The organism is Phyllobacterium ifriqiyense (genome assembly GCF_030817885.1).
Classification (GTDB): domain Bacteria; phylum Pseudomonadota; class Alphaproteobacteria; order Rhizobiales; family Rhizobiaceae; genus Phyllobacterium; species Phyllobacterium ifriqiyense.
The window spans coordinates 620,892-734,744 of the sequence record NZ_JAUSZT010000003.1 but is presented as its reverse complement, the minus strand read 5'-3'; the positions used below and the strand labels follow the sequence as shown (position 1 = coordinate 734,744).

General features: G+C 53.1%; 115 protein-coding genes, 1 tRNA gene, 1 other RNA gene, 2 pseudogenes and 1 riboswitch (1 of these 120 cut by a window edge). Of the genes and pseudogenes, 67 read left to right on the top strand and 52 right to left on the bottom strand.

Translation table 11 applies throughout. The features are described from left to right. The 3 genes in view from QFZ34_RS11130 to QFZ34_RS11120 are tightly spaced (at most 57 nt apart) and all read left to right on the top strand, a layout consistent with a single transcriptional unit that may run on beyond the window. Positions 1–20: the end of an ABC transporter substrate-binding protein gene (locus QFZ34_RS11130; RefSeq protein ID WP_115054163.1), read on the top strand. It extends 928 nt beyond the left edge of the window; only the last 20 of its 948 coding nucleotides appear in the window; the start codon falls outside the window, past its left edge; it ends in the stop codon at positions 18–20. Positions 21–77: 57 nt separating this feature from the next. After that, entirely contained in the window at positions 78–854 is a 777-nt protein-coding gene (locus tag QFZ34_RS11125; protein WP_307280797.1) for an ABC transporter permease, read from the top strand. Further along, the gene (locus QFZ34_RS11120; RefSeq protein ID WP_307280793.1) at positions 851–1,636 is read left to right on the top strand and encodes an ABC transporter ATP-binding protein; all 786 of its coding nucleotides are present in this window, start codon (positions 851–853) and stop codon (positions 1,634–1,636) included. The genes QFZ34_RS11125 and QFZ34_RS11120 overlap by 4 nt, the downstream gene beginning before the upstream one ends. Before the next feature lie 5 nt (positions 1,637–1,641). Here QFZ34_RS11120 and QFZ34_RS11115 read toward each other — a convergent pair whose 3' ends face one another. Beyond that, on the bottom strand, positions 1,642–1,899 hold the full coding sequence (locus QFZ34_RS11115; protein ID WP_115054166.1) for a GlsB/YeaQ/YmgE family stress response membrane protein: 258 nt from the start codon (positions 1,897–1,899) through the stop codon (positions 1,642–1,644). A gap of 348 nt (positions 1,900–2,247) precedes the next feature. Between QFZ34_RS11115 and QFZ34_RS11110 the strand changes: the two genes are divergently transcribed. The 6 genes from QFZ34_RS11110 to QFZ34_RS11085 all read left to right on the top strand — a co-directional run bounded on the left by QFZ34_RS11110 (position 2,248) and on the right by QFZ34_RS11085 (position 8,040). Next, the gene (locus QFZ34_RS11110) at positions 2,248–3,288 is read left to right on the top strand and encodes a glutamine synthetase beta-grasp domain-containing protein (protein WP_115054167.1); all 1,041 of its coding nucleotides are present in this window, start codon (positions 2,248–2,250) and stop codon (positions 3,286–3,288) included. Between the two features lie 136 nt (positions 3,289–3,424). After that, positions 3,425–3,647, top strand: a riboswitch (cobalamin riboswitch). A gap of 102 nt (positions 3,648–3,749) precedes the next feature. After that, positions 3,750–4,013, top strand: coding sequence for a hypothetical protein (locus QFZ34_RS11105; RefSeq protein ID WP_307280787.1), 264 nt, complete (start codon positions 3,750–3,752; stop codon positions 4,011–4,013). Next, positions 4,010–4,783, top strand: coding sequence for a precorrin-6A synthase (deacetylating) (gene cobF / locus QFZ34_RS11100; RefSeq protein ID WP_307280784.1), 774 nt, complete (start codon positions 4,010–4,012; stop codon positions 4,781–4,783). The genes QFZ34_RS11105 and cobF overlap by 4 nt, the downstream gene beginning before the upstream one ends. A gap of 139 nt (positions 4,784–4,922) precedes the next feature. Continuing rightward, positions 4,923–5,894: a GAF domain-containing protein gene (locus QFZ34_RS11095; protein ID WP_307280781.1), complete on the top strand. Its 972-nt coding sequence runs from the start codon at positions 4,923–4,925 to the stop codon at positions 5,892–5,894. A 170-nt stretch (positions 5,895–6,064) separates the two neighbouring features. After that, entirely contained in the window at positions 6,065–7,582 is a 1,518-nt protein-coding gene (gene adh / locus QFZ34_RS11090; protein ID WP_307280778.1) for an aldehyde dehydrogenase, read from the top strand. Between the two features lie 107 nt (positions 7,583–7,689). Beyond that, entirely contained in the window at positions 7,690–8,040 is a 351-nt protein-coding gene (locus QFZ34_RS11085; RefSeq protein ID WP_115054172.1) for a DUF779 domain-containing protein, read from the top strand. Here QFZ34_RS11085 and QFZ34_RS11080 read toward each other — a convergent pair. Next, positions 8,033–8,443: a DoxX family protein gene (locus QFZ34_RS11080; protein WP_307280773.1), complete on the bottom strand. Its 411-nt coding sequence runs from the start codon at positions 8,441–8,443 to the stop codon at positions 8,033–8,035. The genes QFZ34_RS11085 and QFZ34_RS11080 overlap by 8 nt on opposite strands. A 133-nt stretch (positions 8,444–8,576) precedes the next feature. Between QFZ34_RS11080 and QFZ34_RS11075 the strand changes: the two genes are divergently transcribed. Beyond that, positions 8,577–9,131 carry a DNA-3-methyladenine glycosylase gene (locus QFZ34_RS11075; protein ID WP_307280770.1) on the top strand — a complete coding sequence of 185 codons (555 nt, stop codon included), beginning with the start codon at positions 8,577–8,579 and terminating at the stop codon, positions 9,129–9,131. 35 nt (positions 9,132–9,166) lie between these two features. Here the strand turns inward: QFZ34_RS11075 and QFZ34_RS11070 are convergent, their stop codons facing one another. From QFZ34_RS11070 to QFZ34_RS11045, 6 genes are all read right to left on the bottom strand, one after another. Then, a complete protein-coding gene (locus tag QFZ34_RS11070; RefSeq protein WP_115054175.1) occupies positions 9,167–10,609 on the bottom strand; it encodes a TRAP transporter large permease in 1,443 nt (480 codons plus the stop codon). Then, positions 10,606–11,214 carry a TRAP transporter small permease subunit gene (locus QFZ34_RS11065; protein ID WP_115054176.1) on the bottom strand — a complete coding sequence of 203 codons (609 nt, stop codon included), beginning with the start codon at positions 11,212–11,214 and terminating at the stop codon, positions 10,606–10,608. Before QFZ34_RS11065 ends, QFZ34_RS11070 begins: the two co-directional genes overlap by 4 nt. 150 nt (positions 11,215–11,364) lie before the next feature. Further along, positions 11,365–12,417 carry a response regulator gene (locus QFZ34_RS11060; RefSeq protein ID WP_307280762.1) on the bottom strand — a complete coding sequence of 351 codons (1,053 nt, stop codon included), beginning with the start codon at positions 12,415–12,417 and terminating at the stop codon, positions 11,365–11,367. Further along, the gene (locus tag QFZ34_RS11055; protein ID WP_115054177.1) at positions 12,414–12,851 is read right to left on the bottom strand and encodes a response regulator; all 438 of its coding nucleotides are present in this window, start codon (positions 12,849–12,851) and stop codon (positions 12,414–12,416) included. The genes QFZ34_RS11060 and QFZ34_RS11055 overlap by 4 nt, the downstream gene beginning before the upstream one ends. A gap of 4 nt (positions 12,852–12,855) precedes the next feature. Further along, positions 12,856–14,343, bottom strand: a complete 1,488-nt coding sequence (locus QFZ34_RS11050) for a sensor histidine kinase (RefSeq protein ID WP_307280759.1) — start codon at positions 14,341–14,343, stop codon at positions 12,856–12,858. Between the two features lie 102 nt (positions 14,344–14,445). Beyond that, positions 14,446–15,318, bottom strand: coding sequence for a DMT family transporter (locus tag QFZ34_RS11045; RefSeq protein ID WP_307280757.1), 873 nt, complete (start codon positions 15,316–15,318; stop codon positions 14,446–14,448). Between the two features lie 229 nt (positions 15,319–15,547). On the opposite strand from QFZ34_RS11045, the gene QFZ34_RS11040 reads away from it, so the two are divergent. Beyond that, a complete protein-coding gene (locus QFZ34_RS11040; protein WP_307280754.1) occupies positions 15,548–16,702 on the top strand; it encodes a fumarylacetoacetate hydrolase family protein in 1,155 nt (384 codons plus the stop codon). Between the two features lie 8 nt (positions 16,703–16,710). Here the strand turns inward: QFZ34_RS11040 and QFZ34_RS11035 are convergent, their stop codons facing one another. The 8 genes and pseudogenes from QFZ34_RS11035 to QFZ34_RS11000 all read right to left on the bottom strand — a co-directional run bounded on the left by QFZ34_RS11035 (position 16,711) and on the right by QFZ34_RS11000 (position 24,233). Further along, the gene (locus QFZ34_RS11035) at positions 16,711–17,652 is read right to left on the bottom strand and encodes a phosphatidate cytidylyltransferase (RefSeq protein ID WP_307280750.1); all 942 of its coding nucleotides are present in this window, start codon (positions 17,650–17,652) and stop codon (positions 16,711–16,713) included. Further along, entirely contained in the window at positions 17,645–18,301 is a 657-nt protein-coding gene (locus QFZ34_RS11030) for a lysophospholipid acyltransferase family protein (protein WP_307280747.1), read from the bottom strand. Before QFZ34_RS11030 ends, QFZ34_RS11035 begins: the two co-directional genes overlap by 8 nt. After that, positions 18,298–18,708 carry a hypothetical protein gene (locus tag QFZ34_RS11025; protein WP_307280743.1) on the bottom strand — a complete coding sequence of 137 codons (411 nt, stop codon included), beginning with the start codon at positions 18,706–18,708 and terminating at the stop codon, positions 18,298–18,300. Before QFZ34_RS11025 ends, QFZ34_RS11030 begins: the two co-directional genes overlap by 4 nt. Then, positions 18,701–20,037, bottom strand: a pseudogene (locus QFZ34_RS11020) (phosphatase PAP2/dual specificity phosphatase family protein). Before QFZ34_RS11020 ends, QFZ34_RS11025 begins: the two are co-directional and overlap by 8 nt. After that, a complete protein-coding gene (locus QFZ34_RS11015; RefSeq protein ID WP_307280740.1) occupies positions 20,034–21,809 on the bottom strand; it encodes a bifunctional alpha/beta hydrolase/class I SAM-dependent methyltransferase in 1,776 nt (591 codons plus the stop codon). Before QFZ34_RS11015 ends, QFZ34_RS11020 begins: the two are co-directional and overlap by 4 nt. A gap of 24 nt (positions 21,810–21,833) precedes the next feature. Then, positions 21,834–22,442, bottom strand: coding sequence for a CDP-alcohol phosphatidyltransferase family protein (locus QFZ34_RS11010; RefSeq protein ID WP_115054186.1), 609 nt, complete (start codon positions 22,440–22,442; stop codon positions 21,834–21,836). Between the two features lie 294 nt (positions 22,443–22,736). Continuing rightward, positions 22,737–23,027, bottom strand: a complete 291-nt coding sequence (locus QFZ34_RS11005) for a hypothetical protein (RefSeq protein WP_162802579.1) — start codon at positions 23,025–23,027, stop codon at positions 22,737–22,739. A 195-nt stretch (positions 23,028–23,222) separates the two neighbouring features. Continuing rightward, complete coding sequence (locus QFZ34_RS11000; RefSeq protein WP_307280735.1) at positions 23,223–24,233, bottom strand: DNA topoisomerase IB; 1,011 nt, start codon at positions 24,231–24,233, stop codon at positions 23,223–23,225. A 130-nt stretch (positions 24,234–24,363) separates the two neighbouring features. Here QFZ34_RS11000 and ku (QFZ34_RS10995) point away from each other — a divergent pair, with 130 nt between their 5' ends. Then, positions 24,364–25,164: a non-homologous end joining protein Ku gene (ku, locus tag QFZ34_RS10995; protein WP_307280732.1), complete on the top strand. Its 801-nt coding sequence runs from the start codon at positions 24,364–24,366 to the stop codon at positions 25,162–25,164. Here the strand turns inward: ku (QFZ34_RS10995) and ligD are convergent. From ligD to QFZ34_RS10965, 6 genes are all read right to left on the bottom strand, one after another. Beyond that, the gene (gene ligD / locus QFZ34_RS10990; protein ID WP_307280729.1) at positions 25,161–27,722 is read right to left on the bottom strand and encodes a DNA ligase D; all 2,562 of its coding nucleotides are present in this window, start codon (positions 27,720–27,722) and stop codon (positions 25,161–25,163) included. The two genes, ku (QFZ34_RS10995) and ligD, sit on opposite strands and share 4 nt — an antisense overlap. Positions 27,723–27,725: 3 nt before the next feature. Continuing rightward, a complete protein-coding gene (gene ku / locus QFZ34_RS10985) occupies positions 27,726–28,577 on the bottom strand; it encodes a non-homologous end joining protein Ku (RefSeq protein ID WP_307280726.1) in 852 nt (283 codons plus the stop codon). 60 nt (positions 28,578–28,637) lie between these two features. Further along, entirely contained in the window at positions 28,638–29,942 is a 1,305-nt protein-coding gene (locus tag QFZ34_RS10980) for a CynX/NimT family MFS transporter (protein WP_307280723.1), read from the bottom strand. Then, positions 29,939–30,616, bottom strand: a complete 678-nt coding sequence (locus tag QFZ34_RS10975; RefSeq protein WP_307280719.1) for a FadR/GntR family transcriptional regulator — start codon at positions 30,614–30,616, stop codon at positions 29,939–29,941. Before QFZ34_RS10975 ends, QFZ34_RS10980 begins: the two co-directional genes overlap by 4 nt. Positions 30,617–30,721: 105 nt before the next feature. Next, positions 30,722–31,168, bottom strand: a complete 447-nt coding sequence (locus QFZ34_RS10970) for a GNAT family N-acetyltransferase (protein WP_370878739.1) — start codon at positions 31,166–31,168, stop codon at positions 30,722–30,724. 12 nt (positions 31,169–31,180) lie between these two features. Then, positions 31,181–31,780, bottom strand: coding sequence for a DUF1993 domain-containing protein (locus QFZ34_RS10965; protein ID WP_115054194.1), 600 nt, complete (start codon positions 31,778–31,780; stop codon positions 31,181–31,183). A 142-nt stretch (positions 31,781–31,922) separates the two neighbouring features. Here QFZ34_RS10965 and ssrS point away from each other — a divergent pair. The 7 genes from ssrS (at position 31,923) to QFZ34_RS10930 (ending at position 36,267) form a co-directional block, all read left to right on the top strand. Further along, positions 31,923–32,079, top strand: a non-coding RNA gene (ssrS, locus tag QFZ34_RS10960) — 6S RNA. Between the two features lie 46 nt (positions 32,080–32,125). After that, a complete protein-coding gene (locus QFZ34_RS10955) occupies positions 32,126–32,731 on the top strand; it encodes a 5-formyltetrahydrofolate cyclo-ligase (RefSeq protein ID WP_307280711.1) in 606 nt (201 codons plus the stop codon). A gap of 19 nt (positions 32,732–32,750) precedes the next feature. Continuing rightward, positions 32,751–33,575 (top strand): TIGR00282 family metallophosphoesterase, encoded by an 825-nt coding sequence (locus tag QFZ34_RS10950; protein ID WP_115054195.1) that lies wholly within the window; start codon positions 32,751–32,753, stop codon positions 33,573–33,575. An 85-nt stretch (positions 33,576–33,660) separates the two neighbouring features. Then, positions 33,661–34,401, top strand: coding sequence for a TerC family protein (locus QFZ34_RS10945; RefSeq protein WP_115054196.1), 741 nt, complete (start codon positions 33,661–33,663; stop codon positions 34,399–34,401). 32 nt (positions 34,402–34,433) lie between these two features. Continuing rightward, complete coding sequence (locus QFZ34_RS10940) at positions 34,434–35,009, top strand: biotin transporter BioY (protein WP_115054197.1); 576 nt, start codon at positions 34,434–34,436, stop codon at positions 35,007–35,009. Further along, on the top strand, positions 35,006–35,434 hold the full coding sequence (locus QFZ34_RS10935; RefSeq protein WP_307280705.1) for a DUF1284 domain-containing protein: 429 nt from the start codon (positions 35,006–35,008) through the stop codon (positions 35,432–35,434). The genes QFZ34_RS10940 and QFZ34_RS10935 overlap by 4 nt, the downstream gene beginning before the upstream one ends. Before the next feature lie 83 nt (positions 35,435–35,517). Further along, positions 35,518–36,267: a YebC/PmpR family DNA-binding transcriptional regulator gene (locus QFZ34_RS10930; protein ID WP_115054198.1), complete on the top strand. Its 750-nt coding sequence runs from the start codon at positions 35,518–35,520 to the stop codon at positions 36,265–36,267. Between the two features lie 66 nt (positions 36,268–36,333). Here the strand turns inward: QFZ34_RS10930 and QFZ34_RS10925 are convergent, their stop codons facing one another. The 3 genes from QFZ34_RS10925 to rpmE form a co-directional block, all read right to left on the bottom strand. Then, complete coding sequence (locus QFZ34_RS10925) at positions 36,334–37,755, bottom strand: APC family permease (RefSeq protein ID WP_115054199.1); 1,422 nt, start codon at positions 37,753–37,755, stop codon at positions 36,334–36,336. A 40-nt stretch (positions 37,756–37,795) separates the two neighbouring features. Next, the gene (locus QFZ34_RS10920) at positions 37,796–38,464 is read right to left on the bottom strand and encodes a hypothetical protein (protein ID WP_307280699.1); all 669 of its coding nucleotides are present in this window, start codon (positions 38,462–38,464) and stop codon (positions 37,796–37,798) included. Positions 38,465–38,548: 84 nt separating this feature from the next. Beyond that, positions 38,549–38,770 carry a 50S ribosomal protein L31 gene (rpmE, locus tag QFZ34_RS10915; protein WP_115054201.1) on the bottom strand — a complete coding sequence of 74 codons (222 nt, stop codon included), beginning with the start codon at positions 38,768–38,770 and terminating at the stop codon, positions 38,549–38,551. 214 nt (positions 38,771–38,984) lie between these two features. Between rpmE and QFZ34_RS10910 the strand changes: the two genes are divergently transcribed. Together QFZ34_RS10910 and QFZ34_RS10905 are read left to right on the top strand one after the other, a co-directional pair. Beyond that, positions 38,985–40,799: an ABC transporter transmembrane domain-containing protein gene (locus QFZ34_RS10910; RefSeq protein WP_307280694.1), complete on the top strand. Its 1,815-nt coding sequence runs from the start codon at positions 38,985–38,987 to the stop codon at positions 40,797–40,799. Positions 40,800–40,813: 14 nt separating this feature from the next. After that, positions 40,814–41,167 carry a DUF1304 domain-containing protein gene (locus tag QFZ34_RS10905; protein WP_307280691.1) on the top strand — a complete coding sequence of 118 codons (354 nt, stop codon included), beginning with the start codon at positions 40,814–40,816 and terminating at the stop codon, positions 41,165–41,167. Here QFZ34_RS10905 and QFZ34_RS10900 read toward each other — a convergent pair. From QFZ34_RS10900 to QFZ34_RS10875, 6 genes and pseudogenes are all read right to left on the bottom strand, one after another. Next, positions 41,164–42,195 (bottom strand): peptidoglycan -binding protein, encoded by a 1,032-nt coding sequence (locus QFZ34_RS10900; RefSeq protein WP_115054204.1) that lies wholly within the window; start codon positions 42,193–42,195, stop codon positions 41,164–41,166. The genes QFZ34_RS10905 and QFZ34_RS10900 overlap by 4 nt on opposite strands. Before the next feature lie 55 nt (positions 42,196–42,250). Then, positions 42,251–43,225: pseudogene (locus QFZ34_RS10895) on the bottom strand (MotA/TolQ/ExbB proton channel family protein); the annotation flags it as partial. A 152-nt stretch (positions 43,226–43,377) separates the two neighbouring features. Then, on the bottom strand, positions 43,378–44,169 hold the full coding sequence (locus tag QFZ34_RS10890; protein ID WP_115054205.1) for an inositol monophosphatase family protein: 792 nt from the start codon (positions 44,167–44,169) through the stop codon (positions 43,378–43,380). A 72-nt stretch (positions 44,170–44,241) separates the two neighbouring features. Further along, positions 44,242–44,805: an elongation factor P gene (gene efp / locus QFZ34_RS10885; protein ID WP_115054206.1), complete on the bottom strand. Its 564-nt coding sequence runs from the start codon at positions 44,803–44,805 to the stop codon at positions 44,242–44,244. Between the two features lie 115 nt (positions 44,806–44,920). After that, positions 44,921–45,991 (bottom strand): tetratricopeptide repeat protein, encoded by a 1,071-nt coding sequence (locus QFZ34_RS10880; protein WP_115054274.1) that lies wholly within the window; start codon positions 45,989–45,991, stop codon positions 44,921–44,923. Between the two features lie 19 nt (positions 45,992–46,010). Next, a complete protein-coding gene (locus QFZ34_RS10875; RefSeq protein ID WP_115054207.1) occupies positions 46,011–46,673 on the bottom strand; it encodes a thiamine phosphate synthase in 663 nt (220 codons plus the stop codon). Positions 46,674–46,874: 201 nt separating this feature from the next. On the opposite strand from QFZ34_RS10875, the gene QFZ34_RS10870 reads away from it, so the two are divergent. The 21 genes from QFZ34_RS10870 to QFZ34_RS10770 all read left to right on the top strand — a co-directional run bounded on the left by QFZ34_RS10870 (position 46,875) and on the right by QFZ34_RS10770 (position 69,683). Beyond that, positions 46,875–47,648 carry a sulfite exporter TauE/SafE family protein gene (locus tag QFZ34_RS10870; RefSeq protein ID WP_307280684.1) on the top strand — a complete coding sequence of 258 codons (774 nt, stop codon included), beginning with the start codon at positions 46,875–46,877 and terminating at the stop codon, positions 47,646–47,648. 134 nt (positions 47,649–47,782) lie between these two features. Beyond that, positions 47,783–48,964 carry an OpgC family protein gene (locus QFZ34_RS10865; protein ID WP_307280682.1) on the top strand — a complete coding sequence of 394 codons (1,182 nt, stop codon included), beginning with the start codon at positions 47,783–47,785 and terminating at the stop codon, positions 48,962–48,964. Between the two features lie 168 nt (positions 48,965–49,132). Beyond that, positions 49,133–50,782, top strand: coding sequence for an acyl-CoA synthetase (locus QFZ34_RS10860; RefSeq protein ID WP_307280678.1), 1,650 nt, complete (start codon positions 49,133–49,135; stop codon positions 50,780–50,782). A gap of 394 nt (positions 50,783–51,176) precedes the next feature. Beyond that, on the top strand, positions 51,177–51,710 hold the full coding sequence (rcdA, locus tag QFZ34_RS10855; protein ID WP_370878838.1) for a protease adaptor protein RcdA: 534 nt from the start codon (positions 51,177–51,179) through the stop codon (positions 51,708–51,710). Between the two features lie 74 nt (positions 51,711–51,784). Next, positions 51,785–52,312, top strand: a complete 528-nt coding sequence (gene ruvC / locus QFZ34_RS10850; RefSeq protein ID WP_115054211.1) for a crossover junction endodeoxyribonuclease RuvC — start codon at positions 51,785–51,787, stop codon at positions 52,310–52,312. Further along, positions 52,309–52,926, top strand: coding sequence for a Holliday junction branch migration protein RuvA (gene ruvA / locus QFZ34_RS10845; RefSeq protein WP_115054212.1), 618 nt, complete (start codon positions 52,309–52,311; stop codon positions 52,924–52,926). The genes ruvC and ruvA overlap by 4 nt, the downstream gene beginning before the upstream one ends. Before the next feature lie 39 nt (positions 52,927–52,965). Next, complete coding sequence (ruvB, locus tag QFZ34_RS10840; RefSeq protein ID WP_115054213.1) at positions 52,966–54,006, top strand: Holliday junction branch migration DNA helicase RuvB; 1,041 nt, start codon at positions 52,966–52,968, stop codon at positions 54,004–54,006. After that, positions 54,006–54,443 carry a tol-pal system-associated acyl-CoA thioesterase gene (gene ybgC, locus QFZ34_RS10835; RefSeq protein ID WP_115054214.1) on the top strand — a complete coding sequence of 146 codons (438 nt, stop codon included), beginning with the start codon at positions 54,006–54,008 and terminating at the stop codon, positions 54,441–54,443. Before ruvB ends, ybgC begins: the two co-directional genes overlap by 1 nt. Before the next feature lie 238 nt (positions 54,444–54,681). Further along, a complete protein-coding gene (gene tolQ, locus QFZ34_RS10830; RefSeq protein ID WP_008128090.1) occupies positions 54,682–55,389 on the top strand; it encodes a protein TolQ in 708 nt (235 codons plus the stop codon). Between the two features lie 39 nt (positions 55,390–55,428). After that, complete coding sequence (tolR, locus tag QFZ34_RS10825) at positions 55,429–55,878, top strand: protein TolR (RefSeq protein WP_115054215.1); 450 nt, start codon at positions 55,429–55,431, stop codon at positions 55,876–55,878. A 6-nt stretch (positions 55,879–55,884) separates the two neighbouring features. Beyond that, positions 55,885–56,991, top strand: a complete 1,107-nt coding sequence (tolA, locus tag QFZ34_RS10820) for a cell envelope integrity protein TolA (protein WP_115054216.1) — start codon at positions 55,885–55,887, stop codon at positions 56,989–56,991. Positions 56,992–57,029: 38 nt separating this feature from the next. Next, complete coding sequence (gene tolB, locus QFZ34_RS10815) at positions 57,030–58,346, top strand: Tol-Pal system beta propeller repeat protein TolB (RefSeq protein WP_115054217.1); 1,317 nt, start codon at positions 57,030–57,032, stop codon at positions 58,344–58,346. A gap of 231 nt (positions 58,347–58,577) precedes the next feature. Continuing rightward, entirely contained in the window at positions 58,578–59,078 is a 501-nt protein-coding gene (gene pal, locus QFZ34_RS10810) for a peptidoglycan-associated lipoprotein Pal (protein WP_115054218.1), read from the top strand. 158 nt (positions 59,079–59,236) lie between these two features. Beyond that, positions 59,237–60,196, top strand: coding sequence for a tol-pal system protein YbgF (gene ybgF / locus QFZ34_RS10805; protein WP_307280659.1), 960 nt, complete (start codon positions 59,237–59,239; stop codon positions 60,194–60,196). Next, a complete protein-coding gene (gene tilS / locus QFZ34_RS10800) occupies positions 60,171–61,544 on the top strand; it encodes a tRNA lysidine(34) synthetase TilS (protein WP_307280655.1) in 1,374 nt (457 codons plus the stop codon). Before ybgF ends, tilS begins: the two co-directional genes overlap by 26 nt. 93 nt (positions 61,545–61,637) lie before the next feature. Then, positions 61,638–63,569 (top strand): ATP-dependent zinc metalloprotease FtsH, encoded by a 1,932-nt coding sequence (ftsH, locus tag QFZ34_RS10795; RefSeq protein ID WP_115054277.1) that lies wholly within the window; start codon positions 61,638–61,640, stop codon positions 63,567–63,569. 256 nt (positions 63,570–63,825) lie between these two features. Next, positions 63,826–65,169, top strand: coding sequence for a phosphoglucosamine mutase (gene glmM, locus QFZ34_RS10790; RefSeq protein WP_115054220.1), 1,344 nt, complete (start codon positions 63,826–63,828; stop codon positions 65,167–65,169). 198 nt (positions 65,170–65,367) lie between these two features. Further along, positions 65,368–66,141, top strand: coding sequence for an outer membrane protein (locus tag QFZ34_RS10785; RefSeq protein ID WP_115054221.1), 774 nt, complete (start codon positions 65,368–65,370; stop codon positions 66,139–66,141). Positions 66,142–66,309: 168 nt separating this feature from the next. Beyond that, positions 66,310–67,485 (top strand): phosphoserine transaminase, encoded by a 1,176-nt coding sequence (locus QFZ34_RS10780; protein ID WP_115054222.1) that lies wholly within the window; start codon positions 66,310–66,312, stop codon positions 67,483–67,485. Positions 67,486–67,556: 71 nt separating this feature from the next. After that, positions 67,557–69,152: a phosphoglycerate dehydrogenase gene (serA, locus tag QFZ34_RS10775; protein WP_115054223.1), complete on the top strand. Its 1,596-nt coding sequence runs from the start codon at positions 67,557–67,559 to the stop codon at positions 69,150–69,152. A gap of 15 nt (positions 69,153–69,167) precedes the next feature. Continuing rightward, entirely contained in the window at positions 69,168–69,683 is a 516-nt protein-coding gene (locus tag QFZ34_RS10770) for a GNAT family N-acetyltransferase (protein WP_115054224.1), read from the top strand. Here the strand turns inward: QFZ34_RS10770 and QFZ34_RS10765 are convergent. Then, positions 69,661–70,572 carry a DMT family transporter gene (locus QFZ34_RS10765; RefSeq protein ID WP_307280645.1) on the bottom strand — a complete coding sequence of 304 codons (912 nt, stop codon included), beginning with the start codon at positions 70,570–70,572 and terminating at the stop codon, positions 69,661–69,663. The genes QFZ34_RS10770 and QFZ34_RS10765 overlap by 23 nt on opposite strands. Positions 70,573–70,758: 186 nt before the next feature. On the opposite strand from QFZ34_RS10765, the gene QFZ34_RS10760 reads away from it, so the two are divergent. Both QFZ34_RS10760 and QFZ34_RS10755 read left to right on the top strand, forming a co-directional pair. Further along, on the top strand, positions 70,759–72,051 hold the full coding sequence (locus tag QFZ34_RS10760) for an adenylosuccinate synthase (protein ID WP_115054226.1): 1,293 nt from the start codon (positions 70,759–70,761) through the stop codon (positions 72,049–72,051). Positions 72,052–72,105: 54 nt separating this feature from the next. Then, positions 72,106–73,689 (top strand): transcriptional regulator, encoded by a 1,584-nt coding sequence (locus tag QFZ34_RS10755; RefSeq protein WP_307280637.1) that lies wholly within the window; start codon positions 72,106–72,108, stop codon positions 73,687–73,689. Positions 73,690–73,743: 54 nt separating this feature from the next. On the opposite strand, the gene rpoH is transcribed toward QFZ34_RS10755, so the two are convergent. Both rpoH and QFZ34_RS10745 read right to left on the bottom strand, forming a co-directional pair. Further along, positions 73,744–74,655 (bottom strand): RNA polymerase sigma factor RpoH, encoded by a 912-nt coding sequence (rpoH, locus tag QFZ34_RS10750; protein WP_115054228.1) that lies wholly within the window; start codon positions 74,653–74,655, stop codon positions 73,744–73,746. Between the two features lie 226 nt (positions 74,656–74,881). Then, positions 74,882–75,883: an RluA family pseudouridine synthase gene (locus QFZ34_RS10745; RefSeq protein WP_307280632.1), complete on the bottom strand. Its 1,002-nt coding sequence runs from the start codon at positions 75,881–75,883 to the stop codon at positions 74,882–74,884. Positions 75,884–75,975: 92 nt separating this feature from the next. On the opposite strand from QFZ34_RS10745, the gene QFZ34_RS10740 reads away from it, so the two are divergent. Both QFZ34_RS10740 and QFZ34_RS10735 read left to right on the top strand, forming a co-directional pair. After that, positions 75,976–76,374, top strand: a complete 399-nt coding sequence (locus QFZ34_RS10740) for a fimbrial protein (RefSeq protein WP_115054230.1) — start codon at positions 75,976–75,978, stop codon at positions 76,372–76,374. Positions 76,375–76,450: 76 nt separating this feature from the next. Next, positions 76,451–76,525 (top strand) — tRNA-Glu (locus QFZ34_RS10735). A 22-nt stretch (positions 76,526–76,547) separates the two neighbouring features. Here QFZ34_RS10735 and QFZ34_RS10730 read toward each other — a convergent pair. Beyond that, on the bottom strand, positions 76,548–77,183 hold the full coding sequence (locus QFZ34_RS10730; RefSeq protein WP_307280629.1) for a glycosyltransferase family 29 protein: 636 nt from the start codon (positions 77,181–77,183) through the stop codon (positions 76,548–76,550). A gap of 4 nt (positions 77,184–77,187) precedes the next feature. Beyond that, positions 77,188–78,378 (bottom strand): alpha-hydroxy acid oxidase, encoded by a 1,191-nt coding sequence (locus tag QFZ34_RS10725; protein WP_307280626.1) that lies wholly within the window; start codon positions 78,376–78,378, stop codon positions 77,188–77,190. Between the two features lie 173 nt (positions 78,379–78,551). Between QFZ34_RS10725 and QFZ34_RS10720 the strand changes: the two genes are divergently transcribed. After that, positions 78,552–79,475, top strand: coding sequence for a 2-hydroxyacid dehydrogenase (locus QFZ34_RS10720; protein WP_115054233.1), 924 nt, complete (start codon positions 78,552–78,554; stop codon positions 79,473–79,475). Between the two features lie 33 nt (positions 79,476–79,508). Here QFZ34_RS10720 and purU read toward each other — a convergent pair whose 3' ends face one another. The 5 genes from purU to cobG form a co-directional block, all read right to left on the bottom strand. Then, positions 79,509–80,363 carry a formyltetrahydrofolate deformylase gene (gene purU, locus QFZ34_RS10715; protein ID WP_115054234.1) on the bottom strand — a complete coding sequence of 285 codons (855 nt, stop codon included), beginning with the start codon at positions 80,361–80,363 and terminating at the stop codon, positions 79,509–79,511. 157 nt (positions 80,364–80,520) lie between these two features. Beyond that, the gene (cobJ, locus tag QFZ34_RS10710) at positions 80,521–81,936 is read right to left on the bottom strand and encodes a precorrin-3B C(17)-methyltransferase (protein ID WP_307280621.1); all 1,416 of its coding nucleotides are present in this window, start codon (positions 81,934–81,936) and stop codon (positions 80,521–80,523) included. Next, positions 81,933–82,673, bottom strand: a complete 741-nt coding sequence (locus QFZ34_RS10705) for a precorrin-2 C(20)-methyltransferase (protein ID WP_307280619.1) — start codon at positions 82,671–82,673, stop codon at positions 81,933–81,935. The genes cobJ and QFZ34_RS10705 overlap by 4 nt, the downstream gene beginning before the upstream one ends. Then, entirely contained in the window at positions 82,673–83,299 is a 627-nt protein-coding gene (locus tag QFZ34_RS10700) for a precorrin-8X methylmutase (RefSeq protein ID WP_307280616.1), read from the bottom strand. The genes QFZ34_RS10705 and QFZ34_RS10700 overlap by 1 nt, the downstream gene beginning before the upstream one ends. After that, entirely contained in the window at positions 83,292–84,662 is a 1,371-nt protein-coding gene (gene cobG, locus QFZ34_RS10695; protein ID WP_307280609.1) for a precorrin-3B synthase, read from the bottom strand. The genes QFZ34_RS10700 and cobG overlap by 8 nt, the downstream gene beginning before the upstream one ends. A 132-nt stretch (positions 84,663–84,794) precedes the next feature. On the opposite strand from cobG, the gene cbiE reads away from it, so the two are divergent. The 10 genes from cbiE (at position 84,795) to surE (ending at position 96,121) form a co-directional block, all read left to right on the top strand. Beyond that, entirely contained in the window at positions 84,795–86,009 is a 1,215-nt protein-coding gene (gene cbiE / locus QFZ34_RS10690) for a precorrin-6y C5,15-methyltransferase (decarboxylating) subunit CbiE (protein WP_115054239.1), read from the top strand. Positions 86,010–86,156: 147 nt separating this feature from the next. Then, positions 86,157–87,203 (top strand): DUF475 domain-containing protein, encoded by a 1,047-nt coding sequence (locus QFZ34_RS10685; protein ID WP_307280605.1) that lies wholly within the window; start codon positions 86,157–86,159, stop codon positions 87,201–87,203. A gap of 65 nt (positions 87,204–87,268) precedes the next feature. Beyond that, complete coding sequence (locus tag QFZ34_RS10680; RefSeq protein WP_307280603.1) at positions 87,269–88,066, top strand: mechanosensitive ion channel family protein; 798 nt, start codon at positions 87,269–87,271, stop codon at positions 88,064–88,066. 185 nt (positions 88,067–88,251) lie between these two features. Further along, the gene (locus QFZ34_RS10675) at positions 88,252–89,259 is read left to right on the top strand and encodes an AI-2E family transporter (protein WP_307280600.1); all 1,008 of its coding nucleotides are present in this window, start codon (positions 88,252–88,254) and stop codon (positions 89,257–89,259) included. Between the two features lie 271 nt (positions 89,260–89,530). Next, positions 89,531–89,896, top strand: coding sequence for a hypothetical protein (locus QFZ34_RS10670; RefSeq protein WP_115054242.1), 366 nt, complete (start codon positions 89,531–89,533; stop codon positions 89,894–89,896). Between the two features lie 349 nt (positions 89,897–90,245). Further along, on the top strand, positions 90,246–91,232 hold the full coding sequence (locus QFZ34_RS10665) for an ABC transporter substrate-binding protein (protein WP_115054243.1): 987 nt from the start codon (positions 90,246–90,248) through the stop codon (positions 91,230–91,232). A gap of 228 nt (positions 91,233–91,460) precedes the next feature. Beyond that, a complete protein-coding gene (locus tag QFZ34_RS10660; protein ID WP_307280592.1) occupies positions 91,461–93,164 on the top strand; it encodes an ABC transporter permease in 1,704 nt (567 codons plus the stop codon). After that, complete coding sequence (locus QFZ34_RS10655) at positions 93,152–94,219, top strand: ABC transporter ATP-binding protein (protein ID WP_307280589.1); 1,068 nt, start codon at positions 93,152–93,154, stop codon at positions 94,217–94,219. The genes QFZ34_RS10660 and QFZ34_RS10655 overlap by 13 nt, the downstream gene beginning before the upstream one ends. A 15-nt stretch (positions 94,220–94,234) precedes the next feature. Then, positions 94,235–95,371 (top strand): MBL fold metallo-hydrolase, encoded by a 1,137-nt coding sequence (locus QFZ34_RS10650; protein ID WP_307280586.1) that lies wholly within the window; start codon positions 94,235–94,237, stop codon positions 95,369–95,371. A gap of 12 nt (positions 95,372–95,383) precedes the next feature. Continuing rightward, positions 95,384–96,121, top strand: coding sequence for a 5'/3'-nucleotidase SurE (gene surE / locus QFZ34_RS10645; RefSeq protein ID WP_307280583.1), 738 nt, complete (start codon positions 95,384–95,386; stop codon positions 96,119–96,121). Here the strand turns inward: surE and QFZ34_RS10640 are convergent, their stop codons facing one another. Beyond that, entirely contained in the window at positions 96,122–97,012 is an 891-nt protein-coding gene (locus tag QFZ34_RS10640) for a DMT family transporter (protein WP_307280581.1), read from the bottom strand. It lies immediately after the preceding gene. Between the two features lie 133 nt (positions 97,013–97,145). Between QFZ34_RS10640 and QFZ34_RS10635 the strand changes: the two genes are divergently transcribed. Beyond that, complete coding sequence (locus QFZ34_RS10635; protein WP_115054249.1) at positions 97,146–98,411, top strand: cation:proton antiporter; 1,266 nt, start codon at positions 97,146–97,148, stop codon at positions 98,409–98,411. On the opposite strand, the gene QFZ34_RS10630 is transcribed toward QFZ34_RS10635, so the two are convergent. Further along, the gene (locus QFZ34_RS10630; RefSeq protein ID WP_307280578.1) at positions 98,408–98,674 is read right to left on the bottom strand and encodes a hypothetical protein; all 267 of its coding nucleotides are present in this window, start codon (positions 98,672–98,674) and stop codon (positions 98,408–98,410) included. The genes QFZ34_RS10635 and QFZ34_RS10630 overlap by 4 nt on opposite strands. 24 nt (positions 98,675–98,698) lie before the next feature. On the opposite strand from QFZ34_RS10630, the gene QFZ34_RS10625 reads away from it, so the two are divergent. Continuing rightward, positions 98,699–99,148, top strand: a complete 450-nt coding sequence (locus QFZ34_RS10625; RefSeq protein ID WP_307280573.1) for a DUF3592 domain-containing protein — start codon at positions 98,699–98,701, stop codon at positions 99,146–99,148. On the opposite strand, the gene QFZ34_RS10620 is transcribed toward QFZ34_RS10625, so the two are convergent. Further along, positions 99,145–99,507: a winged helix-turn-helix domain-containing protein gene (locus QFZ34_RS10620; RefSeq protein WP_307280570.1), complete on the bottom strand. Its 363-nt coding sequence runs from the start codon at positions 99,505–99,507 to the stop codon at positions 99,145–99,147. The two genes, QFZ34_RS10625 and QFZ34_RS10620, sit on opposite strands and share 4 nt — an antisense overlap. Before the next feature lie 147 nt (positions 99,508–99,654). On the opposite strand from QFZ34_RS10620, the gene msrC reads away from it, so the two are divergent. Next, positions 99,655–100,161: a free L-methionine (R)-S-oxide reductase MsrC gene (gene msrC, locus QFZ34_RS10615; RefSeq protein ID WP_115054253.1), complete on the top strand. Its 507-nt coding sequence runs from the start codon at positions 99,655–99,657 to the stop codon at positions 100,159–100,161. Positions 100,162–100,166: 5 nt separating this feature from the next. Beyond that, positions 100,167–100,595 carry a DUF6314 family protein gene (locus QFZ34_RS10610; protein ID WP_307280565.1) on the top strand — a complete coding sequence of 143 codons (429 nt, stop codon included), beginning with the start codon at positions 100,167–100,169 and terminating at the stop codon, positions 100,593–100,595. 58 nt (positions 100,596–100,653) lie between these two features. Here QFZ34_RS10610 and QFZ34_RS10605 read toward each other — a convergent pair whose 3' ends face one another. Continuing rightward, a complete protein-coding gene (locus QFZ34_RS10605; protein WP_307280562.1) occupies positions 100,654–101,532 on the bottom strand; it encodes a LysR family transcriptional regulator in 879 nt (292 codons plus the stop codon). Positions 101,533–101,643: 111 nt separating this feature from the next. Between QFZ34_RS10605 and QFZ34_RS10600 the strand changes: the two genes are divergently transcribed. Next, positions 101,644–102,708 (top strand): YeiH family protein, encoded by a 1,065-nt coding sequence (locus QFZ34_RS10600; RefSeq protein WP_307280558.1) that lies wholly within the window; start codon positions 101,644–101,646, stop codon positions 102,706–102,708. 448 nt (positions 102,709–103,156) lie between these two features. Then, on the top strand, positions 103,157–104,824 hold the full coding sequence (locus tag QFZ34_RS10595) for a GGDEF domain-containing protein (RefSeq protein ID WP_307280555.1): 1,668 nt from the start codon (positions 103,157–103,159) through the stop codon (positions 104,822–104,824). 1,180 nt (positions 104,825–106,004) lie between these two features. On the opposite strand, the gene QFZ34_RS10585 is transcribed toward QFZ34_RS10595, so the two are convergent. Further along, on the bottom strand, positions 106,005–107,090 hold the full coding sequence (locus QFZ34_RS10585; RefSeq protein WP_307280547.1) for an extracellular catalytic domain type 1 short-chain-length polyhydroxyalkanoate depolymerase: 1,086 nt from the start codon (positions 107,088–107,090) through the stop codon (positions 106,005–106,007). Positions 107,091–107,105: 15 nt separating this feature from the next. Between QFZ34_RS10585 and QFZ34_RS10580 the strand changes: the two genes are divergently transcribed. Beyond that, positions 107,106–107,429, top strand: coding sequence for a hypothetical protein (locus tag QFZ34_RS10580; protein WP_307280544.1), 324 nt, complete (start codon positions 107,106–107,108; stop codon positions 107,427–107,429). A 46-nt stretch (positions 107,430–107,475) separates the two neighbouring features. Continuing rightward, positions 107,476–107,658, top strand: a complete 183-nt coding sequence (locus QFZ34_RS10575; RefSeq protein WP_115054259.1) for a hypothetical protein — start codon at positions 107,476–107,478, stop codon at positions 107,656–107,658. A 132-nt stretch (positions 107,659–107,790) separates the two neighbouring features. On the opposite strand, the gene tolA (QFZ34_RS10570) is transcribed toward QFZ34_RS10575, so the two are convergent. Together tolA (QFZ34_RS10570) and QFZ34_RS10565 are read right to left on the bottom strand one after the other, a co-directional pair. Continuing rightward, positions 107,791–108,159: a cell envelope integrity protein TolA gene (gene tolA, locus QFZ34_RS10570; RefSeq protein ID WP_307280537.1), complete on the bottom strand. Its 369-nt coding sequence runs from the start codon at positions 108,157–108,159 to the stop codon at positions 107,791–107,793. Beyond that, the gene (locus QFZ34_RS10565) at positions 108,159–109,970 is read right to left on the bottom strand and encodes a Hint domain-containing protein (protein WP_307277999.1); all 1,812 of its coding nucleotides are present in this window, start codon (positions 109,968–109,970) and stop codon (positions 108,159–108,161) included. Before QFZ34_RS10565 ends, tolA (QFZ34_RS10570) begins: the two co-directional genes overlap by 1 nt. A 253-nt stretch (positions 109,971–110,223) precedes the next feature. Between QFZ34_RS10565 and QFZ34_RS10560 the strand changes: the two genes are divergently transcribed. Beyond that, complete coding sequence (locus tag QFZ34_RS10560; RefSeq protein ID WP_307280534.1) at positions 110,224–110,652, top strand: GNAT family N-acetyltransferase; 429 nt, start codon at positions 110,224–110,226, stop codon at positions 110,650–110,652. Here the strand turns inward: QFZ34_RS10560 and QFZ34_RS10555 are convergent. Next, complete coding sequence (locus QFZ34_RS10555) at positions 110,633–110,926, bottom strand: DUF982 domain-containing protein (protein ID WP_307280533.1); 294 nt, start codon at positions 110,924–110,926, stop codon at positions 110,633–110,635. The two genes, QFZ34_RS10560 and QFZ34_RS10555, sit on opposite strands and share 20 nt — an antisense overlap. A gap of 255 nt (positions 110,927–111,181) precedes the next feature. Further along, the gene (locus tag QFZ34_RS10550; RefSeq protein WP_307280530.1) at positions 111,182–111,511 is read right to left on the bottom strand and encodes a hypothetical protein; all 330 of its coding nucleotides are present in this window, start codon (positions 111,509–111,511) and stop codon (positions 111,182–111,184) included. A gap of 186 nt (positions 111,512–111,697) precedes the next feature. Here QFZ34_RS10550 and QFZ34_RS10545 point away from each other — a divergent pair, with 186 nt between their 5' ends. Then, positions 111,698–111,886 (top strand): hypothetical protein, encoded by a 189-nt coding sequence (locus QFZ34_RS10545; protein ID WP_307280527.1) that lies wholly within the window; start codon positions 111,698–111,700, stop codon positions 111,884–111,886. A 2-nt stretch (positions 111,887–111,888) separates the two neighbouring features. Here the strand turns inward: QFZ34_RS10545 and QFZ34_RS10540 are convergent, their stop codons facing one another. Both QFZ34_RS10540 and QFZ34_RS10535 read right to left on the bottom strand, forming a co-directional pair. Beyond that, on the bottom strand, positions 111,889–112,290 hold the full coding sequence (locus QFZ34_RS10540) for a hypothetical protein (RefSeq protein ID WP_307280524.1): 402 nt from the start codon (positions 112,288–112,290) through the stop codon (positions 111,889–111,891). Between the two features lie 207 nt (positions 112,291–112,497). After that, a complete protein-coding gene (locus QFZ34_RS10535) occupies positions 112,498–113,784 on the bottom strand; it encodes a lipoprotein-releasing ABC transporter permease subunit (RefSeq protein ID WP_307280522.1) in 1,287 nt (428 codons plus the stop codon). Positions 113,785–113,853 lie beyond the last annotated feature (69 nt).

Below are 113,853 nucleotides of genomic sequence, written 5' to 3'. Positions count from 1 at the left end.
ATACCAGCTTCATACAATAATGAGGCTTGCGCGAAGAGCGGGCATTGTCCGCTCTTCGTTTTTGCCAAGGGGACTTTATGTTCAGACCTTTACAGCCCATCGGGGCGCAAGCGCGGATACTTCTGGGTATTCTGTTTTTCATTCTCTTTGTCGGTGGCTGGTCTTTTGCGACTTTCGGCGGCTTTGTATCCAGCACCTTTCTTGCAGACCCTCTGACCATGGTGAATGATGGCTGGATTTTGCTGTCGGAGCAGAACTTTCTCTATGATATCGGAATGACGATCTGGCGTGTTGTTGGCGGCTTCATCATCGCTGCCATTATCGCCGTGCCGCTTGGCATTGCGATGGGAGCTTACAAACCGATCGAAGCCCTCCTTGAGCCATTTGTATCCTTCGCGCGTTATCTTCCTGCATCGGCATTTATTCCACTTCTCATTTTGTGGGCGGGTATCGGCGAATTGCAAAAGCTGCTGGTGATTTTCATCGGTGCCGTTTTTCAAATCATTCTCATGGTTGCCGTTGCCGTTGCCAATACAAGGCGAGACCTGGTGGAAGCGGCCTATACACTCGGCGCCAATGACCGGGGTGTGGTCAAGCGCGTGCTTATTCCTGCCAATGCCCCGGACGTGGCTGAGACATTGCGGCTGGTTCTGGGCTGGGCGTGGACCTATGTCATCGTGGCTGAAATGATCGGCGCATCCTCCGGTATCGGGTATATGATCATCAACAGTCAGGCGCTGCTCGCTACTGGTCAGATTATTTTCGGCATTATTGTCATCGGCATTATCGGTTTGATTTCAGATTTCCTGTTCAAGTCGGTCAATCGCCGCCTTTTTGCATGGAGGCTCGCATGAGCACGCTCATCATTAAAGGCGTGAGCCGTGTCTTTCCGGGTGTTCGCGGCGGGCAGCCTGTGCAGGCGCTGCAACCGACGGATTTGACTGTTCCGCACAATGATTTCGTGTCCATCCTCGGACCATCCGGCTGCGGAAAATCCACGCTGTTACGTATTGTTGCGGGGCTTGACCGGCCGACCACGGGCACGGTCACGCTTGATGGCAAAGAGGTGAAAGGTCCAGGCGCAGATCGCGGTGTCGTGTTCCAGTCCTATACGCTGTTTCCATGGCTGACGATCGAACAGAATATCGGTTTCGGCCTGACAGAACGCGGCGTCGGCGCAAAGGAAAAAGCTGAAATTGTCGCCTCTTACATCGACAAGGTGGGACTTAAAGGATTTGAAAACCATTGGCCAAAGCAATTGTCCGGTGGCATGCAGCAGCGCACGGCAATTGCCCGCGCCTTGGCGAATGATCCGAAAATACTACTTCTGGATGAGCCTTTCGGAGCGCTGGATAACCAGACGCGAGGCTTGATGCAGGAACTGCTGCTCAGTATTTGGGAGCGGGAACAAAAGACAGTTATCTTTGTCACGCACGATATTGAAGAAGCGATTTTTCTGGCGTCACGCGTGGTTACGATGTCAGCACGGCCGGGCCGTATCAAGTCGATCACGCCGGTACCGCTGGGACATCCGCGCCATTACACGGTTAAAGCCGCACCCGAGTTTGCCCGGATACGGCTTCAATTGACCGAGGAAATTCGCAGCGAGGCTATACTCGCTGCCGTTTCTCATTAATCAAATCAGGCTGTTCGTTTGAACATGCGGGCAACAGCGATAAGAATACAGGCGCCGATAAAGCCTGCAATCAAATAGCCCAGCCAGCCTGTAAGGACGACGCCGACCATGGAAAGGATCGCGTTGGCGATTATCGCGCCCACGATCCCGAGTATGATGTTCATGATGACGCCCATGTTGCTCTTCATGAACATCTCTGCAAGCCAGCCCGCAACGCCACCAATGATGATTGCTGCGATCCACCCGATTCCGGCACTTTCCATAATACTCTCCATTTCGTTCATTCCAGATCGTTAATCCGGAAGTGAGTTATTGGTTCCAAGCTCGCGACAGAATTTGCGCCTTATCATGCCTAGAAATTCCGCACCTGCCTAAAAATGCATCAACGTGGCGATTGGTAAAAGCGGTTTTTCTGAGCCGTCAGCATAGCAATGGCAGCTTCAAACTGCAAAAAGCACCGCTAAAAATATCCGGCTAATATGTTTTTCAAATTTTTGCGATCCGGCTGAGCGAATTGGCACGCTGTTTGCATTGTCAATTCTATCTGCGAACTGCGCTCCACGATGCAGGCCTCGCAACCGGTCTGCACAATAAAATATGAGAGAAACGGAATGGCAAAATATAAACTCGAATATATCTGGCTCGACGGTTATGTCCCTTCGCCAAATCTTCGCGGTAAGACGCTGATCAAGGAATTCGACGTATTTCCGACGCTGGAACAATTGCCGCTTTGGGGCTTCGATGGAAGCTCGACAATGCAGGCAGAGGGCAAAAGCTCGGATTGCGTATTGAAGCCTGTTTCTCTTTATCCGGACAGTGAACGCAAGAATGGCGTTCTCGTCATGTGCGAAGTCATGATGCCCGATGGCAAGACACCGCATCCTTCCAACACCCGCGCAACTGTTCTTGATGATGACGGCGCATGGTTCGGCTTCGAACAGGAATATTTCTTCTACAAGAACGGCCGCCCGCTCGGCTTCCCTGAGACAGGTTTTCCTGCGCCGCAGGGCCCATATTATACAGGCGTTGGCTACAGCAATGTTGGCGATATCGCCCGCAAGATCGTCGAAGAGCATCTCGATATCTGCCTGAATGCCGGCATCAACCATGAAGGCATCAATGCTGAAGTGGCAAAAGGCCAGTGGGAATTCCAGATTTTCGGAAAAGGTTCCAAGAAGGCTGCCGATGAGGTCTGGATTGCACGCTATCTCCTGCAGCGCCTGACTGAAAAATACGGCATCGATATCGAATATCATTGCAAGCCGCTCGGCGATACTGATTGGAATGGTTCGGGCATGCATGCCAACTTCTCCACCACCTATATGCGTGAAGTCGGCGGCAAGGATTACTTCGAAAAGGTCATGGCGGCATTTGAGCAGAATTGCGCTGCCCATATCGCCGTATATGGACCGGACAATCATATGCGCCTTACCGGCAAGCATGAAACCCAGTCGATCCACCAGTTCAGCTACGGCATTGCTGATCGCGGTGCATCAATCCGCGTTCCGCACAGCTTTGTAAACAATGGCTATCGCGGTTATCTTGAAGATCGCCGTCCGAATTCGCAGGGCGACCCCTACCAGATCGCGTCGCAAATCCTGCGGACAATTTCTGAAGTGCCGGAAGATGCGGAAGAAGTTCTCGCCGCTTGATCTTGTTTGAATAGTTTGGAATGGCGCGGGCACCAGCCTGCGCCATTTTCTATTGGTGATGCGCCGCATTCAGCCGTTTACCGGTTTCCCCCCGATAAATTTACGCCTGCCTGTTGACCTCAATAGGTGGGCTGGGTTCTTATAAGAGTGTTCCGGTTCTCCCGTGCTGCAAAGCCGGGAGCTAAGAGGGAAGCCGGTGAAGTGATATTCACCAATGCCGGCGCTGCCCCCGCAACTGTAAACAGCGAGTTGCTGTCGCTTGAATTCGTTCAGGCAAAAGGTCACTGGGATTTCCCGGGAAGGCCAGACAGTAATACTGACCTGTGAGCCAGGAGACCTGCCGAAACATGATGAACGTCCACGGGCGGGGTGTCCCGGTGTGTCGCTTGTAATGGTTTGCCGCAGGCTGACTATCTGCAATCTTCGCGCTTGACCCTTGTCCCCAACAATCGGGGTTAAGCATGATACTCGGCGCCAATACAAATCAATATAACAACCCACAATCGGTCAACGCGGCAACTGTGCCGGAAGACGTGTTTTTTGCCTGGCTGCTTTCCCGGCCTCGCGGCACCAATATCGTTGCAGCTGCAAGTCAGGAGATTATAAAGCTTGAGGCCTATGCCGGAAAACATGCGGGGGCAAAACGCCTCCACGAACTGTTCTGTGCTTTGATCGAAGGGAGTCAAAGGCTGGAACTATCGTCGGCCTCGCGTGTGCCCCAGTGAAACGCAAAGTGCTCATCATCGGAATTGGCGCGGGCAACCCAGACTACGTGACCATACAGGCAGTCAATGCGCTCAATCAGGTCGATGTGTTTTTCATTCCCGATAAGGGAGCTGAGAAAGAGCAGCTATCCCGCATCCGTCGGGAAATTTGCGAGCGGTTCATCACCGCCCCCCACTACCGCATGGTGGATTTTGAAACGCCGCTGCGCGAGAAACCGTCCTCTACCTATCGAACAAGTGTCACGGACTGGCACGACAAAATGGAAGCGACCTATGCGCACCTGCTGATGGAGGAGCTTGGCGATGATGAGTGTGGTGCTTTCCTCGTATGGGGTGATCCATCGCTTTATGACAGCACGATCCGCATTCTCGACAGACTTAACGCAAAGGGCAATTTCGAACTGGACTATGATGTCATTCCCGGCATTAGCAGCATTCAGGCGCTCACGGCAAAGCATAAGGTTGTGCTCAATCGAATCGGCGAGTCCATTACGATAACCACAGGGCGCAAGCTTGCCGAAGGTTTTCCGAACAATTCGGAAAGCGTGATTGTGATGCTCGATGGCGAGGGCGCGTTCAAGGCAATTGATGAAGATGTCGATATTTATTGGGGTGCTTACATAGGAACGGAAGACGAGATTCTCATGTCCGGCAAGCTGCGCGATGTCGTTGACGATATTGAGCGGTTGCGAAATGTTGCGCGCGCGCAAAAGGGCTGGATCATGGATACATATTTGCTGAAAAGGTCATATGACGAGATTGGAGAATAGCTGCGATTATAACCGGGGGCGTTTTGGACCTACGCCCTTAAATCGCGGCGGTAGAGCAGCCCCGGTTGCCGCCATCAATAGGTGACTTGACGTAGGCGAGAACAGGCGTCACCCTGTACATGGACTTCGGAGGAGGACCATGGGAACGCAGGATGACGGCTTACATGCCGAGCATATCCAATCTGCCGTGACAGGTGACGCTGCTGCGCAGTCAGCGGTTGTTGCATCGTGGGGGCGTTCAATGCGTCTCTACGGCTTGAAGCCTGATGAGGGCACGCCGCCAAACATGCTGACCGATCAGGAATTGCGTGAAGCGCGTGAAGAGCTGGGATCTCTCATAGAAACCGCAGAAATCGCACTCGACCGGCTTTATTCGGCGGTGGGTGGTGCGGGATGTTGTGTCCTTTTAGCGGACAAGAATGGTGTTCCAGTCGATCGCCGGGGCTATGAGGGCGATGATGCCACCTTTTGCAAGGCGGGACTTTGGACGGGAGCAGTCTGGAGCGAAGAGTGCGAGGGCACCAATGGCATTGGCACAGCGCTGGCTGAACAACGTGCCCTGACGATCCACCGCGACCAGCATTTCCGCAGTCGCAACACAGCGCTTTCTTGTACTGTGGCACCGATTTTCGATCATCGCGGGCGGCTGATGGCAGCGATTGACGTATCGTCGGCACGTTCCGATCTGACCGAGGGCTTTGTCAAACTCATTGCCATGGCTGTGGTGGATGCCGCCCGGCGGGTGGAAGCGGAAAATTTCCGATTGGCCTTTCCCAAAGCGCGCATCGTCATGGCACAGGGTAGCGAACGCGGCCATGACCGGGCTTTGAACGCATTAATTGCAGTGGACGAAGACGATCTTGTGGTTGGCGCATCGCGTTCGGCGCGTGCACTTCTCGGGCTGACTGACGAAAGCCTGAACAGTCCGTTGCCGGCGGCGAATCTGCTCGGGCAGGATACCGATGCGGAACGAGGATTTGCAGCCGCCGAACGCAGCGTGATCCAGCGAGTTCTGCGAAAAGCAGATGGCAATGTTTCCATTGCCGCGAACATGATGGGCATGAGCAGAGCTACCCTGCATCGCAAGCTTAAACGGCTTGGCTTGAACTGAGACTTTCATGTGTCTCAATATTGCGACAAATCCTGCATTCGCTTTGCCTGCCAGGGATGACACTCAAGCTGTAAAGCGCGATCCTCTGAATATGCCGCGAGGAGGCGGTATGGAAATCGTGCAATGCGTCCGGTCCTTACCCTGACGCGTTGCTTCAGGGAGGAAGTTCAATGAACAAGGTAGAATTCAACCGAACCGTCAAACCCAACTTCAAGAAACGCTACGGCAACTTCATTGGCGGGAAATTCGTCGAGCCGAAGGCAGGCCGTTACTTCGAGAATACATCGCCGGTCAACGGGCAGGTGCTGTGCGAAATTGCCCGATCTGATGCCAGCGATGTGGAGGCCGCGTTGGACGCCGCTCATGCTGCAAAGGATGCCTGGGGCCGGACAAGTGCCGCTGAGCGCAGCGTCATGCTCAACAAGATTGCACAGGTAATGGAAGATAATCTTGCTATGTTGGCGCAGGCTGAAACCTGGGACAATGGCAAACCAATCCGCGAAACGACGGCAGCCGACATGCCGCTTGCAATCGATCACTTCCGCTATTTTGCCGGTGCCATCCGTGCGCAGGAAGGCGGAATTTCAGAGATTGACCACGATACTGTGGCCTATCACTTCCACGAACCGCTGGGTGTTGTCGGACAGATCATTCCGTGGAATTTCCCAATATTGATGGCTGTGTGGAAACTCGCCCCGGCATTGGCGGCGGGCAATTGCGTGGTGCTTAAACCTGCCGAGCAGACCCCGGCATCCATTCTGGTACTTGCGGAACTGATTGCCGATATCCTGCCGCCGGGTGTTCTCAACGTCGTCAATGGTTTTGGTCTGGAAGCAGGAAAACCGCTCGCGTCGAGCCCGCGCATTGCCAAGATCGCGTTTACCGGCGAGACCACGACGGGTCGTCTGATCATGCAATATGCCAGCCAGAACCTTATTCCCGTTACGCTGGAGCTGGGCGGCAAGTCACCAAATATATTCTTCAAGGATGTGGTGGCTGAGGATGATGACTTCTTTGACAAGGCCATCGAGGGTTTTGTCATGTTTGCGCTTAACCAGGGCGAGGTCTGTACCTGCCCGAGCCGCGCGCTCATTCACGAGTCAATCTATGATCGTTTCATGGAGCGTGCCCTTAAGCGCGTGGAAGCCATCGTACAGGGCGATCCGCTTGATCCAGCGACCATGATTGGTGCGCAGGCATCCAGTGAACAGCTGGAAAAAATCCTGTCATATATGGACATTGGCAAACAGGAAGGCGCTGAGGTTCTTATCGGCGGCGAACGCAATGTTCTGTCCGGCGATCTTGCCGGGGGTTATTACGTGCATCCGACCGTGTTCAAGGGTCATAACCGGATGCGGATTTTCCAGGAAGAAATCTTTGGCCCTGTCGTTTCAGTGACGACGTTCAAAGATGATGACGAAGCCCTGTCTATCGCCAATGATACGCTTTACGGCCTCGGCGCAGGCATTTGGAGCCGTGATGCTAACAGGTGCTACCGATTTGGCCGCGCCATTCAGGCCGGTCGCGTCTGGACCAATTGTTATCACGCCTATCCGGCTCATGCCGCGTTTGGCGGATATAAGCAATCGGGCATCGGCCGTGAAAACCACCTGAAGATGCTTGATCACTATCAGCAAACCAAGAATATGCTGGTAAGCTATAGTCCAAAGAAACTCGGCTTCTTCTAAAAAACCGATGTGAATACAGCCTGACGGGCGTACCATGCCTTGTCAGGCTGAATTCTCAAATGGTTTTACTACCGGATTGGTAAGCCGAGGAGAGGTTGGAGGTGTGCATGGACCATATGGTTGAAAACAAGGTGAGCGCGACACCAGCGGCGCTTGAGTTGATCGCAACTTTGCAATCCGAATATGGCCCAATCCTGTTTCACCAGTCTGGGGGCTGTTGCGATGGCTCGTCTCCCATGTGCTATGCGCAGGGTGACTTTATCATCGGCGATAATGATGTGAAGCTTGGTGAGATTGGCGGTGCGCCGGTTTATATCAGCGCGTCGCAATATGATGTCTGGAAGCATACCGAGCTTATTATCGATGTGGTTCCCGGCCGCGGCGGAATGTTCTCGCTGGATAATGGCCGGGAAGTCCGATTTCTGACGCGATCGAAAGTTTGCGCCACTCCTAATTGAATGGGATAAGAGCCCGAAGGCGACGGTCACGCAGATAAAGACCTCCCCACATGATCAGGCCAAGATAAACGCCGAAGAACAGATGCGTAAACAGCGGATTGCCAATGCGCAATTGTGTGAGGATTGCGCCGCCGAGATAGCCTGTGAGCAGGATCGCACCCAGTATGGAAGTGCGCGGCCAGGCATAGAGAGCGGTACAGACCAAGCCCAAGATACCAAGGCCGCGCGCGAATGCCACCGTGGTTGGAAGCCCGATTTCAGCGCTTGTCTGGATAACAATATCCAGTGGCACGAGCTTGATGCCGCCATCAAAGATCATGAACAGTATAAAAATGCCGCTGAGGATACGGCCAACCCACAGGCTCTTGCCGGAAATGTTGCCGGCATATGCGATATTTTCCATCTTCGTTCGTCCTTTTGAGTGTGATGTAGTGCCTCAAGGACGAACCATGGGTAATATCTCCTACAAGTGCTCTTAAATTTTTTTCAAAGCGTTGAAGGATGAAAACTGTGGCGGCTAATTTAAAGGAGGTGCGATGATTACGCCGGAGTTCTTTCAACGTGACGCGGTTACAGTTTCAAGAGATCTTATTGGCGCGAAGCTCTTTCTTCATGGTGTCGGCGGACGGATTGTCGAGACTGAAGCCTATACGCAAGACGACCCGGCATCGCATAGTTTCAGAGGCCCTGGCCCTTCCAACAAGGCAATGTTCGGGCCAGCGGGAAACGCCTATGTCTACCGATCATACGGCATTCATTGGTGCCTGAATATTGTCTGCCTGCCCGGCTCCGCAGTTTTGATCAGAGCATTGGAGCCTTTGCTGGGTATGGAGACGATGAGTGAGAGACGGTCAACCGACAATCCACGACTATTGTGCTCGGGGCCGGGCAGGGTTGCGCAGGCTCTCGGTGTTACCAAGTCCCACGATGGTTTGCCTATTCTGGAAGCGCCCTTTTCTCTCGAACAGCGCGCGGATCCGATTGAACTAAGCATCGGACCGCGTATCGGCATCACAAAGGGCGCGGAAACGCCTTGGCGGTTTGGCGCGAAGAGCTCCCGCTTCCTCAGCAGAAAATTTGCGGAAGGTTAAATCGGCGAAATTTATACTTCGCCGGTTTATAGCAATCATTTGAACGAGGGTGGCTGGCCGAGGTCAAATGATGGTGCGTTGCCAAGATCATTCGCTGGCGCATTGGGCAGCTCGATCTTGAAGTTCTCCATATCCACGGCCACAGCAGGATCAAGGAAATAGGTCACCATGCCGGGGAAGGCAATGAGGAGGCCAACCAGAATCAATTGCAGCACCAGCCATGGGATTGCGCCCATATAAATATCGCTGGTCTTGATTGATTTGGGTGCAATACCTCGCAGGTAGAACAGTGCAAAGCCGAATGGCGGGTGCATGAAGCTGGTCTGCATGTTGGCGCAGATCATGACGCCGAACCAGATCAGATCGATGCCCAATGCGCTGGCGGCGGGGGCCAAAAGCGGAATAATGATGAAGGCGATTTCAAAGAAATCCAGGAAAAACGCGATGACGAAGATAAAGATATTGACGAAGATGAGGAAGCCGACAACACCGCCAGGCAAGGATGTCAGCATACCTTCGATCCAGTGACTGCCGCCCACACCCTGGAAAACCAGGCTGAAAACGCGCGCGCCGAGAAGGATGAAGACAACCATGGCGGTTAGCCGCATGGTCATGGTCATTGCTTCATAGACGAGTTTCCATGTGAGGCGGCTGTTCAGCCAAGCCATGAGCATGGCGCCAACAACGCCCATCGCGCCAGCTTCTGTCGGTGTAGCAAGGCCCATGAAAATGGTGCCGAGAACGATGAAGATAAGGGCGAGCGAGGGGATCATGCCGCGTGCACAACGAACAAATAGCGGCCAGCCGCGCAGGGTGCGAGCTTCCGGAGGAAGTGCGGGAACGTAATGTGGCTTGATAATGCTGAGGATGAATACCCAACCGGCAAACAACAGAACTTGAACGATGCTGGCCCCAGTGGCGCCGATATACATGTCACCCGGCGACTTGCCGAGCTGGTCAGCAAGAACGATCAGGACGAGCGACGGTGGAATGAGCTGTGTTATTGTTCCGGATGCCGCGATGACACCCGTGGCATGCCGGATATTATAGCCATATTTAGCCATGACAGGCAGCGATATGAGGCCCATGGCGATGACAGAGGCAGCCACCGTGCCGGTGATTGCGCCAAGGATGGCGCCGACAAGGATGACTGCATAGGAAAGGCCGCCGCGTACGCCGCCGAATAATTGTCCGAAACCATCGAGCAAATCTTCGGCAAGGCCGCATCGTTCGAGAATCACGCCCATGAAGGTAAAGAACGGGATAGCGAGGAGCAATTCGTTGGAGAGCACCGAAAACATCTGATAGGTCAGGTTTCCAAGGAAGTCCGGACCGATAGCCCCCATCTCGATGGCGATGAACCCGAAAAACAGGCCAACAGCTGCAAGAGAGAAGGCGGCAGGATAGCCGATCACCATAAAGATGATCAGCCCGAAGAACATCAACGGGGCAAGATTATCAGCAAAAAATGTTATCATTGAACAGGCTTCTCGTAGGCGAATTCACGCACGTAATCGGATGTTAGGGCGAGATAGCATTTGATTATTTCCGAGATGCCCTGAAGGCCCACGAGCGCAAATCCTACGGGCAGGCTGAGCTTGACCGGCCAAAGTGGCAGGCCGCCAGAATTTGACGATGCTTCATTGGTGACCCATGAAAGAACAAACCACGGCCAGGTGAAGTAGATCATCAAGGCGCAGATCGGCAGCAAAAAGAAGATCCCACCGAGAAGATCGATCCATGTTCTGGTTCTTTCGCTGACCGAACCATAAACGAGGTCGACGCGGACATGTTCATTCAGCTTGAAGGTCCAAGCGCCGCCTAACATGACCATTCCGGCAAAAAGGTACCATTGCGCCTCGGAAAGCGAATTGGAATTGCGTCCATAAACGCCCAGAATTCCGCGGAAAAGCCCGGCACCGCCCACATTCTGTTCCAGCCAGATCAGGCCTCCGATGCTGTAGCGCAAGAAGGCATTAAACGCACAAACCAATGAGGCAAAGAGAACGAAATAAATCGCAACAATACCTATCCGACGACTGAGTTCGTCGATCCAACCGGTGACAGTCAGCAACGGTGACATTCAGGCCCCTCCCATATCAGTTACGCAGATCCTCGAATTTGCTGGCTATTGCCGCCCACAGTTCCTTTGCGGATATCAGTGGGGCTTTTGCGGAGTACAGAGTTAACCCATGGATTTGCACGATGCAATGACGGAATCCGAGCGTTTCGATCAGCCAGCAGCGTTGACGGCCATTTCGGCCCGCGTTCCCTTATCGCGTGCAGTGTAATCTATTTTAGTACCGAGACTGGCAGCCATGGCCTTGACGATGCGGGTGCCAAGTCCAGTGCCCTTTGGCTGGTCGCCTTGTTTCAAGCCAACGCCATCATCTTCGACAGCTAGCACTGCCTTGTCGTCTCCGGAGCGAAGAAACGATATTCTGATCTCACCGTCATTGGTTCCGGGATACGCGTATTTATAGGCATTTGTGACCAGTTCCGTTACCACCATGCCGACAGATACAGCCTGATCCGACGAAAGCCGGATGTCTTGCACATCGAGCGAAATCACAAGTTTACGATCAGCGTGTTCCAACGAACTGCGAAGTTCCGAGGTGAGGCTGGCGAGGTATTTGTCCATCTCGACCTGACGCACGTCATCGGAACTGTAGAGACTGCGATGCATCCCGCCAATGGCCGTGATGCGTGCTTGCGCCTCGGTCAGCGCGTGCTTGACTTCCTCATTGTCGATGCTTGAAATTTGCAATCGTATCAGGGCCGCAACGAGAGCAAGACTGTTGCCAACACGGTGATTGACTTCGGCAAGCAGTACCTCGGCACGTTCCTTGCCGCGTAGAATTTCCATATCGGCCCGCTCACGGTCACGGCGTAATTCCGCAGTTGCAATAGCCTGCGCTACGGCGCTTTCAAGCAAGGGCATAAACTCTTCGCCGACTGTCTTTATGACATAATCGGCAGCACCCGCCTTCAGGGCATCAACGGCGATCTTCGCTTCACTCGACCCTGTCACGTAAACAACAGGAACAGTTATCCCGTTCTCGCGCAGTATTTTCAGAAATTCGGTGCCAGTCGTGGTTTGCAAATAATGATCAAGGACAATGACGTCGATGTCGCCCTGGCCGAGTATTTCCAGCCCGGTAGCAACATTATCGGCATGAACGATCTCGAAACCCGAACGACCCAGCGCTTTTTGCACCAGACGAACGAGCGCTGGATCATCATCAACATAGAGAATTTTGCCCGGCATGATTTTCGGATCGATCAAGGAATTTGCATGACGGAGAAGAATAGACCCAACTGCCGGATTGCATTGGCAAAACTGTCATATTCAACTGGTTTGGTTATATAGACATTCGCCCCGAGGTCGTAACAGCGTTGGATCTCGCCTTCATCATCGGTTGTCGTCAAAATAACCACGGGCAACCGCTTGGTATGCGGATTGCTCTTTATTTTCTCCAGAATATCAATGCCAGACATATCGGGCAGGTTGAGATCCAGCAGGATAAGAAGATAATTATTCTTGTTTCCTTCGCCGGTACGCTCCTTGCCCAAAATGAAATCGAGCGCGGAATTGCCGTCGGAAAAGGGAACAATCGGATTGTTGACGCCAGCACGCCGAACATTCTTTTCGATGAGGCGTGCGTGACCTTCATCATCTTCGATCATAACGATAGTGACTTCTTTGCCAGTACCTTGCACGCCGCTAAACTCCTACTACTTTAGTCAAATCCGAGGGAAGCCGTAGCACAAAGGTGCTGCCTTTTCCAAATGTTGATTTTACGAAGATATCGCCGCCAAGCTTTCGGATAAGAGAGCGTACATGGGCAAGTCCGATACCTTCTCCTGGCTTGTCTTGCTGGCCCGAACGCCGGAACAGTTCGAAGACACGTTCAAGGTCGTCTTCGGAAATGCCGCGTCCATTATCGGAAACGTCTACGCGTATGAATTTGTATCCGTCATTATAGGCGCGGACTGATAATTCCAGTGGTCGGTCCGGGCTGGCATATTTAACGGCATTGTCGAACAGGTTTCCAAAAATCTGCTCAAGAGACAGCCTGTCAGTTGTGATCTTTGGCATTTTACCAGAGATATCCACCTTGCCGTCCAGTTCAGCGATCTGGTGGTTTATGCTGGCTGCGCTCACTTCCAGCAGGGCCTTGAGATCGATTGGCTCCGGCTTCAATTCACGGCGGCCATCGCGGGAGATTTTAAGGATCGCGTTGATCAACCCATCCATTTTCTTCGTTGATGACCTGATAAAGGAAATGGCTTCCGGCAAATCTTCGCTGGCTGCGATCCGTGCAAGTTTTGCGTCTTCTTCAGTCAATGGCTCGCCGTCGTTCAGAATATAGCCCTGGATCGCCTTGAGAGAGGTTTCAAGTTCGCTGGTGAAGCCCATGATATTGACGAGCGGCGCGCGCAGGTCATGGGTAACAATATAGGCAAATCGCTGGATTTCCTGATTGGCCCGAATGAGGTCTTCGGTGCGCTCATTGACGCGTTCCTCAAGGCTGGTATTGAGAAGTTCAACCTCGCGGCGTGCCGTCGACAGGTCGCGGACATGCTGGAAAATAATAAAGATCGCGCCGCCAAGTACAGCCACAATGGCTACTGCGCCCACTATTGTCGCCCGTTGCAATGCCGCGATCGCACTGGACTGCTCGTCCATTCCGCGCTGGAGGTCAAGCTCAGACTCGACCATGAGCGCACTTAACAATTCCCGGATGCCGTCCATTGACCTCTGCCCGGAGCCCGCACGAACGATGCCAATGGCTTCGGCTGTCTTGCCGCTACCGGCAAGCTCCAATGTCCGGTTCATTTCTTCTGTCTTCAGCGTGATGAGCCTGTTCAACTCCGGCAGGCGGGCGGCAAATTTCGGGCTGTTTTTAACGCTTCGCCCCAGTGCCTCCTGCCGTGCGGTAAGGGTTGCCAATGCGGTTTTATAGGGGTTTAGAAAACTGTCCTCTTGAGAGAGAAGATAGCCCCGCTGACCTGTTTCGGCATCCTGCATGGTTGAGAGAAGATCGGCTGAGTTGCTGCGAATGCTGCGCGCAGCGACAACATTATCGAAGCGCTGGCGGCTTTCGGTAACCAGCCAGATGGTCGAGGCAACGATACCGAGCAGGATAAGAACCCCCACGGTGAGCATGATCAAGGTAGAGCGGGCGAAGGAAATGTTGGTCGCGGCCATTATTGTCTGCCAGTACGCTGAGGCGCCGGTTGGCACCAAGTAGGATGTGCTTCAGGAATGACCGGAGAGCGGCCAATCGTCAACCACTGAGAGCAGGGATGTTCAACTTAGAATGGGTGCTGGCTTGCTTTTCGACGCGCTGAAAATGATGTGAAGCATGACAGCGCCAAAGACAATGCTGCCGCCAATCAAGGTGCTGCTGCCCGGTATTTCTCCGAATGCGATCCATATCCAGAGCGGAGCGAGTGGCGCGTCCAGCGACCCGATAAGGGCTGTTTCAATGGGTGGAAGATGCTTGGCGCCGAGCGCGAAGAGAGCAACGCCAACCGCGGACACCATCAGTCCAAAGAGGGCGATCAGCAGCAGATTCTGATTGGATACTGCAAGAGCATCGCCAAACGGCCAGCATATGACCGAACTGAACAGGGCAGATAGACAAGTTGCAGGCATGACGGCGATATCTGGATGACGGCGGACAATAATCATGAGGACTGCCATTCCCAACGTCATGCCAAAAGCAAGAAGATCGCCGAAGAGTGTACCTTCAGTGCCCAACCCGACCATGATGACCACACCAGCGAGCGCGGCCAAGCTGGCCACTATCGCGCGGATTTCCGGCTGCTCGCCCATAACGAGCCAAGCTAGCGTCGCCGCACAGAAAGGAATTGTCGCGTAGATTACCGCCACATGGGCAACGGTGGTTTCCTTGAGTGCATTTATAAAGAAGACCATGCAGATGCCCGACACAATTACAAAGAGCCAGCCCGGCTTGCCGATACGGAAGATTTCTTTCCAATGCTTGCCGCGCTCGGTGATCAAGATCACCACGGCAAGGCCGATAGCACCAAATATGCCTCGCCACGACAGGATGGTCCAACTGTCCAGGGGTATGATTTGGGTGAACAATCCGGCAAGGCTCCAGGCGATTGCGGAAGCCGTTACAAATATCAGCCCCAGCCGGTATGGAGATATCATTCTGGTTGTTCCATCTGTCGTATATCCAAAACAATTAGAGCCGGGTTCGACTGGACATGCAATGAAGCAGCAGCAGCAAACTCACGCCTGCTGACATATCGGTGTCAGCAGATCTGCGTCTGGCAAAGTTTACGCTGCGGCCTTGATTGGCGCAGTCTTGTGCCGCATAAATGATACCAGCCTATCCCCGCCCATGAACTCTTATTGCAAGTCTGAAGGAAGTCGAGCCATGTCCAGTGCAACTGTTCCTGACAAGGGTATTCTACTCGGTAGAGCCAAATTGCCGGGTTGCAACTATCCGCGTGTCATCACTGTGCGTGGGGGGACAGTCTTCGATATAACGAGTAAATCAGCGCCAACGGTTCGCGATATAGCTGAACTGGAAAACCCCGCAGCTTATGTGGCGCAGGCTGAAGGCGTGGAAATCGGCGATATCAACACGATTGCCGAAAACAGCTGGTCGGAAACCGGCAATTCCAGCGCACCGTCTCTGGTATCGCCCATCGATTTGCAGGCCGTGAAGGCTTCAGGTGTTACCTTTGTGGCATCAATGCTTGAACGTGTCATTGAAGAGCAAGCCAAAGGCGACAAGGCAAAGGCGGATTCGCTGCGTTCCGATGTTCTCAATCTGATTGGTGCGGATCTATCACAGATCGTGCCAGGTTCCCCGGCAGCCATGAAGGTCAAGGAAGCCTTGATTGCCCGAGGCGCGTGGAGCCAATATCTCGAAGTGGGAATTGGACCCGATGCGGAAATCTTTACCAAGGGCCAGCCGATGTCGACAGTCGGCTACGGTTCTGATGTGGGTCTCCATCCAATTTCAAGCTGGAACAATCCGGAACCGGAAATTGTGCTGGTGGTTTCGAGTGCCGGGAGGATTGTTGGTGCGACGCTTGGCAATGATGTGAATTTGCGCGACGTTGAAGGTCGTTCGGCACTGCTTCTCGGCAAGGCCAAGGATAATAATGCATCAGGGGCAGTCGGGCCGCTCATTCGTCTTTTCGATGGAGATTTTACAATCGAAACGGTGAAGAACGCCGAGCTCAGCATGCGTGTCGAGGGCACGGATGGCTTTGTTCTGGATGGTGCGTCGAACATGGCCAAGATTTCGCGCACGCCGGAATCGCTGGTGGAAGCGACTATTGGCAGACACCATCAATATCCTGACGGTCTGGTGCTCTATCTCGGTACCATGTTCGCACCGGTCAAAGACCGCGATGGTCCGGGCAAGGGCTTCACCCATAAGATGAATGACGTGGTTTCAATTTCCACGCCGACGCTGGGTACATTGTCGAACCGTGTCAGGCTTTCGACTGAGTGTGCAGCCTGGACTTACGGAACAAGCCATTTGCTGCGTGATCTCGCCAAGGCGGATTTGCTCTAGGGTCTGACCTAGGGAACCCAGAAATAGCGAACGATGTGAAAAAAGACCGGGGCGGCGAAAATCAGGCTGTCCGCCCGGTCGAGCATACCGCCATGGCCTTCAATCATATGGCCCCAATCCTTGACGCCGCGATCCCGCTTGATAGCTGAAGCAACGAGGCCGCCGAAGAATCCCATGATACAGGCAAGACCGGCCATCAGACCGGCCTGAATCACGGTGAATGGTGTCAGCCACGCCAATGACGCTCCCAGCAACGAAGCGCTGATAATGCCGCCGATCAGACCTTCCCAAGTCTTGGAAGGGGAGATTTTGGGCGCAACCTTGTGCTTTCCAAACAGCTTGCCAAATACATATTGCAGCACGTCACTGCCTTGGACGGTGGCGATCAGGAAGGCGATGAGAAGCAGGCCTTTGCCTTCAAAGCCGGGGATCGGCAATGTCAGCAGAGCTGGTACATGACTGATGCAATAGACTGACAGCATGATGCCCCATTGCTGCTCGCTGACACGTTCAAGAAAGCGCTCCGTATCACCGGAAATCGCAGTCAGGGCTGGCATGGCGAGGAAGCAATAAACCGGCACGAAGATTGAGTAGAGGCCGTACCATTCAATCCACAGCAGGTAATATTGGATGGGAATGATGACCAGAAACATGCCGATGAGGATATGATGATCGCCGCGGCGCGTATGGGTAAGGGTCACATATTCGCGTAAAGCCGCGAATGAGACGAAAGCGAACAGGAGGATAACGCCCTGTTTGCCAAACAGGAAGGCGACGGAAATGCCGCCAATCATGATCCACCACGCCTTGATGCGCGAGTTGAGGTTGATCAGCGTGGAGGGCAGAACATCCGCTGTGCGCCGACTTTTCCAAGTCAGCATGGTCGCAATGGCGCTGGCAAGTGTGAGCACGCCGAGCAAGCCGATAAAGAGCCAGACCGTTTCAGCCATGATTAAGCACCTTCTGCCGTTCCGGCGAAAGATCGAGCAGGGATTGGCGTGCTCTCGCGAGGAAATCCTTGCGGTCCTCATTCGGCTCAAGCACCACTGGCGTGCCAAAGACCACGCGGCACAGTAGCGGGACTGGCAAAAATGCGCCTTTCGGCAAGACGCGTGACATGTTTTCGATCCAGCAGGGCACGAGTTCAACATCGGGGCGCGCTAGGGCAAGATTGTAAAGCCCCGAGCGAAAGCGCAGCAGCGGTTCCTCCGTCATGTTGCGCGTGCCTTCGGGAAAGACAATCAGCGAGCTGCCTTGCGTAAGTGCATCGAGCATGATGACCATCGGATCATCCGCACGCTCGACCCAATTGCGATCAACCAGCACCGTATTCAGCAAGTCCTTTGCCAGAATGTGCCGCAATTTATTGCGCTTCCAGTAGTCGGCCCCGGCAACAGCACGTGTGCGCTCGCGTTCACGTGGCGGTAGACTGGAAGAAAGCAGGATAAAGTCGCCGTGACTGCAATGGTTGGCGAAATAGATGCGCTGGCGATCTGATGGTGAGCATCCTTGCCAGATTGGACGAACACCCGTGATACCGCGTGCCAGCCCGGCCAGCAGCATTGCGCAGCTTCGTCTCATCATTGCTTTTAAATTCATATGTGCCCCCACAACCCATAGGTTGTAATGCCAGCGAATAGAACAAGAAAAACAACAAATGCAAGATGCAGCTTTAACAAGAGGCGGTTTGTGCCCGCCATTCGCGCATCCAGCATGCGTATCGCCTGCGGAAATCTTCGCAAATGCAGCTTTGCCAGCAATTTATCCACGGCACGGCAGCCTTCTTCTTCGCTTGGCTTTGAAGCTATGAGCCTGAAAAGAGCGGCTTCAAAAAGCATATAGGCGGTGAGAAACAAGACGATGAAGCCGCTGGCGGCAGTCGCGATATGACCCCATCGCCGGGCTTCGCCAAAAAGAAGGATCAGCATCAGGCAAATAGTGACGATGCCAAAACCCATGCCTTGGCGCTGGAGGCGAGAAGCAAAGGCTCCGGCTCGCTCATTCATGCGGATTTGGCGCTGAAAAAAGCATGTCTTCTGTTAGATGAATGCGCCTGCCTTTGGATGCGACTATCTGGATAGCATCGGCAGCAGTTTTGGCGCTGTCATACTGCATGAGCCACATGGCAATTGCGGCAGCGCTGCGCTGGAAGCCGAGAGCGCAGCAAACAAGAACGGGACCCTTGTTTCGGGCGAGCTCTATAGCGTCAGCTGCTCGCTGCAGTTCAGCGGATGGCGGTGAACGAGATCCAGAAGTGGGACTGATTGCCAGTCAACATTTATACCGGAAGGCTTTGCCAGCTCAGCAGTGAGATCAATGATTGTTGCAAATCGCGACTGCTCGTCTCTTCGCGGCAGCCGGCCCAGATGAATGTTCTTGCGAATGGCAACAGAGGCCGTAAGATTGCGTGTCCAGATGCGACTATTGATGATCGCGCCGAAGCGGTAGGGCGCCAGCAGCCATTTGCTGGCAAAAGAAAACGTGCCCTGAAAATTCTTTTGAAAGACAGCGGGCCCTGCACCCAAATAGCCAAGAGACACTATTGCGAGTGCAAGAGCTGGCCACAGGCAAAACAGAAATGCGGGCGATGATGCCGTTCCAAAAATGGCAGCTAGCAGAAACAACAGGCTTCCTGCCGCATAATAGGTGCCAATGCGTCGCGCTTTGGTATCATTGGTCAGGCGGAACGCCGCGAGAGGTGAAGGAGCCCGCGCCGGAAAGAGCCATAGCGCAAACAGGCCTAGAAGCAGTCCTGTCGGGATGTCGATGAAATGGTGCTGGTAGGTGGTGAGAACCGAAAGTCCAATCAATGCACACCAGATATGCCACATCCAGCGGGTGATGCCTGACAGTCGAATGCGCCAATGCGACCAGATAATTGTCAAAAGGGCGATGTGCAGCGATGGCGCTTGATTGAATGGTTTGTCGAAGCCTCCGAGCATATCGAAAAGAAACCCGGCAGCGCCGCTGGTGGCGGGCTTCTGGAAGATTGCGGTCAGTGGGAATGCGATGAAGCAGGCAACGGCGATGAGTTGCACTGTTAAATAGCGTTTTGCCAAACGATCAACTTCAAGTGGGGTGTCGTTGAAAAACAGCGAAAGACCATAAAACAGATTGATCGACCAATAGGGAAAGATCGTCCATGCAATAAAGGGAATGGCATGTTCCCAGGCAAAGGTGATGTTGGGAACATCTGCACGCTGCGATGCCAGCCAATTGGCAGTTCCGTAACTTGCGTAAAACAAGGGCGCAAGACAAACAAGCCAGATCAGTGCCCGTTTGGCGACAGTCTGGTCGAAGCGCCATGCTCCGATGGGTGTGGTTTGTTCCGTCATATGCGTTCGGCGACGCAAACAGTGAAGATGCCCCACTCATCGATGCGCTGGTCAATCTTCCTGAAACCAGCCGCCGCGACCAGTTGATCCATTTCCGCTTGAGTGCGGCGACGCATGACCCAGGCCTCGCCGCCACGATGCGAAGTGAGCGCTCGTGCAATCATTTCAAGTTGAGGATGCCATGGCTGGTTGGTGTAGATCAGAAGACTGCCAGCCTGCATGGATTTGGCAAGACCACCAAGCGAGCGTTCGATGAGGGCATTATCCGGAAAAAGCTCGTAGAGACCGGAGACAATCGCCAGATCCGGCGCGGGCTGGATCGCGGCAAGTTTTTCGCCATCAAAAGCGTCAGCCTGATGGAAACTTGCGATCTCTTCCAGCTTACGCTCTGCGATGGATTTCCGCCCGGCCTCCACATTAATCGGCGAATAATCCTGCAGCCGGACGCTTGTCGGTTTCAGCGTGGATTTAGCAATCGCATCAAGCACGTAGCGGCCATGACCAGCAGCAATATCGAGAATATTGGTGCTTCGGCCTGCTTGCTGCAACTTTGACAGAGCAGTGTCGATAAGCTCTTCCAGATGCACTTTGCGCTGGCGGATACCTCGCCAGCCGATGGCTTGCAGAAATTGCTTGTCGATTAATTTGCCGCCGGGACCCATGCCACGCGGTTCATTTTCGTAGACATAATCAAGTGTGGAACCGGAATCGAAACCGGTATCAACGCCTGTTTTCAAGCCCTTTGAAAAAAGTGCACTAAAGCGAATGGAGGCGCGATAGAGCGCCCAGTAAAGGCCTTTCAAGGAAAGCAGGTCATGCGGCGATGACAATCTGTCCTGTTCATCGCGGGTAAAACCTGTCTGATGGGCTTTTGTGACATCAAGCGCCTCTGGCTTTACATCAAAACATTCAAGTATGAACCGCCTTGCATGGGCAACGGCGATTGCGCGGTCTTTCTCGCCAAGAGTATCGTGGTAAAAGCCCTTAAGCACATGCCGTTCTTTTAAAGGATGGGCCAGATTCTCGTAGAACCGATGCTGGGGAGAATGTCTGACCACCCAGTCGCTGCCGGAAATAAGCATTTGCGTTGGCACAATGATGGCGCGCGCATCGTTCACAACGCGTTCGGCAGTTGTGTATAGGTCAAGCAATATATTGGAGGCAATAGCGCGAGTGATGAGCGGGTCATTGTCAAATGAGGCAATACGCGCTGGATCGTGGGTGAGAAATTTGGCTTTAACGTAAGAGTTTACGAAGAACTGCCCCTTTAGTTTCTGCCAGAGCCAGATGCCTTCACGCGCAAATGGCACATAGAGTTTCACGCTGAAAGCCGGGGATGCGAGCACCAGCGCGCGGATCGGCGGCGCATAGTCATGGACCCATGTTGCCGCCAGAACGGCACCCACTGATTGCGCAATGACCGCGATATCTTTGACTGCAAAGCCACCCGTTTCGCATATATGTTTTACAAAGCTGTCGAGATCGCGGACAGAGGCCGCAAAGGATGGAGAATAACCACGTTCGCCAGGTGAACGGCCATGACCACGGGCATCCCAGGCATAGAATGCGAAGTCACTCAGACCAAGCTCCTCAACCAGGTGGGAAACACGGCCACCATGTTCATGCCCCCTGTGCAGAAGGACAATCGCACCCTTCGGCTTTTTGGATTTCGCTGGCCACTTGCGATAGAAGAGCTCGGTTCCGTCGTGGGTGCGAAAGGTAGTTTCCTCGACGCCATCTGTTGCGGGATCAAGAGTTGAGTCAACGGACATGGGTTTGCTCCGGCAGAGGTGATTTCAGGAATTGGCGCGGCGAAGACCGGCGCGGATACGATTTATCATGGTAAAGACGGATAGAAGCGCCATAGCCGGGAATACCCAGCCAAACCACGAAGGTAGATCAAGACCGCTGCCGATCAAGGCGGCGATAATGCCCAGCGCCAGAGCGCGGTCGCTTTTTCCGAATGGGCCGTCATAGGCGCGGCCACCGCCTGTCATCACCCCCAGCACACCTGCATATTCTGCTATGATTGCGGTAATGGCGAACGCCACAACCTCGACAGGTTCGAAGGGCCATACCAACGTAAACGGCAGTATAAGAGCTACATCCGAAACAATGTCGCCGATCTCATTCAGATAGGCACCAAGCTTGGATGCCTGACCAAACTCCCGCGCCATCATTCCATCAATCGCATTAAGGGCCATGCGAACGAAAAGTACCAAGGGCAACAGCCAGAACAACAATGTGTTATCGGGGAAAAGCGCGATCACAACACCTGTGGCCACGGAGATGAGCGTAGCGGCGACAGTGACCTGATTTGCAGTGGCGCCGATTGCCACAAGACGTCCAACCAAGGGGCGGAGCAAATTCTGAAAAGCCGGTTTTATCGAGTAAAGTGTCGGCATGTAATCACCCCCAATGATTGTATTGAATTTAGCCGTTCAATTGCATGTAGCAGAGAATTTGTTCCAAACCAGTTTTCCGGCTGAAGATATTGGGGGAAGACGGACTAATCTTTGGCGAAAAGGCACTTGAGGCGGTGAAAATGCGAGGGAGAGAGTGAAATAGCCGACCGAGGGCCTCAACGGATGTCGGGGTCCGGGTGAATTGTCTGATATGGTCGTTTCAACGTCAGGCAAATATGATTGAATCTTGCTGGCAAGATTCAATCATCGCATGTTCCGCCTGCAGCAGTCTTTTTAATGACGATTCTCGCTTATCACCGATGATGATTTGAAGGCGAAGGGCTTTTGAAAATAGCCCGTTACGGCCAGATGACCGAGTTCACGATTGGCGGCCATTGCCGCCAATTCGTCGACATCTCGAACACCACTGTCAAAGAGCGCCATAACGGTTCTCGCCAATTCGTTGCAGCGGGAATGGGTTTTCGGGCAGCGGTCCAACATTTGCGAAGCCTTGTCGTGTGCTCGCTGCATGACCTCCCAGTCACTGGTTGCAAATATGCGCCTGTCTCTATCTAATAGTGCCATCATACGCCTCCATTGTTGGGCGCGAGCACATATCAAGCGTACGTGGGACACGTCCCTGATGCTCGGCAATCCTGCCAAGCTAAGCGTATTTTCTCACGTCCCGCAAACTGCATTTAATTTGCTTTATCTGTGCGCTACTTACCGCAATGCAAAATTTCCGGCCGAACAGAAAATTTAGCATGGCCTGTTTTTTGGTTAAGTGCCAGCTTTCTCAAGGAGACGCATAAGGCCGGTTTCGGGTCCTGTCAGGCCCTTGCGATGGGGCGCGCGCAGCAAGGAACGATCCAGTTCGCCGGCAAAGAAACTCTCCGTGACCAGGGGATGGACGTAGCTTGAGCGGGTAACCGCCGGGGTATTGCGCAAGAAGTTGCTTACATCGCGCATGGCTGCCGCGACCGCACGTTTTTTCTGCGTATCGGTTTCAGCTTCCACTTCCGCAAGAAATGCCAGTGCGCGTGCCGATCCGTGGAATGTCCGAAAATCCTTGGTGCTAACTTTTGAGCCGGAAACTTCGCGTAAATAATCGTTGAGCTCTTGAGCATGAAGGCTGCGCCATCGTTTATTGTCCTTGTATTGAAACAATCGCCCACGTCGTTTCAGCGCCTTCAAGCGCTTGACGGCAGAGCGATCCGCGATGGAAATCTTGTTCGTTTTCTTTGATTTGCCGGCGAAAATAAAGTTGGCGATATTGCCGTTGATCTTCAAGTCACTGCTTTTGAGCGTGGCAATGCCGCGTCCCCCATCCTTGGCATATTTTTCATGCCCGGCCCGAAAAGCCTTCTTGTCGATGAGCTTTACGGCCAGGGCTGCAAGAGATTTACCTGATGTGGGGGCACGCTGGATGTCACGCGCAATCCGTTTGCGGATTCGCGGCAGTGCTTTGCCGAATGCCAGCAGGCGATGGGTCTTCGTGCTATTGCGGACAGCTTCCCAATTTGGATGATAGATGTATTGACGCCGCCCAAGAACATCGTAGCCGATGGCCTGAATATGTCCGCAATCGTCGTCGCAGCATAAAACGTTGGTCCAGGCCGGTGGGATAGCAAGGGCGAGAATACGTTCAATATGCTTCTTTGCGGCAGGGCGGCCATCCACGCGAATGTAGCGGGCGCCGTTTTTTGTGGTTTCGCGTTTGAGTGTAAAAGTTTCCGGGTCGACCAGCTTCAATCCCAATTTTTTCGCGTAGTAAGCGTGGTCGAACTGCATATTATCTCCCCTTGTCGCCGGAGTGTAACGCTGATCCGGTCCTGCTGTTCCGCCAGCTGGAAAAAACCATTGCCGGAACAAAATGCAGGATGAATCCGTTGCGTGAAACGTATGGGAAAGGTTTGCGCTCATGGCACCGCGTTCATTCTGGAAAGGTTACCTGAAGCTCTCGCTGGTGACATGTCCCGTCGCCATGGCTCCGGCTACGACCGACAATGAAAAGGTCAAGTTTCGTACTTTGAACCGCAAGACGGGCAACCGCGTCGTCAGCCAATATGTGGATGGCGTTACCGGCAAGGCCGTCGACGAGGATGACGAGGTCAAGGGGTATGAGCGCGGCGAAGATGAATATGTCATGCTCGAAGAGGACGAAATTGACGCCGTTGGTCTGGAGAGCACCCGAACCATTGATATTGAAATGTTTGTCCCGCGCGATAGCATCGATTGGATATGGTATGACAAGCCTCATTATCTGACGCCGGATGATCCCGTCGGCGAGGAGGCTTTTTCAGTGATCCGGGATGCCATGGAAGCAACGGGGCGCGTTGGCATTTCAAGGCTTGTCATGTATCGGCGCGAGCGGGCAGTCATGCTGGAACCACGCGGCAAAGGCATCATTTTATGGACGTTGCGATATGGCGACGAGGTTCGCAGTCGCGATGAATATTTTGGCGATACCAAGAATGGCAAGTCCGAGAGCAAGATGATGGCGCTGGTCAAAACCCTCATCGATGAGCGTACCAAGCCTTGGGACCCAAAAATGGTCGATGATCCGGTTCAAGATCGATTGCTTGAGGTCATCGCAGCCAAGAAAAAGGGTAAGAAGCGTCCGCCAAAACCCAAGGTCGAGGCCGAGAAGCCGAGCAATGTCATCAATATTATGGATGCGCTGCGCAAGAGCATTGCCAGCGAGGGCAAGAAAAAGAGCTAAGCCTGCTTCTTGCCTCGCGGGGTCTTGGTCTTCTCGATTGGTGTTGCGGCGGCGCGAAAGTCAGCCCAAGGATCGCGTTTGATCGATGCCATTCGGGTCGGCGCGTTCAACACTGTGAAATAGGCAGGGCCGATCCCGGGGGTAAGCTCATCCCATGCGAGCGGCATGGACACGGCCGCGCCGGGCCTTGCGCGTGTGGAATACGGTGCTACCGCAGTCATGCCTCGTTGGTTGCGCAGATAATCAATGAGTATTTTGCCTTTACGCTTCGACTTGGTGATGGTCGAAACATATTTATCAGGACTGTCGGCTGCCATACTGTCTGCAATAGCTTTGGTGAAAGCCTTTACATCGGGCCAATTTGCTTTGGGCTTGATTGGCGAGACGACATGCAAGCCCTTTCCGCCAGATGTCTTGACGAAGGCGGCCAGTCCAGCCTGCTGTAACCGGTCGCGGGTTTCATAAGCTCCGGCAATGACTGTTTCCCAATCCACACCTTCGCCCGGATCAAGATCCATAATGATCATATCCGGGTGCTCCCAATCCGCCACGGTCGAGCCCCACGGGTGGATTTCAAGAACTGCGGATTGGACCAGACCGATCAAACCATCGAGATCATTAATGCTGATCAGGGGCTCGTCATCCTTGTCCTTTGGATCCTTGACCAGCGTGATATTGGGGTTCAGCCCTTTCCACGCATGTTTCTGGAAGAAAGCCTGTCCATTTATACCCTCAGGACTGCGCAGCAATGCCAAGGGCCTTTTGGTGATGAATGGCTCGATATATTTCCATATATCGGTGTAATAATCGGCGAGACCTTCCTTGGTCACGCCTTCCTCTGGCCAGTAAATGCGATCCGGATGGGTGAGTCTCACGGTGCGCCTCTTAGGTTGAGATTGTGAAGTAACTGCGGATTTCGGTATTTCCCGCACCACATCGGTTGGCACTTTATCTTCCCGCAAACCGCGAAAAGCAGCATGACGCAGGTTACCGTCGCCGGTCCAGGCACGGAACTCCACCTCGGCAACAAGCTGTGGTTTGGTGTATCGGACCTTTCTTGACGCATCAGCACTCAAGCGCTCGGCAAAGGGACTTTCCGGGGAGCGAATGCGCTCAAGCCGTTTGAACAGGTCTTCTGCCACGGCGGCGCTATAGCCTGTGCCAACGCGGCCCACATGCTCGAGCTTCTTGCCATTATAGACGCCCATGACCAATGAACCGATGGCTCTGCGGGAAGTTGTTGAAGGGACGTAACCAGCAATGACAAACTCCTGCCGCGACGAACATTTTGCCTTCATCCAGCTTTTGCCGCGCCCGGAACGATAAGGGCCGTCTCGCAATTTTGAGACAATGCCTTCGAGGCTAAGACGGCAAGCATGACTGAGAACGGTAGCGCCATTTTCATTGAAGTGGCCGCTGTAGCGAATGGGGTCCGTTGAATTGGCTGCGAGCTGTTCCAGCATTGCCTTGCGCTCAATGAGCGGAAGTGCGCGCAGATCATAACCATCGAGATAGAGCAGATCGAACACGTAGAATATAAAACGGTCGGTGCGACCTTCGCTCAAATCGTTTTGCAATGAGGAAAAGTCTGATGCGCCAGCAGCGGTTTCGACCACCAGTTCGCCGTCAATCATCGCTGTACCTATCGGCAAATCCTGAAATGCGCCGACAACCTCTTTGCCAAACTTCTTTGTCCAATCGAGGCCGGTGCGCGTGAGCAGTTTAACGCGTCCGGCTTCAATGCGCGCTTGGAGGCGATAGCCGTCATATTTTATCTCATGAATCCAGCGGTCTCCCTCCGGCGGTTTTGCGGTTAGCGTTGCAAGAGTGGGTTCGACGAATTCGGGAAGCGGAGCCTTTTTGGCACCTTTAACATCTGAAGGGTCTGGCACATCGGGTTGGACAAGCTCTGTTTTTGCGGGTTTTGCAGTTTTGGATTTTGTTGGTTTCTTCTTTTCAATTTTGCCCGTCTTGGATGACCAGCCGGGTTCTTCCCCCGCCACAGCGGCAAGGTCACGACCGGTCTTCACAGAATTGGGCTGTTCTTTCAAAATATCGGGGTCTTTGGAAGTACGGGCCACATCGTCGTCACCCTTGATCAGCAGCCAGTTTTCCCGTTTTTCGCGCGGCCTTCCATGCATACGTACAAGATGCCAGCGCCCACCCAGCTTTTCGCCATGCAACTCGAATTCCAAATGGCCTTTGGCATAACCGCGTTCGGGATCATGGATGGGCTCCCATGTGCCGCGATCCCACACGATGACAGTACCGCCCCCATATTCGCCTTTTGGGATTGTGCCTTCGAAATCGCCATATTCGAGCGGATGGTCCTCGACATGAACCGCCAGCCGCTTTTCCGTTGGTACAAGGCTTGGGCCCCGTGTCACTGCCCAACTTTTCAAAACGCCATCCATTTCCAGACGTAAGTCATAATGCAGCCGCGTGGCGTCATGTTTCTGTATGACAAAGCTGTTTCCGGCTTTGCGAGCTTTGCGTCCTTTAGGCTCCGATGTTGTGTTGAAGTCGCGTTTCTTGCGGTATGTTTCAAGCGCAACCATGGATCAGCTTGCCTTCCGTCGTGCCGGTTCTGCTTTGGTTTTGGCTTTGGTTTTGCTGGCAGTGGCTTGCTTTTTGCCGCCCAGCGCTTTGGCGCTCTCGCGCAGCGCTTCCATGAGGTCCACCACCTTGTCGGACTTGACCGGTTTTCTGGCTTCGATCTTCTTGCCCTCAAGTTTTGCCTTCACCAGTTCGGCCAAGGCTGCCTCGTAGCGGTCTTCATATTTTGACGGGTCGAATGAGCCTTTTTTGGTCTCGATAATATGCTTTGCGAGATCGAGCATCTCGCCCTTGATCTTCATTTCCGGAATATCGCTGAAAGCATCCTTGGCGGAACGGACTTCGTAGTCAAAATTCAAGGTTGTTGCGATCAGGCCCTGATCTTCAGCCCGAATGAGGAGTGTTCGAGCGCGTCGGAAAATCACTGTCTGGGCAAGAGCGACAACTTTCTTGGCTTTCATTCCTTCCCGGATCAAAGCGAAAGCCTCTTCCCCGTTTTTATCGCTTGGCGCGAGATAGTATGGTTTGTCAAAATAGACGTCGTCGAGATCGTCAACTCCGACAAATGCCTCAATCGAAAGGGTCTTGTCGCTTTCCGGTACGGCGTCCGCTACTTCTTCGGGTTCAAGCACAATATAATCATTGTCGCCAACCTCGTAGCCTTTTACCTGATCTTCCCGTTCAACAGGCTTACCGCTGTCACTATCAACGAATTGGCGATGGACGCGATTGCCGGTCGTGCGGTTAAGGGTATGAAAGGCGATGCGGTCAGATGTCGAAGCCGCGGTATAGAGCGCGACAGGGCAAGTCAGTTCGCCAACTTTCAAATAGCCCTTCCAATTTGCTCTCGGTGCCAAAGCTCAACTCCTTACACGCCATTTGGAAGAATGCGGGTAAGGAGTTTTTGTTCCAAGCGCCTACTTATTGGATGGCTTGCCAGAAAGCTCGACAGTGCGCGCGCCGACAAGGAGTGCACGACCGGCACCCCAACCGAAAAAGGCAGCACCCAGAGCCAGCAAAACAAATAGTACCGATGTGGCGCTATAACTGTCTGTCAATTTGTGGATGAGGCCAACAAGCAATGGTCCTATCGCAGCAAGTGTATAGCCAACACATTGCGCCATGCCTGACAAATGAGAAGCAATGTGAGAATCCGGAGAGCGCAGAACGATGATCGTCATAGCCAGTGCGATCAAACCACCTTGGCCTATGCCTTGGATGACTGCCCAGAGCCATACGCCTGACAATGGTGCAAACAGCATTCCCAGTAGCCCAATCAGAGCAAATGCGACGAGAGTGACGCTGACAAGCCGTTGATCCTTGCACCGGACGGCGACGGAGGGAACGCCAAGGCACGTGACCACTTGGGCCATGATTGAAACTGAAACCACCACACCTGCCGTAACGCCGTCCATTCCCCGATCACGCAGGATCGGCGACAGCCAGCCAAAGATGCAATAGGCAAGAGATGATTGCAGGCCCATGAAGAGGGTAACCTGCCAGGCGAGGCGGTCGCGCCAAAGACCTTCAACGCGAAATCCCGCATGCTTGGTTCGAACTTTACGGAAAAATGCATGCGGGAACCAGATGAGCGCAACCACCAAAGCCGGTACCGCCCAAGCACCCAGTGCTAAAGACCAGGACCCGCTAAATACATGCTGCAATGGTGCTGTGACGCCTGCGGCACTTGCCGCGCCTGCACAAAGTGCCATTGTGTAGAGGCCGGTCATCATGCCGGTGCGGCTGGCAAAGTCACGCTTCACCAATCCCGGAAGCAGGACATTGCCGACGGCTATGCATGCACCGGCGAGCGCAGTTCCAATGAAAAGCAAGGGCAGGGAGGAGAAGCCACGCAAGGCCGTGCCCAAGGCCAGCAAAAGGAGAACGCCAAGCAATGTGCGCTCCGCGCCAATCCGTTGTGCCAATCTCGGCGCTATGGGTGCAAACGCACCAAGGCAAACAACGGGAAGCGTTGTCAGAACGCCAGCGCCGAATGACGATAATCCGGTTTGCGCAATGATTTCCGGCAGGAGTGCGGAGGCGCTGGAAAATAGAGGTCGCAGGTTGAATGCGATCAGGACGAGACTCATGCCGGTTATGATCTCAATCGTCCTGCTTGCAAAAACCGGTGCGCGCGGTGTTGGCGTGGAATCGATTTCGGCGTCGATCAATTGCTCGATCGTTGCGGGCTGAGCGTCATTGGAAGGCATATGTTGGTTCATGATGTGAGAAGCCGATCAAGTTCAGCAAGGATAGGTGCCATGAAGGCGCGTGTGGTGGCTTCGGCCTTTTCGGGATTTCCCGATTCAATGGCGTCGATGATCGCGGCATGAGCCGCCATATCAGGTTCGGGCAACTCGCCCGTGACGGTTGCCTTGATGATTTCCCCTATGGACAGCGAAAAGAAATCATAGACTTCCATCAAAGCCCGGTTGCCCGATGCGTCCACCACTGCCTTGTGGAACTTCAGATCACGCTCGATGTAACGATCATGAGTAGCAGGATTATACTCGCCTCGATCTGCAAGTATGTCGCGTAGCTTGATGATTGTTTCCGGCGTGAAGCGCGTGGCAGCCAGCCGGGCCGCTTCAACCTCCAAAGCACAGCGGGTTTCGACCTGATCACGCAGGCCCGTGCGGCGGATACGCAAAAGACGGTCTTCCGATCCGGTAATAGACTGGACATAGGTGCCAGAGCCCTGCCGCGTATCGAGGAAGCCCTGCGCAACGAGAACGCGGACAGCTTCACGTACGGTTCCGCGGCTGACGCCCAGCATGTCCGCCAGCGTCGTTTCATTGGGGATGCGCTCGCCCACCTGCCACCGTTTGGCGGTAATTTCAGCCCGTATATTACTGACCGCATTGTCGGCAAGATTTGTTCGCGCGGCAGGCTGCATTCCAAAGTCCTCAAGTCATCTGATGACTTGATTAATATGCTTGGGTATCGCCCGCGTCAAGGTGGGCGATTACTACCGCTAGGAATTCTTAGCTGAGGAGTTCAGTCAGATTGATTTAACGTATTTGATAAAGGGCGTTACTTTCGCGATCCGATCATAAAGCTGGCGAGCGGTGTCGTTGTTCTGATTGGTCAGCCAATAAACCGAATGGGCACCGGCCTTTTTTGCTTCAGCGTGAACGGCTTCGATCAATGCCCGGCCGACGCCTTTGCCGCGTATTTCAGGGTCAGCATAGAGATCCTGCAAATAGCAGACATTTTCAATGCTCCAATTATGCCGGTGAAACAGATAATGAGTAAGGCCGACCGGCTTGCCATAAACCTCAGCGATCAGGCCGCTATATTCATGATCATCACCGGAGTTCAGACGGGCGAAGGTGGTTTGGTAAACGTCCTCCGATACTTTCGTTTCGTAGAAATCGAGATAACCGGTCCATAGACGGCGCCATTCTGCTTCGTCCGATTTTTGCAACGGGCGTATTTGAACGCTCATGATCATGCATCCTTAATGCTGCCAAGTCTGGTGTGGGCCTGCTGGCCCGGTGGAATAGACGGGGGTGCCTTCGAAATCCTGTTTCCCCAGAGGAACTCCGGCAATACGCAAGATCGCGTAGCTGATTGTCAAATGAAAATAAAAGTTCGGCAGCGCGTAATCGCGGAGAAATGGCAGCCCGTGAAAATAGCGGGTATTGCCGCGCCATGTAACCTCAACGGGTGTGGTTTCGCTGCCTTCCAGCTTAGCCGGCGGAATGGCATCCAGATAATCAATTGCGTCGTGAAGATAGGCAATCAGTGATGTAAAGGTCTGATGGGACTCGACGAAATCCTGATGATACCCGCGGTTGAACACCGCAAACTGCCCGGCATCCGGTGAAGGCAAAGCCTGCTCTGCAAGTCGCGCCACGCAACCGCGTGCGCCGTCGGCCAAGATTTGTATTTGAACTTTCAACGGAAACATATCGGAGGCCAGCTTCGCCTCGATCATTTGCCGTGTGTCACCGCCGCTTGAAATGGCGTGAGCCTCGGCCTTCTTGAGAATCGCTATGCAATTATCCAGCAATCGCTGAAAAACCGGAACGGATGCCTGGTACATTGTGATCGTCATATATCGAGTCTCCCCCTCAACGCGCACAAACTATCGCGACAGGCGGCTATCAACAACATGGTTACAGACAATGTTGTGTCAGGAACAGAAAATCGTGTTCGATCTACTGGCGCTATTGCTACAGGCGTCCTATATTCGGATCGGCGCTCTGCGCCTCACGACAGGAGAGACATATTCCCCGGGGCCTTAATGATCCCTTAGGGAGCTGTCCCTGGAGAGGCCCGTGGGCTTCTTCACACGGCACCCACCTACTTTGTAGGTTCCCGGGATCGACTTCTCCATCGGTTGTGTGGACGCCACTGTTTCATCCCGAGCCGGTTTCCGGCGCCTCATGAAATTATCGCTTTGCAAACCCAATCCCCGATCAAAGAACTGAAGAAAGCGCTGCGTCTCGAAGCTTTGGCGCGCCGCGATGCCTTGTCCGCAGATTATAGGAGCAACGCATCATTACAGCTTGCCACCCACGGCCTGTCGGGCATCTCGCTGCAACCGGGCGAAATTGTATCGGGTTTCTGGCCGATACGTTCGGAAGTTGATCTGCGTCCGCTGTTGTTTGCTTTGCGCGATAAGGGTGCCCGGCTTTGCCTTCCAGTCATTATCGACAAGCAGACGATCATATTTCGGGAGCTGACCCAAGACGCGCCGATGATTGAAACAGGATTTGGAACGTCGGGACCGCCGGACGATGCACCTGTCGTCGACCCTTCCTTTATGCTGGTGCCTTTGGCTGCTTTTGACGAGCGCGGGCATCGTATCGGCTATGGTGCGGGCTATTATGACAGGGCAATAGCAAGATTACTGGCACTCGGCGCCAATCCCACCTTGCTTGGAGTCGCATTTGACTGCCAGAAAGTCGAAATTGTGCCTGACGAGCCGCATGATGTGCCGCTCGAAGCAATCTTGACGGAAAGCGGGTTGCGCAGCTTTGGCAGTATCGATAAAGCCAATTAACGAAATTCAGGATGTATGCGTGAGATTACTTTTTCTTGGTGACATGGTGGGCCGGTCCGGGCGGACAGCAGTTTACGAACAACTGCCCGGTTTGATTTCCGATCTGAAACTCGACTTTACCATCGTCAATGGTGAGAACGCCGCGGGCGGCTTCGGTATCACCGAAGAAATATTCCACGATACGATCAATGCCGGCGCAGATGTCGTCACCACCGGAAATCATGTGTGGGATCAACGCGAAGCCCTGATATTCGCCGATAGGGAGCAACGCTTTCTGCGCCCCGCCAATTTTCCGCTTGGCACAGCAGGCAAGGGCTCGGGTGTATTCTTAGCCAAGAATGGCGCGCGTGTTCTTGTCTCCAACATTATGGGTCGCGTTTTCATGCATCCCGATCTGCATGACCCGTTTACGATAGCCGAGGAAATTCTCAAAGCCTGCCCTCTGGGTGAACAGGCCGATGCCGTGATCTTCGACTTTCATGCGGAAGCCACCAGCGAGAAGCAATGTTTCGGCCATTTCGTTGATGGTCGCGCCAGCTTTGTTGTGGGTACGCATACTCATGTGCCGACTGCTGATGCACAGATATTGAATGGCGGCACGGCCTATATGTCTGATGCGGGCATGTGCGGCGACTACGACTCGTCACTGGGCATGGACAAGGAAGAGCCGCTGAACCGGTTTCTTTCCAAGGTGCCAAAGGGGCGATTTGAAGCGGCGAGCGGCAAGGCTACAATATGTGGTGTCGGTGTTGAAATTTCTGATAGGACGGGACTTGCCGAAAAGATCGCTCCATTGCGTATCGGTCCGCGACTTGAAGAAACAATTCCCGCATTCTGGAAATAAGTTGACGTTTGGTTCCGTACACTCCCAGTGGAGTGAATTGATATTTGCATCCCATCCGGTCATTTAACAAGGGACATACGACCCCATGGAAACCTTCCTTTCTTATTTCGATTTCATTTATCAACCAGCAGGCCTTATCGCGCTTGTAACGCTGGTCGTCATGGAGATCGTGCTCGGGATCGATAATCTGATCTTTATCTCGATCCTCACCAACAAATTGCCGAAAGAACAGCAGGCCCGCGCCCGCCGTCTTGGTATTGGCGCCGCGCTGGTTCTGCGCATTGCGCTGCTGTTTACCATATCGATTATCGTACAGTTGACAGAACCGGTCTTCGAAGCTTTCGGCCATGGGTTCTCGTGGCGAGATCTCATCCTGATCGCCGGTGGTCTCTTCCTTGTGTGGAAAGCTACGAAGGAAATCCATCATACGGTCGATCATGAAGACGCCAAGGATGACATTATCGGTAGAAAAGTCACCTTGACCATGGGCGCCGCCATTGGTCAGATTCTTTTGCTCGATCTGGTTTTCTCTGTCGACTCAATCATCACGGCTGTGGGTATGACCGACGAGATCGTGATTATGGTTATCGCGGTTCTTGCTGCTGTTACTGTCATGCTTTTTGCAGCAGAGCCCTTGTCGAAGTTTATCGCCAATAATCCAACCATTGTCATGCTGGCCTTGGGCTTCCTGCTCATGATCGGTATGACACTGATTGCGGATGGTTTCGGCTTCCATGTACCGAAGGGCTATATCTATGCCGCGATGGGCTTCTCTGCTCTTGTCGAGGCGCTCAATATGTTTGCGCGCCGCCGCAAGAAGCATTGAACTGTATTCAACCTCACTGGGGAAAAGTGAAAATGACACAGACTAATCCTGCTCAAGCCTTCGTGCCTTTGAAGCTTGCCAATCGTTCGCTCGGCTTTCAAGCTTTGGCGGTTGTTATAGGTACGATGTTTCTGGCCGTAAGTTCATGGATATCCGTACCCATGATTCCCGTGCCGATAACGATGCAAACCTTTGCGGTCACCATGGTTGGCGCACTGTATGGTTGGCGTTTGGGCGGAATTACCGTGGTCGCATGGCTTCTGCAATCCTTCATCGGACTGCCGGTTCTCGCCGAAGGGATGCCCGGCCAACTGGCCTTCGCCGGGCCCACGGCAGGTTACTTGTTTGCATTCCCAGTTGTTGCCGCGATGGTTGGTTATCTGGCTGAACGCGGGTTTACACGCAACCCGTTCAGTTCGGCAGTGGTCATGCTTATGGGCAATGCGCTCTGCCTTGCTGTCGGCGGATTGTGGCTGGCAGGTCTTTTTGGATTTGATGTCGCCTGGGCTTCGGGCGTTGCGCCATTCATTCTTGGCGGTGTTCTCAAATCTGCATTGGCTGCTGCAATGCTTGAAGCTGTGCGTCGTTCGGGTATCCGCTTGTCTTGACGGTAAAGCTTCGTCCGCACCATCTGCTTTGCATGCTGACCTATGTCGGCAAAGGCTATAGTCAGGCCTTTACCGACAATTACGACAGGGTCATCGAAAGGCTGGCTGGGGGCGAAGAAATAATTATCGGGGAGGGGCCGGACGAGATTTGTCAGCCCCTTCTCGAAACTACTGAGCCACACTGCCACAATGTGAGTGTAACAGAGCGCGATACGCAAGCGCTGCTCGACGTTGGCAAGCTGCTGGGGCGGACATTGCAGGTCGGTGACCGGCTCGAGATAAATCTTTCGACGCTTGAAGGATTGCGCCAAAGCTTTGCTGGCGGAACGACGCGCACGGCCTGTGTAGGCTGCGAATGGTTCGAACTTTGTACGACCGTATCCGCAGACGGCTATGACAGTGTAAAACTGCACATTGTTGAATGAATTTTGGCGGTGCTGGACGGCGCGGCTGTTTTTACTTATAAGGGCCCCCATTCCAAAACCGCAGACAAGCATGCAGGGGTGCCATGGCAGGCCATTCACAATTCAAGAACATCATGCACCGCAAAGGGCGTCAGGACGCCGTGCGGTCGAAAATCTTTTCCAAGCTGGGGCGCGAAATCACTGTCGCTGCCAAGCAGGGTCTGCCTGACCCGCTGATGAACCCACGCCTGCGTCTGGCTGTACAAAACGCCCGCGCGCAATCAATGCCAAAAGATAATATCGAGCGGGCCATCAAGAAGGCATCCGGTGGCGACGCCGAGAATTATGATGAAGTGCGCTATGAGGGTTACGGCCCGGGTGGCGTTGCTGTCATCGTCGAAGCGCTGACAGATAACCGGAATCGCACAGCGTCCAATGTGCGTGCAGCCTTTACGAAGGCGGGCGGTGCGTTGGGTGAAACCGGATCGGTTGGCTTCATGTTCAACCGAGTTGGGGAAATCACCTACAAGGTTGATGTTGGCGACGCCGACAAGGTTATGGAAGCAGCGATCGAAGCTGGCGCTGAAGACGTTACAAGCGATGAAGAAGGCCATGTCATTATCTGCGCCTTTGAAGACATTGGCGACGTATCGAAGGCTCTGGAAGCGGCACTAGGCGAAGCTGAATCCGTCAAGGCCATCTGGAAGCCTGCAACAACGGCTCCGGTCGATGAAGAGAAGGCACAGTCTGTGCTGCGTCTGCTTGCGACTTTGGACGATGATGATGACGTGCAGAATGTTTATGCGAATTTCGAGGTTAGTGACGAGGTTCTCGCCAAGTTAAGCGCCGCCTGATTTGAGGTTCCGTACAAGCTAAAAACCCTGCCGGATGAAAATCCGGCAGGGTTTTTTGCATTTAACTTAGTTCACTGGTCCGTCGCCGCCCAAAGCACTGAGGTCGGACTTTTCCGTAACGCCGGTAGCGCGATTGACGAGTACCGTGACGATCCACAGCACAACCCCAACAGCTATCAAAACTCCGGCGATCTTGTATTGAACCGGATCGCGGCCAGTCCATGGACCTGCGAAGAAAGCGCAGGAGATGGCACCTATAACAGGAAGGAAGGTCGGTGTGCGGAAATGCTCATGCTCGACTTTCTCCCGGCGCAAGATCAGAACGGCTATATTGACGATTGTAAATACGAACAGCAGCAGTAGCGCGGTTGTCCCGCCCAGTGCAGGGACCTCGCCGACAAACAGGATGAGCCCAAAGGCCAGAAGGGTCGTGAAGCCGATGGCAAGATAGGGCGTCCGACGCGTTGGATGCACCTTACCGAATATGGGCGGCAGGACATGTTCGCGGCTCATACCGTAAACCAATCGGCTTGCCATGAGCATATTGATCAAGGCGCTATTGGCTACTGCGAACATTGTTATGAAACCAAAAATCCAAAGCGGGAAATTGGGAGCTCCAGCCTGTACCACTTTGAGCAAAGGTGTTTCGCCTTCGCCAAGATCGGCAGGCGAAACGAGTGTGATGGCTGAAATCGAAACCAACACATAGATGGCGCCGGTAATGAAGAGCCCGGTGAGGAGTACTTTCGGGAAAATCCCGGAAGGGTTTTTGCATTCCTCAGCCATATTGACGGAATCCTCGAAGCCGACCATTGCAAAAAATGCCAGGGTGGTCGCTGCCATGACTGACCAGAAGATGCTGGAATCTGGGGTGCTGGCAAATTGGGTGATGCGGGAAACGTCGCCTTGACCGGCGCTGATGGCCCATAAGCCTATGAAAATAATGATCAGAAGGCCGGTAAGCTCAACTATTGTGAGAACCACATTGGCTTTCACGCTTTCTCCGACACCGCGAAAATTGACGATTGCAACCAGCGCCATGAAACCAAGGCCAACGAGCGAGATACCTATCCCGGACTCAAGATTGAGTTGGAATGCACCGGAGAGATTGGCGGCAAATGCGCGCGAGGCTGTCGACGCCGAGGTGATGCCGGAACACATGACCGTAAAGGCAACGAGGAATGTCACGAAGTGAATTCCGAAGGCTTTATGCGTGTAGAGAGCTGCCCCCGCAGCCCGCGGATATTTTGTTACCAGTTCCAGATAGCTGAATGCCGTGACAACGGCCACAACGAAAGCGATCAAAAATGGAAGCCAGACTACGCCGCCGACCTGTTTTGCGACTTGTCCGGTCAATGCATAAATGCCTGTGCCGAGAATATCGCCAACAATGAAAAGCAGGAGAAGCCAAGGTCCCATCACCCTATGCAAGCTTGGCTCAATCTTCGCGCCAGGCACTGTGCTGGCTCCGGAAGTCACGTCAGTCATTGCATGGTCCCTCCCTATGCACGCAGATGTATGAGAAAAGCTATTGGCGAAACAGCAGCTTGTCAAACGCTGGGGCGACAAGCGGCAATCGCTGCCGCCAACCCTGAACTTGGCGAATCGAAAGGTCTTGGACCTTTGGTAACATTGCCGGCTGCGCCCGCCATTGATGCTTGAGCCAAGGCCACAATATCGGCTCCCGCTTCATATGCAGCATCCGCTGCCTTGGCGATTGCCGCGCAATAGGCGATGTGATCACCGGCCAGAAGAAGGTCCCAGATTTCCGGATCAAGCGCACATCAATCGTTGCATCAGTACTCTCCGCAGCTTGTGTAAAAAGCCGCGTCGTTGGCTCGATCGTTGTATCGAGAGCGCAAAGCGCAACCACCAAGCCGCCATTGCGGACAGAGCGTTTTGCCAGTTCCGCATCGACGCGCAGGACAGGGACGCCGGTTGATCCAAGCTGTTCAACTGAAGGGCCGAGTGTGGAGCAAGTCAGCATAACCACGTCGGCATCCCCGGTCAGGGCTTGCAATGCCGCTGCCGTCTCCTGTGCGATAGATGGCGTCAGCTTGCCTGCCTCACGCGCGGCCTGCAAAAGATCGGCCCGCACTTTGTGCATAAGTGTCCCGGCAGAAAGCCCGATTTTCATGCCAGCCTCTTCGAAGCCCGCAATATTGCTTTCGGCGGTATGCAGCAGAGCAATTTTCACGAATGGTGTCCCCCGAAAAAATCCGCAAACAAAAACGGCCCCGCAGAGCAGGGCCGTTTAAAGATGCCATAAAGGCAAAAAGAATTATATGCCGAGATTGCCGAAGCGTGTCTTGAACTTGGAAACACGGCCGCCGCGATCGGAAAGCTGCGCATTGCCGCCAGTCCATGCTGGATGTGTGGATGGATCGATATCGAGGTTCATCGTATCGCCTTCCTTGCCCCATGTGGAGCGGGTCATGTATTCTGTACCATCGGTCATGACGACTTTGATGTTGTGGTAGTCAGGATGAATGTTGGCTTTCATCGGTAGTGTCCTAAACTGGAGGGCGCAAAACCGGCACCACTTTGATTGTGGCAGTGCTGGTCAGGAGCCGATTGTTAAAGATGAAGCCAAACGCCACAGAAACTGCAGACGGTTGGGGCTTCCAAAACTGTTGGCGAGCCTATACATCAGCCTTCAAGCAATAACAAGGCCATCTGGCTGCAAAGTCGCCAAAGCGATGTGAGGATATTGATTAATGGCAGATTTGGCTCAATCTCGCCTTGATGAGACAGAGAGAAAGCGCCGCTCGCTAAAGCCGCTGAGCCGGATCTTCCCCTATATGTCCCGTTATAAAGGCATGCTGGCAGGAGCTTTGGCTTCCCTGATACTCGCCGCCGTGACGACATTGACGTTGCCGCTTGCAGTCCGGCGCATGATTGATCACGGCTTCACCGGCGCCAATGGTGCATTCATTGACAATTACTTTGGAATGCTGGTGCTCCTCGCCGCTTTGCTGGCGGTCGCTTCGGCCGGGCGCTATTATTTCGTTATCACATTAGGCGAGAGGATTATTTCCGACCTTCGCCGTGATGTATTCGCGCATTTGACCAGGCTTTCTCCAGCGTTCTTCGACGGCACGCAATCGGGCGAGATCGTTTCCCGTCTGACTGCCGATACAACGCAGATCAAGTCAGCGGTAGGTGCAACAGCATCCATAGCCTTGCGCAATCTGATACTCGCCCTTGGCGCTATTTTCATGATGGTGATCACGAGCCCAAAACTTTCCAGTCTGGTCATCGCGGCGATTCCCGTGATCATTATTCCGCTGATAGCCTTTGGCCGTTCCGTGCGCAGGCGCTCGCGCCGGGCACAGGACACACTTGCCGATGCCACAGCCTATGCCAGCGAATCCATTGTATCCGTGCGAACATTGCAGGCTTTCACCAATGAAAAACTGGCGATATCGCGTTTTGGCGCATCGGTGGAGGATGCGTTTCTGGCGGCCCGGGCGTCGGTGAAGGCACGCGCAGTGCTGACGGCATTTGCAATTTTCATGATTTTCTCCAGCGTTGTCGCGGTGCTCTGGTTTGGCTCACGCGATGTGCTGTCCGGTGTCATAACACCCGGTACATTGGGGCAGTTTCTGCTCTATTCCGTTTTTGCCGCAGGTGCGTTGGGCGCACTTTCCGAGGTCTGGGGAGAATTATCGCAGGCAGCCGGTGCCGCGGAACGCTTGACCGAGATTCTCAACGAACAGCCTGCTATTGCAGCGCCAGTCAATCCAGTTGCCTTGCCGCAACCGCCTGTGGGTTCGGTGACTTTTGGTGATGTCCAATTCAACTATCCGGCCCGCCCTGATGCTCCTGCGCTAAGAGGACTCAACTTTACCATCCAGCCCGGTGAGACAGTCGCCATTGTTGGCCCCTCCGGCGCTGGAAAAAGCACGGTCTTCTCACTGTTGCTTCGCTATTATGATCCGCTTTCTGGGCGGATCGAAGTCGATGGCGTTGATATTCGGGATGTTGATCCTGTGGCTTTGCGCGCCCGCATTGCCATTGTCCCGCAGGACACAACTATTTTTGCGGCCACTGTCAGTGAGAATATCGGTTTCGGCCGTCCCGGTGCGAGCGAGGCTGATATTGAAGCTGCCGCCAAAGCGGCCTTGGCACATGATTTCATTTGCGCTTTGGATCATGGTTATAATACGCAAGTCGGAGAGCGCGGCGTAACGCTTTCAGGTGGGCAGCGCCAACGCGTGGCAATTGCCCGCGCGATTTTGCGCAACGCGCCGATATTGCTGCTCGATGAGGCGACCTCCGCACTTGATGCAGCAAGCGAAATGCTCGTGCAGAAGGCGCTTGATCACCTGATGGAAGGACGCACGACGTTGGTGATCGCTCACAGGCTTGCAACCGTGCTGAAAGCAGATCGTATTCTGGTGATGGAAAACGGCCGTATAGTCGAAGAAGGAACGCACCAGTTGCTTGTGAAAAAGAATGGCATTTATGCCAATCTTGCAAAACTGCAGTTTGAAGCCGGGGCGGATGCCTTCAAAGGTGCAGCCGAATAAGCAGGGGATGAGTGATGGTTGCCAATATTCTGATCGCGCTGGTGGCGCTGCTTCATATCTATTTCATGTATTTGGAAATGGTTGCTTGGGACAAGCCGCTGGGTTTAAAAACATTTCGCCTTAAACAGGAGTTTGCTACCGCCTCCAAAGCGTTGGCGATGAATCAGGGGCTTTACAACGGCTTTCTGGTTGCTGGACTTGTTTGGGGGCTGTGGCTCGGCGAAGATGGTTTTGCAATCAAGATATTCTTTCTTGGCTGCGTGGTCGTTGCGGGTCTTTTCGGCGCGGCAACAGTCGGCCGAAAAATACTCTATGTACAGGCTCTCCCAGCCGTTCTGGCGTTGTTGGCTACCCTGTTCGGGATTTAACGCTCAGTCAGTTTCAGTTCGATACGGCGGTTCTTTGCGCGTACTTCAGGTGTCTCTCCCGGCTCAAGCGGTTGGAATTCGCCAAAACCGGCTGCTACAAGCCTGTTTGCAGGTACGCCATTCGCGATCAGAAATTTTACCACTGAAATTGCGCGTGCCGAAGAAAGCTCCCAATTGTCCTTGAACTGGCCTGTGCCGGACAATGCAATATCGTCCGTGTGACCATCCACACGCAGGACCCAATTGATATCGTCGGGAATTTCCTTTTGCAGATCGATCAGCGCCAACGCCAGTTTCTTCATTTCTTCCGAACCGGCGGGGTTCAAGATAGCAGCGCCCGAGGGGAACAGCACTTCGGATTGGAAAACAAAACGATCGCCAACAATGCGAATATTCTCACGATCCGACAAGATTTCGCGTAACCGTCCAAAGAAGTCAGAACGATAGCGATTCAACTCCTGTACACGCTGTGCCAAGGCAACATTGAGCCGTTTGCCGAGATCAGCGATCTTCGCATTAGACTCTTTATCACGCGATTCAGAGGCGTTCAGTGCTTCTTCGAGCGCACCGATTTGTCTGCGAAGGGCCGAAATTTGCTGATTGAGCAATTCCACCTGGGACAGTGCGCGGGCGCTGATCTGTTTTTCATTCTCCAGCCCGGTCGACAGTTCGTTGATCTTGCCTTCTGCCGCGGCACCGGCACCAGCACCTTGCGACAATAATGATTGCAGACGCGATTGCTCGCTTTGCGCATTGGTCAAGGATGCCTGCAGATTTGCGATCGTGTCTTCCAGATCCTGCTTATTGCCTTGCTCAAGCGAAAGCAGCTGCGTCAATTCATTGATCTGAGAATTGAGCCGGTTGAGTACCGCGTCCTTGCCCGTAATTTCCTGACTCAAGAGAAATTGAGCCAGAACAAAGACCGACAGCAGAAACATGATGGAGAGCAGAAGCGTCGACAAAGCGTCAACGAAGCCCGGCCAATAATCCACATGACGGATGGGGCGGCGTTTGCGACCAAGACCCATCGTCAGCTTGCCTTGTTGCGTTCGATAGAATCGCCGAGCTTATCGAGCGCGTCTTGCGGATGGCTTTTTGCTCGTCGGCTTGTTTCTCAACCCAATCGCGCATGATTTGTTGTTCTGCCCGCATGTTTTTGACGAGGCCCTGAATACCTTCGGCAAGGCTGGCCAAGGCAGCCGTCGTTCGCTGACTTGAACCGCCGGTTTCCTGGATGTTTTGCAAGCGCTCGGAAAGGGCGCGCAATTCGTCGGATGTCCCGCTGTTCACCGCATCAATTGCGTGCAGGTCGGAACCGAGATCAGTGACGCTGGAAAGCCAGTTCTCCAGCTCGGTATAGAAACGGTTCTGGGCGCGCCCGGCCTGCAAGTCGAGAAAACCAAGGATCAATGAGCCGGAAAGACCGAAGAGGGATGAGGAAAATGCTGTGCCCATGCCGCGTAGCGGCGACTCAAGACCAGCCTTCAAGGAATCCAGAACACTATTGGCGTCGCCCGCGCGCGGGTCGAGAGACTGAATGGTTGTTCCAATAGAACCGATCGTTTCCAGCAAACCCCAGAATGTACCGAGCAGACCGAGAAAAACCAGAAGCCCAATGAGATAGCGCGAAATATCCCGCGTTTCGTCCAACCGGGCTGCAATGGAGTCAAGCATTGAACTCATGGCGCTTGTTGAAAGAGCCATGGATTGACGCCGGCCGATCAGCGCGCGCATTGGCGCAAGCATGACAGGTCGTGCATCCGGATCAACATTGCCGCGCCGGAATGAATTGACCCACCGCACCTCGGGAAACAGACGGATGACCTGACCGAAGCCTAGAAGGATGCCGACAACGAGCACGCCGATGATGAGACCATTCAAGCCGGGATTGGTGGTGAAAAACCCGGATATTTGGCGAAAGAGGATGGCGCCCAAAAATGCAACGATGACCAGGAAAATCGCCATCGACAAAAGAACGAACCTTGGGCTTGAAAGCCGGTAGGGATCGTAATCATCGTGGTCCAGCCCTTGGCGGGTCGAACTGAAATCAGCCATCATATCGTCTCCGCGGTTCGGTTGGCTGCGCGCTTCAAGCGCGTGCCAAATCGATTTCTGCGAACCCTAACCGAAAATGCGCTGCAATTGAAAGACGCAATAGGGCAACGATGGAACAATAAATTCCATTCGAGTGACGCAGGCGGTGGTTCGGATCAGATGGGCTTCTTGAGGGCTTTTACCAGTGCCTTCTGGACTGCTTCATTGCCAGCCACGATCGCTTTGCTCTCAACCACATCCTGACCGCCATTAAGGTCGGTCACATAGCCGCCAGCTTCCCGGATCATGATGATGCCTGCGCCGATATCCCAAGGGTTCAAGCCGTCCTCCCAGAAGCCGTCAAAACGTCCGGCGGCTACATAGGCGAGGTCAAGTGCAGCAGCGCCCATCCGGCGAACGCCCGAAACTTCACCCATGATGTTGCGCAATTGGAGCAGATAGTTGCCGTGGTCGCCACGGCCAAGATGAGGAACACCTGTGCCGATGATGGAGTCCACAAGTTTTGTGCGTCCCGAAACGCGCAGCCGGCGATCATTGAGGAATGCTCCACCGCCACGTTCTGCGGTATAAAGCTCATCCATGGCTGGATTGAAGATTACGCCGGCAACGATCTGGCCCTGACGTTCAAGCGCGATTGAAACGGCGAACATCGGGATGCCATGCAGGAAATTTGTGGTGCCGTCCAATGGATCAACCAACCAGCGATGCTGTCCGTCAGTGCCTTCGACCGCGCCGGTTTCTTCCATCAGGAAACTATAATCGGGGCGGGCACGCTTCAGCTCGGCATAGATGATTTCTTCGGCTTTCCTATCGGCCTGACTAACATAATCGCCGGGGCCTTTAAGCGATACCTGCAAATTCTGAACTTCGCCAAAATCACGAGCGAGCGACCGGCCTGCCTTCATTGCAGCCTGAACCATCACATTGAGTATCGCTGAACGCGCCATTCGACTTATTTCTCCGTAGTATAGAATGAGTGCGGCAACACGCTTTCAATGTGCTGCCGCTTGTGTCCGGTCTTAGTCAGCCCGACGAACATATGTCAGTTCATTGGTGTCGACGATGATACGTTCACCGGACGAAATGAATGGCGGCACAAGAACGCGAATTCCGTTTTCGAGGACAGCAGGCTTATAAGAGGACGCAGCGGTCTGGCCCTTGACGACAGGATCAGCTTCCGTGATTTCAAGCGTGACATAATCTGGCAGGGAAATACCAATCGGGCGCTCATCATAAAGTTCGACGGTAACCATCATGCCATCCTGAAGGAAAGCGGCGCGGTCGCCAACGAAATCTTTCTGCAGTTCCAGTTGTTCGTAGCTGGCTGTGTCCATGAAGACCAGGGCATCGCCCTGTTCGTAAAGGAAGGAGAAGTCCTTCTGTTCAAGGCGAACTTTTTCAACTGTTTCAGCGGAACGGAAACGCTCGTTCAACTTTGTGCCATTGATCAGGTTCTTCAGCTCTACCTGATTATAGGCGCCGCCTTTGCCGGGTTTGACATGGTTTGTTCTGACCGCGACCCAAAGTCCGCCATCATGTTCAATCACATTGCCAGGACGGATTTCATTACCGTTGATTTTCATTTGTCTATCCGGATTGAAGTTGAGAGTTGGCGCCAACATGAAAAGCGGCGTCCAATAATGGCGCTCCAAGACCACAAATTCGCGCAATAGGCAAGCGAAAGCGCAAAAACAGCTACTAACGGAGCTTATTTGCCTCGGTAATTGCTGCTTTCATCTGATCGTCATCCAGCCCATCCATGAAAGAATTCAGATCAGGATCGTTCAGTCCGGCACGTCGTGCCACGATGTACCATGCTGCTGCCTTGATGCTGTCGCCTTCCACGCCCAAGCCATCGCGATATAGTTTTGCAAGCCGTGCCTGTGCGGCAACATTGCCTCCCACCGCAGCACGAAGCATCCAGCCGAAACCGGACTTATAGTCGCGTTTGCCGCCGCGCCCTTCCACAAGCCATGTTCCAAGGTCCATCTGGGCGGTATCATAACCCTTAATGGCAGCCTTTATCAGATATTGGCGCGCTTTAGGCTCATCGCGTTGAATTTTGACTGTACCATTGGCTAAAATCTGGCTGACGGCATACTCGCCATCAGCGAGGCCCTTTTCTGCGGCCTGCAGGAACCACGGATAGGCATTGTCCAGCCCGGTTTCGCCCGGATGTTCCTGCATGAGAATCTGTCCAAGATTGAACTGCGCTGCGGCATTGCCCGCATTGGCTGCCGCTTTCATTAGTTCCTTGGCTTTGACGGGATCTTTAGTTGCATATTTGCCTTCAAGCAGAATGCCTGCGTAGCGAAATTGCGCTTCCGGTTGGCCCTGCTCGGCCGCCTTGGCATACCATTTTGCCGATTCAGCAAGACTGGCGGGAACACCCAAGCCTCTGGCGAGAATATCTGCAACGAGTACCTGCGCTGTCGCATCGCCAGCTTCGGCACGCGGCATCGCCAGATTATAGGCGGTCTTGTAAAGCCCGCGTTGATAAGCGCCAAAAGCTTCGTCTTCGGCGCCTTTACCAAAACGGGTGGGATTAATTGGTTCGGTAACGGGAGCGCCCAAAGGTTTGGGCTTATCTTGCTTGGGAGTTGTATCGGGTGATTCAAGCTGTGCAGGTGCAGGATCGGTTGGATTTTGAGCGGGGCTGGTGATGGATGGCGATGTGTCAGGCGTTTGCTGCGCAAAACCAGAGCCTGCCAACACTGCCATCAAAGCTGCCGAAAAAAAACTTAAGAGAGCAACGCGCTTCAATTCCATCAGTCCTGCTTCGCTTTCATCAGTTTCCGTCTTCAAATGCGGGTGCGTGCTCGTCAAGCAGGCGATTGGCCTCTTTAATCGCTGCGGCAGGGTCCGCACCGTCGAATATCGCGGCACCCAAAGCAATAAATTCGGCGCGCGTGGCAACTGCATCCGGGATGCTTTCCAGCGTATTCCCCGCCTGGATGATGCAGGGGATTTCGACCATCGACGCCCACCAATCAGCCAAATCAATATTTCGCGGATGCGCTTCCGGTTTATTGTCGGCACCAATTTTACCGAAAAGCACATAATCCGGAGCTGCCTCGCCAATTTCAAGCGCGGTGTGCCGGTTTTTGATGTTGCCTGTCCCAACGATCATCTTGGGCGAAAGCCGCGTAATAGTGTCGGCAAGCTCGGCAACGGGGCCTTCAAAATGCAACCCATCAGCTTTGACCCGGCCCGCAATCTGGGTGTTGCCAACAATAATGGCAGCCGCTCCCGATTCCTGAATCAGCGGAACCGCAGCCTCGGCCAAATTCTGGAATGTGGTTTCGTCCATTTCATAGGGAGGCAACAGCACCGAAGCCACGTCACCGCCACTCAGCGCCGCGCCGAGTTTTGCTACAAGCTCGTTGACACTGGCTGCATTGGGCGCAACCAGAACAATACGGCAACGCTTTAGATTCGGTTCGCTGTTCATCTGTTACCCCGACTATCGTTCTTCTTTAACTGTTAAATCATGATCGAATTCGGGCATAAAGGATGGTGTGTGCTTTGAACAGACCCTGCGCGGTTTCTGAAAACGGCAAGTTGATTTTTTTCGGTGATTTTCCGGAGAAAGCATTTCTCAATATCTGCGATCAGGATTAAGACAAATCTCCTCTCTACGGGTCTTCCTGCCATGTCCGATCTTTTATTGAACCCTTGGTTCTATGCCGCTGCCGTGCCTGCGACTATTCTCATAGGATTGTCAAAAGGCGGTCTTGGTGGCGCTATGGGGCAAGTGGGCGTGCCGCTCATGGCTTTGGTCATGCCGCCGGTTCAGGCCGCAGCAATCATGTTGCCCATACTGATCGTCATGGATGTTGCCAGCCTCTGGTCATGGCGCGGCCACAGCGATGCTAAAACGCTCAAGCTGATGCTGCCAGGCGGCTTGCTTGGCATTGGAATCGGCTGGCTGACGGCTTCTGTCGTAACTGACGACATGGTTAAACTTATCGTCGGCCTGGTCGCGATCATCTTTTTTGCGCGATATGTTTTTGCCAGCGCTGAACGGCGAGCCAAGGCGCAGCCTCACAATACGATAGCAGCGACTTTCTGGTCAGCCATAGCCGGGTTCACAAGTTTTGTCGCTCATGCCGGGGGGCCGCCCTATCAGGTTTACGCTCTCCCTTTGCGTCAGGATCCCAAGGTTTATAATGGTACCAGCGTGATTTTCTTCGCTGTCGTGAATGCGGTGAAAGTCATACCATATTTCCTGCTTGGGCAATTTGATGCGACGAATCTTGAAGCATCGGCGGTTCTCATGCCGCTCGCGCCACTGGCGACTTTTGCGGGAGCATGGATCGTCAAACGCATGCGGCCGGAGGTGTTTTACCCCTTCATGTATGGGATGATTTTGCTGATGGGGCTCAAGTTAACATACGACGGAATTGCCTCGTTGTTATATTCGTGAACCAAAGTTGATCGGCGCTGCCGCAACTTTTGCCTTACCTAGGCATTATCAAATCGCAACTGCCCAAATGAGTCGTTCCCAACGAGGCCGGGAACGCAATGCTTGCATAGTATTGATAGGAAATGGTGAATTTCATGACACAGTCCCTGACAAAACAGCGGGATACCCGCATTGACGTCTTTCGGGCTTTGGCGCTGCTGACCATTTTCGTCAATCACATTCCGGGCACTATTTTCGAACATTTGACGCATAAGAATCTGGGATTCTCCGATTCCGCAGAGGCGTTTGTTCTGATTTCAGGTATCGCGGTTGGTTTGGCTTACGGCTCCAAATTCGAGCCAGGCAATCGTATGCTTATGACGTTGAAGGCTTGGCGGCGCGCGGCCACGCTCTACAGCACACATATTCTGACGACGATAGCGACGCTCACCGTTTTCTGTGCTGCAGGTCTTTATTTGAAACGTCCTGAATTCATGTCCTTTATCAATATCGGACCGCTGATGGATCAGCCTGCAAAGGCGCTGATCGGGCTGGCAACGATGGGCCATCAACTAGGCTATAATAATATTCTTTCCATGTATGGCGTGCTGCTTTTAATGCTGCCATTGTTCTTGGCAATTGGCAGCATCAGTCTGAGCGCCATGATTGGTGTTTCGGGCGTGCTGTGGCTGGTTTCAGGTATCTATCAGATCGCACCACCAAACTATCCGACGGATGGCGTGTGGTTCCTCAATCCGCTGTCGTGGCAATTCCTGTTCGTCATCGGTATTGCGGGTGTCATGCATGTTCGTCGTGGCGGCGCCATTGCCTTCAACAAATATCTGTTTGGTCTGTCGATCGCTTATATTCTGATCGCGCTGGTTTGGGTGCGCTGGCCGCTTTGGGGCGTGGATACGTCGCTTGGCCTGCCTATGGTTCTGACAGGCTTTGACAAGACATTCTTGTCTCTGACCCGTTTGGCTCATGTTCTGGCGCTGGCCTATGTGATCGTCTCGGTCCCTGCGCTTTCCAATCTTGCACGCACCTCGCAGGATCATCCACTAGCGATCCTGGGCAAACATTCACTGCCAGTGTTTGTGGCAGGGACGATCCTTGCCATGGTTGCGCAGGTCGTCAAGGTCATGAACCCAGGTGGGCTGCTGGATGACACATTGCTGGTCGCCAGTGGTATCATGGCCCAATTTGCCCTTGCCTATTATCTGGAATGGTTGCCCCGCATTGGTTGGGGCGGGCGTCCGGTTCAAAAACCGAGTCCGGCAAAACCTGTGCTGGTCGGAAAAACCATGGCCGTGACCACTTTGAAGGCCGTGACATAAGCAGCCAAGCCCAATCAGATCGCGCTCGTAATTTTGTTGCGAGCGTGGCCACTAGAGCCTTTCCTGTTTAACTAGAAACAGAACTGCTTCTATTTAAGCAGGAAAGGCTCTAGCCCCCGCCGACAAAGCTAAGTTAAGATGGCTTCATCGTTGTGGGAGGCGACCTGTATGGGCAATATTTTCGAGCAGGATCTGGATCGCAACCTGGCAAACCATCAGCCGTTGACGCCGCTTTCCTATCTGGAACGTGCGGCGCGTGTTTATCCTGGCAGAACTGCCATAATCCATGGCTCGCAAAAGACTGATTACGGCACTTTTTATCGACGGACGCGCCAACTTGCTTCCGCCTTAGCCCACAAGGGCATCGGTAAAGGTGACACCATTACAGTGATGCTCTCCAACACGCCGCCTATGCTTGAAGCACATTTTGGCGTGCCCATGACAAAAGCCGTATTGCACTCACTGAACACGCGGCTGGATCCGGCGATTATTGCTTTTCAACTCGACCATGCGGAAACGAAGATCGCGATTGTCGATACCGAGTTTTCAAAGGTATTCAACGAAGCGCTCAAGCTGGCGAAGGTTAAGCCGATTGTCATTGATTTCGTGGATACGGAATACGCCGAGGATGCGCCTCATGCACAGGGACCCAGGATTGGCGAACTGGACTATGAGGCTTTCGTTCAAAGCGGCGATCCGGACTATCTCTGGTCGATGCCTGATGATGAGTGGGATGCAATAACGCTCAATTATACATCCGGCACCACGGGCAATCCCAAGGGTGTGGTATATCATCATCGCGGCGCAGCCTTGATGGGTTATGGCAATATTGTTGCCTCAGGGCTCGGGCGTTATCCCGTTTATCTCTGGACGTTGCCAATGTTTCATTGCAACGGCTGGTGCTTCCCCTGGACGTTGGCGTTACAGTTCGGGACCCATGTCTGTCTTCGCTGGGTCAGGGCAAAGCCGATTTACGATGCGATTGCCGATCATGGCGTCACGCATCTTTGTGGCGCACCCATTGTCATGTCGACCTTAATCAATGCCGCCGAGAGCGATAAAAGGACATTCCCCCAGACGGTTTCGTTTAACACCGCGGCAGCTTCGCCGCCTGAATCCATACTGGCCGGTATGGCAGAGGCAGGGTTTGAAGTGACGCATCTTTATGGGCTTACGGAGACCTATGGCCCTGCGGTGGTGAATGAATGGCAGGATGAATGGAACCTGCTTTCTCCATCGTCACAGGCTGTCAAGAAATCACGGCAAGGGGTCCGTTATACAGCGCTGGAGAACCTTGCAGTGCTCGATCCGGAAACCATGGAGCCAATGCCGGCAGATGGCGAAACTATTGGCGAGGTCATGTTTCGCGGCAATATCGTTATGAAAGGTTATTTGAAAAATCGCCAAGCAAGCGATGAAGCCTTTGCGGGCGGATGGTTTCATTCGGGCGATTTGGGCGTGACCTATCCGGATGGGTATATTCAACTTAAGGATCGTTCCAAGGACATCATTATCTCGGGCGGAGAGAATATTTCCTCCATAGAAGTGGAAGACGCGCTCTATAAATTTCCGGGTGTGGGTGCCTGTGCCGTAGTGGCCCGACTTGATGAAAAGTGGGGCGAAACACCCTTGGCTTTTGTCGAAATGAAACAGGGATGTACAGCGACTGCTGAGCAGTTGATGGCTCATTGTAAAGGGTTGCTGGCGAGCTATAAATGTCCCAGGCATGTGGTGTTTGAGGAAATACCCAAGACATCAACCGGCAAAATCCAAAAGTTTGAATTGCGCAAAAGGGCACGTGAAATAGGTGATCTGTAACCAGCAGGAACGAATGCAGCTTTTTAGGCAAATTTTCTCGACTTGTTCAGGTTAACCACTCGTTAAGCATTACAATCTATAAATAAGTCATCCAGTTTTCTGGATTCTTACCAAGTGGTTTGGCCACTTTGTTTGACGCCTCCCTGTTAGACTCCTGAGAGCCGCCTCGTTTTTGCGGCTCTTTTTTTATGTTTATATCCTCTGTCCATTCGCTGATCGCCCTGCCGTTAACCCTTTATTAAGGATAAACTTGCGTCACTGTGCACATACGGGCAGGTTGCGGGGATTACTGCCCGCCGACCGTTGTGCTGTTCCGGCTCCTCCTTCAGTAAGGGGCTACTGCTTTGACGAAAATAGCGGGTTGCGGCAGCGCATATTTTAGATGACAGGGCATATGATGGGTGAACAGGAATTCAAGGCAGACAACACGATCCGGCTTGCAGATCGTATGGTTCGCTCCGAAAGTTTCAATCACATCTACGATGAAGGAATGAACCTTGTTGAGGAGGCGGCGGCCTATCTTGACGGCGAGGGTCGCGAGGCCGCGCGTCGGCTTTCACGGACCGCAGCCACGCTTTACGCTGCCGAATCGATGCGCTTGACGACACGCTTGATGCAGGTCGCTTCGTGGCTTTTGCTGCAAAGGGCGTCGCGCAGTGGCGAGATGACGCTTGAACAAGTCATGTCAGAAAAAGCCAAGGTTCGGCTTGATACGGATTCGGCACCTGAAACAGTGGAGGGCTGGGATGAGATTCCGCTTTCCTACTGCGATATTGTTCATCGTTCATTGAGGCTGCAAGCGCGCGTTCGCCAGATGGATGATGAAATCTACAATGACGGAGCGGGCATTGAGCATGATCGCTTCATGTCGACGAATCCCGTGTCGGATCAGATCAGCCTTTTGGCAACTGCTTTCGGGCATCGATAATTTTTCCAACGTTTGTTTCGCTTTTGTTCACCTTTGTGCTGTCATGTTAAATGACACGCAGATAAGGTTTGGCAATGAAAGAAGCGATTCGCATCATCGGTATTGATCCCGGCCTCCGCCGCACAGGCTGGGGCATCATTGAAACGCTGGGTAATTCGCTGCGTTTCGTTGCTTCCGGGACGATTTTGTCCGATGCGAAACTTGATCTCGCCTCCCGGCTTTGCCAGTTGCATGATGGGCTTGCCGGTGTCATCCACGATCAGAAACCGCACGAGTCGGCTGTCGAGCACACTTTCGTCAACAAGGACGCGACTGCTACGCTGAAACTGGGGCAGGCACGAGGGATTGCTCTTCTCGTTCCCGCGCTTGCAGGACTGAAGGTTGCGGAATACGCTCCCAACGCTGTCAAGAAAGCCGTCATCGGTGTCGGCCATGGCGAGAAGAAGCAAATTCATATGATGGTCAAGGTTTTGATGCCGAAGGCAATGTTCGATACGGATGATGCGGCCGATGCTATAGCCGTCGCCATTTGCCATGCACATCACCGACAGAGCGCAATCGGCCGTCTTTTGATCGAACAAAAATTGGCGGCAATGGCATGATTGGTAAACTCAAGGGTACTGTAGACGAAATTGGCGAAGATCACGTGATCGTCGACGTGCACGGTGTTGGTTATGTTGTATTTTGCTCAATGCGCACTTTATCCAATCTCCCGGCGGCTGGCGAAGCGGTTGTGCTCCTGATTGAAACCTATGTGCGTGAAGACCTTATCCGCTTGTTCGGCTTTGGAACCGCTCTCGAGCGCGAGTGGTTTCGGCTCTTGCAGAGCGTTCAGGGAATTGGTGCCAAGGTTGCTTTGAGTGTACTCGGCACTCTGACGCCATCTGATCTTGCCAACGCGATAGCGCTGCGTGACATCGCGATGGTTTCAAGAGCCCCCGGCGTCGGCAAGCGTGTTGCCGAGCGAATCGTGACGGAGCTGAAGAACAAAGCTCCCGCCTTTGCGGGTGAAGCAATGGGAACCATCGGGCTCAAACAGGAACTGGGTGAGGGCGTCGCCCCTGCGCCAGTTACAGATGCTGTTTCAGCGCTGACCAATCTTGGCTATTCACGCGACCAGGCTGCCAATGCCATTGCCGCCGCGTTAAAAAATGCCGGCGAGGATGCGGATTCGGCGAAATTGATACGGTTGGGGCTGAAAGAGCTGTCACGGTGATGCATTGTCTGAACGTGCAGTCTATGCGAGGACAGGCGCATGAGTGATGCAAGCCGTCTGATAACACCGGAAAAGCGCGGGGAAGATCTTGATACTTCGCTGCGCCCGCAAACCCTTGCCGACTTTGTGGGTCAGGCAGCGGCGCGCGCCAATTTGAAAGTATTCATCGAAGCTGCCAAGTCGCGCGGTGAAGCGCTGGATCATGTGCTCTTTGTTGGCCCTCCCGGTCTCGGCAAAACAACATTGGCGCAGATCATGGCCAAAGAACTTGGTGTCAATTTCCGCTCGACCTCCGGACCAGTGATCGCCAAGGCAGGCGATCTTGCGGCGCTCCTGACCAATCTGGAAGAAAATGACGTTCTTTTCATTGATGAAATCCATCGGTTGAATCCTGCCGTCGAGGAAATCCTCTATCCTGCTATGGAAGATTATCAGCTCGATCTGATTATTGGCGAGGGACCAGCGGCCCGGTCCGTGAAGATTGATCTTGCAAAATTTACACTTGTTGCCGCGACCACCCGGCTTGGCTTGCTGACAACGCCTTTGCGTGATCGGTTTGGGATTCCCGTCCGGCTGAATTTCTATACCGTTGAGGAGCTGGAGCACATTGTGCGTCGCGGTGCGCGTATCATGGGAATCGGCATGACGGATGATGGCGCACTGGAAGTTGCCCGGCGTTCACGCGGGACACCGCGCATTGCCGGACGCTTGCTTCGCCGGGTGAGGGACTTTGCCATTGTCGATGGTAAAGACAAGATCGACCGTGAAACTGCCGACTCGGCGCTATTAAGGCTGGAAGTCGACAGGCTTGGCCTTGACCAGCTGGACCGACGCTATCTGGCGATGATTGCCCATAATTTTGGTGGCGGGCCTGTGGGAATTGAAACAATAGCCGCTGGGCTTTCAGAGCCGCGTGACGCTATTGAAGATATCATTGAGCCCTACATGATCCAACAGGGCTTTCTCCAACGCACGCCGCGCGGACGGGTATTGACCGTGAATGCCTGGAAACATCTGGGATTGACCGCGCCTGCCGACATTGTTCAGCAGCAGATCGCGCTTTTTCAGGATGACGACTGATGAGCGGGTTGGCTGGCGCGCTGACAGATGAGGGGCACAGGCTTGAGGCCCGGGTCTATTATGCCGATACGGACTTCTCAGGTGTCGTCTATCACGCGCGTTATCTGGAGTTTCTGGAACGCGGTCGCACGGATTATCTGCGCTTGCTGGGGGTACACCATACGGAACTTGCCGAAGGAAAACTCGGTGAAAATCTCGTCTGGATCGTTCGCCGGATGGAAATCGATTTCAGATCGCCCGCCCGCATCGACGATGTATTAACGGTTGAAACTCACACTGCCGCCATATCGGGAGCACGGGTGGAAATGCATCAGGCTATAAAACGCAACGGTGATTTGCTCATCTCGGCTGTTGTCGAGGCAGCGATGGTCAATAATGCAGGTCGTCCGCGAAGATTTCCGGCAGAGTGGGTCAAGCTTTTCAATCCACGGACATAAGATATTGCCATTTATATTGATCAGTCCCATGAATCATAACTGATCCTTAACCATAACAAATCATGAATAAGGCTATGAAACGGGGCGTTTGGCGTTAACGCCTTCGTTTTACCAAAATTAACGTAAAGAAGCCGCGTTAAGGTTACTGGAAATAAATCCGGTTTTTAAACGTGGCTCATCTGGATTGAAACGATTGTGCCCCGGTCAACAAGCCGGGTTTTCGGATTCGAGGATAAATATGGAAGATCTAACAGCCGTTGCCGTTCATACAGATGTTTCCCTCTGGGGATTGTTCTGGCAGGCAGGTTTTATCGTCAAGCTCGTGATGGTGGGATTGCTGGGTGCATCAATCTGGACCTGGGGTATCATTCTCGACAAGAGTCTCGGCTTTGGGCGGGCCAAACGTGCATTTGACCGCTTCGAGCAGGTTTTCTGGTCCGGCCAATCGCTTGAGGAACTCTATCGCAATCTTGGCGATAAGCGCACAACGGGAATGGGCGCTATTTTCATCGCTGCGATGCGCGAATGGAAGAAGTCGTTCGAAAAGGGCGCCCGCTCACCCATTGCTTTGCAGATGCGTATCGACAAGGCGATGGACGTGGCACTTGCCCGCGAAAGCGATTATCTCGCTGCCCGGCTGACTTCGCTCGCTACCATCGGTTCCGCCGGTCCATTCATTGGTCTGTTCGGAACTGTTATCGGTATCATGACATCGTTCATGGGTATTGCGGGCTCAAAGTCGACAAGTTTGGCGGTCGTCGCACCGGGTATTGCTGAGGCGCTTTTGGCGACGGCAATTGGTCTCGTCGCCGCTATTCCTGCGGTTATTGCCTACAATAAGCTTTCAAGTGATGCCGGTAAATTGACCGCCCGCATGGAAGGCTTCGCCGATGAGTTTTCCGCCATACTATCGCGGCAAATCGATGAGAAACTGCCGCGTACATAAGCCTGCGCAACAGATACAGCAATTGCGAGAATTGATGCCATGGGCATGTCTATAGGAAATAATGGTTCTGGTGGCAGCCGCCGCCGTCGCGGTCGGCACAGCAAGGGCGTGATGAGTGAGATCAACGTGACACCGCTGGTCGACGTCATGCTCGTGCTGTTGATCATCTTCATGGTAACCGCACCGATGATGACCGTTGGTGTGCCGATCGATATGCCGGAAACATCGGCACAGACGCTGAATAGCGAAGCGGATCCGATCTATGTAACGATTAACCAGCAAGGTCAGATCTATCTCCAGGAAACAGAAATTCCTCTTGAAGAAATCGTGCCCAAACTGCAGGCAATCGCCAAGACAGGCTATAAAGAACGCATTTTCGTCAAGGGCGACAAGGCTGCTGACTACGGTACGATCATGAAGGTTATGGCACAGATATCGGGTTCGGGTTTCAAGAACATCGGTCTCGTAAGTCTGCCGGAAGGTAACTAATCCATTATGCGGGGCAGCATCACATCTTCAGCAATAATCCACGCCGCTTTGCTCGGCTGGGGTCTATTGTCGTTTTCTGCGCCAACCCCGATGGATATGGCTAACTCGGAATCCATGCCCATTGATATTGTGTCCGATGTGAGCCAGCTGCAAAAAGGCGATAAGAAAGCCGAGAAGAACGAGAAGCCGGCACCAAAGCCGACACAGAAGCCGCAAACGATTCCTGACGCACAAAATGTCGGTGACAGCGAGACGGATGTGGAAACCAAACCCGCAACCGAGACAAAAGCGAAGCCTGTAGAGGCGGCAGAAGCGCCCAAGCCTTCGGAAACGCCTGTCGCCAAACCGGACCCTCAGCCTGAACCAAAGCCGGAAGTAAAGCCTGAGCCGAAGCCAACACCTGTACCCGCTACAGAAGTCAAGCCAGAGCCGGAGCCCAAGCAGGAGGTCAAGCCTGATCCTGTTGCGGAAGCAATTAATGATGTGAAACCTGTACCGGCACCCGCTGAAACGCCAAAGGCTGAACCTGCTCCGCAAGCCGAAAAGCCTGCCGAAGAAGAGTTCAAGTTGCCGGAAAAGGTTGCGATGCCGCAAGCCAAGCCAACGCCGCCAGCGCAGACCGCCAAGACACCTGATCGTAAGGAAACGCCTGAGAAACCGAAAACGCAGACCGCTTCGACCCCATCAAAGGAAAAGGACGGTATCGCGGATCAAGTTGCGGATTTGCTCAACAAGCAAAAAGCATCAGCTGGCGGGGCAAAACGCTCAACCGACCAAGCTTCGCTGGGTGCAAGTAAAACGACGGGCGGCAGTTCTCTCAGCCAGAGCGAGATGGACGCATTGCGTGGTATCATTGAAGGCAATTGGAACAAGCCGGTTGGCGCGGAAGAATCGCCGGATATGAAGATTATTGTGCGGTTCCGCCTTACTCAGGACGGCCAGATTGACGGCAGCCCTGAAGTTAGCGGCACTGGAGCGGATGCCGGACTTTTGAATGCAGTCAAGAGCAGCGCATTGCGAGCTGTTATGCGATCTGCGCCGTTCAACCTGCCGCAAGACAAGTATGATACCTGGTCGACTGTCGAATTGACATTCTATCCGGGTGCAACCTGAAAATCACCATAGGCCAGCCAAAAGAGGGCCCTGAACTAATGCTGAAATTATCCCGTTTATTCCTCTCCGCAGTTGCGCTGGTCATGGCGACGTCCATGATTGCAACTTTGCCAGCCCGCGCTGAGCTTAAACTCGACATCACCAGAGGTGTTGTGGAGCCTATGCCCATCGCGATTACAGATTTTCTGTCCGGCGATCAGCTTGGCGCTCAAATCTCCGGCGTTATCGCTGCTGACCTTGAACGCTCAGGATTGTTTGCTCCGGTCGACAAGGGAGCCTTCATCGAGAAGATATCCAATCCAGATGCTGCACCCCGTTTTGAAGACTGGAAGGTTATCAATGCGCAAGCACTGGTCACCGGCCGCGTGACCAAGCAAGGTGATGGCAGGCTGAAGGCAGAGTTCCGGCTTTGGGATACATTTGCCGGCCAACAGCTTGAAGGTCAGCAGTTTTTTACCGCTCCTGACAGCTGGCGCCGTGTTGCTCATATTATCGCCGATGCGATTTATGAAAAGCTGACGGGTGAAAAAGGCTACTTTGATACGCGCATCGTGTTCGTTGATGAATCCGGCACCAAGGAAAAACGCATCAAGCGTCTTGGAATCATGGATCAGGATGGCGCGAATGTGCGCTACCTGACCAATGGCAAGGACCTCGTTCTGACACCGCGCTTCTCACCGAGCCGTCAGGAAATCACTTATATGTCCTATGAAGGTGGCAAGCCGCAGATTTACCTGTTGCAGCTTGAGACCGGCCAGCGCGAACTTGTCGGAAATTTCCCCGGCATGACGATTGCGCCGCGCTTCTCGCCGGATGGGCAAAAGGTTGTGATGAGTCTTCTGCAGGAAGACGGCAGTGCCAATGTTTATGCGATGGATCTGCGCAGCCGCACGACGACACGTCTGACGAGTACTTCTGCAATCGATACCGGCGCATCCTACTCGCCAGATGGAACGCAGGTCGTGTTCGAGTCTGATCGCGGCGGACGCCCGCAGATTTATAAGATGGGCGCCGATGGCTCCAATCCGCAGCGTATCTCATTTGGCGACGGTTCTTATTCAACCCCGGTCTGGTCTCCTCGCGGTGATCTTATTTCCTTCACCAAACAATCCGGCGGACAATTTTCCATCGGTGTGATGAAAACCGATGGTTCCGGCGAGCGTATTCTGACAAGCGGTTATCATGATGAAGGTCCTACATGGGCGCCAAACGGTCGCGTGCTGATGTTCTTCCGCATGCCTCCCGGCTCAAACAGTCCGCATCTCATGACCGTCGATCTGACAGGACGCAACTTGCGGCAAATCCAGACTCCAAATCTGGCTTCTGACCCGGCTTGGTCGCCATTGCTGGAATAAAGGCACCTGTTTTGATGAATTAAGGCGATTCCCGGCGTTGTTTTCCAACATCGCCGGGAATGTCGTTTTTCCGCCGCATTCCTTGCATTAAGGATGCGGCACAACCATTAAGTTTCGCCGTTAATCCTGATGTTAAGAGTGGATTAACCCTGTTTCTTGAATTGGTCTTAACCTCAATATGGTTACTGCTTGTTCACCGAAACAAATCCAATTCTCAAGGAGTTCAGGCTCATGCGCCGCTTCGAAATGATCGCTCGCAGTCCAGTTTTCGTCGCCCTCTTCCTGTCGCTCGCTATCGCGGGTTGCGCAAAGAAGCCAGTCAACAGTGCCGGCGACCTCGGCCTGGGTGCCGGCGCTGCAACGCCCGGTTCGACGCAGGACTTCACAGTTAACGTTGGCGACCGTATTTTCTTTGACGTTGACTCGTCAGTTATCCGTGCTGATGCTCAGCAGACCCTGTCAAAGCAGGCGCAATGGCTGCAGCGTTATCCTAACTATGCAATCACTGTTGAAGGTCACGCCGACGAGCGCGGCACTCGCGAATACAATCTGGCCCTTGGCCAGCGCCGTGCAGCCGCTACCCGCAACTTCCTGGCGGCGCGCGGAGTTCCAGCCCAGCGCATCAAGACACTGTCCTACGGTAATGAACGCCCTGTCGCGGTTTGCGATTCGGAATCCTGCTGGTCGCAGAACCGTCGTGCAATCACCGTTCTCGGTGGCGCTGGCAGCTAAGCCTACTGTTAAAAGTTGATAAAAAGCGGCTTTAGGGCCGCTTTTTGTATTTTATAACATGTTGAAACAAAATTTGGCCGAAGTCGCCTTGCTCATGATAGATAGGGCTGCTGCAAAAGGTTGCAGTGTTAAATTCCCATATCAGGGGCGGTAAAGGAATGAACAAACGATTGAAGAGTTTTGTAGTGGCGATGACGCTGGTGCCATTACTGGCAACCGGCGCGAGCCACGCGGCCAGTGGAGGCGGCGGGGTTTTTCCGCCAGCTCCCAAGGCGACGGTCGGCGCTATGGATGCGCCTGTTCTCATGGCACAAGCGGGTGATCCTCGTGTCAGCCAGTTGGAAGAGCAGATCAGGCAACTGACCGGTAAAATCGAAGAACTGAACTTCCAGCTTCTGCAAATGCAAGAGCAAATGCGGAAAGTTCAGGACGATAATGAGTTCCGCTTTCAGGAACTTGAAAAGGGCAAGCGTTCCGACGCTGGCGGCAAGGGCGACCGGACGGTCGCCGAAGCTCCCCGCGCGCCGCATAATACGGAGGCATCGACAGATGCCTCCACCGATTCCGCTGCTATTGACCCACAGATTGATCCTTCCAACAATTCGGTGTTTGGCGTACCGCCGCAAACGCTCGGACAGATTCAATTTGATGCCAATGGCAACGTAATCGGTGGAACGCGCAACGAAGATCCTGAGCAGGCGGATAACACAACTGTCGCCGCTCTACCGCAGACCGATGATCCGAAAGCACTGTACAGCCAGGCCTATCAACTTTTCCTGTCGGGCGATTATCGCAGCGCAGAGGTTGCATTCCGTAGCCATGTCGACCGCTTTCCCAATGATCCAGCTGATGCCGACGCCCGCTACTGGCTTGGAGAATCGCTTTTCGGGCAGGGCCGCTACCAACAGGCTGCATCGGTTTTTCTGGACAATCACAAGCAATTTCCAGATTCAAAGAAAAGTCCGGAGAATTTGCTCAAACTGGGCATGACGCTGGCAAAAATGAAAGATCATGATGTGGCTTGCGCGACATTTGCATCTGTTACTTCCAGATATCCAAACATTTCGGCGGCGATCAAAGAGCGCGTGAAGAATGAGCGTGCCGCCAATAAGTGCTGAAAAAACGATCGATCTGAACGGGATCTTCTCGGCAATTGATTTTGAAGGCTCGCGATCGATCGTCGTTGCGGTTTCCGGCGGTAGTGACTCTTTGGCGCTGCTCTATCTGCTTCTCGAGTATCGTAAATCCCGGCCGTCCTTTCCCGAAATCGTAGCTATAACAATTGATCATGGGCTTCGACCAGAATCCCGCGATGAAGCAAATTATGTCGGAGAACTTTGCCAAAAAGCAGGAATTTCCCATCGGATATTGTCATGGCACGGACAAAAACCAGACACGGGCCTTTCTGCCAAGGCGCGTGAGATACGTTACAAGCTTCTGTGTGATGCAGCGCGCGATGCCGGAGCAGGGATAATCCTCACGGGCCATACGCTTGATGATCAGGTTGAAACATTCCTGATGCGCTCTGATCGCAGCGTTGCTGATAGCAGCGAGCGTGGGCAGGCGGGCATGGCGCTTGCGACCTTGCTGGAGCGCGAAGTGTGGCTGGTGCGACCGCTGTTGAACATGCGCCGTGAAGAGCTTCGAGATTATCTGCGGATGCTTGGAGTGACGTGGAAAGACGACCCCTCGAACGATAGTCTTAAATATGAACGTGTCCGGGTTCGAAAAAGCATTCAGGAAAATGATCTCGACGAACTTCAATCAAAAATCAAGCACAAGGCATCAAAGCGGCTGAATCTCAACGCGGAGGTAACGACGGCATTGCCGAGCTGCGTAACGGTATTGGGCGGCATCAAGGCGCAGATCAACCGGGAAAATTGGTATCAGCAGAAGCCGGGAGTGCAAGAATTGGCTGTTAGCGTGCTGCTTGCTATCATGGGAGGCCAATCTTTTTTGCCCTCTGCAACATCATGCAGAAAAGCACTGAAATTTATCGAAGAGGCTGACACGCATAGCAAGCTCTCGATCGGGCGTTGCATCATTGAATCGAGACCAGAAAATACTTTGCTCTATCGCGAAATGCGTTCAATTCCTACGCTGACCGTTGAGCCGGGAATGTCCGTGATCTGGGACGGACGCTATAGATTGACCAATGCCGGAAAGCGCTCTGTCATCATTGATGCTTGCGGCGTGCAGGGACTTGCTGAATTGAAAAGCCGGATGGACAATGTTCACGGTCCGTCAGCCCAGTCGAGCCCGGCTATTGTCATGAACGGCGTCAGGCACAGTCCTGTCTTCGATGATCACGGTAAATTGCCTGAAGGATTGATAATCGAGCGTTATGTTGGCTTGTTTGACAATATTCTCGTAGGATACGACCAATTATTGGCGCAATGCGTTGCTACGATGCTCAAAATACCGGCTTACAAGCGCTATCCTGTAAACCAGATTAACAAGAATTGAGCTGAAGTCGAATGCTAGCCTTGGCAAGGGCGCGCTTCGAACCTATGTTACATGCAAATTCCGCGTTTGCGGGTGCAATTGATGGGACCTGACATGAATCCTAACTACCGGAACTTCGCGCTGTGGGCGATAATAGCTCTGCTTCTGATTGCGTTGTTCAATCTTTTCCAAAGCCCTACATCGCGTTCAGCATCGAGTGATGTGCCGTATTCGCAATTCATCACTGATGTGAACAGCGGACGCGTGAAGTCGGTAACCATCACTGGTGATCGCATCACAGGCACGTATACGGACAACAACTCCAACTTCCAGACCTATTCACCCGGCGATCCGGGTCTGGTTGGCCGTTTGGAAAGCAAGAATGTTCAGATCGCTGCCCGCCCTGAATCTGACGGTTCGACCTCATTGGTTGGTATGTTGATTTCCTGGCTGCCGATGATCCTTATTCTCGGCGTGTGGATTTTCTTCATGCGGCAGATGCAAGGCGGCTCGCGTGGCGCTATGGGGTTTGGCAAATCCAAGGCCAAGCTTCTAACCGAAGCGCATGGCAGGGTTACTTTCCAGGATGTAGCTGGTGTCGATGAAGCCAAGGAAGATCTTGAGGAAATCGTCGAGTTCCTGCGTGACGCTCAAAAATTCCAGCGCTTGGGCGGACGTATCCCACGCGGTGTCCTGCTCGTCGGGCCGCCCGGTACCGGTAAAACCTTGCTTGCCCGCGCCATTGCCGGCGAAGCCAATGTGCCGTTCTTCACCATTTCCGGTTCGGACTTTGTGGAAATGTTTGTCGGTGTGGGTGCTTCCCGCGTTCGCGACATGTTCGAGCAGGCCAAGAAGAATGCTCCTTGCATTATCTTCATCGACGAAATCGATGCGGTAGGTCGCCATCGTGGTGCAGGTCTTGGTGGCGGTAATGATGAACGCGAACAGACATTGAACCAGTTGCTGGTCGAGATGGATGGTTTTGAGGCCAATGAGGGTGTTATCCTGATCGCCGCCACCAACCGTCCGGATGTTCTTGATCCAGCATTGCTGCGTCCGGGTCGTTTTGACCGACAAGTCGTTGTTCCAAATCCTGATGTTGCCGGTCGTGAGAAAATTCTCAAGGTTCACGTGCGCAATGTACCTTTGGCACCAAATGTCGATCTTAAAGTATTGGCACGTGGTACGCCGGGTTTTTCGGGCGCCGATTTGATGAATCTTGTCAATGAAGGTGCTTTGATGGCTGCACGGCGCAATAAACGCCTTGTCACCATGCAGGAATTCGAAGACGCTAAAGACAAGATCATGATGGGGGCCGAACGCCGCTCGACGGCGATGACGCAGGCAGAAAAAGAACTGACCGCCTATCACGAAGCAGGTCATGCTATCGTGGCGCTGAACGTAGCACTGGCAGATCCCTTGCATAAGGCGACGATCATTCCGCGCGGTCGGGCTCTTGGAATGGTCATGCAGTTGCCGGAAGCGGATCGTTATTCCATGAGTTACAAGTGGATGATTTCCCGCCTTGCAATCATGATGGGTGGACGAATTGCTGAGGAACTCAAATTCGGCAAGGAAAACATCACCTCCGGTGCCTCGTCAGATATTGAACAGGCAACGAAGCTTGCCCGTGCCATGGTTACGCGTTGGGGTTTCTCCGACAAACTCGGACAGGTTGCTTATGGCGAGAACCAGGAAGAAGTGTTCCTCGGCCATTCAGTCGCTCGCACGCAGAATGTTTCTGAAGAAACAGCGCAGTTGATTGATGCGGAAGTGCGTAAGCTGATTGACGATGCCTATAGCGCTGCTCGCACCATTTTGACGAAGAAGAAAAAGGAATGGATTGCGATTGCGGAAGGCCTTTTGGAATATGAAACGCTGACCGGCGAAGAAATCAAGGCATTGATGGCTGGCAACAAGCCTGCCCGCGACCTTGGGGATGATACACCGCCTTCGCGTGGATCGGCTGTGCCCAAGGCCGGAGCCAAGAAACCACGTAAGGGCGATGAGCCGGACAAAGGTCTAGAACCTCAACCGCAATCGTGATTGCAACAAGAATGAAAAAGGCGGCTGGTGAAAACCGGCCGCTTTTGCACGAATTGTTTAGGCCTCGGTATTTAGAGTCCTTCTTGCTTAACTAGAATTGTTCTGCGGGAGGGATTTGTGAACGAAACTTGCTCTAGTATAATCCTCACACAATTTGTGAACTGCGAAAGAGATGTCCTTCTGCAATAAGCAAGACCACTCAACCATAATCGTAGCCGTTATACGCCTACGTGTCGCAACAACTGGATAACCGTATATGGCTCGCAAATATTTTGGCACCGATGGCATTCGTGGACAGGCAAACGCCTATCCCATGACACCCGATATCGCCATGAAAGTTGGCATGGCTGTCGGACTCGCCTTCAAACGCGGTGAGCATCGCAATCGCGTCGTTATCGGCAAAGATACCAGACTTTCCGGTTATATGATCGAAAACGCTTTGGTGGCTGGCTTCACGTCAACCGGAATGGATGTTTTCCTTCTGGGCCCGATCCCGACGCCCGCAGTGGCGATGCTGTGCCGGTCGTTGCGCGCTGACATAGGTGTAATGATATCGGCTTCGCACAATCCGTTTCAGGATAACGGCATCAAACTGTTCGGGCCGGACGGGTTCAAGCTTTCAGATGCTATCGAACTCGAAATTGAACGATTGATGGATGAAAATCTTGCCGATCGGCTATCTGCTTCCGAAGCGCTTGGGCGTGCCAAGCGTGTGGATGGTGACATCTATCGCTATATCGAGTTTGCCAAGCGTACCATGCCCAAGAATATCTCGCTGGCTGGTCTGCGCATTGTTGTCGATTGTGCCAATGGCGCAGCTTACAAGGTGGCACCGGCCGCCCTGTGGGAGCTGGGCGCCGAGGTTGTTACCATCAACAATGAACCAAACGGCACAAATATTAACGAAGATTGCGGTTCCACCCATCCTTTGGGCCTAATCAAGAAGGTGCATGAGGTTCGCGCCGATATTGGTATTGCGCTGGATGGTGATGCAGACCGTGTGCTTATTGTTGATGAAAACGGCGCGATCATTGATGGCGATCAGCTGATGGCGGTGATTGCCCAGTCATGGCAGGAATCGGACCGCCTTGTTGGGGGCGGTGTTGTCGCTACCATCATGTCAAATCTTGGATTTGAACGCTTCCTTGACAATCGGGGCCTGACGCTGGCGCGCACGCAAGTGGGGGATCGTTATGTCGTTGAACATATGCGAAACCATGGTTTCAATATTGGTGGTGAGCAATCGGGGCATATCGTACTTTCAGATTTCTCGACCACGGGTGACGGTCTCGTATCAGCCTTGCAAATACTTGCAGTCGTTCAACAATTGCAAAAACCTGTCAGTGAGGTTTGCCGCAAATTCGAACCTGTCCCGCAACTTCTCAAGAACGTTCGCACGACGGGAACAAAGCCGCTTGAGAACAAGCACGTGAAAAGCGCGATTGACGACGCACGCGGTCGTCTGGGCACATCGGGCCGCCTTGTCATTCGACCGTCTGGTACAGAACCATTGATCCGCGTCATGGCGGAGGGGGACGATCGCAAGCTGGTGGAGTCAGTTGTAAATGACATTATTTCGGTCATTTCGTCAGCTGCATAGAATGTGATTTCACCAAGTTAAGAAAGGGCCCCTTGTGGGCCTTTTTTATTGTCCGTTGTCGCGGTGAGAATTTATTAACGTTAATGGATATGGTGAATAAACACGGTTAAGCGTGATTTAACTTTTTCCACTCATAGTACGGATCACAACTATTGGTGGCATCCGCTGCGATGACTTTTGGCCTATGAGGGAACAGAAATGAGCGCCTTTAACAAATATGCTGCACTGAGCGCAGCACTTCTTTGCCTGGGGGCTGCCCCCGCCTTCGCTGCGGATATTCAGGAGGCACCCATCGTCGAGGTAGAGCAATTCGGTGGTTGGTACCTGCGCGGCGATCTCGGTATGAGCAACCAGCGGTTGAAGGGCCTCAGCTACTCAGCTTTTTCTGGTCCCGAGGATTTCGGGTGGAACAATGATGGCGAGTTTGACGCTGGGATGACCGGTCAGATCGGTGTCGGCTATCAGTTCAATGATTGGCTTCGTGCAGACGTCACGGCGCAGTATCGCGGGAAAACCGATTTCAGTGCGCAGGATTACTACGATACAGACGGCGTTCCTGGTGGTGGCGATAATGGGACCAATGATTATAGCGCGAAAAAATCCGAATGGCTGTTCCTCGCCAATGCCTATGCCGATCTTGGAACCTATGCGGGCATAACACCTTACCTCGGTGCTGGTATCGGTGCATCGCGCAACACAATCTCCGGGTTCCGGGATGTCAATGTTGTGACAAATGGCGGCGGTTATGCAGCTAGTGAATCGGAATGGAACCTTGCATGGGCCCTGCATGCGGGTGTGGGCATCAAGGCGACTGAACGCATGACTATTGATCTTGGCTATAGTTACGTCGATCTCGGTGATGCCAAGACGGGCACGTTCTACAATAATAATGGATCAAATCGTGGTGAGTCAGTGAAGTTCAAGGATATTACTTCGCATGACTTCAAGCTCGGCGTGCGTTACGCATTCTGATAGAACCGGCTAATCTCAACAAAGCGGCGAGGCGGATGGCTCGCCGTTTTTGTTTTCTGTGTCGCACCTAAACATATTTCTTGACTGCAAACGACATTTCTCCTAATTCCCGCAGTGGGCCACCTCTCCCCAACGAGAGGCAAGCTATCTGAGAGGATAGGAGAAAACATGACGACGCTTTCCAAGCCGGCGCAGCGCCCGGCTAACCCCAATTTTTCATCAGGTCCCTGTGCCAAACGTCCCGGTTGGTCGCTCCAAGCGCTCGCCGACGCACCGCTTGGTCGCTCGCATCGCGCGAAGGTCGGCAAGACCAAGCTGAAACAGGCAATTGATCTTACCCGTGAAATTCTGCAGGTGCCTGCCGATTATCGTATCGGCATTGTTCCTGCCTCAGATACCGGTGCTGTCGAGATGGCACTTTGGTCGCTGCTCGGTGAGCGCGGTGTCGACATGGTTGCCTGGGAGAGCTTTGGTTCTGGCTGGGTTACAGATGTCGTGAAGCAGTTGAAACTTGCCGACACCCGTCTTATCGAAGCAGGTTATGGCGCGTTGCCGGATCTTTCCAAGGTGGATTTTGACCGCGATGTGGTCTTTACCTGGAATGGCACAACTTCGGGTGTGCGTGTGCCGAATGGCGATTTCATTCCGGCTGACCGCAAAGGCTTGACGATTTGTGACGCAACATCGGCTGCATTTGCGCAGCGTCTGGATTTTGACAAGCTCGATGTCGTGACCTTCTCATGGCAAAAAGTGCTTGGCGGCGAGGGCGCGCACGGGATGCTTATCTTGAGCCCGCGTGCCGTACAGCGTCTTGAGACCTATAAGCCCGCATGGCCTCTGCCAAAGATTTTTCGCCTTACATCTGGCGGCAAACTGATCGAAGGCATTTTTGCCGGCGAAACGATCAATACGCCTTCAATGCTCTGCGTCGAGGATTACCTCGATGCGTTGAACTGGGCAAAGTCTATCGGCGGGCTCGATGGTCTGGTTGGCCGCGCCGACGCAAATTTTGCGGTGCTTGATGCCTTCGTTGAAAATTCGCCATGGCTTGGCAATTTGGCTGTTGTCCCATCAACGCGCTCCAACACTTCAGTTTGCCTGACGATTATTGACCCAGAAATCACGGCTCTCGAACCAGACGCGCAGGCAACCTTTGCCAAGAACATCGTGACGGCACTGGAAAAAGAGGGTGTCGCTTTCGATATTGGCGCCTATCGCGATGCGCCTTCAGGCCTGCGTATATGGGCGGGTGCGACGGTTGAGGCTTCGGATCTCCAGGCTCTGACATTGTGGCTTGACTGGGCTTTCCAGTCACAGAAAGCCGCGTTGAAGCAGGCAGCCTGATTTCATTCAGTGGTGGCCGCAACCATGCGGCCATTCCCATTCAATCATGTGATCTTAAGATGGAGGCCATCATGGCACCACGCGTACTCGTATCCGACAAGCTTTCTCCAACTGCCGTGCAAATATTCAAGGATCGCGGCGTTGAAGTCGATTACCTTCCTGATCTTGGCAAGGACAAAGACAAATTGCTCGACGTCATTGATCAGTATGACGGGCTTGCTATCCGCTCTGCGACCAAGGTTACGGAAAAGCTCATAGCTGCCGCCAAGAACCTCAAAGTCATCGGACGGGCTGGTATTGGCGTCGACAATGTTGATATTCCGGCTGCATCCCGCCGCGGTATCATTGTGATGAATACGCCGTTCGGCAACTCGATCACAACGGCAGAACACGCCGTTGCGCTGATGTTTGCCGTTGCTCGCGAATTGCCGGAAGCTGATGCATCGACACGTGCAGGCAAGTGGGAAAAGAACCGCTTCATGGGTGTCGAGATCACCGGCAAGACCCTCGGTGTCATTGGCTGCGGCAATATCGGTTCAATCGTGGCCACGCGTGGTGTTGGCCTCAAAATGCATGTCATAGCTTTCGATCCCTTCCTTTCGGAGGGACGCGCCGAGGAACTCGGTGTTGAGAAAGTTGAACTGGATGAGCTTCTGGCGCGCGCAGATTTCATCAGCCTACATACGCCGATGACGGACAAGACCCGTGGCATCATCAATGCTGATGCTATCGCCAAGATGAAAGATGGTGTTCGCATTATCAATTGCGCACGTGGCGGTCTGATCGTGGAGAAAGATCTCGTCGCAGCTTTGAAATCCGGCAAGGTTGCCGGAGCCGGTATTGACGTTTTTGAAGTTGAGCCGGCGACTGAAAACGAATTATTCCATCTTCCAAACGTGGTTTGCACGCCGCATCTTGGTGCCTCAACCAGTGAGGCGCAGGAGAATGTCGCCTTGCAGGTTGCCGAACAGATGGCGGATTACTTGGTCAAGGGCGCAGTATCCAATGCGATAAACATGCCTTCGATCACCGCTGAAGAGGCACCTCGACTGAAGCCATTTGTCAAACTGGCGGAAGTGTTGGGCGCATTTGTCGGCCAGGTTACCGAAGAGCCTATTGAGGAAGTTGAAGTTCTTTTCGATGGTTCAACAGCCGCGATGAACACACGCGCGCTGATCAGTGCGGCCCTGGCTGGTTTGATCCGCCCGCAGGTCGCCGACGTCAACATGGTCTCCGCGCCAGTTATGGTAAAAGAGCGTGGGATTGTGCTGTCTGAAGTGCGCCGCGACAAGTCGGGCGTATTCGATGGTTATATCAAGCTCACAGTTAAAACCGCGTCACTCACGCGTTCAATTGCTGGAACCTGTTTTTCTGACGGCAAGCCCCGATTCATTCAGATCAAGGGAATCAACCTCGATGCGGAAGTGGGCCAACACATGCTCTATACAACCAACAATGATACGCCTGGCATGATTGGCACGTTGGGAACTATTTGCGGCAGGAACGCAGTCAATATTGCGAACTTTTCGCTTGGCCGCGATCATCCAGGCGGCAATGCGATCGCACTGCTTTATCTTGACGAACGTATTCCAGAGGCAGTTCTGCAGGAATTGATCGACAATAAAGCGATCGTTTCCGCCAAGCCGCTGGAGTTCGACGTTTCCTGATAGTAGAAGCCATTTATGGTATCCGGTTCACAAATATTGCAATGGCGCCCGATGAAGGTGAGCGATCTTGCCTCTGTCAGCGCCATGGCAAATATTATCCATACGGATTTCTTCGAGGCGGATGCCGTTTATCAAGAACGGCTGCAGCTTTATCCGGATGGATGTCATGTCCTGCAGGATGGCGATGGGAAGCTGATTGGATATGCTCTTACCCATCCATGGCTCCTCTATACAATGCCGGCGCTCAATAGCCTGCTTGATCAATTACCCAGCGAACCCACGACGTACTATCTGCACGATATAGCTTTGCTGCCTCAATCCCGCGGCACCGGCGCTGCGCGAGAAATCGTGTCTATTCTTGCTGATCATGCGCAAAGGTCCCGATTCGCAACAATGTCCTTGATTGCGGTAAATGGCTCCACAGGATTCTGGCAAAAGCAGGGATTTAAACCGGATGATCGACCGGAGCTCGAAACGAAGCTTCGGACCTATTCTGACGATGCGCGTTTCATGGTGCGATATCTGGGCTGACTGTTGCATGTTTGCGGCCACTAAGCTCCGCAATCCATATGCCGCCAAGAACGAGTATGAGAGCCACGGCATGGTAAGGCTGGAACGCTTCACCGAGCAGAAAGACTGCGAGAAAAGTGCCAAATATTGGCACGGCATTGATGAAAAGCCCGGCGCGATTTGCGCCGATATATTCGACACCCTTGATGAAAAGCACTTGTGCTACAATTGAAGGCAACACGGCTGTATAGATCACGACAGTCCAGCCCGTTGTGTCCGGCAGCATTGCCGCCCCGACTTGCCATTCCCAAAATGCAAAAGGAACTGCGGTCAGGAAGGCGAAAAAGGTCATCGCCGCCATCAGGCTTTGCCAGTTTAGCTCCGGGCGAAAACGTAGCGCCACCGTATATCCGCTATAAACAAGAATGGCGATCAGCATCAAGGCGTCGCCAAGATTGACCTTCAAGCCCGATAGGCTGGCAAGGTCGCCATGGCCAGCCGTCAATGCGACGCCGATGAGCGACAGGCTAAAGCCGAGCACTTGCCCCAGGCGAACACGTGTCCCAAACAGGATAAGATTGGCAATGAAGATCACCATCGGAATACCTGCCTGCTCAATGGTGACATTGATCGCCGACGTGTAATTCAAGGCGCTGTAGAGGGCCATATTAAAGAAAGTAAATCCGAAAGCACCGAGTGCGGCGAGCAAAGGCATGTATTTGCGCAGAACAGGCCAATCCTGCCGCAATTGGCGGTTGCTGATAATGGCAACGATCAGAAAAGCAAAGAGCCAGCGCAGCACGGTCAAAAGCATGGGAGAAATATGTCCAACGGCAAATTTCCCAGCAACTGCATTGCCACCCCAGAGGAAAGCAGTGATCAGAAGATAGATATAGGCGGTACGATGCATGGGATCAGCTTTTCTGTTTGCACGATTGCTACAACCATTTGGAGCAACATTAGGTTTATTCGTCACAGAAAGCCAAATAGTCGCTCGCAAAGCGTAAAGAATAGTCGCGCTTTTTCAAACCAGCCTGTATAGAAGCACCGCATTTAAGCAAAATGCGTTGGTAGGATTCGACTCAAGGAGTTTTGAATGGCAAACGTTGTCGTGATCGGTTCGCAATGGGGTGACGAAGGCAAAGGCAAGATTGTCGATTGGCTTTCAGAGCGGGCTGATGTCATCGTTCGCTTTCAAGGCGGGCATAATGCCGGCCATACGCTCGTTGTTGATGGCGTCACCTACAAGCTTTCGCTTTTACCTTCGGGCGTTGTTCGTACGGGCAAGCTTTCCATTATCGGAAATGGCGTCGTTTTTGATCCTCACGCCTTCATCGCCGAAAAGGCAAAACTGGAAGCGCAGGGCGTTAAAATTACGCCAGAGACGCTGAAGATTGCCGAAAATACGACGCTTATTCTATCAATCCATGGTGAGTTGGACCGCCGCCGCGAAGCTTCGAATTCGGGCACCAAAATCGGCACGACAGGCCGTGGTATTGGACCTGCCTACGAAGACAAGGTTGGACGCCGCGCTATTCACGTTCTTGACTTGGCCGATCCCGATACACTGCCTGCAAAGATTGAACGTCTGCTCGCACATCATAATCCGCTGCGCCGTGGCCTTGGCATTGAAGAAGTTGACGGAGCAAAGCTTCTAGCCGAACTGAAAGATGCAGCCCCGCATATTCTGCCATTCATGGACCGCGTATGGTACGTCCTTGACCAGAAGAAGCGCGCAGGTGAGCGAATTCTCTTCGAAGGCGCGCAGGGAACATTGCTCGATATCGACCATGGTACTTATCCGTTTGTTACCTCGTCAAATACCGTGGCGGGTCAGGCATCGGCTGGCTCAGGCATCGGACCCGGTTCGCTGCATTACGTGCTTGGCATTACGAAAGCCTACACCACGCGCGTAGGCGAGGGGCCTTTCCCGACCGAGCAGCAAAATGAGGTCGGCGAGTTCCTCGGCCAGCGCGGCCATGAATTTGGCGTGGTCACAGGTCGCAAGCGGCGCTGCGGCTGGTTCGATGCGGTTTTGGTTCGTCAGGCTGTGGCAAATAACGGCATCAGCGGTATCGCTCTTACCAAGCTCGATGTCCTTGATGGGCTTGATGAGATCAAGGTTTGCACCGGTTATGAACTGGATGGCGAGGTCATTGACTATCTTCCGGCAGGCCAAGGCCAGCAGGCTCGCGTCAAGCCAATCTATGTGACATTGGAAGGCTGGAAAGATACCACGGCTGGTGCTCGCAGTTGGAGCGAGCTTCCTGCACAGGCAATCAAATATGTCCGCTACGTGGAAGAATTGATCGGTGCGCCGATCGCACTTTTGTCGACCAGCCCGGAACGGGACGATACGATACTTGTTACCGATCCGTTTCATGATTAGAGTCGTGCGGGTGGCTTGAGGTTAATCTCACAACAAAACCATAGGTTTGGGTGAATGGCAGATTTCGTTGCAGTATTGAGGAAAACAATTGACGGGCTTGCGGACCCAACTCCCGAGCTCCGTCAACGTGTATATGCAAAGGCTCGTGCAACGATCGAGCAAAAACTTGTCACATTGAATGCGCCTGAAGCCGTGTCGAAGCGTCAGATCGCTGCGATTGATGATGCCATTGCCGAAGTGGAAGCCAGTTTCGCACCGGTGGAGGAAAAGGCAGTGACCGTTCCGGAGCCGCTGCCGGTTGCGCCACCACCACCCGTTCCAGATCTTGCACCGCCCCCCACTGCAAACACAAGGCAGGAAGCTGGCCCTTCGTGGTCACGGAGCGAGCCGGTTGCCGCTGCGCCAGTCTTTACGCCGATCGAATCGCAACCAGACGCGCTTGAAGATTTTCTTTCCAGCCAGGACAAGCCAAGTGCCGATAACGAAGAAGAGGACTTCCCAGGCGCGCCTGCCCGTTCGGACCTTTCTCGCAATGAGATTGACGAGAAAGAATTTGGCATCAGCAGTGTTGATGATTCACGCAATGATTATGGAGTCTATACCCGCGGGCCGCTTAAACAAGCTGAGCCGAAACGGTCCTTTGCGCCGCTCTTGAGCATCGTTGCCCTGCTCGCTGTCGTCGCCGGTGTAGCTTATGCGGGTTATACTTGGCGAGAAGATATCTCGAAGCAGGCTGTTGCCGCCAAAGATTATATTGCCAGCCTGATGACCAGCTCTGAGCCCGAAACGGCCACAAATCCGGCTGAGACGGCTGCCAATCAGCCTGCGCCACAACAGCCAGCCAAACCCACGCAACCGGCAACGACGCCCACGGCAACACCCAACTCAACGGAGCCGAAGGGTGAGCCAAAGCTCACGCAAAGGCTGTTGCCTGATGGGCAGGAGATCGATCCCGGCCGTGCCAATGACACGCCGTCAGTGGGCGAAGGTACGTCTGTAGCGACCTCTACATCCGATCCGGCAGCGCAACCGGAAACGTCAGGTCAGCAACCTTCAGGACAGACCCAACCTCCTGCGGCCTTGCCGATTGGTCAGAAGGCGTTCTTCTATGAGGAACGATCCGGGCAGGATGCGCAAAGACGCGAAGAAGGTGGCGTCGTATGGTCCGTCGTCCAGGAATCTCCCGGCAATGATCTGCCGCCGGAGCCTGCGATTCGCGCTGAAGTGACGATTCCGGAACTTGCGATCAAGCTGCGCATGATTATCCGCCGCAATGGTGACAAGACCTTGCCTGCAAGCCATCTCATCGAGATGATTTTCACGGTGCCTGAAGGTTTTGCCGGTGGCTCTATCGACAATGTTTCCCGCATGACTTTCAAGGACAGGGAAGAAGCGCCGGGCAGCCCGCTTGTCGCCATTCCAGCCAAGATCGCGGATAATTTCTTCATTATTGCGATGAATGATGCAAAAACGGCCGTCGATACCAACACTTCGCTGATGCGGCGCATGTCCTGGATTGATATTCCTATCGCATACAAGACTGGCCGCCGCGCGCTTATCACCCTTGAAAAGGGTTTGCCGGGCGAACGGGCCTTTGATGACGTGCTCAAATCATGGGCGACAAAGGTCGGCGGTTAATAGGTTTAAAAAAGGCCGCTTAAGCGGCCTTTTTTAATTGAGTAAAGATGTCTGTCAGTTTGCGTCGGCACCACTGGAAACCAGCGCTTTCTGCTGGCGAATGGCTGCAGCCTTCACAGCATCCTGAACTTTTTCAAAAGCGCGAACTTCGATCTGCCGGACACGCTCGCGGCTAATGCCGAATTCGGTAGACAGATCTTCGAGCGTAATTGGATCGTCCGCCAATCGACGGGCTTCGAAAATCCGGCGTTCACGATCATTCAAGGATGACATGGCGCCGGAGAGCATTTCGCGGCGATTTTCCAGCTCGTCCTGTTCGATGAGCATGGTTTCGGCACTGTCGTGATCATCAACCAGCCAATCCTGCCAATCGCCACCTGCCTCGCCATCCGAAGAACGGATTGGCGCATTAAGTGACGCATCGCCGGAAAGACGGCGGTTCATCGAGATGACCTCATCCTCGGACACGCTCAAGCGGGTTGCGATTTCCTTGACCTGTTCAGGATTCAGATCGCCATCATCCAGCGCCTGAATCTTGCTCTTTACCTTACGCAGGTTGAAGAACAGGCGTTTTTGATTGGCGGTCGTTCCCATTTTGACCAAGCTCCAGGAGCGCAGGACATATTCTTGAATGGAAGCTTTGATCCACCACATGGCATAGGTCGCCAGACGGAAACCACGCTCAGGCTCGAAGCGTTTGACGGCCTGCATCAGGCCGACATTGCCTTCGGAAATAACTTCGCCGATTGGCAGGCCATATCCGCGATAACCCATCGCAATTTTTGCAACGAGACGCAGATGGCTTGTTACCAGCTTATGGGCGGCTTTAGCATCAGTATGCTCCAGATACCGCTTGGCGAGCATGTACTCTTCCTGCGGTTCAAGCATTGGAAACTTGCGGATTTCTTCTAGGTAACGGGTAAGTCCGCCGTCACCGCCTAGAATACTTGGAAGATTTTGGGCCATAGAGCACCCCTCCTCATTTTGAAATGAACCTCCATTATCGGCAGGTTCGCAGCAACCACCCGCCCAGAAACATTGGCGCGAGCAGATTAATGCTATGCATATATAGGTATCATTTTGTCAAAAACACGGTGCATTTCGTAATGAAACAAAGCGTCACATAAATGTGAACAATCGTGTCATATATATTCACCGAGCCAAACGCGCCAGAAGCCGAAAGGTTCCCTTGTTATTGATATCCGCGAAATGCCTCAAGCAGTTCAGCCATATCGGTGGGAAGTGGGGCTTCAAAACGCATAAGATCGCCTGTCATCGGATGTTCAAAGGCCAGAAGCCGCGCGTGCAATGCCTGGCGATTGAAGCCTTTGACAATAGATTGCAATGGCTCATCAAATTTATTTGCCTTGGTTTTGTACGCACCGCCATACTCCATATCGCCTACCAGCGGATGGCCGATATGAGTCATATGTACGCGGATCTGGTGTGTTCTGCCGGTCTCAAGCTGGCATTCGACCAAGGATGCAAGCGCTGTGGAATCTTCGCGAGCACCAAAACGTTCAAGCACTTCAAAATGCGTGACAGCATGGCGGGCGTCGTCCCGTTCTTCGTGAACAATAGCTTGTTTGGTCCGGTCTCGGTGCGAGCGGCCAAGATGGGCATCTATCGTACCAGTTGTCCTGTCGGGCGTGCCCCAGACTATTGCCAGATAAGCACGCTCAAGGTCTCCGGTGCGGCCATGATCAGCAAATTGTGCACTCAAATGCCGGTGGGCAAGATCGTTCTTAGCGACCACGATGACACCACTGGTTTCCTTGTCGAGGCGATGAACAATCCCGGGCCGTTTTACGCCGCCAATGCCTGATAGCGTATCCCCGCAATGGTGTATCAAGGCATTGACGAGCGTGCCGGACCAGTTGCCATTGCCGGGATGAACGACAAGGCCAGCCGGCTTGTTGATAACAATAAGATCTGTGTCTTCATAAAGAATATCGAGAGGAATGTTCTCCCCGGATGGCGCTGCATCTTCCGGTTCTGGAATTATGATCTCAATGCTCATGCCGTCGCGAAGCTTATATTTGGTCTCGCTGATTACTTTGCCGTCAATGGTTACCTGACCGCCGCCTATCAGCGCCTGAATACGATTTCGCGACAGGTCAGGCGCCAGTTGAGCAGACAACCAAGCGTCGAGACGCTTGCCTGCAGCATCGATATCGGTAATTAGCGCTTTCAAAAACCTAGTCCCTTCGTTACAGAAGCCTACCGCGCTGCGTCCGCTAGCTTAAGCGAGATGCGAGTGCGAGTTAAAACTCGGAGATGCCGTGCATGGCAAATATAAATCCAGACCTGGATGGCGAAGAACAGCCTCTGGACCCGGCAATGGAGCGGGTTCGCCGCAAGATGATCCGGCTGCTAGCTGTGTCCATCGGTATTATGGTCATTGGTCTTATGGCGGTGCTTGCGGCGATTGTCTACAAGATTAACCAGCCTGTAGCGGATGTACCAGTTGCGCCTAGCGTCGTTTCGCCCGGCCAGGCTCTTGGTGCAGCGCTGACGGGAGAATCGATAGTCCTAGATCCCGGCACCCGAATATTGTCGCACAACCTTTCCGATAACACGCTTTCACTGGAAACCAGATTGGCCAACGGCACTCGGCAAATCCTTATTTATGACATAGCGACCAAGCGCGTCGTAGCCCGTATTGCCGAAGCGACCGGTAATTAGGCAAAGAGTGTGGTGGTTGCAAATGACCATTGCACTTTTCGCCTGCCTTGATTATACCCGCGACATCGACTGCGATGCGCCCATCGTCTAGCGGTTAGGACGGCGCCCTCTCACGGCGCAAACAGGGGTTCGATTCCCCTTGGGCGTACCAATTCATCTTTATTGTCAGGTCGTTAAACCAGCGGGAAAATACGTCCCTGTTGTATCTGTTCGTCGACCCAATGCTGTTCATTTCCCCAGGAATGCCTTTTCCAGCCTTGCCAGCTGAAGCCGCAGAACTCAACACGGGTTGAATCCGTTCCAAGAGTTTCAATCACATAGCGGATAGCCAGCACTCCGGAGCTTGGAAAAATCTTACTGAAATCGCTGGTAGAGATATCAAGTATCCGGCAGGTTTCGTAGTAGAATTCGGCGGAGAGGACGGTCGTCTTTTTGCCCAGTGCCTGGACCTTTTTCAATGTTTCTGCCGTCCAATCTGCCTTGCGACCCTTTAAACGGGACAGGAGGTTTGGCCGCGGATGATACTGTCTGACGATTGAAGGGTGGTAGGGGAGAATAATCTCCTTCGCATCTCGCACAAACGGCTCTTGCCAATAAGAGGGCGTTTCCAAACGTGCCTGCATTGATTTGCCGGAGTTCATCAGGAAGAGAATATCAGTCTTGCTGCCGGTCAATTCAGGAATGATAACCGCTTCATTGAACCGGATAACGATGTCAGCGCTATCTATGGCGTGAGCCACGCCCGGCCTTACAGGTCCATTGCCAACGATGACAATCCTTTTGAACAGACCTGAGAGCGAACGCGTCATTTTATCAGCCAGTTTTCTTTTTCTTGACCTGAGCCATGCGCGGTTTGGTTTCAAGACCGCTCTTATAGAGATTGTTGCGATCAAGGACCTTCACATCCCGTTCGCCGCACAAAGCCATCGTAATATCGAGCTCCTTGCGGATAATCTCCAACGCTTCCGTCACACCGGCCTTGCCGCCAGCGCCCAGACCATAGAGAAAAGCCCGGCCAATGAAGGTCCCTTTGGCGCCAATGGCAAGTGCTTTCAGAACGTCCTGCCCAGAACGAATACCGCCATCAAACAGAACTTCAATCTTGTCACCGACGGCGTCGACGATTTCGGCAAGCACGGAAATGGAAGAGGGAGCGCCATCCAGCTGCCGTCCTCCATGATTGGACACGATGATTGCGTCAGCGCCCGTGGCCGCAGCAATTTTGGCATCTTCAACGTCAAGAATACCCTTGATGATGAGCTTGCCGCCCCATCTTTCCTTGATCCATGCCACGTCACTCCAAGAAAGGCGCGGATCGAACTGTTCAGCGGTCCAGACACCCAGCGACGCCATACTCTCTACACCCTTAACGTGACCGATGATGTTGCCGAACCCACGGCGTTTCGTTTTCAGCATGCCCATGCACCATTGTGGACGGGTCATCATCTGCCAGAGAAAGGATGGTGTTATTTTGGGTGGGGCGGACAGGCCATTGCGAATATCCTTATGGCGCTGGCCGAGAATTTGAAGATCCAGCGTTAGGACAAGAGCTGAGCATTTGGCCGCTTTGGCACGATCAATCAGATTATTGATAAAGTCGCGGTCACGCATGACATAAAGCTGAAACCAGAATGGCTTTTTCGTAACTGATGCAACGTCCTCGATAGAGCAGATGCTCATGGTGGACAGGGTAAACGGAACGCCGAAATCTTCTGCGGCTTGAGCTGCGAGCATCTCGCCATCCGCATGCTGCATGCCGGTCAGGCCGGTCGGTGCCAATGCGACTGGCATTGAAACTGGCTGGCCAACCATTGTTGACTCCAAGGTCCGCTCTGCCATGTCGACAGCAACACGCTGACGTAATTGGATCTTGGCGAAATCCTCCTCATTGGCGCGATAGGTGCTTTCGGTCCAGGCGCCTGAATCAGCATAATCAAAGAACATTTTTGGAACGCGACGCTGCGCGATTCTTTTCAGGTCAGCTATTTCCAGATTCTTGGCCATATTCTTCCCGCTTTAAATATCTGTTTTTCATATGAGTGGCTCGGTGAGGCAAGCACTTTGTACGCGATAATCATATACGAGTGAGCGCTTCACGAGTAAATGGTTTGTCATTGTTATCGAAACATCGTTATGTTCAGCATATTCTTCACGCATGATCCATAGGACTCATTCTCATGTCAAAGCAACCACTTCTCATTCTCGGACCGCTTATGCCCTATCTCATTGAAGAGTTGGGTAAAAAGTACGAGATCGAGAAGCTATATGAGGAGAAGGATGCGCTGGGTTTTCTGCAAGCCCATGCGCCACGCTTTGAGGCGGCTGTGACGAGCACTTTCACGGGGCTGAAGGCAGACATGATTGACCTTCTAACCGCCGTGAAAATTGTTTCGTCATTTGGCGTCGGCACCGACTCTCTTGACGTGGCCTATGCCAATAAGAAGGGCATAAAAATTGCCAATACGCCGGATGTTCTCAACGAAGACACAGCAAACATGGCAATAACACTTTTGCTTGCCTCAACGAGAGACATCGTCGCCAATGACCGGTTTGTACGGGAAGGCCGATGGGCGAAGGGCGAAGCCGCTCCTCTGGCGCTCGGCATTGAGGGAAAGAAAGTCGGGCTTGTCGGGCTGGGGCGGATTGGGAGCGTAATCGCGACCAAGCTCTTGGCTTTTGGCTGCGATGTTGTCTACCACACGCGTAACAAGAAGCCCGACATCTCATTTAAGCATTATGACAATCTGGTTGAGATGGCCGGCGACTGCGCAGCATTGATTGCTATCCTGCCGGGCGGCGAGGCAACGCAGGGTGTCATTTCTCGCGAAGTTTTGCAGGCACTTGGGCCCGAGGGAACATTCATCAATGTTGCTCGCGGAACCGTCGTTGATGAAATTGCACTGGTCGAATTGTTGAAGTCAAAGGAACTCGGCCGGGCCGGGCTTGACGTTTTTGTTGACGAGCCCAACGTGCCTGCGGACTTGTTCGCATTGGATAATGTAGTTCTACAGCCGCATATGGGCAGCGCCACGGTTGAAACCCGCAAGGCCATGGCTGACCGCGTTGTCTCCAATCTCGATAATTATTTCGCGGCCAAATAGGCCGCGAGCAACTTCCGTTCAGGCAAGAAAGCTTTAGCCGAAGACGACTGTCTTGTGGCCATTGAGCATAACGCGCGATTCAAGATGTTTCTTGACCGCGCGGGCCAACACTCGGCTTTCGATATCACGGCCCGTGGCTACAAAATCTTCTGCGCTCATGGCGTGGGTTACGCGTTCAGTTTCCTGTTCGATAATGGGACCTTCATCAAGGTCGGGCGTCACGTAATGAGCCGTTGCACCAATCAGCTTCACGCCACGCTCGAAAGCCTGGTGATAAGGCTTTGCACCTTTGAAGCTTGGCAGGAAGGAGTGGTGAATATTGATAACCTTGCCAAACAGCCGCTTCGAGAGATTGTCGGAAAGGACCTGCATGTAGCGGGCAAGAATCACAAGATCAGCACCAGTGTCTTTGACAATTTTGAGCAGCGCATCTTCTTGCTCTTTCTTGTTGTCCTTTGACACGGGAAGCACGTGATATGGGATGCCTTCGTGGTCGGCAAAACGTCGGCTGTCTTCATGATTGGAGACGATCGCCGCGACTTCCGCATCGAGCCAGCCTACCTTGATCTGATAAATCAAGTGCAGCAAAGCGTGGTCGAAACGCGAGACCATGATAATGATTCTTGGCTTCTTTGATTGATCGATGAGGCTTGTCTTCATATCGAAGCGAGTAACAGCAGGTTTGAGCGCTCGCTCTACATCGTCTTTCGATGTTCCTTCGGCAGCCGTAAATGCAATGCGCATGAAGAAGCGGTTGGTTTGGCGATCCCAGAACTGATTGCTTTCAGCAATATTGGCATCCATGCCTGCTAGTTCTGTGGTTACCGAGGCAACAATTCCTGGCCGGTCTTCACAGGTAAGCGTCAGGACATAATTCTGGTCTGGCATGGGAACTCCGTCTGTCGTCATTCAGTGATCTTGGCAATTGTGCGGGATCATAGGGGGCACCGTTGAAATGCGTCGACACAAAAACGAAGTGCTCAGTCCTTTTTCCGGCATCCTTGACCGAGGCGATTGTCTTTTGTCGATTAGATGATGGATTACATCAGGAGTCAGGCTTGATGCCATACCATCGGGGTGTGTAAGTCCATTCCCCGCCATCCGTTTTGGGAAAACTGCGCGTTAATGACGAGCCGACAATGATGACCGTGCGCATGTCGACCTGTTCTGGCGTCAAGTCTTCCAGCCGTATCGTTCGCAGGGTCTCAGCCGGGCGGCCAATATCACGGCCCAGGACAACCGGCGTATCGGGATTGCGATGCTGGCGCAGCAACTCTATCGCCCGGGGCAATTGCCAGGGCCGCGGCTTGGAAATCGGGTTGTAGAAGGCAAAAGCAAAATCTGCTTCGGCGGCCAGTGAAATGCGTTTTTCGATAATCTCCCAAGGCTTCAGATTATCCGACAATGAAATGATGCAAAAATCATGACCAAGGGGCGCACCGCTTTTGCTCGCTGCAGCAAGTGCAGCAGAGACACCCGGCAATATTTCCAGCTCTACACTATGCCATGCAGGATTGTCGGAGTCGTGCAAGGCTTCGATCACCGCTGCAGCCATGGCGAAAACGCCGGGGTCACCGGAAGAAACCATCACCACGGACCGGCCTGTTGCAGCAAGTTCAAAAGCATGGCGGGCACGCTGCATCTCTTCGCGATTATCGGTCGCATGGATGGTCTGGTTGGGCCGAAAGGTTCCAGCCATGCGAATATAGGTTTCATAGCCAAGAATGTCTTGAGCCTGTTGCAGTGCATGTTTGACGGCGGGAACCATAAAATCGGGATTGCCCGGGCCAAGACCTATAACACTGAGTTTTCCTCGTGGACGAGTCTGATCGACCTGTGCGGTTGATTGAAATACCAATTCATTTTCGCCTGCGACCACGTCATCGGGCGTCACCCGGATAAGCAATTCGCCCTCATCATTCAGTGGCAGACGCGCATCGGCAAGCCAAGGCGCACTTCCTTCTATGCGCACGGTCTTTCCGGCAAGCATATCGGCAATGAACTTCTTGGCATTTCCGGGATTCTTCAGCTGGAATTCGGGCGGTGGATTTAGCAGGCATGTCCCGAAACGAAGCTCGCCAGAGGTAGTGATAGCAGCTGGAACATTGAGAATCGTAGCAATCTGGCGCGCCAGAATATTGACGCCAGTCGTTCCGCCGAGCAGCGGGACCACTGTGCTACCATCATCCGCGACGGCAAGTACAGGCGGCTCCGCGCCCTTGTTCTCCAAGATGGATGCGAGCGAACGAATGATAATTCCTGCCGAGCAAAGTGCGATAATGGGATGGCCTGTCTGATAAAGCTGGCGGACAGTGTCACCAAAATTTTCGAAGCTTTCGTCAGCCCCTTCGACGCGCGTATCAAGCCCGTAGATGGTGCTTCCATCCAAGGCCGACTTAATTTGCAATGCTGTTTGCAAACCTAAGGCGGAGAGAACCAAAATAATGGGGGAGGCCATCATTCGCCGTTGCCTTGCCACTTTTCTCCGGGAACCAGAATCAGCGAGAAGTAGGGGGATGACGCCGGATCCACTTCGCTGAGCGGTACGATTTTCTGGGCGTCCATAGTCGCCCGTTCAACGTAAAGCGCGCGGTCCATCAGGCCGAGCTCAGCAATAACATCACGCACCTTTGCGAGGTTTTTGCCAAGCTTCATAATCGCTGCGGCTTCCGTGGCGGCAAGTCTTGTCTTCAATTCTTCCGCCGGAAGCACTCCGGAGAGAACCGTCAGGGTTTGATTGCGGTAGACAAGCGGTGCGCCAAGAACTGCCGCGCCGCCCAGGATCGAACACACACCGGGCACGACCTCTGTCTGATAGTCTTCGGCCAGGCGATCATGGATATACATGAATGAGCCATAGAAAAAGGGATCGCCTTCAGCGATGACTGCCACATCTAATCCCGCATCCAGATGAGTGCGCAAAACGCCGGTGATTTCGCTGTAAAAATCGCTGACAATCGCCTCGTAATTCATATGAGCTGGCAATATCTCGGTTGTAACCGGATAAATCAGCGGCACCAGCAACTGGCTGTCGCTGAGGTATTTTTCAACAATGGTCAGAGCATTACCCTTTTTGCCCTTTGCGGCATGGTAGGCTACGACCGGCGCAGACTGAAGTAGCCGCAACGCCTTCAATGTGATGAGCTCCGGATCGCCGGGACCGACGCCCAGTCCGAACAGTCTTCCCTGCGCCGCCATTATTCTTTCTCCGACGCAAGCGCATTAATGGCGGCTGCAGCCATGGCGCTGCCACCACGACGCCCATGAACAACGACAAAAGGAATGCCATGGGTATTTTCGGCAAGCGCAGCTTTTGATTCCATTGCACCGACAAAGCCAACTGGAAAGCCAAGCACCAGTGCGGGACGCGGAGCGCCTTCCTCAATCATTTCGAGAAGCCGAAAAAGCGCGGTTGGAGCATTGCCAAAGGCAACGACAGCCCCCTCCAGATGAGGATGCCAGAGTTCAAGAGCCGCAGCAGAGCGTGTGTTACCCATCTCCATTGCCAGTGCTGGCACGGAGGGGTCGTTCAATGTGCAGATGACTTGATTATCACGAGGCAAGCGGGCGCGTGTGACGCCCTCCGCAACCATGCGCGCATCACACAAGATCGGTGCGCCTGCAAGCAAGGCGTTTCGTCCTGCTGTCGCAGCGCCATCCGAAAATGCCAGATCCTCAATCACATCAACCATCCCGCAGGCATGGGCAACGCGCACGGCAAGTTTTTCCAGATCGGCAGGAATGCGGCTTAGGTCAGCCTCAGAGCGAATGATAGCGAAGGAGCGATCATAGATCGCTTGGCCATCGCGAATGTAGTCAAGCATGTGATGGCCCCCCGGAGCCGAAATTAGCGCCGATCAGTTCGGCCGATTCCTCGATAGTGCGGTTGCTAGCCAATAGCTTGCCAAATCGCGACGGTCCATTGGTCGCTTGCAGAAAGATATCATAGCGACCCGCAGAGGTTGCTACGAGCGTTACGGGTTTTGCCATAGGTGAGGCGCAGGACTTGCTGCATCCGGTAAGGTGTATTTGCGGCATCTCGGATTTGCCGGCAAGCAAGGTGGCGAGGCGGATACCATCCGATTGCGTCGCCGCCAGCGCGGATTTGCAGCCAGCCGATCCGGAGCAGCTGATCATCGTTGCAATGGGCTCCAGAGGATCACTGGTAAGCCCAAGTGCACGCAGTGCTTCGAGCGCATCTTCGGCATGATCCTTCGCTACTCCGGATAAAAGCACACTTTGCCATGGCGTCAATTGCAGCGCCCCTGAGCAGTAACGATCGGCAATCGCGGCCAGATTACGCAGTATATCGGGATTTAAGCGACCAAGTGGTGGCATTGCGCCGACCATCTGGAAACTCGCATTGGAGGTTTTCACGATACCCAGATGACCATTTGTCTGCGGTGGAGTCCTGCGCCACTGACCGAGATCTGCATTGCGGAGAGACTTGTCAAATCGCCCCTCAACACGACCAATAAAGTGATCCCGGCCCAAATCCGCAAGCATATGGCGTAAACGCGATGCATCTGGATTGGCAATGTTCCATTCGATGAAAAGATCGAGAATGGCGGTTACCAGTTCGAAGGATCTCTCTGTGCTGACTAGTCCCAGAGCGGATTGATCCCTTGCAAGAACAGGGGGAGTGCCAGCGATACCAAAGGCGTAGGCAGAAGCCGGATTTTCCGGGTTGATCGGACTTAGCCAAAGATCGTTCGGATGAGTGACCATAGCAACATCCTCACCTCCATCGATGAGTATACAGAATTTGGGTGAGAGCGTCTGATAGCGAGGGTTTGTCTGCAATTCTGTCAGAATGCGCATAGCCAGAGGCCTGATGTCGCTTTTTTTATCGTCTTGTCCGACAAGCGGGCTGATCATGACATTGCGTATGTCATCCCCCTTGTCAGTCAGAGGCCCCAACCCGAGCGCGAGCAAACTGTCGACAAGCGCGTCTTCGCTGTCCGGGCGAACGCCGCGGATTTGCACATTTGCCCGATTGGTAATGTCGATGATTCCATTACCAAACTCTTCAGCGGCCCGGGCTATCCCTCTTGCCTGATCGGAAGTGAGGTTGCCGAACGTCAGTTTTACCCGGCATATTCGGCCATCCAGCGCTTGTGCCATACGAAACAACCCCGGACAGGCGGAGCGCCGGTCATGGACTAAAATTTTGCGGACGGGTTTCATTATCAGGCTCATGGCTTTGACGGTTTTACAGGATGGCGCAGGGTGTGCCAACCATTCTCATAGCTGTAACCTTCGTTGACCCATCTTGCGCTTTCGGGCATGCATGGCATTGAACGTTCAACGGGATAGATGATGGCGCAGTGGCTTACGATAATCGGGATTGGTGAAGACGGATATGAGGGGCTTGGGCAGAATGCACGGGCCGCCCTGAAGGCTGCGGGCACCATATTCGGCGGCAAGCGTCACCTTGATCTCCTGCCCGAAGAATTTGGCGCCAAGCGTATAGCATGGCCGACACCGTTTTCAGACGCCTATGCGATGCTGCTTGCCTTGCGTGGAAACGCAGTTGTCGTTCTGGCAAGCGGCGATCCGATGCATTACGGCATGGGGGCAACGCTCACGCGGTACTTGAGCGCGGAGGAAATGCTGGTTTTGCCTTCGCCTTCATCATTCTCGCTTGCTGCTGCTGCTATGGGTTGGCCCATACAAGACATAGAGTTGCTCAGTGTTCATGGACGAGCGCTCGAAACCTTGGCGAAGTCCTTTGTGCCTGATGCAAAGCTGCTTATTCTCAGCAATGATGGTGAAACGCCTACCCATGTGGCACGGCTTTTGATCGAGTCGGGCTTTACTACGGCTCGTCTGACTGTGCTCGAGCATTTAGGAGGCGAGAATCAACGGCGCATTGATGGTGTTGCACAAAGCTGGAACCAATTGCGTTGTGCAGACCTCAATGTTCTTGCAGTGGATTGTGGGCAGCCTGATCAATTCTCGCTCTCATATCCCCTTATGGCGGGTCTGTCAGACGAGGCTTACCAACATGACGGGCAGTTGACGAAGCGGGATGTGCGAGCAGTAACCTTGGCGCATCTGGCACCCTTGCCGCGCGAATTGCTTTGGGATGTCGGAGCAGGATGCGGCTCGATCGGCATTGAGTGGATGCGCTCGCACCCGACATGCAAGGCGATTGCGATCGAGGCCGACGAGAAGCGGCAGGCTCTGATTATCCAGAATAGTAAAACGCTTGGCGTGCCCGGCCTCGAACTTGTGCGGGGGCAAGCGCCGGATGCACTGGCGGAGCTCAACACTCCCGATGCGATTTTCATCGGCGGTGGCGTGACTGATCCCGGGGTTTTGGATGCATGCTGGCTTGCATTGAAGCCGGGTGGCAGGCTTGTCGCAAATGCTGTTACCATTCAAAGCGAAATGGCGCTGGTCGGTTGGCGGGAAGTGCATGGTGGAGATCTCATCAAGCTAAGCGTGTCGCATGCGCAGCCGCTTGGAAGCTTTGATAGTTGGCGATCAGCCTTGCCCGTTACTATTTATACCGTTCGCAAGCAGGTGTAAGGAGTTCGCGACAGGATTAAGACAGGATTATGCTTTCTAAGGGTAGTGGGAGATTGCATTCGGGTGGAAATTCATATTCTTAACGTAATAAAAAACGTTGAAGTCCCGTCCTGATGGCAATCAGGGAGTCAGGAGCAGGAAACACGCATGGCAACTTATAAATATTTCATCTGGCCAATTCTTTTCACAATTTTCGGATTGGCGGCCGGGGCCTGGATAGGCTTCATCTACTCCGGAAATATACAGGGCGCATTGTCGGTGCTGTTTATCTGCGTTGTGCTTGGTGTATTGGAAATATCGCTGTCATTCGACAACGCCATCGTAAATGCCAAAATACTCAAGGACATGGACCCGGTCTGGCAGCATCGCTTCCTGACATGGGGCATCATCATAGCCGTTTTCGGCATGCGCATTGTTTTCCCGCTTGCCATTGTGGCAGTTGCCGCCTGGATTGATCCGATTTCCGCGATGAAACTGGCCATCTCCAATCCTGAAGAATATGCGCGCATAATGAAGGAGGCGCATGTCGGAATTGCTGCTTTTGGCGGTACTTTCCTCCTGATGGTGGGGCTTAAATTCTTCTTCGATCATGAGAAAGACGTTCATTGGATCAAGCTCATCGAAAGCCGCGCATCCCGCTTTGCATCAATTCAGGGCATTGAAGTCGGCGTTGTTCTTGTCCTGATCATTTTCTTCTCCCGCCAACTCGTTGGAGAAGACTCGGTAACGTTCCTGACATCGGCCATTTACGGGCTGCTTACATTCCTTGTTGTCGAAGGTATTGGTGCCGTACTGGACGCCACTCAGGAGCAGATGGATACTGTTCACAAGGGTGGATTGGGCGCATTCCTTTACCTCGAAGTGCTCGATGCGAGTTTCTCTTTCGACGGTGTCATTGGCGCTTTTGCCCTTTCAACCAACCTTTTTGTCATCGCCATCGGCCTTGGTATCGGTGCGTTCTATGTAAGGTCGCTCACAATCATGCTGGTCGAAAAGGAAACGCTCGGTCAGTATCGATATCTGGAGCACGGCGCATTTTATGCGATCCTCGTTCTAGCAGTCATCATGTATTGCCAGACACTGTTCCACATTCCGGAAGTAATCACCGGTCTGATTGGTGCAACGCTGATAGTATTCTCGCTGGTTTCGTCGATCATTTATCGTCGCCGTAATCCGGAAGCTATCGAAGCTTAGCCGTTTGACGGAACTATCCGAACGCCATAGGGGTTGAACCTTCTTGCCAAAAGGAGACCACCCCTATGGAACTTGATCCCCAGAACTCCCTTTCCGCCATTCAGGCAGCGATTGATCAAGCCAGAGTGCTGATCGTCACCTATTCATTCTCGGTCATAGGCGCGATCTTGTTGCTGATCGTCGGCTTTCTTGCCGCCCGTTTGGTAGAGCGCTGGGTCTATGCTGGACTTGGGCAGGTGAGCGGGTTTGACATGACGCTGCGCCGGTTCTTCTCAAAGATTGCGCGCTATATGGTCTTAGGCCTTGTAATCGTTATGGTTCTTGGCCAGTTCGGAATTCAAACCGCGTCGATGATCGCTGCCATTGGTGCAGTCGGTCTGGCCATTGGCTTGGCGCTGCAGGGAACCTTGCAGAATATTGCTGCGGGGATCATGTTGCTTGCGCTTCGTCCTCTGCGTATTGGCGAATATGTAGAGGTCGGCAGTATTTCCGGCACCGTCGAGGAAATCGGACTATTCGCAACACGTTTGCGCTCTGCCGATGGTATATATTTGCTTGCGCCAAATTCAACTCTTTGGACTCAGCCGGTGAAGAATTTCACGCGCAATGGTGCAAGACGAAATGACATCACGGTTACTATTGATAATGCTGACGACTTCGACAAGATACAAGCAACGCTGACCGCTCTTGCCGTAAACAGTCCTTATGTGAAAGAAACCCCCGCCCCGGATACATTCATTGCTGAGTTGGGCGAAACGACGATGAGTGTAACGCTACGATATTGGACGACCGTCCCGGATTTTCTTTTCGCAAAAATCGAGCTGAACAAGAGCGTAAGAAAAGCGTTGAATGTCAAAGAATAGCGGATAATCAAATCATTTGCATTGCATCGGTAAGTGATCGGTTTTTATGGATGAAATACCAAAAAATAATCTGTGCCAGGCGACTATTGCCATAGCGGAGCATCAATTCTTGTAGTTGGCCTTGCGCAGCAAGAGGTTTCAAGTCTAGGAACGTTCCATCCATTTTCTCCTTGTTTGGTGACCTCTTGCAGACGATCTCAAAGCCTCAAATAGCTTCGTATATATTGGCACTTGTCGCACTTGTAGGCGCCCTTCAACTTGGATTGCTTTCCGCGCTTCTGGCTGGACTTCTGGTCTATAGTCTGGTGCATATGGCCGCCCCTTTACTTGGAAGAATGGGCGTTTCCAATGGTTTAACAAGAACATTGGCGCTGGCGATACTTGCGCTAATTTTTATACTTCTCGTCGTTATTGGTGTGATGCGGGGCATGGTGCTGCTGACTGATGGGTCGGAAGGCATAGTTTCACTGTTCCAAAAAATGGCTGAGATCATTGATACAGCGCAGCTTCATCTGCCGACTTGGGCGCGTGACTATTTTCCATCCAACCTTGAAGAGCTGGAAAGCTTTGCCGCCGCATGGTTACGCAATCATGCCGGGCAATTACAGCTCGTCGGTCGCGATATTGGTGTCCTGCTCATACGGATCATTCTTGGCATGGTCATTGGTGGATTGATCGCGCTGACATCTGTATCGCCGACCAAAAAGCCCGGCCCTCTGGCTGTAGCCCTGACAGAGCGCGCAGCATTGTTAAGCAATGCATTTCGCAATATCGTCTTTTCGCAGTTGCGTATTTCTGCGTTAAACACATTTTTTACCGGAATTTTCCTGGCCGTAGTATTGCCAGCGTTTGGCATTCACTTGCCATTGGTCAAGACCATGATTGCAGTAACATTTTTTGTCGGTTTGCTTCCAGTCATAGGCAATTTGATATCAAACACTGTAATCGTCATTGTTGCGCTCAGCGTTTCCTTCGGGGCCGCGGTCGGATCTCTCGCATTTCTGATTATTATTCATAAGCTTGAGTATTTTATGAATGCGAAGATTATCGGGTCGCGCATCAAGGCTGCCGCCTGGGAATTGTTGCTTGCAATGATTGTTTTTGAAGCCTGGTACGGCATTGCTGGACTTGTCGCTGCGCCTATCTACTATGCTTATCTCAAGGACGAGTTGAAGCTGCGCGGCTTGATTTAAATGGCGGCGATATGTCTGTTGGCCAATCTCGCGAAGCGCCCCCATTCAACCAAGCACAACTAAAACACATCCTTGGATTGTAAATTTTGGGCAAGAATCGAAGGTTTTTCAGCAAATCTTCGGATCTTTCCGGGAAAAGAGAGGCGGGTCCCGATTTTCTCTGCCACTTTTTCACATATTTGAGAGGCCGTTGGGGCAGTCCTATAAATTCCACTGGCCCGACCGGCACCATCATTATAAGTTACATGTAATTTGAAATCTGGAGTTGCACATGTCGTCATTTCCAAATGAGGTTCGTTCCATCCTCAATCGAGTCATTGGATCTTCTCCGGCTGACCTTCGTCTGGTTGCCCAGCGTCTGCATGACCATGCCGTTGAAGAGCGTATGCCCGTTGACGAGGTGAAAACAAATCTCGCGCTGCTGGGCTATGCCACGATTTCAGATTTTTGCCGTGATCTCGATTTGCCGCCTCACGTGGCAGAGCGCTGGGAGCGTTTTGGCGTATCATCAGAGATGAAACAGGTTTTCGGCATGCTGCTTAATCAGCGTAAAAAGTTTGCCGCTGCCGCGACCGAGTTTGAGGCCATTACCCATGTCGGCCTGATGGATTTTTTACGCAGCCGAGGTGTGCTTTAAAATAAGTCGAGCCGATCTATCGAATGTCTTGTCATAAGCTTGACGATCAGCCCAGCTATGGGTTCCGGACCGGGCCTTTCGGTTCTAAGACCCTGATCAAGATGAGATGCGAACACTAAAATCTGTCGGCTAAGTTTTCTAACCGTCACCGGGTCTCCAGCGATTTTTTATGAATTCAGTTTTGTTTGTCACATAAGTTTCATTGTTCAAATGTATTTGACAAAAGACAATTGAACATGGACACTCCTCCGGCATGACAGGTCGTAAAGAACCGGGAATGCACGGAGGAGGATTTTTCGTGGGCACATGTCCCCCCGATTAAACCGAATCCCCTTTGGGAGGAGAAAAAATGAATAAGTTTCTTAAAATGACACTCGGCGTGCCAGCTCTTTTTGCTGTGTCGCTGGCTTTTGGTGCGGCCAATGCTGAAACGCTTAGCCTTTACACATCACAGCCCGATGCTGATGCAGCAAAAACCGTCGAGGCATTTCGCAAGGTTAATCCAGATATCGAGGTTCAGGTGTACCGGTCCGGTACAAGCGATATTTTGAGCAAGCTGGCGGCGGAGTTTTCTGCCGGTGCCACACAGGCCGACGTATTGCTGATCGCAGATGCGGTGAGCATGGAAGGCCTGAAGAAACAGGGCAAACTCCAGGCCTATGACAAGGCTAATGTCGAAGGTTTCAGCAAAGACTCTTTTGATAAGGACAAGACCTATTTCGGCAGCAAGCTGATCACTACAGGCATCGCCTATAATTCAGCTGCAACGGCTAAGCCCGAACATTGGGCAGACCTTGCCAAGCCGGAATATAAGGGCATGATCGTCATGCCAAGCCCACTTTATTCTGGTGCCGCAGCCTATCTGCTGAGCGGTTTCGTCGGCAATCCCGAACTTGGCTGGGACTATTTCGACAAGCTCAAGGCCAATGAAACAGTAGCCGTACGCGGCAATGGCGCGGTGCTGAAATCCGTAGCCAGCGGAGAGAAGCCTTATGGCATCCTTGTCGATTTCATGGCGCTGAATGCAAAGGCCAAAGGCTCTCCGGTTGAATTCGTTTTCCCCTCGGAAGGTGTTCCTGCGGTGACGGAACCAGTCGCGATCATGTCTGGCACGAAGAACCTTCCTGCCGCGCAGAAATTCGTAGACTTCATCCTTTCGGATGATGGACAGAAACTGGCGCTTGCACAGGGCTATCTGCCTGCCAAACCATCGATTGGCCGTCCTTCCTGGCTGCCTGAAGGTGTTGAAATCAAGGTAATGCCAATCGAAACTCTGAAGGTTCTCGAAGCGACTGACGCTGACAAGGCGAAATTCTCCGGAATGTTCGGCGGCTAAAACTATTCCGGCAAGAGAGTTCAATTGAGTTCTCTTGCCGTTTCCAGTTTGGCAATCGCGCTGTGCGTGGTTCGTCCTTCGACTAGCTCAGGATAGCTCACCATGAGAAAGTGGTGGTTTGCAAAGGGCATTGTTCTGAGACGTTGCAGATAGGTTTTGCAACTATCCACCCTCTTCATGGTGAGCTTGTCGAACCACGCATGGCAAAAATGCAATATGGGACTGTGAATGACTATATTTGCTGAAAAGCGTCAGGGTACTGATACAGCCCTGATTGCAGGGGTGGCGGTCATTGTCGCGATGCTTTCCATCGTACCAATGCTGCGTCTCGCTTTCGAGATAGTCATGCCGCAAGGCAGCCTTTCTGCGGCACCGCTTCGCACGGCACTTTCCGGTTCGGCCACCTGGACCGCCACGTGGCACTCATTGCAGGTGGGCATAGGCGGCACATTGCTGGCAGTTATTCTTGGCACTGCCGTTGCCCTTCTTGTGAGCCTGACCAATGTGCGCGGTCGCAGCACTTTCGTTCTGCTCTATGTCGTTCCACTTCTCATCGCACCGCAAGTCACGGCACTGGCATGGTTGCAATTGTTCGGGCCTGCAAGCCCGTTCCTCAAGCTGATTGGCATGGCGCCAGCGCTTGGCAGCAAAAATCCGCTCTATTCGACGACCGGCATAATTGCACTGCTTGGCGTGCAATATGGCCCCCTGGTTTTCCTGATGGTTCGGGCCGGATTGCGCAAGCTGCCGCGTGAACTGGTGGAAGCCGCCTTAAGCAGTGGTGCAAGCCGTCTAACGGTACTTCGTACAATCATCCTGCCACTGATGACGCCATCCATCATCGGTGCCACCGCATTAGCTTTTGTTTCCTGTGTGGGCAATTTCGGCATCCCGGCATTTCTTGGCATCCCGGCAGGCTATCTCGTCTTGCCGACATTGATCTATCAGCGGCTGGCTGGCGGTGGTCCCGCTGTTCTTTCCGAAGTTGCTGTTCTTTCCATGCTCATCGGGCTCATCGCCATGGCCGGAATCCTTGCGCAGGATTATGCCTCCCGCCGCCGCGATTATCGTATCGCTTCCACCTCCCTGCCTGCCGCGCCCTTCGAGCTTGGGCGCTGGCGCGCTTTGGCGGAATTCGCCATGTGGCTATTGATTGTCATTGTGCTGGTTCTGCCGATTGTCGGGTTGTTTTTGACCTCGCTTGTCGCGGCATATGGCGTGCCGCTGAGCATGAAGACAGTCACGCTTGCCAATTACGCTTTTGTGCTGTTTGACCACGCGGCGGCGAAACGCGCATTTTTCAACAGTTTCGGTCTTTCCCTTGCCGCAGCGGCCTTCGCAGTGCTCGTCGCAGTCCCGCTTGGCTATCTCATCACCTGGCGCAAAAGGTGGTGGACGAAGTTCCTGAATCTCTCCGCAGAATTGCCCTATGCACTGCCGGGCGTGGTTCTGGCGATTGCCTCGCTGCTCTTGTTCCTGAAGCCACTGCCGATCATCGGCTTGCAGATCTACAATACAATCTGGATCATTCTCTATGCCTATCTTGCGCGGTTTCTCGTATTGGCATTGAGGCCCACAATCAGCGGCCTGCACCAGATCGATCGCTCGCTTGAAGAGGCGGCGCAAGTTGCCGGTGCCGGACTTATAAGGCGCATGCGAACCATCGTATTTCCGCTCGTCGCGCCCGCGACGCTTGCCGGCGGCGTGTTGATCTTCATGACGGCCTTCAGCGAATTGACCGTTTCAGCCCTGCTATGGGCTTCCGGCTCGGAGACGATCGGTGTGGTGATCTTTTCCTTTGAGCAGGGCGGCGATTCCAACTACGCCGCCGCCATATCAACCCTGACAATTGTCGTGATTTTTGCGCTGATGCTGTTGACCAATCTGTTTGCACGCAGCCTTCCAAACGGAGTTCTGCCATGGCGGGATTGAAAATTGAAAATGTGACCAAGACATTTGGCGACTATGACGCCTTGTCGAATGTCTCGCTGGATGTCGCCAATGGCGAATTTGTTGCAGTGCTCGGACCTTCCGGCTGCGGGAAGACGACGCTCTTGCGCCTTGTTGCCGGTTTTGAACAGGTCAATCAGGGCACAATCACCGTTGGCGGGAAGGAGATGTCCAACCCGAAATTGAACGTCCCGCCTGAGCAAAGACGTGTCGGTATCGTTTTCCAGAATTATGCCTTATGGCCGCATATGAGCGTTTCAGAAAATGTTGGCTATAGTCTGAAAGTGGCAAAGGTCGACAAGGCAGAGCGGGACCGGCGCATTTTGGAAGCGCTCGAACTGGTCGATCTGCAAGGATATGGCGATCGCCGCCCGGCCAATCTTTCCGGCGGGCAAAGACAGCGCGTGGCTTTGGCCCGGTGCCTTGTGTCAGCGCCATCGCTGGTATTGTTTGATGAGCCGCTTGCCAATCTGGATGTGCATTTGCGCGCCTCGATGGAGGATGAGTTTGCCTCGTTCCATAAACGCACGGGCACGACGATTATTTACATTACCCATGATCAGGCCGAAGCCATGGCTCTGGCGGATCGTATTGCTGTCATGGACAAGGGGCATCTCGTGCAGTTTGCAACGCCGCGCGAACTTTATGAACAACCGGCGACGCCCATGGTGGCTTCGTTTATTGCCCAGGGTATGGTGTTTCCGGCCAAAGTTCTGACTGTCGAAGAAAACGGGCAATGCAAGGTGGAAGTGCTTGGACAGGAGGCTGTTTTCCGCTGCCGTCCCGGCCAAGGCGTGACAGGCGATGCAAAGGTGTGCATTCGTGCCGCCGATATCATCCCGGCAGCCAAGGACGGAATCGAAGTTTCCGTGAAGCGCAGCATCTATCGCGGGGGAGGCTCCCGCATCGAGGCAGTTGCGGGCAATGAAACACAGGAACTGCATTTCGATCTGGCTGATCCGAAGCGGCTTGCCGAAGGAGAAACGACACGCATTGCCATCGCCTCGGGCTGGGTCATACCGGAGGCAAATGTCTGATGCGGATTGATCTACATGGCGGTTTTTGGCGAAAAAGGCCGGACCAGTGTCGGCATTTCGGGCGGCGGCAAGAGCATACTTCTGGATGTTGGCATCAAGGTTGGGGCGACGGGCCGCGACTATTATCCGGCAATTGACGATGCAACGATTGCCAAGCTTGATGCCGTCTTTGTTTCCCATGCGCATGAGGATCATATTGGCGGTCTGGCGTGGCTTTTGTCGCGCGGATTTCGCGGCCGTATCTTCATGACGGCAGAAACATCGACGGAAGCTGCTTCCATGCTGGGGCAATATGGCGAGCAGGGTCACATGCAGGCCTTCGAGATTGCCGCTCATTCTGCCGAAGTTTTTACGGCGGGCGATATCATTCAGCTTGGAGAGTTGAGCGTTTCAACCGGACGTTCCGGCCATGTGGCAGGCGGCGTATGGTTTGCGGCAAGTGACGGAGCCAAGTCCGCTGTTTACACCGCCGATGTGGTGCCGGACAGCGCGGTTTTCGCCATGGATCAGATTCCGCCTTGCGATCTTTTGATCCTCGATGCCTCCTATGGCGATGATGCCATATCGAGCGATGAGCGCGTTTCCGCGATCCGGCAATGGATCGAGACGCAACCGAATGGTTGCCTGCTGCCCGTGCCGCTTTCCGGTAAGCCGCTGGAACTGATGGCTATCCTGCCTCAGCGCTTTGCGATTCATGCAAGCATGCGCGATGCTGTGGCGGCACAGATCGCCGCAAGAGATGCTTTCCATCCAGGCGTTGGAGCAGAGCTGACACAGCGGCTGGCCAAGGCGCTGGACTGGTCGGAATTGGATGCTTTGCCGGGCTGCCCGCTCATGAGTTTCGATGGCATGGGAAGCGCCGGGCCTTCGGTGGAGGCGATCAAACGCGCGGCAGATCAAGGATATCCCATTCTGCTTACGGGGCATATTCCACCCAATACACCTGCTTCTGCTTTATTTGAGGCAAAGCGGGCAGAGTGGATAAGGCTGCCGACCCATCCGACCCGGCAAGGCAATGTGGCGATATGGGAAGGGGCAGGGCGTCCTGCAACGCTAGGGCACTCGTGCTCGCTCTCCGCACTCAGTGCATTGAAACAATATCTGCCCGCGCTGAACGATACGGTGCGCACCGGCGACCATATTGACGTATAGAAGGCGAATGCGATGAGAATTCTGGTTTGCAATGATGACGGGATTGACGCGCCGGGACTGGCAGTACTGGCAGAGGCGGCCAAGCTGATAACGGATGATGTCTGGGTGGTCGCGCCGGATGGCAAGCGCACTGCCGCAGGCGCTTCGATCACCGTTGGCAAACCTTTGATAATGCGGGAGCTCGCACCCAAACGCTATTCCTGTTCTGGCACGCCTGCCGATTGTGTCGTCACCGCGATGAGCTGGCTGTTCAAGGATGAGGACCGGCCCGATCTGGTGCTTTCGGGCATTAATGATGGGCGGAACGTAGGCGAGGATCTGGCCTATTCCGGTACGCTGGGCATTGCCCGGGAAGCTTCATTTTGGGGCATTGCTGCAATTGGCTTTTCGCGGGTTAAGAAGCCGGAGCAGACGGAGAATGACGTCAAATGGCTGGCAGATTTTGTTCGCACCCTTTGGAACGAGCGTGATGAATGGGTGCTGGAGGGGCATTGGCTGAGTGTGAATCTGCCGACCCTGTTGCCAGCGGAAATTCGCCAGCCGCGCATCGGTCGTGACAAGATCGCGCTTCGCTCGGAGGTGGTGAGCGCCGAGGGCGATGAAACCACGCTCATCGTGCCGCGCGGCCGCGCTCACACCAGCGAAGAGGGCGACGACAACGATCTGATCGATCGTGGCTATGTCTGCATTAACCGGCTGAACTGGTTTGGCGAGGCGCAGCTTGATGCAGGTCTGCTCGGGGAATTGTAGTCAGCCGCGGCGGGCGACAAGGATACCGAGGATCACGATAACGCCGCCTATGGCCTGCATGAGGCCTATCGGCTCACTGAGCACAAACCAGGCCAATGCTGCGGCAACGACCGGCTGCAAGAGCAGGGTCAGCGATGAGAAGGCGGGCGGCAGGAAGGCGAGCGCATAGGTGATCATCCCCTGGCCCGCCGCATGAGAAATGAAGGCCAGACCTGCTAGCACTGCCCAGGCAAACAGCGTCAGCGGTATGAGGTTTGTTTCAAAGATCAGTGCTACGGGCAGCATACAGATTGCCGCGGACGCTGTGCTCCAGATCATGATGGTGCGGGTGGAGAAACGCACGCGAAGACGGCCGATGACGAGAATATAGCCCGCATAGAAAATGGCCGCGACAGCCGCCGTTGCATCGCCTGCAAGCTTGCCATCACCCAGCGCTGCCGGACCACCTTTTAGCACGACAACGCCGATGAGCGCGGTCGCAAGGCCGATGAGGAAAATCCTGCTGACATGGGCGCGGAAAATTGCCCAACTGCCGAGCGTAACAAAGATCGGCGCGAGATTGGCCAGAAGTGTTGCATTGGCAACGGATGTCATATGCAGCGCGAGGTGCCAGGCAGCAAGATCAGCGGCCAGAAAGATGCCGGGCATGGAGAGCCAGAAATAATCGGCAAGGCTTTCGGGGCGGGCATTGCGTTTGACATCCGGCATGGCTTTCGACCAGACCAGAAGCGGAATGAAAGCCAGCGCAACGCGCCAGAAAGCGGTTGTCATGGGACCGACCTCGGACAGGCGCACGAAAATCGGTGAGCCGCCGATGGCAATACCTCCAAGCAGCAACGCAGCAAGCGCTAATCGATTGGCGTTGACGGTCTGTATGCTCTGGGCGGTCATGAAAGGATTTCCGGTGTTTGCGATGTGTCTATACGAAATCGCCCATAGAGCAAATTCGAATGATTGACGTTTACAGTGAAGGGAACTTCATGTTCACGGAACCAAAGCGCCGGCCGATGGTTTGAAGTGAAGTATGGGAATAAACAGCTATCTCGTTCTGATCGCTTTGTTCGGGCTGGTCGTCTTGATGACCTCCTGGTTGCCCATGTTATTGAAGGGATTTCCGCTTTCCCTGCCCATTGTCTGCATTGCTTTCGGCACCCTGTTTGTCTGGACGCCGCTGTCGGCAATGATCGGCGACAATCCCCTCGACAGCCGCTTTCTCACGGAAAAAATAACCGAGTTTGTCGTCATCATTGCCCTCATGGGTGCCGGTCTGAAGATCGACCGGATATTGGGCTGGCGTAGCTGGATGACAACGTGGCGGCTGCTGGCCATATCGATGCCCCTGACTATCGGTGCCATCGCATTGCTCGGCTGGAGTTTTCTCGGGCTTGGAGTTGCTTCGGCCTTGCTGCTCGGGTCAGCGCTGGCGCCCACAGATCCCGTGCTTGCCAGCGATGTTCAGGTGGGGCCGCCGCAATCGGGGGAGAAGAGCGAGGTACGTTTTGCCCTGACTTCCGAGGCGGGGCTGAATGACGGGCTGAGTTTTCCATTCGTGCATCTGGCAATCGCGCTCGCGGCTTCAAATACAACGGGTGCTCCGTGGTTTTTCGACTGGCTAACGACCGATGTCATATGGCGGCTTGCTGCGGGCACGGGGCTTGGCTGGGCTACCGGCAAGCTGCTTGGCTATCTGACCTTCCGGCTCCCGAACAGGGCGGGGCTTGCCCATACGGGCGACGGTTTCGTGGTGCTGGGGATCACATGCCTGAGCTATGGGCTTATAGAGATGGCGCATGGCTATGGGTTTGTCGGCGTGTTTGTCACTGCGCTGACGCTTCGCCATGCGGAGCGCAACAGTGGCTATCACGAAAATCTGCATAGTTTTGCCGAACAGATCGAACGTCTGATGATGATGGTCGTGCTTGTCTGCTTTGGCGCCGCCATTGCGGAAGGCAGCGTATTTCATCCGCTGGACTGGCGGATCGTGGTGGCATCGCTGATCATCCTTCTTCTTATCCGCCCGATTGCCGGTTGGGTGGGGCTGCTGGGAAGCCCCATCGAAAAAAGGGAAAAGGCCGTTATCGCTGTTTTCGGTATTCGCGGCCTCGGCTCATTCTATTATTTGGCCTATGCGCTTGGTCACGCGCCGTTTTCAAATGCCAATATTCTATGGGTAACAGTGTCACTCGTCGTGCTTATATCTGTCGTGTTGCATGGCATCACGGTTACGCCAGTCATGCGTTGGCTGGAGCGGAAGAATGATGAGATGGAAGCGGGTAAAATGCCGGACTAAGTCCCCAGGTCATGTCCTGTCAGGAAAAACAGCGCATAGGCAAGACATGGGACAAACCAGAGCAAAGCCCATGTGCCGAAACGGCGGCGCGTATTCCAGGCGAGAATCGGGCCCAGAACTGCACTGACCGGCCAGACGCTGAGAATGTAAAAATACTTCTTTGGAAAGGCACCAGTGAAGGCCAATGACATCATGGCCGGCGGAAAAGAGAGAACGCAGAGAATTGTGCAAATGATAAAAATTGCGAAAACTGGCTTACGCATGAGTCACTGATCCGGATTGCTGGCATGGAAAAACGCGTCATCCACAAAGTGCTACTGTGCACCATATGCGTTGTTTTGTTTTTTAGTTTCGGCTGGTCCGTATTGTATGTCCGTCACTTCGTAAACAATGCAATGGAAGGTAAAGGCCATGTGACAAATCTGGTCAAGAGCCACTCAACTAAGTCCAATGTCTATAAGCCGGTTGTTGAGTTTCAAACAGTTGAGGGTGCCACTGTCGAGTTTACTTCGTGGCTGGGCACATCGCCGCCGCGCTTTAGCGTGGGGGAAAGCGTGAGCGTGTATTACGATCCGCGCAATCCGCAATCAGCGATTATCAATGACTGGCTTTCGCTCTGGGGCGGGTCTGCCATCCTTGGCGGTCTGACAATGATTTTCGCTGTGATAGCCTATATGATGTACTTCCGTGTCAGCTTTGCAAAACCACGCAAACAGCACAACTCTGCGAAAGTTTAGTGGCTGCTGCGATTGCGGTTGATCCATTCAAAATCAGACTCAAGGGCCGTATCGACTTTTGCTTGCATGTTTCGATAGCGGCGCAAAAGCTCTTCGCCGAATTCCGTGACGACAGCGCCGCCGCCCTGCGCGCCGCCGCGCTGCGAATCGACCACTGGCGCTGCGAACATTGTGTTCATGGCGCTGACCAGCAACCATGCGCGGCGATAGGACATATCCATGGCGCGGCCTGCCGCAGAAATGGAGCCGGTTTCGCGAATATGTTCAAGCAGCTGCATTTTCCCCGGCCCCAACCGTTCCTTGTCAGGAAAGTCGATGCGCACATAAGTTTGCAGGTCGCCTTTGGCGTTTGAACTCATTGTAATTGCACCTGTGGAAATCGGTTCCTATCTATAGCAGGGCGCGAGGGAGTGTACATTGCCGGATCGGGTTTCGTTTGCTTGACAAGGCAGGTGCATCGGCAGAAATGTGGCCATGTTACGCAGGCTATAAGGGAAGGATTTTTCATGTTTGCTGCAAAAGCGATCACAGAAGGCGACAAGCCACAGTTCTACAGGGAACTCGGCGATCAACTGGAAGCGCTGCTTGCGGGCGAGAATGATCCGACTGCCAATGCGGCCAATAGTTCGGCGCTGATCTTCCAGATGCTGCCGGACATCAACTGGGCCGGGTTCTATTTCCTGCGCTCACAAAGTGAGCTTGTGGTCGGGCCATTTCAAGGCAAACCGGCATGCGTGCGCATTCCCGTGGGGCGCGGCGTGTGTGGAAGCGCAGTTCTGCAAGCATCCTCTATCCTCGTTGACGATGTGCACGATTTTCCGGGCCATATTGCCTGTGATGCGGCCTCCCGCTCCGAGCTGGTGGTGCCCTTGATCCATGATGGACGGGTTTTTGGCGTGCTTGATCTCGATAGTCCTATACCATCGCGTTTTGACAAGGATGATCAGGCAGGGGTGGAAAGATTGGCAGCAATCTACACGGCCGCATGCGTCTGGGAAGAACAGGCGGATTGATTTCCATGCTTGATCGATCAAGCCAGGCGATCGAAAAATTTGACGCAAAAATAATCTGCGGCGCATGGCAGGTAAAACGCAAGGTGATCGATCATCGCGCCGGAGCGATATATGGATTTACCGGGCGCGCCATCATAACCACCGAGCTTTTTGAAGAGCGCGGCGAAATGTCTGTCGGAGCAAATGTGCTGCAGGCAGTCCGGACCTATCGGCTTGCCTTTGAAGATGGGGCAGTGCGGGTGCTCTACCCGAGCGGCAATGAATTTGTCAGCCTGCGATATGGCCCATCACAACGTGTGTCGCATCTATGCGGCAGTGATCTCTATAATGGACGGTTTTTGTTTGAGAACAGCAATGCTTGGATGGAGGCGTGGCGTGTTCATGGCCCGCAAAAACGATATTCAAGCATGAGCTGGTATGTGCGTGCGGTTTGAGGTTGTTTTGCCATGCCGTCGAACCACGCACAACGACATGGCAATCCAAGAGAATGAGTTACCCACACAGCCCCTCCAATATTTCCGATGCTTTGCTGCTGTGCCGCTGTTTGTGCCGCAACATGCGAAAGCGGCGGATCGGCAGCTTGAAGGCGGCCTCGACGACAAGCCCTTCGCGTAAATAGGCGCGGGCAGCAGCGCTGGAAATGACGGCGGCACAATTTCCGGCGCAAACAGCGGAAAGAACCGCCTCGTTGGAGGGGAGAACCAGCGCGATCTTCAGATCGTCGTGGGAGACTTTGAGATTATCGATGGCATGTTCAAACTCCGAACGCGTGCCCGAACCCTGTTCCCGCATGACCCATGAAGTGCCGCCGACGATATCCCCAGCCTTCAACGGACGTTTATCCGCCCAAGGATGGCATGGCGCGACAACGATAATCAGAGCATCTTCCGCCACGACTTTCGAGACGAGAAGCGGTGCATCAATCTCCCCCTCGACAAAGCCGAGCTCTGCCCCGCCTTCCGTGACCGCTTCGGCCACCGTCCTTGTATTGCCGATGGTCAGGTCAATCTCAATGCCGGGATAATCCTGTTTAAAGCGCATCAGGAAAGGCGGCAGCCAATAGCTGGCGATTGTCTGGCTGGCATAAAGGCTAAGCTTGCCGCGCCGCAGACCGCCAAGCTCTGATAGCATCAACTCAGATGAGCGTACCCGCGCCAAAGTTGCCTTGGCCTCACCAAGAAAAACGCGGCCAATCTGCGTCAGTTCGATACGTCGTCCCACACGGTGGAACAGCTCGACGCCGTAAAAAACCTCGAGGTTTTTAATGGCGCTGCTGACCGCCGACGGCGTGAGGTTAATTGCTGCTGCGGCTTGAGTGAGATGCTCGCGTTCTGCCACGGCAACGAAAATGGCGAGTTGTTCAAAGGTCATCAGAAAACCATTCGATTTTACCGAACAAAACATGACAGAATATTCGATAGAAGTCGATAATATTGCATGAGATAAGTCTGCCATGATTGAAATTTCTCAAATGGCAAGCTTATGACCATTCCTCATCGCCTCCTTCCTGTTCTCCCTGGGCTTGCCCTTTGCTGCGCCGTTGCTTTTGCAGCGGTGGCTGGCGAATATATCCAGAGCGCGTTGTTTGGCGTAAGATGGGTGGAAAGCCTGGTTTTGGCCATAGCAATTGGCATTGCCATCCGATCATTGCGTCAACCGGGCCAATCGCTGCTTGCCGGTATTGATTTCAGCGCGATACTCCTGCTGGAATTGGCAATCGTTATGCTTGGCGCATCGATCAGCCTGACAGCGATGAAAGGGGCAGGCGCCACACTGATTGCCGGAATAGCGGGCGTTGTCATTTTGTCGATCAGCATCAGCTACGGCATTGGCAGGCTCTTCGGATTGCCACCAAAACTTGCGACCTTGATTGCCTGCGGCAATTCAATTTGCGGAAACTCCGCCATTGTTGCGGTCGCGCCAGTGATAGAGGCAGACCGCAAGGAAATTGCCGCCGCGCTGACCTTTACGGCGGTGCTGGGCATAGCAGCCGTGTTCTTCCTGCCGCTGCTCTATTTCCGCACCGGAATGAGCGTACCGCAATATGGGACGCTGGTGGGCCTGACCGTCTATGCCGTGCCGCAGGTCATTGCTGCGACGGCTCCCGCAGGATTGCTGGGTGTACAAACCGGAACTTTGGTCAAGCTGGTGCGCGTGCTTATGCTTGGCCCTGTGCTTCTCGTACTTGGTGCGATCATGAAGGCCGATTTGCGCCATGAAACCATTGGAGGGCGCGAAGTCCCGCAAGATGATTTGCGCTTTTACGCCAATCCAAGCGGGAAGCGGATTGCCCTGGTGCCGTGGTTCATCAGCGGATTTGGCATAATGATGATGCTGCGCTCGACCGGACTGATACCCGAGGCGGCAATTGCGCCAATGGGGCAGCTTTCCAGCGTGCTGACGATTATTGCCATGGCCGCGCTTGGATTATCGGTTGATATTCGCTCTGTTGCTCATGCTGGCGGGCGAGTGATGGCGGTGGCAACCCTCTCCCTCGCATCGCTTGTTACAATCAGCTTCGGGCTAATAGCTTTGCTGCAGTTGTAACAATGGTTTTTACGTGCGTTACTTTTAAATGATGGCGCAGAAATTTAATATATCGAAACTACTTTAAGTAGTGTGAGGATGTAATAGGAAGCCTGAAATAACATTCCTTGTAATCCATTGGTATGGTTGTAACCTTCGAAGATTATACTATATTTACGCTTCCCCGGTTTCGGGTTGATAGACTTATTTTGTACGAAGTCAGATCATGCAGTCGAGCTGATCGAAAGTATTGTTCTGTAATAATAATAAGTATTTTATACGATTGTTTTGTTTTTCATCAGTATTTTAATTATATACGTACATATCTTTTCAGAAAGCCATAAACGTGAACAAGCCAGATATTCTATACGCAGGCTTGCGGTCAAGAAAATCGACAAGAGGCCGCTTGAAAGTGCACCTTTGGTGCATGGCTCTGCTTGTTATGATATTCACTTTGATAATGGCAGGCATGTCTATTTATAATTCTATTCAGGCATTTAACAGAGCCGTGACTAATCTGGCGGATATACAGGGTTTTTCTTTTGTTTTCATGGCTGCAAGTTTTATTTCAGCGGAACGGGGCCCTGCCAATATTTTGATGAGCGTGGACGATGCTTCCCGCGACCAAGCCTATGAAAACTGGCAGATCGCCTTGCAAAAGACTGACGCTGCGCTCAGCAAACTGGACACAAGCAGTGTTCCCAGAAATCTCCTCAAGGATGTGCGCGAGCAGTTGCGGCTTGGACGCATGAAAGTCGAGGCGGCACAATTCACAAATCCAGGCACATTACGCTATGGCGAGATCCATGAGGCCATTGTTCACCTGTTCCAGGCCCGAGAGAGTTACGACAAAATTGTTCAGCAGCAAGGAACCGAGCTGCTACGCCATGATGAGGATTTGGCCGCCGTTGTATTCAGGGTGACGATGCTCAGCAATTTGCGGGAATATGCTGGTAGGTTGGGATCATATTTGATTGCGCCAATGGCTGTAAGAAAACCAATTCCTGCCGAGAATGTGATCCATATGCGGATTATCGGGGGGCGGATCCGTGAAATCTGGCATTTGCTGGAACTCGGCCGAAAACCCGACGTTGAAGCCTCATCAGATGATCAAAAACACGAAGAAGCAAATTCACGCTACATGATTGGAGTGCTTGCGCTGATTGATCATCAGATTCGCACTGCTCAGCAGAATGGAGTTCCGGCTCTTGATGCGGTTACGTTTACTAAGCAATATTCCGCTGCAATGAAGCCATTGGCAGAATTGCGGGATATTTATTTTGCTGCATCCGTCGCCAAATTTGAAAAGCGCGAACGGATTGCGCGCCAAGCGCTCTATTATACAAGTGCGATGGCGTTTGTGATCCTCGGGCTGGTCGTCGGTCTGGTGGTGGTGGTGCAGAATTATATATTCAAGCCGCTTTTCCGCGGAGCCGAAGCAATCGTGTCGCTTGCCGATGACCTGCCGACGGATCTGCACCGGGAGACGAGGCATGTTGCCGAAATCCAGACGCTTTATTCTGCGCTTGAGGTCATTGCCATCAAGCTGAAAGAACGATCTTTTCTGGTCGCCCGGCTTGAACATCTGGCACATACGGATGGGCTCACGGGGCTTCTCAACCGGCGGGCGCTGGATATTTTGGGCAATTCGGCAACAGAAAACTACACCGATCTGGAGTCGATACCTTTCCTGATGCTTGTGGATATCGATAATTTCAAAACCATCAATGACAAATATGGGCACGTTGTGGGGGATGAGGTCTTGAGAGAAATCGCACAGCTGATGCAAAACAATATTTGCGACAGCGATTACGTGGCCCGTTTTGGCGGGGAGGAATTTGCAATATTGCTGAATGACAGTTCGTGCATGGATGCAGCCATCATTGCCCAGAAATTGCGACTGGCGGTCGAGCGCCTTGCCATGACGACTTCGGATGGGAGCGTTTTGAAAATCACGGCGAGCTTCGGCGTTGCGCAAGTCGGAGATCAGTCCTGGAGCGAAACAGTCAATCAGGCTGATCTGGCGCTTTATCAGGCTAAAAAGGCTGGGCGTAATCGCGTGCGTTTTGCCGATCAGGTTGCCGATGCCTTGGAGCAGTATAGTGGGGCCGAAATCGAGGCGGTGAGGCACTCCTAGCGTTGTTCCGCTATCTGTCTGCGCGAGCTTTAAATTTTTTGGTGATCCTGACTGGATTCGAACCAGTGGCCTACAGATTAGGAAACTTATATTCCAATAGTAATATCAATCACTTGTAGCTCCATGTCGCATCTGTGTCGCAATTATCTCAAAAGAGCGAGCTCTGAAGCGGCCAATTGTTCGGCATCGTCATTGCGTGGAAACAGATGCCAAAGGTATCCATGGCAGGGTGAGAGTGTCCAAGGCGTTCCTGCACCATTTTAGGCGGCAAGCTAAGCCCGCCGTCTTCCCGTCTGTTGATGCACCATGATGCATAGAAATGCCGCAGCGAATGGAAGCCGGTATATTTCGCCTTCGATATTGGATTGCCGTCTTTGTCTGTCTCTCCGGTCTGAACCGACACGCCAGCTCGTATCTGTGATGGTTGACATCCGCGCTGCATTATTTTTGACAGAGATTCGACCTTCCCGAGACTGTTTGGAAATATCAATTGCTCCGGCCGGATTTCTTCCGTCAGATGGTTCCATCTACATCCTTCTGCCCTGTCCGCGGGCGTGGGCATTCCAGGCCAAGAGCGGAATAGGCACCGTTCACTCCCCGGCTTCGGATTTAGGTCTGCCAATTTGATTGAAGCGATCGGCCCTCTGGTGAACCCGGATTTCTCGCCCTTCGATATTGACATCTGACCATCGCAGCCCGCGCTTCTCCGAAGCGCGTGGGCCTAGTGAATATCGCAGTCAATAGCAATGGCCGCCATTTACCCTCCAGGGCGTCCAAAATAGCCTTGATCTCTTCGCGGGAAGAAATGGTCTATCCCGATCTCAGCTTGCCTTTCTGACGCGTCTCTTGACGTCGGTCTTTGCCCTTCTGTCGGGCGTGGCTCTTCTCTCGTACGGGATTTCTTATGACCAGACCGCGCTCTTGTGCATCGGCGAGAAGCGATCCGGCTTACGAGAACCTTGCGCACCATCGAAGGCGAACGGTCGGCGTCGATCATTTCATCTTCGAAGTTGCGAACCACTGGCACAGCTAGGCGCGAGAGCAAAGTTGATCCGAGGAATGGAATTATGTGTAGATCAAGGTGCTGGCGATATTGGACGATTGTGCGTTGCTCAAGACCTGCGCGCTGCCAATAGGTAAACGGCTTTAACAAATTCCGTCGCCTGTTCCCATTCGCGCCTCATCTCAATAAACCAGCCGATTTGAGAGCGTTTTCGATCGTGTTCTTAATCGAATTGCCGCTCTGTTTGTCTGGAGATACTGAGTACAAGCCGGCCGTCGGATTTAAAGCCGGAGCGGTCTCTGTGGATTTGCCGATTAGTCCCCACGATTGAGCAATATGCCAGGTAGATGAAGTCCCTACGTCGAGCATGAAGGGCCGCGCTGACCCGACAGCGTTTTCACCTCTACTGTTTATGGGAGTGCCATGAGCCATACCGTTGATAGCATAAGCCTCCAAAACTGTTTGACCGTCCGCATTTTGCCATTTTCGAACCTGATGTCCGTCAAGAGTGCTTTTTGATGCAGGTCGGTCTAATTCGTGCAGAATTCCCCACTGGCCAATAACCGCTTCCATATTAATCGGGTCTACGGTGGTGTCTGCCGTTCCGTGCCAGACTGATACCTTCGGCCAAGGGCCTTTATGGCTTGAAGCTTGACGAACGTGTGCGGCAAGTGCGGCCCCATCTTCAAGTCCATGACCTCGCATTCGGTCAAATGCTTGGGGAATGGTGGATGCCGTGCCATGTGCAATTCCCGCTATGATCGCCCCTGAATTGAATAACTCAGGATAAGTTGCCAGCAACGACGCGGTCATGGCTCCCCCTGCAGAAAGCCCCGTCACATAGACGCGCGTTCGATCAATCCGGTGGTTTTTCAGCAGGGTCTCTACCATTTGTGAAATTGAACAAACTTCACCTTCGCCGCGCGTTGTGTCACTGGTCGAAAACCAGTTGAAGCAGAGATTGGGATTATTCGTTCTTTGCTGCTCTGGGAAAAGCACGCCGAATCCGTAGCGCTCGGCAAGAAGTGACCAGCCCGAACCAACATCATAATCGTCGGCCGACTGCGTGCATCCATGAAGAACCACAACGAGCGGAGCGTCGGGCGGCAGTTTGTCTGAGAGGTAAGTCCAACCTCGCAATTGTCCGGGATTGGAACCAAAATCAGCGAGAGGGGACAATCGCCCTCGGTTGTTTGCACTTCCGTTTGACAGGACGCTCTGCTGTTTATTCAACCGCCTGATTGTGTCGGAAATCGTTCTCATTGCGCGCACCTCGTTGTGAAGAATTTCACATCAACTTTACAGCAATGCTGCAAGTGCGAAATAGTTGCTGCGCTGCACAATAATTATGAATCTGGCGATATTAATAAATTGATGGACAACCAGTTGCCCCGCAAGGAGCACGAGCGGGCTTGGCTTTCATATGATGCGCAACTCGCGGCAGACCGCGAAGCTCGGATTGCGGCCGACATGAACCTGCAGCGCCAGGTCGATGAGATCAAGCAGGCGCAATCCGGGTTCTTTGGCCAGCGTGATCTCAATTTGCACGTTTTAAATAGGTTAGAGAAAATAGAGCGTGACCGACGAGCTGCAATTCCATAACTGTAGGAGCCCAGTCCTTGTCTGAACGACTCTTGAGATTTCCGCCATGAAACAGAATGAAACCAACAATCATTTTGAAGTTCAAAAATTTATGGATGAGATGAAAAACCCTCAAGATAATGCTTTTAGGATTCGAACAAAAAAAGAGATGGCCCAAGAATGGTGGGAATCGGTTTCATTGATCCTGGTCCTGATCGCAGTTGTATCAGGTGCTTATCTGATCCTTTAACATGATCCAGCGCTTGGACTGACCAGTCCGGTGGGATCGTACATCACGTCAAGTTAAGGTACTGTCGAGCGTGCTGGTCATGCCGTTTCAGCCAACAGTATTTCACCAATCGGAATGAACCTTTCTGAGTGACTACGGATAGAAAGTAAGAGTCACCTGGCTCCATTGATCATACTTATCTGGAGATAGTTTAAACGGTTGAGCACGATATACCGATCGCAGCGCCCGGTTTTTCATTTTGCTGCGAGTTATGAAATCGCCACCTTTGCCAGACACAATTGGAGTGCCGATGATCTTGCCGGCGCGGCTCAGTCGAAGTTTCACTACGACTACAATATCTCTGTTTCCTTTGATCTCACTTTCGCTCAATAAGCCAGCTTGGCCCCCCGTTTTCTGTTGTGGATCCGGTACGGGTGTCTGTGAGAATGAAGGCGATGCTAGGCCGAGAGCAATCCCTGCGATAAGGGCGATTCTGAAAAATGGTTTCGTCGAATAGGCCATTATTCGTCTCCTGCATTGAGATAATCTAAATCCACGCTCAGAGTCGATGGAGACTTGAACAGTAGGTTTGGAAATGCAGATGCTGGAGCGAATAGAGCGCAAGCAGCAACCATTCCCAGTGGTGCCGTTTCAACACTTTCACGCCGTTCACTTGCGATGATGGGTTTTAACCATCGCTGCTGACCGCCAGCATTCACGCTCAACTCCAAGCATCTGCTTCCATAAAGGTCTGCGAATAACGTATCTGGCACCCTTAATAAACCTTTGGTCCATCGCCATAATTTGTTGTCGTAAGATTCGACGGGGTGGCATTGCTGATCCAGGTAAACGTCCGCCATCTCAATACGACGGCATTGTCCTTTGTCATCGCTGATCTGGAACCCATTGAAGGAGATACCAAGTTTTCGCGTGTCTCCGCCGTCAGACCACTCCGCCGGTATAAACGTTTCTGATAAAATATGGACGTCCCGAGCATTTGATGGAATCTGGAACCGCATCAGATTACCGGTGCCCTGCGGATTAATACGCATGCCATCGGCAACAACATGAATATCCATATCACTTGTCGTCGACCAGCCGAGTAGCTTTGCTCTTTCACGCAACCGAATAGCCACAGCTTCTACGGATGATCTATCCAACGTCAGGGGGCGACAATATTGTGCGGTAACCTCGCAGATGTCGATTCTGCGCCGCTTGTAAGAGCTTTGGTGGAATAAAGCCCGGGTCCCGCAATCAAGATAGCTTTCGGTGGGCAAGCCATTGGCTATCAGGATGTCATGGCATTCGAGCTCCACATGCCAGTAAGTAATTTCAGCGACATCCACCTGTTTGATTGTCGCACCGTTAATGAGATAACCGATTGGAATAAGCACTTCATCCAGAACTCGCACGCAGACGGCATGCCCGGGGGAGATCCACAAATCGGCGTATGGCTGTTGCTCACCAAAGGCATTGGCTTGAATACGAACCGGGCGGGATATCTCGTATTGGCTCGAGCGCGTGCGTTTCAGATTGTAACAGCCAAGCCAGACAATCGGACGCTCAGCACCGCTTGACGTGACCACCAAGTCACCAACTTTTAGCGCCTCAACGGCGACATCGCCTCTCGCCGTGCGGATGAGAGTTCCTTCCACAAAACACGGAGCGTTTGGATCCACTTGGAGTGTGGTGATTTTTCCAGTGCCTACATCGAAGACCAGATCGGAGACGTTTACGTTAACACCAAACTTGAGCGTATAGGTGCCCGCCGTTGTCGTATAAGTCACCGTATGACCGTCTAAGGACATCCCGGTTATGCTGGCGCCATTCACATTGAAATTGATAACATTGTGCATGTAAAAAGCTTCAATGGTCCCGTCAAACTGAGTGGAGAAAGAGAATACAGAACTCTCCACAGGCGAATGGTCGGGATCAACCGATGCCATCTTGATGGTTTGGGTAGAATTTGTGCCATTCCACTCATAAGAAGCTCCGCTGCCAATCTCAACTATCCCTGTGGCTGAGGACACGCCAGAACCGGCAATGAAATTGGCGCCATGCAAATATATCAAACCGCCCGAAATCACTCCGGGATTGAGGTATCCGACCAGTATTGAGTTGCTGACCAGCAGCGAGGAGTTGTTTAATACTAAACTAGCTACGTCCACGACATAGGAAGTAGTGCTTGTGTTGTTCAGTATTGCAACATCATCCATTCCTGGAATGCCGTTATCCCAGTTCGACGAAGTGTTCCAAGGATTGAAAATCGGGTCGACGTTGGGATTTGACCACTGCATGTTGTCAGTGCCGCCAATCCAAGTAGTTGTTACCATGATCCCTCCCAATCAATAAATCTATTCACGCCGGATCTGGCGAAAGCCTCATGAGAGCTCTTCGAACAGCACCGATTGAGGCGTTGACCTCCAGGCTTTCCCTAAAACCTACTATTCCGTAGAACGTTCAAGCCTTTGCGCGATGACGTCAGACATGATGCGACGGCTTCGTCAGTTGTAATATTGGCTGAAGCGAATAGAGCGCGATTGGCGTCAACATTGCCAAACAAGCTGTCAGTTATATGAAGGCGGTATGACGGACCCAAACATAACGACAGCTAACAGCACGCACAAAGCGTGGCTTATCGAGCACGATCCTCACGTCGATACGTCTTGGATCAATCGCTGCATTTTCGGTGGCGAATACATCATCGCCCTGTGCGGCGACAGTCCAGTCGGCTTTATTCGGTACAGTTGGTTCTGGGGCAAAATTCCTTACATGGATATGGTCTATGTTGTCCCCGAACAACGAGGAAGGGGCATCGGGAGAAAAATGTTTCGTCATTGGGAAATGCTGATGCTTGCAAAGGGGGGAGATGTCCTTATGACATCGAGTGTGGTTGATGAGCTTGAGCCCCAAGCTTGGCATAGATCCAACGGTTTCCACGAACAAGGCAGAATTTCATTCGGCAGTTTTCAACCACAAAGTGAAGTCTTTTTTATCAAAGACTTGTCCTGTTAAGCTCTGCGCCGCATCTTTCCCTTGCGCCACTTTTCCAGTTTGTCGTTTGATGGCGGGCGACCAACTGCCTCGACGTAAATGTCGGCTTCCTTTGCTGCATCAATAAAAGCCATGCGACAATGCCGGGAGACAGCGTGCCATCGTAGCATTCCAGCAGCGCATGTTTGGCGATATCAAGCCTTTCGGTATCCGTGCCCGGCCATTCATTCACAATGAACTCTGCCGCCTGCATGATGGAGGTTATGACCTTCATCTTGCCAAGCTGGCGGGTCATTAAGGTTATTTCTTTGAATGGTTTATCTTCCATGAGTCGGTGAACGACTCTTGCAGGGAATCAGTCCCTAGCTAATCCGATCAATCTTCCCATCATGCATTGAAAATACGCCGTCTTGGCCACCCTGCTGATCGAAGTCGCGCTCAAGGTCTGCCCATCTTCCGATGAACTGATTGCAGGTACTGCAGAATATCGGAGTGTTACCCGTGACATTATCCGGAATGGTGAGGTAAATTGTACCGCAATCCTTGCAGTCTAATTTATGGTTGAGTCTTTCCATTCCCCTGTTGCCCCGTTGAAGTGAAACCCATCGTCTTCTGCTTTGATATCATAGTTGCCGGCGGGCGTCCCACGCGTACGCTCAATGTCTACCAAACTCATTTCACGGCTCATAGCCAGCGAACTCAACGTACTGGGACAATGCACGCCTCTGTCAAAGAACGTCATGACGCAACGCGCCAGCCGGTCTTTTCGCACCAGGGGATTGGTCCCAATTTGCTGGAAAGCTAATTCAAAGGCTATCGCCATGATATCCCAATCAAGGGATGAATACTTGTTGACGTAGATTTGACTACGAAAAGGCATAATCGTGCTCTCCCACTAGGCGAAGAGCACATCGTATCTCTCAAACATCGATCGCCGGTCCAATAAATACTATCGATGTTGAATTCAGAATACGCCGATGTCGGCCAGAGTCCATAAAATATTTTATAGCAATAAATCTGTGTCGCGGAACTTATTCGGTGACTAATAGGTTGACGGGTATGGTGCTTGAAAGGCTCTGTCGTGAGTGAAAACAATCCAACAACGAATCGAAGCGATGTGAACAAGTTTCGCGATCAAATGCGTACTCCTGGCTTTAGAGAAGCCTTGCGTTCGGCAAAGGCTCCAATACCAACAAACAAGAGATTTGAAGTTCTTCTTGTCCGGTTGGAAGAAGCTGAAAAAAAGCAGAAATAACATTATTCAACTTGCGGTTGGCTTTGCTTCGGTACGTATGCCTTCCTTCGTTCTTGCTGCTCGAGTCGCTTCGCCACCCGCATATCCTTCTGTTCCCGGATTTCCAATGCCTTCTCGCGATTGATAGCCAAGGTGCTGAGAACCCCTGGGTCCGATATTCCGCGGCGGTACAGATCGACGATTGAACGTGCGAGGCGCTGACTGTGTTCGTGGTCTTTTGGATGGCGCTGAAGGCACGCGGATGCAAGATTTTGCGCTTTTGAAATTACTTGCCAGTCTATATTGGTAGAGCTCAGTCCCGGAGACTTTGAAAAAGGCAATGCCGTTTCCTTGTGCAAGAAGATTAAGGGCTTGGCATCCGTCATCTTCGCGCGAGGGTGAGGGTGCACCAAGCCAGTTGCCAAGAACTACTCGAACTACACAATCCGCCGGAGAGCATTAGGTTCCGGAATTATTTCTGCGTTCACCTTCACCCTTATGCTCGCCGCAGTACCAGACAATCCCGTATCGTCCCGAGAAACCAAAGCTGCCCCACGCCTTGCAGTCTTCGGGCTTGGGCGGTGCTTCAGACATCGGCTAATCAGTCAGCCAATGTAATGATGAAACTGACATTATTCGTACCTCAGAGCTTCAACGGGATCGAGTTTGGCTGCACGCCAAGCGGGGAAAAGCGTCGCCAGAAATGACAGGACAAGCGCCATCGATATGACGAATAAGGTTTCGTTGAGCTCCATCCTGGCTGGCAGTGTGCTTAGGAAATATAGCTTCGGATCGAATAGAGTTGTGCCGGACAGCCACGAAAAGAATTGCCGGATGCGCTCGACATTCAGGCAAACAACGATACCTAAGACAACACCTGCAATGGTGCCAGCAACTCCGATAGCAGCCCCAGTCATCAGGAATATGCGCAGGATGGAATTTCGCGTTGCACCCATGGTTCGAAGGATGGCGATATCGCGGCCCTTGTCTTTCACGAGCATGATGAGTCCCGATATGATGTTCAGCGCCGCGACGAGCACGATAAGCGTCAGAATCATGAACATGACGTTACGCTGCACTTGCAGCGCGGAAAAGAATGTCTGGTTGCGCTGTCGCCAATCGGTCAACATGACAGAGCGCTGTGCCGCTTCTTCAATCGGCTTTTTCAGTGCGTCAACATCGTCCGGTCTGTCGGCAAATATTTCGATCGATTGAACCTTGTTGTCCTGATTGAAATAGAGCTGCGATTCCTCGAGCGGCATGAGCACGATTGAGGCGTCATATTCTGACATGCCAATCTCAAAAATGGCAGTCACCGGGTAGGATTTGACCCGTGGCGCCATCCCAAGCGGCGTCACATCGCCATCAGGAGAAATCAGCGTCAGCCGGTCACCGAGACCCAAGCCCATATTCTCGGCCATGCGCGTACCTATTGCTACGCCGCCTGCGGTGTTAAAACCCTGAAATGTGCCCTGCCGCACGTTCTTTGCCACAAGTTGCAGCTTGGCGATATCGTCTTCGCGCAAACCGCGGACAAGCGCGCCTGATCCGGCCCCCACATTGCCTTTGGCCAGGACCTGGCCTTCGACGACGGGGATGGCAAAAGATACGCCTGGCACGGCATCGACACGCTTGATAACAGCATCAAAATCATCCAAAGGCCGATCCATTGGCTGCATGATGACATGGCCGTTGATTCCGAGAATTCGGGTCAACAGCTCGGCCCGAAAACCATTCATCACCGCCATGACGATGATAAGCGTCGCCACCCCAAGCATAATACCCGTAAACGAGAACCCGGCGATAACCGAAATAAACGTTTCCTTGCGCCGGGCACGCAGATAGCGCCAGGCAATCATACGCTCAAAGGCTGAAAATGGCTTTGAACCAGAGGGCGCGGTCGCTGTTTTTTCTGTCATAGAATTCAGTCTGATGCTGTTAGATGACGACTACATTGCGGCGATTAGTGAACCCAAATCCTAAAGCAA

Bases quoted from the DNA above. Each gene is read 5' to 3' on its own strand.
- QFZ34_RS10650 (WP_307280586.1), top strand. From the start codon at position 94,235: ATGGCGGTTTTTGGCGAAAAAGGCCGGACCAGTGTCGGCATTTCGGGC.
- QFZ34_RS11080 (WP_307280773.1), bottom strand. From the start codon at position 8,443: ATGGAAAATATCGCATATGCCGGCAACATTTCCGGCAAGAGCCTGTGG.
- tilS (WP_307280655.1), top strand. From the start codon at position 60,171: ATGAGCGTGCCGCCAATAAGTGCTGAAAAAACGATCGATCTGAACGGG.
- QFZ34_RS10890 (WP_115054205.1), bottom strand. From the start codon at position 44,169: ATGGCGCGTTCAGCGATACTCAATGTGATGGTTCAGGCTGCAATGAAG.
- QFZ34_RS11045 (WP_307280757.1), bottom strand. From the start codon at position 15,318: ATGATATCTCCATACCGGCTGGGGCTGATATTTGTAACGGCTTCCGCA.
- ruvC (WP_115054211.1), top strand. From the start codon at position 51,785: ATGAAAGAAGCGATTCGCATCATCGGTATTGATCCCGGCCTCCGCCGC.
- QFZ34_RS10705 (WP_307280619.1), bottom strand. From the start codon at position 82,673: ATGGCGGCGCAGGGAAGACTGTTCGGACTGGGCGTCGGTCCCGGCGAT.
- serA (WP_115054223.1), top strand. From the start codon at position 67,557: ATGGCACCACGCGTACTCGTATCCGACAAGCTTTCTCCAACTGCCGTG.
- QFZ34_RS11025 (WP_307280743.1), bottom strand. From the start codon at position 18,708: ATGAATGAGCGAGCCGGAGCCTTTGCTTCTCGCCTCCAGCGCCAAGGC.
- ligD (WP_307280729.1), bottom strand. From the start codon at position 27,722: ATGGTTGCGCTTGAAACATACCGCAAGAAACGCGACTTCAACACAACA.
- QFZ34_RS10640 (WP_307280581.1), bottom strand. From the start codon at position 97,012: ATGACCGCCCAGAGCATACAGACCGTCAACGCCAATCGATTAGCGCTT.
- QFZ34_RS10560 (WP_307280534.1), top strand. From the start codon at position 110,224: ATGACGGACCCAAACATAACGACAGCTAACAGCACGCACAAAGCGTGG.
- QFZ34_RS10780 (WP_115054222.1), top strand. From the start codon at position 66,310: ATGACGACGCTTTCCAAGCCGGCGCAGCGCCCGGCTAACCCCAATTTT.
- QFZ34_RS11015 (WP_307280740.1), bottom strand. From the start codon at position 21,809: ATGTCCGTTGACTCAACTCTTGATCCCGCAACAGATGGCGTCGAGGAA.
- QFZ34_RS11075 (WP_307280770.1), top strand. From the start codon at position 8,577: ATGATTACGCCGGAGTTCTTTCAACGTGACGCGGTTACAGTTTCAAGA.
- QFZ34_RS10975 (WP_307280719.1), bottom strand. From the start codon at position 30,616: ATGCAGCCTGCCGCGCGAACAAATCTTGCCGACAATGCGGTCAGTAAT.
- QFZ34_RS10925 (WP_115054199.1), bottom strand. From the start codon at position 37,755: ATGACTGACGTGACTTCCGGAGCCAGCACAGTGCCTGGCGCGAAGATT.
- QFZ34_RS11005 (WP_162802579.1), bottom strand. From the start codon at position 23,027: ATGGCACTATTAGATAGAGACAGGCGCATATTTGCAACCAGTGACTGG.
- QFZ34_RS10725 (WP_307280626.1), bottom strand. From the start codon at position 78,378: ATGGCCAAGAATCTGGAAATAGCTGACCTGAAAAGAATCGCGCAGCGT.
- QFZ34_RS10760 (WP_115054226.1), top strand. From the start codon at position 70,759: ATGGCAAACGTTGTCGTGATCGGTTCGCAATGGGGTGACGAAGGCAAA.
- surE (WP_307280583.1), top strand. From the start codon at position 95,384: ATGAGAATTCTGGTTTGCAATGATGACGGGATTGACGCGCCGGGACTG.
- QFZ34_RS11040 (WP_307280754.1), top strand. From the start codon at position 15,548: ATGTCCAGTGCAACTGTTCCTGACAAGGGTATTCTACTCGGTAGAGCC.
- tolA (WP_307280537.1), bottom strand. From the start codon at position 108,159: ATGGCCTATTCGACGAAACCATTTTTCAGAATCGCCCTTATCGCAGGG.
- QFZ34_RS10600 (WP_307280558.1), top strand. From the start codon at position 101,644: ATGACCATTCCTCATCGCCTCCTTCCTGTTCTCCCTGGGCTTGCCCTT.
- rpmE (WP_115054201.1), bottom strand. From the start codon at position 38,770: ATGAAAGCCAACATTCATCCTGACTACCACAACATCAAAGTCGTCATG.
- QFZ34_RS11030 (WP_307280747.1), bottom strand. From the start codon at position 18,301: ATGAATTTAAAAGCAATGATGAGACGAAGCTGCGCAATGCTGCTGGCC.
- cobG (WP_307280609.1), bottom strand. From the start codon at position 84,662: ATGAAACCCGTCCGCAAAATTTTAGTCCATGACCGGCGCTCCGCCTGT.
- tolR (WP_115054215.1), top strand. From the start codon at position 55,429: ATGGGCATGTCTATAGGAAATAATGGTTCTGGTGGCAGCCGCCGCCGT.
- efp (WP_115054206.1), bottom strand. From the start codon at position 44,805: ATGAAAATCAACGGTAATGAAATCCGTCCTGGCAATGTGATTGAACAT.
- QFZ34_RS10680 (WP_307280603.1), top strand. From the start codon at position 87,269: ATGGAACTTGATCCCCAGAACTCCCTTTCCGCCATTCAGGCAGCGATT.
- QFZ34_RS10585 (WP_307280547.1), bottom strand. From the start codon at position 107,090: ATGAGAACGATTTCCGACACAATCAGGCGGTTGAATAAACAGCAGAGC.
- QFZ34_RS10965 (WP_115054194.1), bottom strand. From the start codon at position 31,780: ATGACGATCACAATGTACCAGGCATCCGTTCCGGTTTTTCAGCGATTG.
- ruvA (WP_115054212.1), top strand. From the start codon at position 52,309: ATGATTGGTAAACTCAAGGGTACTGTAGACGAAATTGGCGAAGATCAC.
- QFZ34_RS11070 (WP_115054175.1), bottom strand. From the start codon at position 10,609: ATGATAACATTTTTTGCTGATAATCTTGCCCCGTTGATGTTCTTCGGG.
- QFZ34_RS10755 (WP_307280637.1), top strand. From the start codon at position 72,106: ATGGCAGATTTCGTTGCAGTATTGAGGAAAACAATTGACGGGCTTGCG.
- QFZ34_RS10565 (WP_307277999.1), bottom strand. From the start codon at position 109,970: ATGGTAACAACTACTTGGATTGGCGGCACTGACAACATGCAGTGGTCA.
- QFZ34_RS10870 (WP_307280684.1), top strand. From the start codon at position 46,875: ATGTCCGATCTTTTATTGAACCCTTGGTTCTATGCCGCTGCCGTGCCT.
- pal (WP_115054218.1), top strand. From the start codon at position 58,578: ATGCGCCGCTTCGAAATGATCGCTCGCAGTCCAGTTTTCGTCGCCCTC.
- QFZ34_RS11065 (WP_115054176.1), bottom strand. From the start codon at position 11,214: ATGTCACCGTTGCTGACTGTCACCGGTTGGATCGACGAACTCAGTCGT.
- cobJ (WP_307280621.1), bottom strand. From the start codon at position 81,936: ATGATGGCCTCCCCCATTATTTTGGTTCTCTCCGCCTTAGGTTTGCAA.
- QFZ34_RS10860 (WP_307280678.1), top strand. From the start codon at position 49,133: ATGGGCAATATTTTCGAGCAGGATCTGGATCGCAACCTGGCAAACCAT.
- QFZ34_RS11035 (WP_307280750.1), bottom strand. From the start codon at position 17,652: ATGGCTGAAACGGTCTGGCTCTTTATCGGCTTGCTCGGCGTGCTCACA.
- ybgC (WP_115054214.1), top strand. From the start codon at position 54,006: ATGAGCGGGTTGGCTGGCGCGCTGACAGATGAGGGGCACAGGCTTGAG.
- QFZ34_RS11010 (WP_115054186.1), bottom strand. From the start codon at position 22,442: ATGCCGACACTTTACTCGATAAAACCGGCTTTTCAGAATTTGCTCCGC.
- tolQ (WP_008128090.1), top strand. From the start codon at position 54,682: ATGGAAGATCTAACAGCCGTTGCCGTTCATACAGATGTTTCCCTCTGG.
- QFZ34_RS11110 (WP_115054167.1), top strand. From the start codon at position 2,248: ATGGCAAAATATAAACTCGAATATATCTGGCTCGACGGTTATGTCCCT.
- QFZ34_RS11050 (WP_307280759.1), bottom strand. From the start codon at position 14,343: ATGGCCGCGACCAACATTTCCTTCGCCCGCTCTACCTTGATCATGCTC.
- QFZ34_RS10625 (WP_307280573.1), top strand. From the start codon at position 98,699: ATGGAAAAACGCGTCATCCACAAAGTGCTACTGTGCACCATATGCGTT.
- QFZ34_RS10785 (WP_115054221.1), top strand. From the start codon at position 65,368: ATGAGCGCCTTTAACAAATATGCTGCACTGAGCGCAGCACTTCTTTGC.
- ftsH (WP_115054277.1), top strand. From the start codon at position 61,638: ATGAATCCTAACTACCGGAACTTCGCGCTGTGGGCGATAATAGCTCTG.
- QFZ34_RS10970 (WP_370878739.1), bottom strand. From the start codon at position 31,168: ATGAGCGTTCAAATACGCCCGTTGCAAAAATCGGACGAAGCAGAATGG.
- glmM (WP_115054220.1), top strand. From the start codon at position 63,826: ATGGCTCGCAAATATTTTGGCACCGATGGCATTCGTGGACAGGCAAAC.
- QFZ34_RS10670 (WP_115054242.1), top strand. From the start codon at position 89,531: ATGTCGTCATTTCCAAATGAGGTTCGTTCCATCCTCAATCGAGTCATT.
- QFZ34_RS10630 (WP_307280578.1), bottom strand. From the start codon at position 98,674: ATGCGTAAGCCAGTTTTCGCAATTTTTATCATTTGCACAATTCTCTGC.
- QFZ34_RS10685 (WP_307280605.1), top strand. From the start codon at position 86,157: ATGGCAACTTATAAATATTTCATCTGGCCAATTCTTTTCACAATTTTC.
- rcdA (WP_370878838.1), top strand. From the start codon at position 51,177: ATGATGGGTGAACAGGAATTCAAGGCAGACAACACGATCCGGCTTGCA.
- QFZ34_RS10575 (WP_115054259.1), top strand. From the start codon at position 107,476: ATGAAACAGAATGAAACCAACAATCATTTTGAAGTTCAAAAATTTATG.
- rpoH (WP_115054228.1), bottom strand. From the start codon at position 74,655: ATGGCCCAAAATCTTCCAAGTATTCTAGGCGGTGACGGCGGACTTACC.
- QFZ34_RS10770 (WP_115054224.1), top strand. From the start codon at position 69,168: ATGGTATCCGGTTCACAAATATTGCAATGGCGCCCGATGAAGGTGAGC.
- adh (WP_307280778.1), top strand. From the start codon at position 6,065: ATGAACAAGGTAGAATTCAACCGAACCGTCAAACCCAACTTCAAGAAA.
- QFZ34_RS11105 (WP_307280787.1), top strand. From the start codon at position 3,750: ATGATACTCGGCGCCAATACAAATCAATATAACAACCCACAATCGGTC.
- QFZ34_RS10765 (WP_307280645.1), bottom strand. From the start codon at position 70,572: ATGCATCGTACCGCCTATATCTATCTTCTGATCACTGCTTTCCTCTGG.
- QFZ34_RS10930 (WP_115054198.1), top strand. From the start codon at position 35,518: ATGGCAGGCCATTCACAATTCAAGAACATCATGCACCGCAAAGGGCGT.
- QFZ34_RS10550 (WP_307280530.1), bottom strand. From the start codon at position 111,511: ATGCCTTTTCGTAGTCAAATCTACGTCAACAAGTATTCATCCCTTGAT.
- QFZ34_RS10900 (WP_115054204.1), bottom strand. From the start codon at position 42,195: ATGGGTCTTGGTCGCAAACGCCGCCCCATCCGTCATGTGGATTATTGG.
- QFZ34_RS10635 (WP_115054249.1), top strand. From the start codon at position 97,146: ATGGGAATAAACAGCTATCTCGTTCTGATCGCTTTGTTCGGGCTGGTC.
- ybgF (WP_307280659.1), top strand. From the start codon at position 59,237: ATGAACAAACGATTGAAGAGTTTTGTAGTGGCGATGACGCTGGTGCCA.
- QFZ34_RS10665 (WP_115054243.1), top strand. From the start codon at position 90,246: ATGAATAAGTTTCTTAAAATGACACTCGGCGTGCCAGCTCTTTTTGCT.
- QFZ34_RS10610 (WP_307280565.1), top strand. From the start codon at position 100,167: ATGCTTGATCGATCAAGCCAGGCGATCGAAAAATTTGACGCAAAAATA.
- QFZ34_RS10730 (WP_307280629.1), bottom strand. From the start codon at position 77,183: ATGACGCGTTCGCTCTCAGGTCTGTTCAAAAGGATTGTCATCGTTGGC.
- QFZ34_RS10655 (WP_307280589.1), top strand. From the start codon at position 93,152: ATGGCGGGATTGAAAATTGAAAATGTGACCAAGACATTTGGCGACTAT.
- QFZ34_RS11120 (WP_307280793.1), top strand. From the start codon at position 851: ATGAGCACGCTCATCATTAAAGGCGTGAGCCGTGTCTTTCCGGGTGTT.
- cbiE (WP_115054239.1), top strand. From the start codon at position 84,795: ATGGCGCAGTGGCTTACGATAATCGGGATTGGTGAAGACGGATATGAG.
- QFZ34_RS10720 (WP_115054233.1), top strand. From the start codon at position 78,552: ATGTCAAAGCAACCACTTCTCATTCTCGGACCGCTTATGCCCTATCTC.
- QFZ34_RS10865 (WP_307280682.1), top strand. From the start codon at position 47,783: ATGACACAGTCCCTGACAAAACAGCGGGATACCCGCATTGACGTCTTT.
- QFZ34_RS11095 (WP_307280781.1), top strand. From the start codon at position 4,923: ATGGGAACGCAGGATGACGGCTTACATGCCGAGCATATCCAATCTGCC.
- QFZ34_RS11000 (WP_307280735.1), bottom strand. From the start codon at position 24,233: ATGCAGTTCGACCACGCTTACTACGCGAAAAAATTGGGATTGAAGCTG.
- purU (WP_115054234.1), bottom strand. From the start codon at position 80,363: ATGCCAGACCAGAATTATGTCCTGACGCTTACCTGTGAAGACCGGCCA.
- QFZ34_RS10905 (WP_307280691.1), top strand. From the start codon at position 40,814: ATGGTTGCCAATATTCTGATCGCGCTGGTGGCGCTGCTTCATATCTAT.
- QFZ34_RS10910 (WP_307280694.1), top strand. From the start codon at position 38,985: ATGGCAGATTTGGCTCAATCTCGCCTTGATGAGACAGAGAGAAAGCGC.
- ku (WP_307280732.1), top strand. From the start codon at position 24,364: ATGGCACCGCGTTCATTCTGGAAAGGTTACCTGAAGCTCTCGCTGGTG.
- QFZ34_RS10875 (WP_115054207.1), bottom strand. From the start codon at position 46,673: ATGAACAGCGAACCGAATCTAAAGCGTTGCCGTATTGTTCTGGTTGCG.
- QFZ34_RS11085 (WP_115054172.1), top strand. From the start codon at position 7,690: ATGGACCATATGGTTGAAAACAAGGTGAGCGCGACACCAGCGGCGCTT.
- QFZ34_RS10605 (WP_307280562.1), bottom strand. From the start codon at position 101,532: ATGACCTTTGAACAACTCGCCATTTTCGTTGCCGTGGCAGAACGCGAG.
- ruvB (WP_115054213.1), top strand. From the start codon at position 52,966: ATGAGTGATGCAAGCCGTCTGATAACACCGGAAAAGCGCGGGGAAGAT.
- QFZ34_RS10660 (WP_307280592.1), top strand. From the start codon at position 91,461: ATGACTATATTTGCTGAAAAGCGTCAGGGTACTGATACAGCCCTGATT.
- QFZ34_RS10595 (WP_307280555.1), top strand. From the start codon at position 103,157: ATGTCTATTTATAATTCTATTCAGGCATTTAACAGAGCCGTGACTAAT.
- QFZ34_RS10700 (WP_307280616.1), bottom strand. From the start codon at position 83,299: ATGCTTGACTACATTCGCGATGGCCAAGCGATCTATGATCGCTCCTTC.
- QFZ34_RS10945 (WP_115054196.1), top strand. From the start codon at position 33,661: ATGGAAACCTTCCTTTCTTATTTCGATTTCATTTATCAACCAGCAGGC.
- QFZ34_RS11115 (WP_115054166.1), bottom strand. From the start codon at position 1,899: ATGGAAAGTGCCGGAATCGGGTGGATCGCAGCAATCATCATTGGTGGC.
- QFZ34_RS10555 (WP_307280533.1), bottom strand. From the start codon at position 110,926: ATGACCCGCCAGCTTGGCAAGATGAAGGTCATAACCTCCATCATGCAG.
- QFZ34_RS10740 (WP_115054230.1), top strand. From the start codon at position 75,976: ATGGCAAATATAAATCCAGACCTGGATGGCGAAGAACAGCCTCTGGAC.
- tolB (WP_115054217.1), top strand. From the start codon at position 57,030: ATGCTGAAATTATCCCGTTTATTCCTCTCCGCAGTTGCGCTGGTCATG.
- QFZ34_RS10980 (WP_307280723.1), bottom strand. From the start codon at position 29,942: ATGAACCAACATATGCCTTCCAATGACGCTCAGCCCGCAACGATCGAG.
- tolA (WP_115054216.1), top strand. From the start codon at position 55,885: ATGCGGGGCAGCATCACATCTTCAGCAATAATCCACGCCGCTTTGCTC.
- QFZ34_RS10620 (WP_307280570.1), bottom strand. From the start codon at position 99,507: ATGAGTTCAAACGCCAAAGGCGACCTGCAAACTTATGTGCGCATCGAC.
- QFZ34_RS10880 (WP_115054274.1), bottom strand. From the start codon at position 45,991: ATGGAATTGAAGCGCGTTGCTCTCTTAAGTTTTTTTTCGGCAGCTTTG.
- QFZ34_RS10535 (WP_307280522.1), bottom strand. From the start codon at position 113,784: ATGACAGAAAAAACAGCGACCGCGCCCTCTGGTTCAAAGCCATTTTCA.
- msrC (WP_115054253.1), top strand. From the start codon at position 99,655: ATGTTTGCTGCAAAAGCGATCACAGAAGGCGACAAGCCACAGTTCTAC.
- QFZ34_RS10940 (WP_115054197.1), top strand. From the start codon at position 34,434: ATGACACAGACTAATCCTGCTCAAGCCTTCGTGCCTTTGAAGCTTGCC.
- QFZ34_RS11125 (WP_307280797.1), top strand. From the start codon at position 78: ATGTTCAGACCTTTACAGCCCATCGGGGCGCAAGCGCGGATACTTCTG.